The following is a 115,343-nucleotide window of genomic DNA, read 5'->3' on the forward strand; positions in this document are numbered from 1 at the left end:
CTCATCGGAACCCCCTCAGCACGAAGAAGGCGATGACCGCGGAGACGACCAGCCACAACGAGTGGTTGCCGCCCTGGATCATCCACGCGGGCAGCCGGTAGCCGTCCAGGCGCACGACGGTGGCCTTGGGCGCGAGGTTCAGGAACGTGACCGAGTGGAACGCGGTCGCTGCCAGGGCGACCACGTTGATCGCGATCATCCACGGCCGTGACGCCAGCGCCGCGAACTCCGCCGTCCTCCCGTCGAGCACCGCGGCGACCAGCATCAGCAGGAACACCATCGACCAGGCCACGAACACGCTGGTCAGCTCGCGCAGCACGAAGATCGTGCAGTACCGCGTGCGGGCGAACCAGAGGTTGTCGCGCGGGGGCCGGTAGGCGGCCGAGGTGGTCCGTACGGCGGCGCTCGGCGTCACCTCGTCATGCGCCTTCACCGCTTGCTCCAGGGCAGCACCGAACGCAGGGCGGCGGTCAGCTTGTAGCGCTGGATCGCCTCGGCCGGGTCCACGTGCTTGGGGCAGACCCGGGTGCACTCGCCGACGAACGTGCACCCCCACACCGCGTCGTCCTGGCTGAGGACGTCGAACCGGTCCCCCATGTCGCGCGAGTCCAGGTTGTAGCGCTGGGCCAGCGCGATCGCCGCCGGGCCGAGGAAGTCGGGGTCGAGCACGTAGACGGGGCAGGCCGAGTAACACAGCAGGCAGTTGATGCACATGCTGTACTGCTTGTACGCCTCCAGCTGCTCGGGCGTCTGGGCGTACTCGGCGGTCAGCGGCAGGTCCTCGCCCTCCCTGATCAGCCAGGGCCGCACGGACGACAGCTTGGCCAGGAAGTCGTCGATGTCCACCACCAGGTCCCTGATCACCGGGAACCCCTTCAGCGGCTCGATCCGCACCGGCCCCTCGCCGTACTCGGCGAGGAAGGTGCCGCAGGTCAGCCGGGCCTCCCCGTTGACGGTCATGCCGCACGAGCCGCACACGCCCATCCGGCACGACCAGCGGTAGGACAGGCTGCCGTCGAGCTGGTCCTTGATGTAGTTGAGCCCGTCGAGCACGGCCCAGTCGTTCATCAGCGGCACGTCGTAGCCCTGGAACGCCGGCTCGGCGTCCTGCCCCGGGCGGTACCTGGCCACTTCCAGCCGGATCGTCCGCGTGCCCGCCGCCTGCCGTACCGCTTCCGTCGTGTCAGTCACGGCCGTAAACCCTTTCTCCCGGAGGCCAGCGGGTGATCGTCACGGGGAGCAGGCCGACCGACGGCGTGCCGTCGGGCGCGCGGTGCACCAGCGAGTGCGCCAGGAACGCCTCGTCGTCCCTGGCGGAGAAGTCGGTGCGCTGGTGCGCGCCGCGCGACTCCTGCCTGTTCAGCGCGCAGGCCACGATCGTCTGCGCGATCTCCAGCATGCCGTGCAGCTCCTGCAGGTTGATCAGCTCGGTGTTGAAGGCGGTGCTGGCGTCCTCGACACGTGCCTCCTCGGCCCGCTCGCGCAGGTCCGCGAGCGTGTCCACGGCCTTGGCCAGCTCGTCGCCCGTGCGGTAGATGCCGGCGGCTCCTTCGAGCGTGTGCTGCATCTGCTCGCGCAGGTCGGCGATCCGCTCACCGTGCTTGCTGCCCTCCCGGGCCCGTTCCAACCGCCGCCGCTCGTCATCGCCCTGGCTGCGTACGGCGGGCGGCTCGGCGTCGCGGTGCTCCCTGGCGAAGGCGGCCGCCGCGATGCCCGCCCGGCGGCCGAAGACGAGGATCTCGGGCAGCGAGTTGGAGCCGAGCCGGTTGGCGCCGTTGATGCTCACGCAGGCCGTCTCCCCGGCCGCGAACAGCCCCGCGATCGGGGTGGCGCCGTCGAGGTCGGTGTGGACGCCGCCCATCATGTAGTGCACGACCGGGCGTACCGGGATGAGGTCGGTGGCCGGGTCGAGGTTCTGGTAGCTGCGGCACAGCTCGCGCACGAACGGGATGCGGGCGTCGATCTTGCCTTCGCCGAGGTGGCGCAGGTCCAGGTAGACGACGGGCCCGTACGGGGTGTCCACGGTGCGGCCCTTGTGCTGCTCGTGCACGAACGCCTGCGACAGCCGGTCGCGCGGGCCCAGCTCCATGCTGCGCAGCTTCGGCGTGGGCGTGGGCTTGCCCAGGTCGTAGTCCTGCAGGTAGCGGTAGCCGTCCTTGTTGATCAGCCAGCCGCCCTCCGCCCTGGCCGCCTCGGTGATGAGGATGCCGGTGAACGGCAGGCCGGTGGGGTGGTACTGGACGAACTCCATGTCCTTCAGCGGCGCGCCCTCCCGGTAGGCCAGGGCCATGCCGTCGCCTGTCTTGATGGCGGCGTTGGTGGTGAAGGGGAAGACCTTGCCGCAGCCGCCGGTGGCCAGGATGACGGTCCTGGCCGGGATGGTCTCGATGCGGCCGGTCCTGATCTCCACGGCCACGACGCCGTGGACGCGGCCGTCGTCGACGACGAGCTTGGTGACGAACCACTCGTCGTACCTGATGACGTCCTGATATTTCAGAGTCGTCTGGAACAGCGTGTGCAGCAGGTGGAAGCCCGTCTTGTCGGCCGCGTACCAGGTGCGCATCTTCTTCATGCCGCCGAACGGCCGCACCGCGACGCGGCCGTCGCTCTCGCGGCTCCACGGGCAGCCCCAGTGCTCGAGCTGGATCAGCTCCTTGGGCGCCTCGGCCACGAACGCCTCCACGGCGTCCTGGTCGCAGAGCCAGTCGCCGCCGGAGATCGTGTCGTAACAGTGCTCGTCGAGCGTGTCGCCGTCGCCGATCACCCCGGCGGCGCCGCCCTCGGCGGAGACGGTGTGGCTGCGCATCGGATAGACCTTCGACACGACCGCCACCTTGAGCGAAGGGTCCGTCTCGGCGACCGCGACGGCCGCTCGCAGCCCGGCTCCGCCTCCCCCGACGATGAGCACATCGATCATTGACGTCACTTTCCGTGATCTGGCTGAATCTGGTCCTTCACCCGCTTGCCGTCGTGGCGGATGGCCGACAGGTGGATGCTGCCGTCGTGGTACTCGTGCCGGATGCGACGGCAGCCGCAGTCGAAGAGCTGGTCGCGGATGACCAGACCGTAGCCGTCGTCGTCGACGAGGCGATCACCTCCGGACTTCTTCCCGCAGGGGGCCGTCTCGGGGTCGAAGGGAATCTTCGTGCCTGTCATCGCCGATCTCCCTGGATAGGCGAAACATCATGGAGGAGGGTCAGCCGGGCGCGTCATGGCGCGGCGGCACCTCCGGGGTGCCTCCCTGGTCGGCCTCCGGCTTCTCGGCGGGCTCCTCGTGCGGGTAGTGCAGGTCGAAGGCCGGCCGTTCGGAGCGGATCGGGGGCATGAAGGTGAAGTTGTGGCGCGGCGGCGGGCAGCTCGTCGCCCACTCCAGCGAGTTGCCGTAGCCCCACGGGTCGTCGAGCGTGACCTTGGGCGCGTGCCTGGCGGTCTTCCAGACGTTGTAGAGGAACGGCAGCGTCGAGGCGCCGAGCAGGAACGCCCCGACCGAGGAGATCTGGTTGAGCGCCGTGAAGCCGTCGGCCACGCCGTAGTCGGCGTAGCGCCGGGGCATGCCGAGCTGCCCGAGCACGTGCTGGATGAGGAACGTGGTGTGGAAGCCGATGAACAGCGTCCAGAAGTGCACCTTGCCGAGCCGGTCGTCGAGCATGCGGCCGGTCATCTTCGGCCACCAGAAGTAGAACCCGGCGAACATGGCGAACACCACGGTGCCGAACACCACGTAGTGGAAGTGGGCGACGACGAAGTAGGTGTCGCTGATGTGGAAGTCGAGCGGCGGCGAGGCCAGGATGACGCCCGTCAGGCCGCCCAGCAGGAACGTCACCAGGAAGCCCACGGCGAACAACATGGGCGACTCGAACGTCAGGTGCCCGCGCCACATCGTGCCGATCCAGTTGAAGAACTTCACCCCGGTGGGCACCGCGATGAGGAACGTCATGAACGAGAAGAACGGCAGCAGCACCTGCCCGGTGGGGAACATGTGGTGCGCCCACACCGTCATCGACAGCCCGGCGATCGCGATCGTGGCCCCGACCAGGCTCATGTAGCCGAAGATCGGTTTGCGGCTGAAGACCGGGATGACCTCGGTGATGATCCCGAAGAACGGCAGCGCGATGATGTAGACCTCGGGATGGCCGAAGAACCAGAACAGGTGCTGCCAGAGGATCGGCCCGCCGTTGTCGGACAGGAAGACCTGCGTGCCGAGCTTGCGGTCCGACTCCAGCACCAGCAGCGCGGCGGCCAGCACGGGGAACGCCATCAGCACGAGCATGCTGGTCAGCAGCACGTTCCAGGTGAACAGCGGCATCCGGAACATGGTCATGCCGGGCGCCCGCATGCCGATGATCGTGGTGATGAAGTTGACCGCGCCGAGGATCGTACCGAGGCCGGACAGGGCCAGGCCCATGATCCACAGGTCCGCGCCGACCTGCGGCGAGTAGATCGACGACGCCAGCGGCGTGTACGCGAACCAGCCGAAGTCGGCCGCCCCTCCCGGCGTGAAGAACCCGGCGAGCACCATCAGCCCGCCGAACAGGAACAGCCAGTACGCCACCGCGTTCAGCCGCGGGAAGGCCACGTCGGGCGCGCCGATCTGCAGCGGCATCACCACGTTCGCGAACCCGGCGAACAGCGGGGTGGCGAACAGCAGCAGCATCACCGTGCCGTGGATGGTGAACAGCTGGTTGTACTGCTGCTGGCTGACGACCTGCATGCCGGGCGCGGCGAGCTCGGCCCTGATGAACATGGCCATGACGCCGGCGACGAGGAAGAACCCGAACGAGGTGATCAGGTAGAGGTACCCGATGACCTTGTGATCGGTCGTGGACAGCCAGGATGCGATGACGGTCCCGGTGCGACGGCGCCTGACCTGCTCGATCGAGGTCTCTCGAACGGTCGTCACGGCTGCTCCCCTCCGACGCGGAGTTGTGCCTGCCCCGATCTACCCATTCCACGCCAACGATCGCCGCTCGGCTAGGCGTTCTTTGTTATTCGCCCGCGAAACCTTTGGCCCCGGCGCGGTCCACATTCCGGATACTTACCGGCCTACCTGGTGACATCTTCTATCCTTCGTAGGCCACACAGAATCGGAGGAGATGCTCGTGACCGCCCAGAGTGACTACGCCGACCTCGTCCAGCGAGGGCTCTCGCTCGACCTCACCCGGGGAAAGCCGTCGCCGCGCCAGCTCGACCTCTCCGACGATCTGCTGAAACTGCCCACGTCGTACCAGGCGGCCGACGGCACCGACGGCCGCAACTACGGCAACCTGCAGGGCCTGGCCGAGCTGCGCGAGCTGTTCGCGCCGCTGGTGCAGGTGCCGGCGGAGCAGCTCGTGGTCGGGGGCAACTCCAGCCTGGCCATGATGCACGACACCGTGGTGCACGCGCTGCTCACCCCGGTGCCGGGCGCCGCGCGCCGGTGGGTCGAGGAGCAGGAGATCACGTTCCTGTGCCCCGTCCCCGGCTATGACCGGCATTTCACCATCTGCGAGCGGTTCGGGATCAAGATGGTCCCCGTCCCGATGAACGCGGAAGGCCCCGACATGGACGTCGTCGAGCGCCTGGTGGCCGAGGACGCGAGCGTCAAGGGCATGTGGTGCGTGCCGAAGTACAGCAACCCGTCCGGTCTCACCTACAGCGACGAGACCGTGCGCAGGCTGGCCGCCATGGAGACGGCCGCGCCCGACTTCCGGATCTTCTGGGACAACGCGTACGCGGTGCACCACCTCACCGACACCCCCGACGAGCTGGCCGACCTGCTGGCGCTGGCCGCCGAGCACGGCAACGCCGACCGGGTGTTCGTCTACGCCTCGACCTCGAAGGTGACGCTGGCCGGCTCCGGCGTCTCGTTCTTCGGCGGCTCGCCGGCGAACGTGAAGTGGTTCCTGCACAACACCTCGAAGCAGTCCATCGGCCCCGACAAGATCAACCAGCTCCGTCACGTGGAGTTCCTGCGTGACGGCGCCGGCGTGGCCGCGCACATGCGGCGGCACGCCGAGCTGATCGGGCCGAAGTTCGAGCTGGTCGACAAGGTGCTGACCGAGCGGCTCGGCGACCTGGCCACCTGGACGAGCCCGCGGGGCGGCTACTTCATCAGCCTGGAGGTGCCGCACGCCGCCGAGGTGGTGGCCAGGGCCAAGGCGGCGGGCATCGCGCTGACGCCCGCCGGCGCCACGCACCCGTACGGCAAGGACCCCGACGACCGCACGATCAGGATCGCGCCGACCTACCCCGGCCTGGAGGAGCTGGAGCAGGCCATCAACGGCCTGGCCGTCTGCGTCCGCCTGGTCGCCGAAGAGCACGCCTGACCGACCGCCGGACCGGTCGCCTGACCGGTCGCCTGACCGGACCAGGCGCCGCGGCCCTCGCCTCACTGGCGGGGGCCGCCGCCGTTCCTGAAGCCGAAGATGTACTCGCGCGTCTCGCTCGGGTGGAACGTGACGCCGACGCCCGGCTCGAAGGCGACGTTGTCGCGGGCGCAGTAGTACAGGCTCTCCCACACGGTCAGGGCCTTCTCCCTGGCCGGGGCCTCCAGCGTGTCGCGCTTGCGGGCGCCGTGCGCGCCGAGCACGTTCAGCAGGCCGAACCCCCAGAACAGGCCCGTCAGGCAGAACGGCGCCAGCAGCACCTCGCCCCAGTTCGGGTCCTGCCCCATCGCGATCACCAGCGACACGACGAGATGCACCAGCGCCGCGACCAGCAGCAGCACGTACCCCTGGTTCCTGGCCCAGGGCGTGTAGTGGCGGCTGGGGAACGACAGCCACACCGCGAGCTGCGTGCGGCTCATGACGTGCTTCGACGCGCCCAGCGCCGCCTGGGTGGGCAGGTCCGCGACCTCCCGCGTGCCCGGTAACCTGACCCGCCCGATCTTGTACGTGGTCCCGGCGGCCACCACTCCGGGAACCGCGACAACCTGGTCAGTCTCCAAACACACCGGGCACCCGACAGTCACCCGGGCAGTCTGGCCTTAAGGAACGCACTGCGCAAACCATAAGGTGCATAGTGTGAGACCGATTGATGCCCTGGTGGACGCTCTGTCCGAAGCCCGCGTTCTGACCGACCCCGACGTGATCGACTCCTACGCCCGCGACCGCACGTTCCTGGAGCCCGGCAAGCCGCTCGGCGTCGTGCTCGCCACCTCCCGCGACGACGTGGTGACCACCATGAAGTGGGCCACCGAGCACCGGGTGCCGGTGGTGCCGCGCGGCGGCGGCACCGGCCTGGCCGGCGCGTCGGTGGCCGGCGACGGCTCGGTCATCCTCTCGCTGGCCAGGATGACCGCGATCAGGGAGCTCTCCCCCGCCGACGAGATCGCCGTCGTCGAGCCCGGCGTCATCACCGCCGACCTGGACAAGGCCGCCAGGCAGCACGGGCTGATGTACGCGCCGGACCCGTCCTCGTACGAGATCTCCACCATCGGCGGCAACCTGGCCACCAACGCCGGCGGGCTGCGCTGCGTGAAGTACGGCGTGACCAGGGACTCGGCGCTCGGCCTGGAGGTCGTGCTGGCCGACGGCCGGGTGCTGAACACCGGGCGGCGCACGATGAAGGGCGTCACGGGCTACGACCTGACCGGGCTGTTCGTCGGCTCCGAGGGCACGCTCGGCGTGATCACCGCCGCCACCGTGCGGCTGCGGCGCGCGCCGGCCGCGCCGCCCGCGACGTTCGCGGCCGACTTCTCCTCGCTGCGGGACGCCGGGGCCGCCGTGTCGGCGATCATGGCGGCCGGCTGCCAGCCGTCCCTGATGGAGCTGCTCGACCGGGCCACGCTGCAGGCCATCGACGAGTGGCGCAACATCGGCCTCGAACCCGCCACGCAGGCCATGCTCATCGGCCAGTCCGACGCCGCCGACAGCCAGGCCGCCGTGGAGCGCATGGAGCGGATCTGCACCGAGAACGGCGCCTCGTTCGTCGCCGTCTCGTCGAGCCCGCAGGAGGCCGACGAGCTGATCGGGCTGCGGCGCCTGGCCTACGGGGCCAAGGAGCGCCAGGGCGCGTGCCTGGTGGAGGACGTGTGCGTGCCGCGTTCCGCGCTGGCCGAGATGATCGGCCGGATCGAGGCGGCGGCGGTGCGGCACGGGGTGCGGATCGCCACGGTGGCACACGCCGGCGACGGCAACCTGCACCCGGTCTTCATCTTCGAGCACGGCACCGTGGAGCCGCCGCCGGAGGTGTGGGCCGCGGCGGACGAGGTGTTCAAGGACGCGCTGGAGCTCGGCGGCACGCTCACCGGGGAGCACGGCGTGGGGCTGCTGAAGCGGCGCTGGCTGGAGCTGGAGTCCGGGCCGGTCGTGGGCGAGCTGCAGCGGGGGATCAAGGCCGTGTTCGACCCCCTCGGCATCCTCAATCCCGGCAAGGCGATCTGACGGCCGACGATTGGATCTTGCCTTCACCAAGCCGTGACCTTGGGCTTCCAGGCGCACACGACCTGCGACGGAAGCCTGACTTTCATCGTCAAAACGTGAAACTTCTGATAGGTCCGGCAGACGCCCCGAGGGTCACGCTGGTAGCGTTTTGCCTCATCTATTGGGTTGTGATGGGGGTCCGACGTGAATCAGTTCCAGCCGTTGGCGGCGGACGATCCGCGGCGGCTGGGGGCGTATGACATCGTCGCCCGGCTCGGCGAGGGCGGCCAGGGCGTTGTCTATCTCGGCAAGAGCGACTCCGGGGAACAAGTCGCGGTCAAGCTGCTGCACAACGCCCTGGTGGCGGACGCCGACGCCAGGACGCGCTTCCTGCGCGAGGTGGCGGTGGCGCAGCGCGTCGCCCGGTTCTGCACCGCTCCGGTGCTCCACGCCGACCTGGACGGGAGCCGGCCGTACATCGTCAGCGAGTTCGTGCCCGGGCCTTCCCTGCGCGAGCTCGTCATCAACGAGGGGCCGCGGCGGGGTGCGGCCCTGGAGCGGCTGGCGATCAGTACGGCGACCGCCCTCGCGGCCATCCACCGGGCCGGGATCCTGCATCGCGACTTCAAGCCCGCCAACGTGCTGATGGGGCCCGAGGGTCCCGTCGTGATCGACTTCGGCATCGCCAGGGCGCTCGACTCCCCCGGCGCCACGGCCACCGGGATGGCCATGGGGACGCCCTCGTACCTGGCGCCCGAGCAGCTCAGCGGGGCGCAGGTGTCGGAGGCGGCCGACGTGTTCGCCTGGGGCGTCACGATGGTGTTCGCCGCGACGGGCAAGCCCGCCTTCGGGGCCGACTCCATTCCCGTGGTGATGAACCGGATCCTGAACGAGGAGCCGGAGCTCGGGAAGATGGAGGGGCTGCTGGGCGACCTGGTGGCCGCCTGCCTGTCGAAGGATCCGGCGCAGCGGCCCAGCGCCGACGAGCTGATCGTCCACCTCACGGGACAGCCCGCGCCCAAGGCGGCCATCGAGCCGGTGACGGGCGGCCAGAAGACCGCCGCCGGCGCCGGTGTCGCCGGCGGTGTGGCTGCCGGTGCCGCTCAGGCGGGCGCTGACGGCTCAGGCGGTCCCGGTGATGCGCCGAACCAGGACGACTACCCCGGGCCATGGCACCAGCCGACCGGCCCCCAGCAGCTTCCCCCGCCGCAGACGGGCGACTACGGCCGCCAGGCGGCCGCGGCGGCCCAGGGCGGCCCCGCCGGCAGCGCGCCTCACGGCGGCCTGCCGGGCAACGCGGCCCAGGGCGGTTCCGGCCAAGGCGGTGCCGCGGGCAACGGACCGCAGGCGGGCATGCCCCACGGCGGCCCCGCGGGCAACGGCCCCCACAGCGGTTCTGCAGGCAACGCGCCCCACGGCGGTCCCGTTCAGGGTGGCGCGGCGCAGGGCGGGCCCGGCGGGATGCCGCCCGGAGCGCCCCAGGCCGGGATGCCGGCCGGCGGCCCGCAGCCCGGAATGCCCGGCGGCCCGCAGGCAGCCGGCGCCCCCGGCGCGCAGGCCGGCGGCCCGCTGGCAGCCGGCGCGCAGGCCGGTGGCCCGCAGGGCGCTCCCGGGATGCACGGCGGCCCCAACGGCGGCCAGCAGTCGGCCGCGTCCGGGATGCCCCCGCACGGTCCCGGCCAGCCCTTCCAGGCGGGAGCCCACGGCGGGCCCGCGGGTCCGGGCGGGCCTCATGGGCCGGGCGGCCGAGGCGGGCCGGGCAGGCCCAACGGTCCCGCCGGTCCCGGTGCGGCCAGCGGTCCCGGCGCGGCCGGGGCAGCCGGTACGCGGCCGGGTGGCGGGGTGCCCGCCAAGCAGCGCCGTACCCTTACGCTCGCCCTGTCGGGTGCCGCCGCAGCGGCGCTGCTCGTCGTGGCGGGCGCGATCGTCGTGCAGGCCAACAGCAAGGAGCCCGCGGTCGTCGCGGTGGGCACCTCCGGCAACGAGACCGACGGCGGCTCGGGCGGCGCGGGCCAGCCGAGCGAGCCCCCGACCGCTCAGCAGTCCCCGCCCGTGGTGATCCCGACGGACAGCGCGGCTCCGGTGCCCACCCTGGACATCGAGCCGGAAGAGACCAAGAAGACCAAGAAGCCGACGAAGGAGCCCATCGCCCAGGTTCCGCAGGTGGTCACCGAGGCTCCCAGGCCCCAGACGACCACGAAGAGGCCCACGCCCACCCCGACTCCGACCAAGAAGAAGAAGACCACGCTGGTCGAGCCCGAGCTGGACCCGACGGAGAAGCCGACCTCGGGCCCCACGACGACCGTGCGCGCGGAGGGCGAGGCGGACAAGCCGAGCACGTCGCTGAAGCCCAACACGTACAAGCCGACGGCGGTGTGCGGCGCGGGCTACAAGATCGTCGACTCGCGGTCGCTGGGCGCCAACGCCACGATCTACCTGCTGTACAACAGCAGCGCGGGCAAGAACTGCGTGGTCACGATGTCGCGCCTGGTCCACCCGAAGAAGATGCCGATGAGCGCGATCCTCCAGGTCAAGGGCGGCTCCAGCGGCAACAACTCGGGCTCGTTCACCGCGTACGCCGGCCCGGTGCGCCTGCCCGCCGCCAAGAAGTGCGTGATCTGGGGCGGCTCGTGGAGCTCCTACAGCTGGAAGTCCGGCTGGAGCCACTGCAGCTGATCCGGCACGACGATCGAGCCGCCACCCGTCACGGGGTGGCGGCTCGTTCCATGCCTGGGCTAGCGTGCTTGGCATGATCGCCGGGAGGACGTCGTGATCAGGAGCAGGCTCGACACCGGGAGCGACGACTACCGCGCCAGGCGCGCGGCGATGCTGGCCAAGCTGGCCGAGCTGGACGCCGAGCAGGCCAAGGCGGTGGCCGGGGGCGGCGAGAAGTACGTCGCGCGGCACCGGGCCCGTGGCAAGCTGCTGGCCAGGGAGCGGGTGGAGCTGCTCGTCGACCCCGACTCCCCCTTCCTGGAGCTGTCGCCGCTGGCGGCCTGGGGCAGCGACTTCCCCGTCGGGGCGAGCGTGGTGACGGGGATCGGGGTGATCGAGGGCGTCGAGTGCGTGATCACCGCGAACGACCCCACGGTGCGCGGCGGCGCCTCGAACCCGTGGACGCTCAGGAAGACCCTGCGCTCGGCGGAGATCGCGCTGCGCAACCGGCTCCCGTACGTGAACCTGGTCGAGAGCGGCGGCGCGGACCTGCCGACGCAGAAGGAGATCTTCATTCCGGGCGGGCAGATCTTCCGCGATCTGACCAGGTTGTCGGCGGCGGGGGTGCCGACGGTGGCGCTCGTGTTCGGCAACTCGACGGCGGGCGGGGCGTACGTGCCCGGGATGAGCGACCACGTCGTGATGGTGCGGGAGCGGGCCAAGGTGTTCCTCGGCGGGCCGCCGCTGGTCAGGATGGCGACCGGGGAGGAGTCCGACGACGAGTCGCTGGGCGGGGCCGAGATGCACGCCAGGGTCAGCGGGCTGGCCGACTACCTGGCCCAGGACGAGCACGACGCGCTGCGGATCGGGCGGCGCGTCGTCGCCTCGCTGGGCTGGCGGAAGCTGGGCCGCGCGCCCGATCCCGGCGTGGCGGAGCCGGTGTATCCGGCCGAGGAACTGCTCGGGATCGTGCCGGAGGACCTGAAGGTGCCGTTCGACCCGCGCGAGGTGATCGCGCGGGTGGTGGACGGCAGCGAGTTCGCGGAGTTCAAGCCGCTGTACGGGGCCTCGCTGGTGACCGGGTGGGCGCGGATCCACGGGTATCCGGTGGGGGTGCTGGCCAACGCGCGCGGGGTGCTGTTCAGCGAGGAGTCGCAGAAGGCCACGCAGTTCATCCAGCTCGCGAACCAGTCGCGCACGCCGCTGCTGTTCCTGCAGAACACGACCGGCTACATGGTCGGCAAGGACTACGAGCAGGGCGGCATCATCAAGCACGGCGCCATGATGATCAACGCGGTGTCCAACTCCACCGTGCCGCACCTGACGGTCGTCATGGGCGCCTCGTACGGGGCGGGCAACTACGGGATGTGCGGGCGCGCGTACGAGCCCCGCTTCCTGTTCAGCTGGCCGAGCGCCAAGTCGGCGGTGATGGGCCCCGCCCAGCTCGCCGGCGTGCTGTCCATCGTGGGGCGGGCGTCGGCGCTGGCCAAGGGGCAGGTGTACGACGAGGAGGCCGACGCGGCGATGCGGGCGATGGTGGAGGCGCAGATCGAGGCCGAGTCGCTGGCCTTCTTCCTGTCGGGGCGCCTGTACGACGACGGGGTGATCGATCCGCGCGACACCCGTACCGTGCTGGGCATGTGCCTGTCGGCGATCAACAGCGCGCCGGTGCCCGAGGCGGCGGGATTCGGGGTGTTCCGGCCGTGATCACCCGCCTGCTCGTCGCGAACCGGGGCGAGATCGCCCGCCGCGTCTTCCGTACCTGCCGGGCGCTCGGCATCTCCACGGTGGCCGTGTTCTCCGACGCCGACGCGGACGCGCCGCACGTGGCCGAGGCCGACCTGGCGGTACGCCTGCCGGGCACGCGTCCGGCCGACACGTACCTGGACGTGGGGCGGCTGCTGGCGGCCTGCCGGGCCTCGGGCGCGGACGCGGTGCATCCGGGTTACGGGTTCCTGTCCGAGAGCGCGGAGTTCGCGCGGGAGGTGCTGGCGGCCGGGCTGGTCTGGGTCGGCCCGCCGCCCGAGGCCATCGCGGCCATGGGCGTCAAGATCGGGGCGAAGCGGCTGATGGCGGAGGCTGGGGTGCCGGTGCTGCCCTCGCTCGACCTCGCCGCGCCTGAGGAGTTCCCGCTGCTGGTGAAGGCGTCCGCGGGTGGTGGCGGGCGCGGGATGCGGGTGGTGCGCGAGCCCGGGGAGCTGGCCGGCGCGGTGGAGTCGGCGCGGCGGGAGGCCGCCGCGGCGTTCGGCGACGGCACGGTGTTCGCCGAGCCGCTGCTGGAGCGGGCCAGGCACGTGGAGGTCCAGGTGCTGGCCGACCGGCACGGGGCCGTGTGGGCGCTGGGCGAGCGCGAGTGCAGCGTGCAGCGGCGGCACCAGAAGGTGATCGAGGAGTGTCCCGCGCCGGGGATCTCGGAGGCGACGCGGTCGCTGCTGTACGAGGCCGCGGTCCGGGCGGCGCGCACGATCGGGTACGTCGGGGCCGGGACGGTGGAGTTCCTGGTCAAGGGGGACCGGGTGGCGTTCCTGGAGATGAACACCCGGCTCCAGGTCGAGCATCCGGTGACCGAGCTGGTTCACGGCGTGGACCTCGTGCGGCTGCAGATCGAGGTGGCGGAGGGCGCCGCGCTGCCCGCCGGGCCGCCTCCGCCGGTGGGGTGGGCGGTCGAGGCGCGGTTGTACGCCGAGGACGCCGATCATGTGCCGCAGGCCGGGGTGTTGCGGCGGTTCGAGATCCCGGGCGACGTGCGGGTGGATGCCGGGGTGGAGTCGGGGTCGGTCGTGTCGCCGCACTATGACGCGCTGCTGGCCAAGGTGGTGGCGCATGGGCCGACGCGGGCGGAGGCGGTGCGCAGGCTGGTGTCGGCGTTGCGCCGGGCCCGGCTGCACGGCTTGACCACCAACCGGGATTTGCTCGTAAATATCCTGACAAATCGGGAGTTTGTGGCCGGTAGCACGCACACCGGCTTCCTCGACCCCGACGGCCCTGTCCGCGCGTCCTCCGCGGCCCCGGAGCAGCCCGCCGAGGCCGGGCACGCGGGGCTGGCGGCCGCGCTCGCCGTGGCGGCGCTCAATCGCAGCCGCGCCCGCGTTCTCCCCGGCCTCCCCGCCGGCTGGCGGAACGTGCGCTCCCAGCCGCGCACCATCCGCTTCGAGGAGACCGGCGAGGTGACCTACGACCCGCTCCCCGAGGGTGTCACCGTCGCCGCCGCGGACCCGTACCGGGTGATCCTGGAGCACGACGGCCTGCGCCGCACGTACGAGATCGCCCACTACCCCGGCAGCGTGTGCGTCGACCACGCGGGCGGGCACGCCGAGCTGACCCCCGTCCCCCGCCTCCCCGAGCCCACCGAGCACGTCGCGCCCGGATCCCTCCTGGCCCCCATGCCGGGTAACGTGCTGCGGGTCGAGGTGGAGCCCGGTGATCGGGTGGTGAGGGGCCAGGCGGTCCTGGTCCTGGAGGCGATGAAGATGGAGCACCGCATCACCGCCCCGGCCGACGGCGTGGTGTCCGTCGTAGGCGTGGAGAAGGGCCGGCAGGTCGACGCGGGCGCGGTGCTGGTGATCATCCAGGAGGGGGACTCATGACAGACCTGGTGCACAAGGAGCTCGCGGGGGGCGTCGCGACGATCACGCTGGACTCGCCGCCCAACCGCAACGCGCTGTCCAGCCGCCTGCTGGCCGAGCTGGCCGACCGGCTGCGGTGGGCGCTGGCCGAGCCGGAGGCCAGGGTGATCGTGCTGACCGCCACGGGGCACGTGTTCTGCTCGGGTGCCGACATCAAGGAGCAGCGCGCCTCCGGGGCTCCGGTGACGGCCTCGTTCCCGGAGGTCCTGGAGCTGATCTGGGAGAGCCCCAAGCCGGTGATCTGCCGGCTCAACGGCACCGCGCGGGCGGGCGGCCTGGGGCTGGTGGCCGCGTGCGACTTCGCGATCGCGCCGCTGACGGCGTCGTTCGCGTTCACGGAGGTGCGCCTCGGCGTCGCGCCCGCCATGATCGCGGTGCCGGTGCTGCGCAGGCTGAGTGCCCGAGCGGCGGCCGAGTACTTCCTGACCGGCGAGGTCTTCGACGCGGCGCGGGCCGTGGAGATCGGCCTGCTGTCGGCGGCCGTCCCGCCCGAGGGCCTCGACGCGACCGTGGCCCGCCATGCCGAGATGCTGATGAAGGGCGGCCCGGAAGCGCTGGCGATCACGAAGCGGCTCGTCAGGGAGGTGCCGGCGATGTCGTTCAGGGGAGGGCTGCAGCGGATGACGGAGCTGTCGGCCGAGCGGTTCACCTCGGCGGAGGGCCAGGAGGGCATCGCGGCGTTCATGGCCAAGCGCCCGCCCGCGTGGGTGCCCCAGGAGGGCTGATCATGGTGCTGCGCGTCGCGAACTGCAGCGGCTTCTACGGCGACCGGCTCTCCGCCGCCAGGGAGATGGTCGAGGGCGGCCCGATCGACGTACTCACCGGCGACTGGCTGGCCGAGCTGACGATGCTCATCCTGGCCGGCAACCGGCTCAAGGGCCGCCCTGGCTACGCCCCGACGTTCCTGCGCCAGCTGGAGGACGTCCTGGGGCCCTGCCTCGACCGCGGCATCAAGATCGTGACGAACGCGGGCGGCCTCGACCCGGCCGGCTGCGCGGACGCCGTCCACGACCTCGCCGCCCGCCTCGGCCTGTCCCCGTCCATCGCGTACGTCACCGGCGACGACCTCACCGGCCACCCGCTCCCCCTCGTCAACGCCGACACCGGCGAGCACCTCACCGCGACCCCGCTGACCGCCAACGCCTACCTCGGCGGCCGCCCCATCGCCGCCGCCCTGTCGGCGGGCGCCGACGTGGTGGTCACCGGCCGCGTCACGGACGCCGCCCTGGTGACCGGCCCCGGCATCTGGCGGTACGGGTGGGGGCCCGAGGACCTCGACCCGCTGGCGGGCTCGGTGGTGGCGGGGCACGTCATCGAGTGCGGCTGCCAGGCGACGGGCGGCAACTACGCGTTCTTCCAGGACGTACCGGACCTGGCCCACTGCGGCTTCCCCCTCGCCGAGCTGCGCGCGGACGGCTCGTCCGTCATCACCAAGCACCCCGGCACCGGCGGCCTGGTCTCCATCGGCACGGTCACGGCGCAACTCGTCTACGAGCTGGGCGGCCCCCGCTACCTCGGCCCGGACGTGGTGGCCCGCTTCGACACGATCACCCTGTCGGACGACGGCCCCGACCGCGTCCTGGTCTCCGGCGTCCGGGGCGAACCGCCGCCGGACACCCTCAAGGTCGCCGTCAACTACCTGGGCGGTTACCGGAACACGATGACGCTGGTGCTGACGGGCCTGGACGTGCCGGCCAAGGCGCGGGTCGCCGAGGAGGCGCTCTGGGCCCGCGTCCCGCGCGAGTCGTTCGACGAGGTGGACGTCACGCTCACGGACTCCGGCCTGCTCCGCATCACCGTGATGTCCACGGACGAGCGCAAGGCCGGCCGCGCCTTCTCGTCCGCCGTCGTGGAGACGGGCCTGGCCAGCTACCCGGGCTTCTACGGCCTCTCCCCGCCGGGCAACGCCTCGCCGTACGGGGTGTACTGGCCGGTGCTGGTCCCGGTCTCGGAGGTGCACCCCAGGGTGTTCGTGGACGGCGCGGAACTCCCCCTCCCGCCCCCTCCGGACCGTACGCACCTGCCGCCCGCAGCGGGCGCGGGCCCGGCAACCCCCGCACCCCTCCCAGCGCCCGTGGCCGGCGCCCAGCCACCCCCGCACGCGGACGCGCGGGAGCCCGGCACCACCACCATCCCCCTGGGCCGCATCGCGGGCGCGCGCTCCGGGGACAAGGGCGGCAACGCCAACCTGGGCGTCTGGACCGACACCCGGGCCCGCTACGACTGGCTGGCGGCCCACCTGACCCCCGACACCCTCAAACGCCTCCTGCCCCATCTCGCCCCCTACCGCGTAGACCGCCACGACCTCCCCAACATCAAGGCGCTCAACTTCGTCGTCCACGGCCTCCTGGGCAGGGGCGTGGCCGCCAGCCCCCGGATGGACCCGCAGGCGAAGGCGCTGGGCGAGGAGCTGCGAGCGCAGCCGGTGGACGTCCCTACGCCCCTGGCACCGCCCGCCACCCCAGCAGCCCCGCCCCCATGAGCCCCGCCATGGCCCCGAGCGACGACGCCCGCACCTCCGGCGCCTGCCGGAAGCCCAGCCGGGCGCTCAGCCGCTCCCGCAGCGGCACGAGGAGGGTGTCGCCCGCCTGCGAGACCCCGCCGCCGATCACGATGGATTCGGGATCGAGCACCAGCGTGTACGTGGCCAGCGCCAGAGCGAGCGCCTCCACGGCCTCGTCCCACACCGCCACGGCCCGCGCGTCCCCCGCCAGCACCGCCCGGACCACCTCCTCGGCGCCGGGAAGGCCGCACCGCGCCGCCACGGCCCCGCCGGACGCGTAGGCCGCCAGGCAGCCCCGCTGCCCGCACCCGCAGGCCGCCCCGTCGGGCCGCACGGGGATGTGGCCCACCTGCCCGGCCCACCCGCCCGCGCCCCCGTACAGCGCGCCCGACAGCACCACGGCCCCCGCGATGCCGGTGCCGATGGGCAGGTACAGCACGTCCCGCCCGCCTTCCCCGTACGCGAGCTCCGCCTCCCCGGCGGCCCGCACGTCGTGCCCCAGCGCCACCGGCAGCCGTACGTCGGGGGCGAACGCGTGCGCGGGCACGTCGCGCCAGCCGAACGCGGCGGAGAAGACCGCGTGGGTGGGCGTGACGAGCCCGGGCACCGCGAGCCCGACCGCCAGCGGGCGCACGCCGTCGCGGGGACGGGCCAGGTCGGCGACGAAGGCGGAGACGGCGGCGATGACCCGCGCGGGGCCGCCGGCGCGGGGCGTGGGGCGGCGCTCGACGTGGTGGATCGTCCCGTCCCTGGCGACGAACCCGCCCTTCATGGTGGTGCCGCCCACGTCGATGGCCGCCACGTGCGTCATCCAGCCCTCCGAACAGTGCCGATAATCACTTTGAGTCATCCGTCGTCCATGCAGAAGAATGCCCTCCATGACCGTTCGCCGCCTCGCCCAGACCGACCTCGACGACTGCGCCCGGCTGGCCAAGGACCGCGGCTGGCTGCCCGAGCGGCACAAGTGGGGCCTGCTGTTCGAGATCGGCGAGCCGTACGGCATCGACGCGCCCGACGGCGACGGCCTGGCCGCCACGAACGTCCTGACCCGCTACGGCGACGACCACGCCGTGATCAGCATGGTGCTGACGGCCGCCAGGTTCGAGCGGCAGGGGCTGGGCCGCAGGCTCATGGAGCACGTGCTGGAGCAGGCGGGCGGGCGTACGGTCTCGCTGTACGCCACCGAGATGGGCCGCCCCCTGTACGAGCGGCTCGGCTTCCGCGTCGTCGGCCGGGCCGCCAAGCACACGGGTGTCTTCCGCGGCGAGCCGTCGGGCCGCACCCGCCCGGCCACGCAGGCGGATCTCGACGGCATCCTGCGGCTCGACGCGCAGGTGTTCGGCACGGATCGGTCGGCGTTGCTGCGGCGCATGTTCGGGTTCGGCGAGCAGGTGCGGGTCGCCGAGGGCGGCTTCGGCCACTGCTGGCGCAACGACGACAACACGGTGATCGGCCCGGTCGTTGCCAGGGACGAGGAGACGGCCAGGGCGCTGATCGGCGATCTGGCGCTGCACGCGGGCGGCGAGGTGCGGATGGACTTCGACCTGTCCAGGCAGGCGCTCATCGCGTGGGCGGGCGAGCACGGCATCGGCAGCCCGTGGCAGGTGTCGATGATGGTGCGCGGCGGGGAGCTGCCGGGCGACCGGTCGTGCCAGTACCTGCCGTTCATGCAGGCGCTGGGTTGACCTTGCGTGCGGCGCTCTCATAGGGTCGAGCACCAGAATATCGTTCTGTAGAGGGGCGGTACATGACCTCCACCCACATCGACGTCGGGGCCATCGACTTCGACGAGCTCGGCGCGTGGATGGACGCCGAGGGGCTGCCGGGCGGCCCGATCAGCGACCCGGCGCCGGTCCTGGGCGGCACGCAGAACGTCATGGTCCGCTTCGAGCGCGGCGGCCGCCCGTACGTGCTGCGCCGCCCTCCCCTGCACACCCGCCGCAAGAGCAACGAGGTGCTGCGCCGCGAGGCGCGGGTGCTGGCGGCGCTGCGCGACACGCCCGTGCCGGCGCCCCGGCTGGTGGCCGCGCAGACGGCGCGGGAGCCGGTGTTCTACCTGATGGAGCCGGTGGACGGGTTCAACCCCTCGACGGGGCTGCCGGAGCCGCACGCGTCCGACCCGGCGATCAGGCACCGGATGGGGCTGGAGGCCGCCGCCGCGCTGGCCGAACTGGGGCGGGTCGATCCGGCGGTGCTGCCCGGGTTCGGGCGGCCCGAGGGCTTCCTGGAGCGGCAGGTGCCGCGCTGGCTGACGGAGCTCGACTCGTACGGCGAGCTCGACGGCTATCCCGGGCCCGACATCCCCGGCCTGCGCGAGACGGCCGATTGGCTCACCCGCCACCTGCCCCGCACGTTCACGCCGGGCGTCATGCACGGCGACTACCATTTCGCGAACCTCATGTTCGCCCCCGACGGCCCCCGCGTGGCCGCGATCGTGGACTGGGAGATGTGCACGATCGGCGATCCGCTGGTGGATCTCGGCTGGCTGCTGGCCATGTGGCCGTCGGGCAACGACCACGTGCCGGGGCTGCCGCCGCCGCGCGAGCTCGTCGCGTACTACACGGCGCTGTCGGAGCGCGACATGTCGGCCATCGACTGGTACGCGGTGATGGCCTGCTTCAAGCTCGGCATCGTGCTCGAAGGCACCCACGCCAGGGCGTTCGCCGGGAAGGCGCCCAAGGACATCGGCGACCTGCTGCACGCGACCACGCTGGCGCTGTTCGAACGGGCCCAGGAGTTCATGAACGGCGCCCTCGACTGATCAGTCTCCCCATCACGATTTCCGGAAAGACGATCACAGGGGAAACCCCCGGGCATACAATTGCGCGCAATTGCTCAATTAATCGGGGAAGGATCGTCATGCGAATGCGGTTCCTCGGCTCCACCTCGGAGGCAGGCGCCTGTCCCACCCTGTACGAGACCGACCGCGGCACCATCGTCGTGCAAGGTCTCCGGGTCACCGACGCGGAGGCCCTCGCGGACCTGCGCGACGTCCTCGACGGCGAGGCCGCCGTGGAGGTCCCCCGCGAGCTCATCACCGAGATCGCCCGCCGCGTCCTCCCGGACGCCGAGGAAACCCGTGCCCGCCAGGCAAACGCTTTCCCGAGCAGCGGAGGAACACCGACGGCAACCGGTTGATCACAATTGCGGCGGGCCCTGGCATGATCGGCACCGGCGAGGCTAGCCTCTTGCGCCGTGACGTCCTTTCAGCAGGCGCGCATCGACCTCGGCAGCCAGCTACGCCAGCTGCGCGAGGCGGCCCATCTGTCGGGCAAGGAACTGGCCGAACGGCTGCGCTGGCAGCCGTCCAAGGTCTCCAGGCTGGAGAACGCCCGGCAGACGGCGACCGAGGATGACGTGGTCGTGTGGGCGCAGGCCGTCAACGCCTCGCCCGACACGACGGACGAGCTGATCAGGCAGTCCATCGCGCTGCTGGAACGGCACGACGACTGGAAGCAGCGCCACCGCAGCGGCCTGGCCGCGATCCAGGAGGACGTCCGCGACCTGGAGGCCCGCACGAAGGTCTTCCGCGTCTTCGAGCCGGGCATCATGGTGGGCCTGCTGCAGACCTCCGAGTACGCCAGGCACGTGTTCCGCAAGGTCAAGCGGCTCTACAGCGCGGCCGACCAGATCGACGCGGCGGTGCGGGTGCGCATGCAGCGCCAGGAGATCCTCTACGACCGGACGCGCACGTTCAGGTTCGTGGTCACCGAGGCCGCGCTGCGCACGATGCTGGCGCCGCCCGAGGTGATGCGCGGCCAGCTCGACCGCCTGCTCGCCGTCAGCACGCTGCCGAACGTCGAGTTCGGCGTCATCCCGTTCGGCACCGAGCTGCCGGCCAACCCGGTCAACGGCTTCTGGATCTACAACGAGGCCATGGTCGCGGTCGCCACGATGACCAAGGACCTGATCCTGAGCGATCCCGATGACATCGCCTTCTACGTCCGGGCGTTCGACGATTACGCGAAGGCGGCCGAGTTCGAGGAGACGGGGCGGGAAGTCATCATCGCGATTCTTCACGATTACCGGAAACAAACCCCACATTAACCGCAGCAATTGCTTGCCCCCCACCGCAAGATCGTGCAATTCTGACGCGAGACGATGCGGAGGTGACGCATGATGCTTGATACCGCGCTCTGCCTCGAGCGGTTCGCCTGGCACGCGGGTCGTCATGCCGACCTGTCCGTGCAGAGCCTGGCGCTGTCCAGCGACCCGGCGTACGTATCGGTCCGCAACCGCTTCTCGGCCACCCTCGCCGAGACCGTGACCTGCTCCGACGAGGGCGCCTTCATCACCTCGTGGGGTTACCGCCTGGGCACCACGGAGGACGTCGAGTCCGCCGCCGCCCGCCTCGCCTTCCTCCTGGCCGCCCTGCCCGCCTAGGGCTGTTTGAACGGGATGTTGAGCCAGGGGCTGTCGGGGTCGGTCGTCAGGATGCGGTGCGCGTCGAGCATCTCGCCGTACCAGTCGCCGAACTCCTCCTCGTCGAAGTGCAGGCAGCGGCCCAGGATGTAGCCGGCCGAGAAGTCCTCCCAGGAGCGGTAGTTGATCCGGCTGACCCGCCCGGCGCGCACGACCGCCTGCTCGGCCTCCTCCAGGGTGCAGAAGCGGGCGCCGAGCCCCCAGCGGGCCATCTTCGAGGCCCGCCCGTAGTCCCACGCCTCCACCGAGTGCACGAACCGGCCCTCGGCGAGCAGCCCGTCCGCGCGGAAGCGCGCCTCGTACCGGACGATGCGCCCGATGAGCCGCTGCGCCCCGGCGGCCATGGCCTCCGCCTCTGCCTCGCTCAGCGGCTCCGGCCCCTCCGCCGCGCGGCTGCGCAGGACGCGCGCGGTCACCTGCCGCCAGTGGTCGACCTCGACCACGCCGCCGTAGTCGAGGGCGAGGCCGCGGCGCACGCCCAGCACGAAGCCCCAGACCGGGCTGCTCATCCGGCCGGCGAGCAGCTTCTCCACCGCGTTCGCCAGCGCCGCCGGGGTGGTGATCTCCCACCACTCCCGCAGGCGCTTTCTCTCGCCGACGTAGCCGGTGCCGTGCCAGCCCATCGCGTTCCAGAGGGAGCCGTTGCTGACGCAGAGCAGCGCCCCGCAGGCGAGCCCGTGGGCGACCGGGCCGTGCAGCGGGCCGCCTGACCACAGGGTGCGCAGCCGGTTGCCGGGGGCGACGGTCGCGCGCTCGGTGTGCCGGCGCCACACCTGCCGGTGGGCGGCCGTCGTGGGGAAGAACGCCTCGCACGGGCTGCCCGGGTTGACGGCCAGCCATGCCTCGCCCCCAGGCCAGTCGTGGGCGAGGGCCGCCAGGTCGGTCCTGAAGAAGACCGGGTCCGGCACGGGCGCGGGAAGCATCCCGTCGGTGAGGAACACCAGACTGCGGACGCCGTGCCGGGGATCCCAGCGGACGGGGTTGTAGAAGTTCCAGTCCTGCCGGGAGTCGGCCTGGGACCGCGACATCGCGTGGAAGAGCTTCACCTGGGCGAGGACGTCGAAGTACGCGGGCCAGTCGCCGCGCGTCCTGGCGTCGTACAGGCCGCGCTCGATCTCCGTGGGCGCCCGCCAGTACGGAGCCGGCGCCGCGCCCGCCAGGCCCGCTCCTGGATCGTCCCGCACCCCCATGCGGCGTTACCTTACAACCGCTCTGTACGGCTCTGCTCGACAGCACCCCGCCTTGTGGAGCACCTTCCGCGGCTCGGGCCGGTCCACGTTCCCGGCGGGGCGCCGCCGCGGCCGCGCCCCGCCCTCGCCTACGCCGCGCAGTCGTAGAGCCCGTCCTGGCCGTCCACGGCCGTGCAGTTCTGCTGCACCCAGCTCGTCACCTCCGAGTTGCCCCGGCCGGGCCCGCCACCGCTGCCCGGCATGACGTACCTGAGCTGTCCCGAGGAGACCAGCGACCGGAGCCGGTCCACGGTCATGGCGGGGTCGCTGCCGGTGAAGCCGCCCATGGCGATCACGGGCTTGCCGGTGGACAGGATCAGGCCGGACGCCTGCTGCGCGCTGCCCACCGCGACCAGCCACGTCGCGCTCCCCTGGTGGGCGACCAGATACGCGGCCATCGCGTCGCCGACGCCGCCGCCGGGACCGCCCCGCCCCATGAGGCCGGACCGGCCGCTGCCTCGCCCTTCGGCCGCCGTCCGCCCGTTCTGCGGGTCGCCGCCCGGCTGGCCCGCGCTGTCCGGGAGCTGTCCGTCGCCCGGCATCCGTCCTGGTGTGCCTCCGGGCCCGCCGAGGCCCGTCCGTCCCGGCGAGGGGCCGGCGGTCGGGTTCGTCCCGTTGATCGGGGACTGCAGGGGCGTCACCGCGTACGCGGCGGGCCCGGCGAGCCCGGCGACCACCGCGGCCGCCAGCGCGACCGCCAGCGCGACCGCCGCGAACCGCGCCGTCACCCGCGCCCGCACCCTGGCCAGCACGAGCACCACCACGGCCACCAGGCTCGCCCCGAGCACGATCCAGGCCAGCCACGGCAGCCAGTCGGGCGTGCGGCGCAGCACCACGAACGACCAGCCCCCGGTCAGCGCCACCGCCAGCGGCAGCGCCCAGGCCCACGCCCGCGACCGCCGGTACGCCTGCCACATCACCACGAACCCCGTCCCGGCCAGCGCGGCCACCGCGGGAGCCAGGGCGGTGGTGTAGTACGGGTGGAAGGTGCCGCTGGAGAAGCTGAACACCGCGTAGTGCACGACCAGCCACCCGCCCCACACCAGCCAGGCCGCCGCCGCCGGCCCGCCGTCCGCGTGCAGGCGCCGCACCCGCAGCAGGATCGCGAACGCCAGCGTCACCGCGCAGAACGGCAACAGCCACGAGATCTGCCCCGCCAGGATGTCGTTGAACAGCCGCCCGGCCCCCGGCTCCCCGCCGAAGCCCCCGCCACCGCCGCCCCGGTCCTGGCCGAAGACACGGCCGAGGCCGTTGTAGCCGATCACCAGGTCCCGGACGGTGTTGTCGGTGGAGCCGCCGATGTAGGGGCGGGAGTCCTCAGGCCACAGGTCGGTGACCACCACCCACCAGGCGCTGGACGCCACCAGCACGACCCCGGCCGCCAGCAGGCGCCCCACCCGTTTGAGCCACGGCACCCCGGCGCACACCAGGTACGCCAGCGCGAAGGCCGGCACCACCAGGTACGCCTGCAACATCTTGGCGTTGAACCCGAGCCCCACGAAGAACGCCGCCAGCAGCAGCGGCCGCAGCCGCCCCGTCCGCAGCGCCTCCAGGCAGAACCAGGCCGACAGCACCAGCAGCAGCACGAGCACGGTGTCGGGGTTGTTGTCCCGGTTGATCGCCACGGTGATCGGCGTGAGCGTCATGACGACGGCGGCGATCAGCGCGGCGAGGTGGCCCCCGGCAGGCCGTGAGCCAGGCGAGGCGGCGAAGGCGCGGCGCACGGCCGAGTGCACCAGGCCGACGGCGGCCACCCCGGCGAACGCCTGCGGGAGCAGCATGCTCCAGGTGCCGTAGCCGAAGATCCGCGCCGACAGCCCCATCACCCACAGCGCCAGCGGCGGCTTGTCCACGGTGATGAAGGAGCCGGCGTCGATCGCGCCGAAGAAGAACGCCTTCCAGCTCCGGGTGCCCGACAGGATGGCGGCGGCGTAGTACTCGTTGGCGTTGCCGCTCAGCGCCCACGCGTACAGGACGAACGCCACGGCGAGCACCGCCCACAGCGCGGGCCGCGACCAGCGCGGGTCGTCCTCGGCGCCGAGGAGGGCACGGGCGAGCGCGCCGCGCTTGCCGGCGGCCCGGTGCCCGGGCCTGACGGCGGTGGTGGTCATCGGGTGGCCCTCCGCTCGGGGTTGAAGACCCACGCGCGCAGCAGCAGGAAGCGTACGAGCGTGGCCGCCGCGTTGGCGACGATGACCGCGATCAGCTCCACCGCGTGGGAGACCCCGGCGGGCAGCAGGGAGAGGCTGCCCGAGGTGAGCGCCAGCCCGACGAGGAACGCGATCAGCCCTTCGAACTGGTGCCGCACGGCCCCGCCCGAGCCCCTGACGCCGAAGGTGAAGCGGCGGTTCGCCGCGGTGTTGGCCACGGCGGTGACCAGCAGCGCGACCGCGTTGGCGGCGAGGGGCGGCACGACCTGGCGCAGCAGCGAGTACAGCAGCAGGTACGCCAGCGTGCTGATCACCCCCACGACCGCGAACCGCGGGAGCTGCCTGGCCATGCCCTTCGGCAGCTCGGCCCGCTCGACCCTGGCGGGCACGGGGATGCGGGCGGCGCCGGACAGGGCCCTGCGCCCGACCCGCACCAGGCCGCGCAGGTCGTCGAGGGCGGTCTGGACGATCTCCACCCGGCTGTCCGGGTCGTCCACCCAGTCCACGGGCACCTCGTGGATGCGCAGGCCGTGGCGCTCGGCCAGGAGCAGCAGCTCGGTGTCGAAGAACCACTGCTCGTCCTCGACCCCGGGCAGCAGAGCCTGGGCGATCTCCGTACGGGCGGCCTTGAAGCCGCACTGCGCGTCCGAGAACCCGGCGCCCATGCCGAGGCGGAGCAGCAGGTTGTACGAGCGGGAGATGAACTCCCGCTTGGGCCCCCGCTCCACCCGCGCCGCGCGGGCCAGGCGGGTGCCGATGGCCAGGTCGCTGTGGCCGGACAGCAGCGGCGCCACCAGCGGCAGGAACGCGTCGAGGTCGGTGGACAGGTCCACGTCCATGTAGCTGACGACGTCGGCCTCGCTCTGCGACCACACCCTGCGCAGGGCCCGCCCGCGGCCCTTCTCGTCCAGGTGCACGGCCCGGACGTTCGGCAGCTCCCTGGCCAGCTCGGTGGCGAGCTGCCAGGTGTTGTCCGTGCTGGCGTTGTCGGCGATCGTGATGCGGAAGCCGTAGGGGAAGTTCCCGGTGAGGTAGGTCTGCAGCCGGGTGATGCCGGCCCGCAACGCCCGCTGCTCGTTGTGGACCGGGACGACCACCTCGACCAGGCGGGTCCGCACTGCTGTGGTTTCCATGCAGCTAAGGACACGTTTGGGGTCTTTAAGGCGACTTATCCGATTCTGAGTTACGGATGAGAGTTCCCGGCAGCTCCATGGTGGCGATGGCTCCGCCGTCCGGGGCGTTCTCCAGGCTCACGGTGCCGCCGGCCTCCGTGACGGCCTGCGCCACGATCGCCAGCCCCAGCCCGGAGCCGGGCAGGCCGCGCGCCGACGGGGAGCGCCAGAACCGCTCGAAGACGTGCGGCAGCTCCTCCTCGGGCAGCCCGGGGCCGTGGTCGCGCACGGTCAGGCGGCCGTCGCGCAGGTTCACCTCGACCTGGGCGCCCGGCGGGCTGAACTTGGCGGCGTTGTCGATGAGGTTCAGCACGGCACGTTCCAGCGAGGTGGCGCTGCCCACGACGTACCAGGGGCGCAGGTCTGTGACGACCTCGGCGCCGCGCAGCCTGGCGCGCTCGACGGCGGCCGTGACCACCTCGTGCAGGCCCAGCTCGACGTGCGGCTCGTGGTCGGTGTCGCCCCTGGCGAGCTGGAGCAGGTCGGCCACCAGCGTGGACAGCTCGGCGAACTGCGCCTTCACGTTGACCAGCAGGCGCTCCTTGGCGCCGGGGTCGAGGCTGCGGCCGGTCTGCTCGCTGCGCAGCAGCAGGTCGATGTTGGTGCGCAGGGTGGTGAGCGGGGTCCGCAGCTCGTGGCCGGCGTCGGCGACGAGCTGTTTCTGGCGCTCCCTGGAGCCTGCCAGGGCGGCGGTCATGGCGTTGAACGAGGAGGACAGGCGGGCGATCTCGTCGTTGCCGTGGACGGGGATGCGCGTGTCGAGGTCCTCGGTCTGCGCGATGTGCTCGACCGCCCTGGTCAGGTCGCCGACCGGGCGCAGGGCGGAGCGGGAGATCGCGAGCCCGGCCATGGCCGCGCCGAGCACGCCGAGCACGGAGATGCCCACGAGCATGATCCCGGCGTTACGCAACGTGCGCTGGATGTACCCGACAGGCCTGGCCTCCATGACCGCCACGCCGGGCTTGAAGTTGATCGTCACCACGCGCACGTCCTTGCCGTCGCGCGTCGTCCCGTAGCGGTAGACGGGCTCGCACGGCTCGAAGGCCTGCGCGTCTTTCTCGTAGTCGGGCACGATGGGCGACGGGCCGATCGAGCAGGTGGTGTTGTCGGCGTACAGCAAAGTCGCCAGGCCGTCGACGAACGGGCCCCGCGCGCCCTCCGGCGTGCAGTTGCGCTCCAGAAACCCCTTGTCGCCCCCTCGCACCGACTCCAGGATGCTCTGGTCGAAGTTGCCGATGAGCCGGGTCTGCAGGATGAAGTACGACGCGCCCGCGCACATCGCGATGGCCAGCGCCACTGCCACCGTCACCAGGAGCGTCAGCCGCGTGCGCAGGGTGCCGCGGGTGGCCAGGCCGCGCAGGCGCTCACCCAGCCCGCCACCGTTCACGGCGTGGTCCTGAGCACATAACCCACCCCGCGCACGGTGTGGATCACGCGCGGCTCGCCCCCGGCCTCGGTCTTGCGCCGCAGGTACATCACGTACACGTCGAGCGAGTTGGACGTCGGCTCGAAGTCGAAGCCCCACACCTCGCTGAGGATCTGGTCCCTGGTCAGCACCTGGCGCGGGTGCGCCAGGAACAGCTCCATCAGCAGGTACTCGGTCCTGGTCAGGTCGAGCCTGCGGTCGCCGCGGGTGACCTCCCTGGTCGCCGGGTCCATGCGCAGGTCGCCGTACGAGAGCGTGTCGCCCTCGGCCGTGCCCGTGCTGAGCGCGCCGCGCCGCAGCAGGGCCCGCACCCTGGCCAGCAGCTCGTCCAGCTCGAACGGCTTGACGAGGTAGTCGTCGGCCCCCGCGTCGAGCCCGGAGACCCGGTCGCCGACCGCGTCGCGAGCCGTGAGCATGAGCACCGGGACATGGTTGCCCGACCCGCGCAGCCTGCGGCACGCGGTCAGCCCGTCGAGCCTGGGCATCATGACGTCGAGCAGCACCGCGTCGTACGGCTCCGCCGCCAGGGCGTCGAGCGCCTGTTGCCCGTCGTCGGCGGTGACGACCTTGTAGCCCTCGAACTCCAGGCTCGACTGCAGAGCCTCGCGCAACGCGGGCTCGTCGTCCACTACCAGCAACCGTGCGGGCTCACTCATGCTTACAAACGCTAGGGGCTCATCATGAAAACGTGATGAACGACCTCACAGAGGTCTTATGAGGATCACCACGCGACGGGCATCGAAGTGAGCCCGAAGATGGGTCCATCGTACTTGGCGGGCAGCTCCTCATCGGCCACCGTCACCCGCAGGCCGGGCAGGCGCTCGAACAGCGTGCGCAGCGCGATCTCCAGCTCGGCGCGCGCCAGGTTCTGGCCCAGGCACTGGTGCACGCCGTACCCGAAGGCCACGTGGTGGCGGGCGCCGCGCTCGACGTCGAAGTCGTCGGGCCGCTCGAACGCCCGCGCGTCGCGGTTGGCCGAGGCGCCGAGCACGAAGATGCCCTCGCCCTTCCTGACGAGCTGACCGCCGATCTCCTGGTCCTCGACGGCGACCCGGTCGAAGGCCACCCAGTCCACGATCGAGTGGTAACGCAGCAGCTCATCGACCGCCATGGGCCAGCGGTCGGGGTTCTCGCGCAGCGCGGCGAGCTGGTCCGGGTGGCGCAGGAGGGTGAGCGTGGCCAGCGGGATCATGTTGGCGGTGGTCTCGTGGCCGGCGACGAGCAGCAGGAACATCACGCCCACCAGCTCGTCGTGCGTGAGCCGCCCGCCGGTGATCAGCCGGCCCAGGAGGTCGTCCTTCGGGGCCTTCTCGGCGTCCGTGACGAGCCCGTCGAGGTAGTCCCTGATCGCGAACGCCGGCGTGTGGAAGTCCCCGTCGGAGCTGAGCATCTCGCGGGTTCGCGCCTGGAAGAACTCGTGGTCGGCGTACGGGACCCCGAGGAGCTGGCAGATCACCAGCGAGGGCAGCGCGAGCCCGAACGCCTCGACCAGCTCCGCCTCGGAGCCCTGCGCGACCATGTCGTCGATGAGCCGGTCGACCAGCGCCTGGATCCCCGGCCGCAGGTCCCTGATCCGCCTGACGGTGAACTCGGGGATGAGCAGCCGCCTGAACCTGGTGTGCTCGGGCGGGTCCAGGTCGATGAAGTGACCGGCCAGGAACTTCTCCATGGCCGCCGCCTCCTCGGGCGACGGCGGCGGCGCGGTGTGGAGGGCGGCGTTGGGATGGCCGGGCGTGGCCGGGCTGGTGCTGATGCCGCTGCCGGCGAGCACCCGCTGGGCCTCGGCGTGCCGGGTGACGAGCCAGACGTCCCCGTTGGGGAGCGAGGCCCTGACGAGCGGGGCCTGCTCGCGCATCCGCTCGTACTCGGGCGGCGGCGCGAACGGGCAGGTACGCGGAACTGGGAAGGAATGCGCCATAGTGTTGCCCCCAAGAAGCCGATCGCATTGCTTACTTACGCGAAAGTAAGCAATGATGCGATGGGCCGTCAAGTGATGGGAGCGGAATGGCGGGCCGGCGGACGGACACACGTGAGCGGATCCAGCAGGTGGCGCTGGAGTTGTTCGCCGAGCGCGGATACGACAAGACCTCGCTGCAGGAGGTGGCCGAGCGGCTGGAGATCACCAGGCCGGCGCTCTACTACCACTTCCGCACGAAGGAGGACATCCTCGCCAGCGTGGTGGACCGGCTGTGCGACTCGATCGACGAACTGATGGCCTGGGCCGGGGAGCAGCCGAGGACGGCCGAGTCACGCCGGGAGATCCTGCGGCGCATGTCGGGGCTGATGGAGGATCAGTGGCGGCCGATGTTCAGGTTCGCCCAGGTGAATCAGGGCGTCATGCAGCACAACGTGGCCGGGGAGCGCATGCGGAGCCGGATCGTCGGCATGCTGTCGGTGCTGGCCGTGCCGGGGGCGGACGCGGTCAAGCAGTTCGAGGCCCGGCTGGCGGTGTTCGCGGTGATACTCGGGAGCGCGCCGTTCCTGTTCGACATGGACCTGGACGAGGGCGAGCGGGCGGACGTGGCCCTGGAGGTGGCCTCCAAGCTCGTCACCGACTGAGCCTCGGGCCGCCGCCGGAGCGCCAGACCGGCTGAGCGTCGGTCCGACGCAGGGGGCCCGTACCGGCTGGGCGCCGGGCTAACGCAGGAGTGCCATGGCGGCGTTGTGGCCGCCGATGCCGCTGACGCCGCCGCCCCTGCGGGCGCCCGCGCCGCACATCAGGATGCGCTCGTGCTCGGTCTCCACCCCCCACCCGCCCTCCTCGGCGTACGGCCAGCTCAGGTCGGTGTGGAAGATGTGACCGCCGGGCAGCCCGGTGTCCCGTTCGAGGTCCACCGGGGTCTTGACCTCGACGCACGGGGTGCCGTCGGGAGCGGTGAGCAGGCAGTCCTCGATGGGCTCGGCGAGGACCGCGTTGATGGAGGCGAAGGTGGCGTCCAGGGCCAGCTTCCTCGCCTTCTCCGGATCTTTCCGGAAGAGCCGGGTGGGCATGTGCAGGCCGAACAGCGTCATCGTCTCGGCCCTGCCGCGCAGGTCGGGCCCGAGGATGGACGCGTCGGTCAGCGAGTGGCAGTAGACCTCGGCGGGCGGCAGCTCGGGGATCTCGCCGCGCGCCGCCTGCTCGTACGCCGCCGCGAGCTGATCGCGTCCCTCGTTGATGTGGAACGTCCCGCTGAAGGCCGCCCGCGGATCCACGGCGGCGTCCTTGAGCCGGGGCAGCCGCGTGAGCACCATGTTGACCTTGAGCTGCGCCCCCTCGGGCAGCGCCGCCTCCGGCCGCCCCATCACCCGGTCGAGCACGGCCGGCGGCAGGTTCACCAGCACGTGCCCGCCGCTCACGGTGTGCTCGCCGTCGTCCGCCACGAACGTCACCTCGCCCGACGGCGAGATGCCGACGATCTCGGCCCCGGTCCTGATCTCGGCGCCCGCCCGCCTGGCCGCCGCCTCCAGCGCGCCGGAGACCGCGCCCATGCCGCCGACCGGGACGTTCCAGTCGCCGGTGCCGTCGCCGATCACGTGGTAGAGGAAGCAGCGGTTGGCCAGCAGGTCGGTGGCCGGGTCGGCGAACGTGCCGATCAGCGCGTCGGTCAGCACGACGCCGCGCACGGTGTCGTCGCGGAACCGCTCGTCCACCGTCTCCCCGATCGGCCGCGCGAACAGGTCGCGCCACGCCTCCTGCCCGACCAGGCGCTCGATCTCGGCCTGCGGTCGCAGGGGTTCGAGCAGCGTGGGAGCGAGGGCGCGCGCCGCCTCGGCGGTCATGCCGTAGAACCGCCGCCACGCCTCGTGGTCGGCCTCGCCGCCCGTGACGTTCCTGAACGAGGCCGCCGTACGCAGGTCGTCCTCGTTGTCGACGAGCAGGCCCGTGTCGCCCTTGGGGGTGTAGGAGGCGTACCGGCGGCGGCGCAGCTCCAGGTCCAGCCCCAGGTCGCGGACGATCCGGGTGGGCAGCAGGCTCACCAGGTAGGAGTACCGCGACAGGCGCACGTCCACGCCGGGGAACGCCCGCGCGGATACCGCCAGGCCGCCCACGTGCGCGTATCGCTCCAGCACGAGCACCCGCCGCCCGGCCCCGGCGAGGTACGCCGCCGCGACCAGCCCGTTGTGCCCGCCCCCTGCCACGACCACGTCATACGAAGCCACCTTCGCACCCTACGACCCGCCCCGCCCCACCCGTCAACGCGCCCCACCTGTCAACGCGCCGCGCACCTCACCGGCCCGCGCCCACCTCGCTCAGGAGCACCGCCCCGGCGGCGGGGTCGTCAGCCGGTCAGGGGCGGGTCGCGATGGCCAGAAGGGTCGCCGCGGGGCCGGTCAGCGGGCGGCCTCGGCGCCACACCGCGCGCAGGCTGCGGACCAGGTTGACCCCCGTGAGCGGCACCTCCACCAGCCGCCCCGTCGCCACGTCGGACTCCACCGCGTACCCGCTCAGCACCGCCGGCGCCACCCCGGCCTGCGCCGCCCCCTTCACCGCCGAGTTCGATCCCAGCTCCAGCCGCGGGCTGGCCCGATGCATCGCGGCGAACGCCACGTCGAGCGTCTCCCGCGTACCGGAGCCGGTCTCCCGCACGACGAGCGGCGTGGCGGCCAGTTCCGGCCCCCTGAGCACGGTGCGGCGGCGCGCCCACGGATGCTCGGGCGCCACCACGACCACGAGCCGGTCGGTCCCGACGACCCGCACGGCCAGTCCGTCCGGCACGCTCGGCCCCTCGACGAACCCCAGCTCCACCTCCCCGGCCAGCACCCGGGCCGCGACGTCGGCGGAATTGACCACGTCCAGCCCCACCTGGACGTCGGGCTCCCGGTGCTGCAGCTCGCCGAGCCAGCGCGGCACGAGGTACTCGGCCACCGTCATGCTCGACGCCACCCGCAGATGAGCGGCCTCGCTGAGACGTACGGCCTGGGCGGCGCGCATGAGCTCCTGGGCCGCCGCGAGCACCTGCGTGGCCCAGCCGGCCACCATCTTGCCCTCGGCGGTGAGCGTGGAGCCGCGGGGGGTGCGTTCGAGCAGGGGAAGGCCGAGACGGCGTTCGAGCAGGGCGATCCGCTTGCTGGCGGACGGCTGCGCGATCCCGGCCGCCCTGGCCGCCCGCCCGAGGCTGCCCAGCTCGCCGACGTCGACGAGGAGCTTGAGCGAGTCGAGATCCGGCAGCGCACTCATAGCCTCAGGCTATGGCCTTCCAGGCAAGGCATGGCTACCGGGCGTCCCTCCCGCGCCGAAGACTGGGATCATGCTCACCACCCCGCGCGACCCCGCCGCCCGCGACCCCCTGCAGCGGACCCGGCCACGCCTGGTGCGGGGTCACCGGCCGCGCCCGGACGGGCCGCCCCGGGGAACGCGCCGCGAAGCACCGGAGCCTCGATCGGGGCGCCCCGCCTGGCCCGGCTCCCGGTGGAGCGCCTTCGGTGAGGCGGGTGGCCGGTGGATGGGGCGTACGACGGCGCGGATCGGCCTGCTGTGGCCGGGGGTGGCCGTGGCGGCCGTGGCGGTGGCGTTCGCGACGCTCGTCAACCGGCTCGTCCCGGCCCTCACCCCGGCGGTCGTCGCCGTCGCGGCCGGAGCGGCCGTGGCGAGCGTGGTGGGCGTCGGCGAGCGGCTGAGGCCGGGGCTCGCGTTCGTGTCCAGGCGGGTGCTCCGGGTGGCGATCGCCCTGCTGGGCCTGCAGATCGCCGTGCCTCAGGTGCTGGCGCTCGGCTGGCAGAGCCTGGCCGTCGTGGCGGTGGCGACCGGCGTGACGTTCGCCGTGACGCCGCCGATCGGGCGCAGGCTGGGCCTGAGCCGCGGCACGTCCCTGCTCATCGCCACGGGCGTGGCCATCTGCGGCGCCGCCGCCATCGCCGCGATGCGCGAGAGTACGGACCTGCCCGACGAGGACGAGGCCGCCGCGAGCGCGCTCGGCGTCGTGGTCCTGTACGGGAGTGCGGCCATCGCCCTGATCCCCCTGCTGGCGGGCCTCATGGACCTGTCGGCGGCCCAGCTCGGCGTGTGGACGGGCGCGGCCGTGCACGAGGTGGCGCAGGTGGCCGCGATCGGCGCCGCCTCGGGCGTGCTGGCGACCGCCGTGACGGTCAAATTGGGCCGCGTCGTCCTCCTAGCCCCGATCGTGGCACTGACGACCTACCGCGAGCGATCCGCCCAGAACGCGGCCGCGGCGGGGGCGGCCGGCCCGGAGCGGCGGGAGGGTGGGCGGAGGCCGCCGGTGGTGCCGCTGTTCGTGGCCGCGTTCCTGGCGATGGCGGCCGTGCGGAGCACCGGGCTGGTGCCCGCGGCGGTCACCGGCGCGCTCCCCGGCGTGACGAACGTGCTCATGGCCGCCGCCCTGTTCGGCCTCGGCACCGGCATCGACGTGCGCGGACTCCTGCGGGGCGGCCGGGCGGCGCTGCTCGGCGGCATCGCCACGGCGATCATCGCGGCCACATCCCTGGCCGGGGTCGCGCTCCTCGTGTGATCCTCGGAGTGGACGGCCGGGCCAGGGGCCCGTACCCTGCTCCATTTGGAACAAATACCGCGAAAGTGGCCGTTCCCCGTAGGCAGGCCCAGGACCACTCAAGGAGCACGAAACTCACCATGCGCAGCACCACCGACTCCATCCTGCAGCCGTCCGACGAGGTCGCCGAGGCCCTGGCGGCGGGCGCGCCGGTCGTGGCGCTGGAGTCCACGATCATCTCCCACGGGCTGCCGCAGCCGCGCAACCTGGAGGTGGCGCGGGAGCTGGAGGGAGTCGTACGGGCGGCGGGCGCCGTACCGGCCACGATCGCCGTCCTGGACGGCGTGCCCCGCATCGGCCTGGACGAGGTGGAGCTGGAGCGCATCGCGTCCGAGCCCGGGCTGCGCAAGCTGGGCCAGCGCGACCTGCCCCTGGCGGCGGCGCTGAAGGCCAGCGGCGCGACCACGGTGTCGGCCACGTCGTTCCTGGCCGCGCGCGCCGGGATCCGGGTCTTCGCCACCGGCGGTCTCGGCGGCGTGCACCGCGGCTGGACCGAGGACCAGGACGAGTCCGCCGACCTCGACACGCTCGCCCGCACGCGGATCACCGTCGTCTGCGCGGGCGTGAAGTCGATCCTCGACGTGCCGGCGACGCTGCAGCGGCTGGAGACGCGCGGCGTGAGCGTGGTGGGGTTCGGCACGGACACCTTCCCCGGCTTCTACCTGCACTCCTCCGGCCAGCCGATCGACTGGCGGATCGAGTCGCCCGACGAGGCCGCGGCCATCATGCGCGGCCAGGACGTCCTCGGCGGTCCCGAGACCGCGCTGATCGTGGCCAACCCGGTCCCCGAGGACCAGCAGCTCGACCCGGAGCTGCACGACCGCGTGCTCGGCGAGGCGCTGGCCGCCGCCGAGCGCGAGGGCGTCAAGGGGCAGGCGATCACCCCGTTCCTGCTCGGCTACCTGGTGAACGGCACCGGCGGCGCCTCGCTGGAGGCCAACCTGGCCGCCGTGCGCGGCAACACCGCCCTGGCGGCCCGGATCGCCGTCGCCTGGGCCAGACCGTGACCGGCAACGCCCTCCTGATCATCGGGGACGTCGTCACCGATGTGGTGGCGTTGCACGGCTCCCCGGTGCGGGCCGGTACCGACACGGCGGCCGACATCGTGCTGCGCCCGGGCGGCTCCGGCGCGAACACCGCCGCCTGGGCCGCCCGCCTGGGCGCCGAGGTGCACCTGCTGGCCAGGCTCGGCTACGACAGCAGCGAATGGCACACCACCGAGCTGGTCAAGACGGGCGTGCACCCGCACGTGGCGGTGGATCCCGACCGTCCCACGGCCGTCGTGATCGCGATGGTGGATCGCAGCGGTGAGCGCTCGATGCTCACCAACCGCGGCGCCGGCGGCCTGATCTCGGCGGCCGACTGGGACCCGGCCCTGCTCGACGGCGTGACGCGGCTGCACCTGTCGGGCTACATCCTGTTCGCCGAGGCCGGGCTGGGCCTGGCCAGGCGGGCCATGGCGGACGCGGCGGCGGCCGGCGTCGCGATCAGCATCGACCCGGCCTCCACGGGCCCGCTGCGCGACTTCGGCGTTGAACGTTTCACCCGCGAGACCGCGCCCGCCGGCCTGATCATCCCGAACCTCGACGAGGCCCTTCTCCTCAGCGGTGCCCGGACGGCGGAGCAGGCGGCCGTACACTTGAGTGAGAGATATGGCACAGCGGTGGTGAAGCTGGGCGCACAGGGCGCGCTGGCCGCCGTGGACGGCGAGGTGGTGGCGACCGCTGAGGGGGTGTCCGCCGAGGTCGTCGACTCCACGGGGGCGGGTGACGCGTTCGCCGCCGGGTTCCTCGCCGCGAAACTGCTCGGCGCCGGCGAACAGGCCGCCTTGCAGGCCGGTTGCCGTGCTGGTGCGGAATGTGTGGCCCAGGTGGGCGGCCGTCCACGGTACGGTTTGGATCTGAACCGTCTTTACCCTATTCACACTGATTGATAGCTTGCCGCGTAGGCTGCACCATTAGCCACATGCGTTACGGGCAGCACCACGCGGCTCACTGGGGAGGATAAGGTCCGCCGATGGAAGTCGAGTCATCGATCTGCCTGAGCGACCTAGTCCCTGCGCTGCGTTGGAGCCGCCCGCAGCAGGTGGCCGAGGCGCTGGGGGATCCGCGCCTGCCCGCGGGGTGGTGGTCCTCTCTCGCGCTGTCCAAGGCGCTCGGCACGGCGGGGCTCGACTGGATCTGTGACCGGCTGGCCCGGCTGGCCTCCTCCCGCTGGGACCACCTGCCGCTGGCCGACCTGCTGCCCGCCCTGACGGTTCACCACATCGATCCCGCGCTGCCGGGCTGGCCCGAGGCCACTCGTACGGCGATCACCGGCCTCGGCGGCTGGCAGCGGCTGCGCCGCCTGTCGCCCAGCGACCTGACGACCCCGTCGGCCACGCCCGAGGCCGTGATCGGGTCCGTCTTCCGCGAGATCCTCGGCCGCATCCCGGCCCAGCGCGAGGTTCCCGTCGCCGCCGCCCCGGCAGGCCATCCGGAGGTCACCCGGCCGCTCCAGCGAGGCCAGGCGCCCGCCTCCTCCGCCGGTACGGGCTCGTTCGCCGCGCAGCCCTCGCCGGCGGCCGGGCCGCGCCAGACCGGCTCCTTCCCGCTTCCCGCCGCCGCCGACAGCGGCCCCGGGGCACGCCAGACGGGCTCCTTCCCGGCGGTGCCCGGCGAGCGCCAGACCGGCTCCTTCCCCGCCGTACCCGGCGAGCGGCAGACGGGTTCTTCCCCGTCGGTGCCCGGTGAACGCCAGACCGGCTCCTTCCCGGCGGTGCCCGGCGAGCGCCAGACGGGCTCCTTCCCCGCCATACCTGGGGAGCGCCAGAGCGGCTCCTTCCCGGCCGCGCCGGCCGCCGACGCGGCGCCCGGGTCCTTCCCCGGCGCACCGCAACAACCCTCGGAACGCCAGCCGGGCTCCTTCCCCGGCGGGCCGCAGACTCCCGAGCGCCAGCCGGGCTCCTTCCCCGCTCAGCCCCCGGCCGACGGCACGCCCGGGTCCCGCCAGACCGGTGCCTTCCCCGCCGTGCCAGGCGAACGCCAGACCGGCTCCTTCCCTGCCGTACCGGGGGAGCGCCAGACCGGTTCGTTCCCCGCCGTACCCGGCGAACGCAACACAGGCCCCTTCCCCGCGGCCGACGGCACGCCGGGGTCGCGCGAGACGGGCTCGTTCCCCGCGCAATCCCCGGGCGGGCCGCGTCAGGGGTTCGCCGGCGAGGGCGGCCTCCCGCAGCGCCCGGCCCCCGGCCAGCAGGAACGCCTCCCGCAGCGCCCCGCGGGCCCGCAGTCCGGGCGCCAGGACCCGAGCGCCCTCCCGCCCCGTCCCGGCACGCCCGGCCCCGTCCCAGGCGCGCCGGGGACACCCGGTTCCGTCCCCGGCACGCCCGGTTCCGTCCCCGGCACTCCGGGCGCCGCAGTTCCCGGCTCGAACGCCGGCGCGCCAGGTTCCGCCACCGGCGTCCCCGGCTCCCGTCCCGGCGCCTCCCCGCTTCCCGGCGCGCCCGGAGCCACCCCGGCCGGCTCGATCCCGCCCCTCCCCGGCGGCGCCGACCCCGCCAAGGGCTACTCCGCCCCCGTCCCCTCGGACACCGACCACGCGATGGTCCGGGTCGTGGACAGCCTCTTCCGCAGCCTGGACAAGCTGGAGCTGGCCGTCGCCGTGCACCGGCTGTTCGCCGAGGACCCGGTCAGCCTGCGTACGCTCGCCCACAAGATGCTGGTGGAGCGGGAGGCGCTCTCCCAGGCCCAGCGCACCGCCGAGGAACGCGTCCTGCAGTGGCTGCGCTCCTCCGAGTCCGCGCCGGTCACCGGCCACATGTTCCGCCTGACCGAGTGGCTGGGCGCCGCGGCCACCGAGGATCAGCTCATCGGCGCGGACCCGGCCCACCCGGTGATGGTCCCCTCGTTGCGCACGCCGCTGTGGCGGGTGCTGGTGACGCTGATGCCGGACCGCCGCCTCCAGGACGGCTGGCTCGTCGTGGGCGACATCCACGGCCTGCAGGCCCGTACGAGGCAGCTCCTGGCCTCCAGCTCGCCCGACGCCGACGTCGTGGAGCTCATGAGCGAGCTGGGCATCCGCGCCCACTCGGCCAAGGCCTGGCTCGACGCGCTGCCTCCCGAGACGGGGCCCGGCCAGGTGTCCGCCGCACCGTCGCCGGCTCAGCCCCTCCCCCGCCGCACGCCCGGCGCCAACGGCCACCACCACCGCGGCGGCCAGCCCATCCCAGCGGCGACGGCCGGATCCATCGACCCCTCCGCCGCGCTCGCCACGCTGTCGGCGCTGTCGGGCGGCCGCTCGTCGATGCTGCCCGCCGGCGGCCTGGCGGGCACCCCGTCCACGCCTCCTCCGCCGCTGCCGAGCCCGTCCTCCGACCCGCGCCGCTGGCAGCGCATCGAGGTCACGCCCGAGCACCTCAGGGGCGGCCCGGTGGCGGTGCCCGAGGGGTACGCGGCGCAGCTCGGCATGCGCCCCGGCACCCTGCTGTCGGTGACGGGGCCGGGCGACAACGCGATCGTCCTGGTCTGGCAGGGTCACCAGCCGGTCTTCGACTCGCTGCAGCCCGTCCTCATGCGCCTGAACGCCCGCCCGGGCGACCAGGTGTACGTCACGGTGGACGGCTACCGCCTGGAAGCCCAGCTCACCGCCTGACGCCGCCCTCCCCGGGCTCCTCCGTCGGGAAGAAGATCGCGCTCAGCACGTACGGCACGCGCCCCGCCCCCGGCCCGTTGCCCGCGCGGGCCCTGAGCACGTCCCGCAACTCGATCGCGACCTCCCCCATCTCCTCAGGGGTGAGCCACAGCGTGCCCTGCCGGTACCCCACGCGGTCGGCCTCCGGATCGGCCGCCGGCCGGTCGAGATAGGCGTTGAACTCGGCGAGCAGCGCCGCCATGGCCGCCGCGAACCCGTGCCGGTGATCCTCCAGCGTCATCGACCTGGCCGTGTCGAGGTCGATGTCGGTGGCATCCCGCCGTAGCCGGTAATGGCGCTCCACCACCCCCCGCACCCGCTGCTCGCCGGCCACCTCCAGCAGCCCGGCGTCGGCGAGCAGGCCGACGTGCCGGTACAGGGTCGTCTTGGGCACGTCGGGCAGGCTCTCGCACAGCTCGGACGTGGTGCGGACCCGCCCGCCCGACAAGGCCCACATGATGCGCAACCGGATGGGATGCAAGATCAGCTCAAGCGTGTCCATTTCCCAATGTTCCCATACCTGGTACTGTTCCCAAAGTTAGGAACATTGAGGGAGGGCGCCCCGTGACGACGACAACGCAGGCCAGGCTCGGCGACCAGGCGGTCATCCCGCTGCGGACGCTCGATCCGGCCGCCCCGCTGGACGACCTCGAGTGGGTGGACGACGCGATCGGCGACGCCCGGGTGGTGGCGATCGGCGAGAGCGCGCACTACAACCGCGAGACCTACGAGCTGCGCCACCGCCTCCTGCGCTACCTGGCCGAGCGGCACGGGTTCGGCGCGTACGCGATGGAGACCGGCTTCACGGAGGGCGGGCGGACCGACGCCTGGGTCCGGGGCGGAGACGGGCGGCTGGGCCAGATCATGGCGAGCGGCCTGACCTCGCTGACCGGCCTGTGGCGGCAGATGGGCGCGCACCTGGAGTGGATGCGCCGGCACAACGCCACCGCCGGGCGCCCCGTCGGCTTCTACGGCATCGACCTGGGCGGCCAGAACGCCTCCCTGCTGCCCGGCCTGGACGCCGTGTCCGCCTACCTCGCGCAGGCCGACCCCGGCTTCGGCATCGACCCGGCCATCCGGGAGACGGCCGCGGCCTTCGCGGCGACGTCCGCGTTCGCCGCCCCCGCGACCATGGCCGCCTACGCGCAACTCCCGGCCGGGACGAAGGACGCGCTGACGGCGGGCCTGGCCGACCTCGCCGCACGCCTGAAGGGCCGGCGCCTGGAGTACGTCCGGCGCACCGGCGCCGAGGCGTACGAGCGGGCGCTGCGCTCCATGCGGCTCGTCGTCACGCTGGAGGCGGTCGTCCGCGACATGAGCCGCGGCGACCAGCGGAGCGTGATGTACAACCGAGACGCCGAGATCGCGGACACGGTCGAATGGATCCTGCGCAGGGAGGACCGGATCGTCCTGGCCGCCCACAACGGTCACGTCCAGCGCTGGCCCGGCGTGCTCCCCGGCATGGACCCGGTGACCCCGATGGGCATGCACCTGGCCGACCGGCTCGGCGAGGACTACCTGGTCATCGGCGCCACCTTCGGCACCGGGCAGATGCTCAACGCCGACGCCGCGGCCTTCCAGGCCGGCACGCTCTTCGCCCCCGCGCAGCCTCCGGAGCCCGGCAGCCTGGACGCCCTCATGCACGCCAGCCACGACGGCCCCTTCGTCACGGACCTGCGGCGGCTGTCGCCCGCCGACGCCGAGGCCGTCCGCGCCGCCACCGTCCAGCGCGCCGGTTTCGGCTCGTTCCACGCCCCCGTGAGCCCGCTGGACGCCTACGACCTCGTCGTGCACCTGCCCCACGTCACGGGCGCCGAGCCCGACGAGAGCGCGCTGGCCTGCTCGCCCCCGGAGGTGCGGGAGGTGTTCTCCCACTACAAGCCGCAGTGACGCGTCCTGGCACCCGCCACGTCGCAGCGGGCGTCAGTCGAACAGGCGCATGCGGTGGGCCGTGGCCGCCGCCTCGCCGCGCGTGGCCGCTCCCAGCTTGGCCAGGATGTTGGACACGTGCACGCTCACCGTCTTGACCGAGATGACCAGCTCCTCGGCGATCTCGCGGTTGCTCCGGCCGCTCGTCACCTCCCGCAGCACCTCCAGCTCGCGAGCCGTGAGCCCGAGCGGCTGCCCGCCGGCGGTCTCCTCCGGGCCGCCGCCGATCCTGGCCCGCCGCGCGAAGGCGTCGAGCTGCTCCAGCAGCGGCGTGGCGCCGAGCTCGCGGGCCAGGTCGCGGGAGCGGGTGATCCGGGCCGCCGCCCCCTGCCGGTCGCCGGACGCGAGCGCCGCCCGCGCCGCGGACATCAGGCAGAGCGCCTCGGCGTACGGCTCCCGCAGCGCCTCCCACGCCCCCACCGCCAGGTCCCACGCCTTGAGCCGCCAGGCGACCGCCTCTGCGGCGTGCTCCAGCGGCGCCTCGGGCCCGGTCAGCGCGCCGAACGTGAGCCGGTGCGCCTGCTGCAGATCGCCCTCGGCCAGCAGCTCCCCGCCGAGCGCCCGCAGCCGCGGCAGCAGCGACAACGCGAGCCGCGCGACCGCCCCGAGCTCCGCCGCCCTCGGCTCCGTGAGCTCCGCGGGCTCCCTCGGACCGGTCCCGGCGAGGCCCGCCGTGGCGTCCAGGAGCCGCGACGACGGCACCACGGCCCAGACGAGCTGCGCCACGGCCACCAGCACCGGCCAGGAGTAACGCGGGTTGCTCACCAGGTCGCGCTCGTCCAGGGCGCGCGCCGCCGTCTCCACGGCCTGGTCGAGCTGCCCCCGCGCCTGCAGCAGCCGGATCTCCCTGCACAGGTGGGGCAGCGTCGTCTGGTCCCGGTAGCTGCCCCGTGACAGCACGCTCCGCGACGCCTCCAGCAGCTTCTCCGCCCTGTCGAACTGCCCGCGCGCCAGCGCGATGTCGGTGGCAAGGCCCTGCAGGCTGGCCCGGTAGGGGGCGGGCGGCGCCAGTTCGAGCGCGTGCTCGACCACCTGGAGGGCCTCGTCCCAGCGGCCGAGCGACACCAGCGGCTCGGCCAGGTTGATCGACAGGAACGTGCCCGACGTGCGGGCCAGGCCGTACTGGCGGGACTCCTCGACCCCCTCGCGGGCGACCTGCGCGGCCCGTTCGTGCATGCCGGCGCCCTCCAGGGCGTCGGACTCGGAGATCGCGCACCGCATCAGCGCGTTGTACGCCTCGTCGCGGGAGGCGATGCGGCGCGCCTCGGCGAACGCGGCGAGCTGGGAGTCCATGTCGGAGTAGCAGGAGTGGCCCCAGGTGAGGCTGATCATCGCGTGCGCCTCGACGTTGGCGTCGCCGACCTCGTGGCCGATCTCCATGGCGTGCCGGGCCGTGGCCTGCCGCTCCTGCCGGTCCTCCGGGCGGTGGAGCATGCGCGACAGGCTCTCCAGCACCTGGCCGCGGAGCTTGAGCTGGTCGGCGGGCACGAGAGCGGCGGCCGCGCGCAGGTCCTCGAGGTGGCCGGGGCGGCTCAGGTCGTAGCGGGTCAGGCCGCGCTGGCGCAGCAGCATGGCCGCCCTGATCGGGTCGACGCAGTGGTCGAGCTCGTCGAGCGCGGCGCTGGCCATGGCGATGCTGCGCTCGTACTCGCCGGACAGGTGCGCGACCGTGGCCGTCTGCCTGAGCACGTCGATGCGGTCGGCGCCGATGCGCTCGGCCGCGTCGGGCACCTGGTCCCACAGCTCCAGCACGCGGGACAGCATGCGGAGCTGCTCGTCGTAGGCGGTGGACTTGCGGGCCGCGGCGGCGGCGTGCCAGGCGCTGGTCAGCGCCCAGGTGGAGTCGTGGGCGGAGTGCCAGTGGTGGGCCAGCTCGATCGCGCCGCGCGGGGCGGGCAGGATCGACAGGTCGCGCTCCAGCGCCTCGGCGTAGCGGGTGTGCAGGCGGACGTGCTCGCCGGGCAGCAGGTCGTCGTGGAGCGCCTCGCGGATGAGCGCGTGGCGGAAGCTGTAACCCTCGCCGTCGACCACCAGCACGTTGCCCGCCACCGCGGGCCGCAGGGCGCGCGACAGCGCGCCCTCGTCGAGCCCGGCGACGGCGCTGAGCAGGGCGTGCTCGATGCGCTGGCCGCCGGCGCTGGCCACGCGCAGCAGCTCCTGCGTCTCCTCCGGCAGCCGCTCGACGCTGGCCAGCAGCAGGTCGCGCAGCGACTCGGGCAGCGCCTCGCCGCCGCCGCACTCGTTGAGCAGCGCCTCGACGAACAGCGGGTTGCCCTCGCTGCGCGCGTAGATGAGGTCCATGTCGGCGGGGGACGGCTCCCGCTCCAGGATCCCGGCCGCCAGCGCGACGGCCTCCCTGCGGGTGAGCCTGCGCAGCTCGGCCCTGGTCACCCACTCGACCCGGCCCAGCTCGGCGAGCAGCGGCCGCAGCGGGTGGTTGCGGTGCAGCTCGTCGGTGCGGTACGTCACCACGATGAGCAGGCGGGCCGCCGTGCGCTGGTAGCGCACGAGGAACGTCAGCAGGTCGCGGGTGGAGCGGTCGGCCCAGTGGGCGTCCTCCACGATCAGCACCACGGGCCGCTCCTCGGCCAGCCGCTCCAGCAGCCCGAGCACCTGCTCGAACAGCCGCGCCCTGGCCTCGGGCCCGTCCTTGCCCGGCTCCCCGAACTCGGGCAGCAGCCGCCCCAGGGCCCGCGCGTTGCCGCCGGGCACGAGCGCGGCCACCGCGTCGCGGCCCAGCTCGCGCACCAGCCCGCGCAGCACGGCGGTGAACGGCGCGAACGGCAGGCCCTCCGTGCCCAGCTCCAGGCAGCCGCCGACGAGCACCAGGGCGTCGCCTGCCCGGTGGTCGACGAACTCCTTGACCAGCCGCGTCTTGCCGACCCCGGCCTCACCGCCCACCAGCACGGTGGACGACGCCCCGGCCCGCGATCGGGCCAGGCCGTCACCGAGAGCGGCGAGCTCGCGGGCACGCCCGACGAACAGAGGGCTCACGGCATGGATACTCACGCCCCAAGGATGCCATCCGCCTGAGACAGAAACATCCGCCAGCCCCCGCTGTACGCGCTCAGCGGAGGACTCGTGCGCGGGAGTGCTCAGCGCAGGGGCTCGCGAAAGGGCCGAGGCAGAACCTCGTGGAAGGGCTCAGCGCAGGACCTTGCGGAAGAACGTGGCCGACGCCTCGTACCCCAGCGCATGGTAGAACTCCGGCGCCCGCCGCGTCGCCATCGCCACGTACCCGGCCTCGCGCGACCGGGCCCACCGCTCGAACTCCTCCAGCAGCGCCCGCCCGATCCCCTGCCGCCGCGACCCCGACTGGACCATGGCCTCCTCGACCCAGGCGACCGGCCCGTTCGCGAACAGCGTCAGATGCACGAACCCGAGCAGGTAACCGTGCACCCGTCCGCCCACGACGGCAGTGAGCAGCAGGGCGTCGTCGTTGGCGAGCAACGCGGGCAGCGCGGCGTCGAAGGCGTCGCGCTCCGGCCTGAACGTCAGGCCGAACTCGCGGGCCAGCGCGAACACCTCGTCCGCGTCCGACTTCTCCGCCCTCCTGATGAGAAGATCGTCAGCCGTCATGACCAACGACCCTAGATCGTCGCGAGCGCATTTAGCAAACACCTGTTCACAGGTCGCCCAGCCCGAGTTGCCGCGCGATGAGCATCCGCTGCACCTCGCTGGTGCCCTCGCCGATCTCCAGGATCTTGGCGTCGCGGTAGAAGCGCCCGACGGGGAACTCGTTCATGAACCCGTACCCGCCGAAGATCTGCGTCGCCTCCCGCGAGTTGTCCATCGCCGCGTTCGAGGAGACCAGCTTGGCGATCGCCGCCTCCTTCTTGAACGGCGCCCCGGCCACCATCTTCTCGGCCGCGTGGTAGTAGGCCAGGCGGGCGGTGTGCGTGCGGGCCTCCATGTCGGCGATCTTGAACTGGATGGCCTGGTAGTGGCCGATCGGATGGCCGAACGCCCTTCGGTCCCTGACGTACTTCAGGCACTCGTCCACGCAGCCCTGCGCCAGCCCCACGCCGAGCGCCGCGATCGCGATGCGGCCCTCGTCGAGGGTCTGGAGGAACTGGGCGTAGCCGCGCCCGCGCTCGCCCAGCAGGTTGCCGGCGGGGACGCGGCAGTCGGTGAACGACAGCTCCCGGGTGTCGGAGGCGTTCCAGCCGACCTTGGAGTACTTCTTCGACACCGCGAACCCGGGCGTGCCGCTCGGCACCAGGATCGTGGAGATCTCCCGCTCGCCGGTGAGCGCGGCCACGCCGACGACGCCGGTGATGTCGGTGCCGGAGTTCGTGATGAACGCCTTCGTCCCGTTGATCACCCACTCGTGGCCGTCGAGCACGGCCGTGGTCCGCATCCCGCCCGGCACGTCGGAGCCGCCGCCCGGCTCGGTGAGCCCGAACGCGCCCAGCCGCTCCCCCGAGGTCAGCCTGGGCAGCCACTGCCTGCGCTGTTCCTCGGTGCCGTACCGGAAGATCGGCATCGCGCCCAGCGACACCGCCGCCTCCAGGGTGATGGCCACGCTGGAGTCGACCCTGGCCAGCTCCTCCAGGGCCAGGCAGAGGGCGAAGTAGTCGCCGCCCATCCCGCCGTACTCCTCGGGGAACGGCAGGCCGAACAGCCCCATCACGCCCATCTGCCGCACGACGTCGTACGGGAACTCCTCCCGCTCGTAGAAGTCGCCGATCACCGGCGCGACCACCTCACGGGCGAACGCCTCTACCGTCTTGCGCAGCTCTTCGTACTCGTCGTTGAGCATGTCTCAGCCTTTCGAAAGCGCCTGTACGACGCGGGACGGGCTGGGCCTGCCGAGCAGCTCCGCCAGCCAGGTGCTGGTGGACACGAGCTTGCCCAGGTCGAGGCCGGTCTCGATACCGAGGCCGCGCAGCATCCAGACCAGGTCCTCGGTGGCCAGGTTGCCGGTGGCGGACTCGGCGTACGGGCAGCCGCCGATGCCGCCCGTGGAGGCGTCGATGGTGGTGACGCCCGATCTCAGCGCTGCCAGGGTGTTGGACAGCGCCTGTCCGTAGGTGTCGTGGAAGTGCACGGCCAGCCGCTCCGGCGTGCGGAAGGCCTCGATCAGGGCCGTGACGTGACCCGGGGTGCCGACGCCGATCGTGTCGCCCAGCGACAGCTCGTAGCAGCCCAGCCCGAGCAGCCGCTCGCCGACCGTGACGACCTGCGCGATCGGCGTGGGCCCCTCCCAGGGGTCGCCGAAGCACATCGACACGTAGCCGCGCACCTTGATCCCGTTGTCCAGCGCCCTGGCCACGACCGGCTCGAACATCTCGAACTGGCTCTCCAGGCTGCGGTTCAGGTTCTTGGCGGCGAACGTCTCGGTGGCGCTGGCGAAGATGGCGATCTCGTCCACGCCCAGGTCGAGGGCGCGGTCGAGGCCGCGCAGGTTCGGCACGAGCACGGGGTAGCGCACGCCCGGCTTCCTGTGCAGCCTGGTCAGGAGCTGCTCGGCGTCGGCGAGCTGCGGCACCCACTTCGGGTGCACGAAGCTGGTCGCCTCGATCACCTTGTGCCCCGCGTCCGCGAGCCGGTCGATGAGCTCGGCCTTCACCTCGACGGGGATGACGGCGGACTCGTTCTGCAGGCCGTCGCGCGGGCCGACCTCGTAGATCGTGACCTGGTGCGGAAGACCTTCCATGGGGTACGGCATCACGCCTCCTCGCTGGTGACCACGGCCAGGACGGCGTCCATGTCGACCGGCTGGCCGGCCCGTACGGACAGCTCGGAGACGACGCCGTCGCGCGGGGCCGTGACCGTGTGCTCCATCTTCATGGCCTCCACGATGAGCAGCGGCTGGCCCTCGTTCACCCGGTCGCCCTGCTGCGCCTTGACCACCAGCACGGTGCCGGGCATGGGGCTCCTGACCACGCCGTCGGCCGCCGAGGCGGCGCCCGCGCGGTCGCCGGGGTCGCCGATCAGGTGCCGGGTGAGCGGCCAGGACGCGCCGTCCCTGCCGAGCCAGAGGGTGTCGCCGTCGCGTACGCAGAGGTAACGCGTGGTGCGCCCGCCGATCGTGACGGCCAGGTCGCTGCCCGGCCGGATGCGCGCCCGCACCGCTTCGCCGTTCATCAGGACTTCGGCGGACTCCTCGGGCAGCCCGCGGACCTGGATCGCGTGCACGCCGTCCCTGGACTCCAGCCGCCACGTCGTCCAGGCCTGCTCCCCGATCCGCCACCCGTCGGTGACCTCCCACGGGTCGTCGCCCTGCGGCATGGCGTGGAAGACCAGCGCCGCCGCGGCCTGGACCTCCTCGGGCGGCGCCGCGTCCGGCACCAGTTCGGGCAGGACGCGCTCGACCAGGCCGGTGTCCAGCTCGCCCGCCACGACGGCCGGATGCGCGGCCAGGGCCCGCAGGAACGGGATGTTGGTCACCACGCCGAGGACCGCCGTCCCGGCCAGCGCCCGGTCCAGCGCCCTGAGCGCCGCGGCCCGGTCCGGCGCCCAGGCGACGACCTTCGACAGCATGGGGTCGAACTCGCTGCCGACGACGCCGCCCTCGACCAGCCCGGAATCCACCCGGACGACCGCCCTCCCACCGGAGCCCGGCCCGCTCGGCATCCCGCCGCCAGAAACCGGGCCGCTCGGCACCGCGCCGCCGGAGACCGCGCCGCTCGGCACCCCGCCGCCGGAGACCGGCCCGGGGCCCGCGTCGCCGGGTTCCCGCAGCGTCAGGATCCGGCCGCCCGTCGGCAGGAAGCCGCGCGCCGGATCCTCGGCGTACACGCGGGCCTCCACCGCGTGGCCGTCGAGCCGCACGTCCTCCTGCCCGAACGGCAGCCGCTCCCCCGCCGCCACCCGCAGTTGCAGCTCCACCAGGTCCAGGCCGGTCACCAGCTCGGTGACCGGATGCTCGACCTGCAGCCGGGTGTTCATCTCCATGAAGTGGTAGGCGCCGGTGGTGCCGTCCACGATGAACTCGACCGTGCCGGCGCCCACGTACCCGACCGAGCGGGCGGCCTCCACCGCCGCCGCGCCCATGCGGGCCCGCGTCTCGGGGGAGACGAAGGGCGACGGGGCCTCCTCGATGATCTTCTGGTGCCTGCGCTGGAGGCTGCACTCGCGCTCGCCCAGGTGGACGACGTTGCCGTGGGTGTCGGCGAGGATCTGGATCTCGATGTGGCGGGGGTTCTCGACGTACCGCTCGATCAGCAGCGTGCCGTCACCGAACGCGGCCAGCGCCGTACGCCGCGCCGACTCCAGGGCGTCGGGCAGCTCGGCGGCCGACCGGACCAGCACCATGCCCTTGCCCCCGCCGCCCGCGGACGGCTTGATCAGGGCGGGGAAGTCGCGCCACTCCTCCAGCCCAGGCTCGGTGGCGCCGGGCACCACGGGCACCCCGGCGGCGGACACGGTGGCCTTGGCGCGGATCTTGTCGCCCATCGCGTCGATGGCGGCGGCCGGCGGCCCGACGAACACCACCCCGGCCTCGGCGCAGCGCCGCGCGAACGCGGCGTTCTCGGCGAGGAACCCGTAGCCGGGATGCACCGCCTGCGCCCCGGAGGCCAGCGCCGCGCCGGCGATGGCCTCGATGTCCAGATATCTCGGCACCTCGAGGGCGAGGTCGGCCTCGCGGACGTGCCTGGCCCCCGCGTCGGACGGCGTGTGCACGGCCACGGACGCGATGCCGAGCCCGCGCAGCGTGCGCGCGATCCGTACGGCGATCTCGCCCCTGTTGGCGATCAGAACACGGTCGAACAGCATGCGTCACATCCGGAAGACGCCGTAACCGGCGGGCTCGAGCGGCGCGTTGGCCGCCGCGGACAGCGCCAGGCCCAGGACCGTGCGGGTGTCGAGCGGGTCGATCACGCCGTCGTCCCAGAGCCTGGCCGTGGAGTAGTAGGGGTTGCCCTGGTGCTCGTACTGGGCCCTGATCGCGTCGGGGTCGGCGTCGCCGACCGTGGTGAGGACGTTCGCGGCCTGCTCGCCGCCCATGACCGAGATGCGGGCGTTCGGCCACATCCACAGGAACCTGGGCGAGTACGCCCGCCCCGCCATCGCGTAGTTGCCGGCCCCGAACGACCCGCCGATCACCACCGTGAACTTGGGCACCCGGGCGCACGCCACCGCCGTCACCATCTTGGCGCCGTGCTTGGCGATGCCGCCCGCCTCGTAAGCCTTGCCGACCATGAAGCCGCTGATGTTCTGCAGGAACAGCAGGGGGATGCGGCGCTGGTCGCACAGCTCGATGAAGTGCGCGCCCTTCATCGCCGACTCGCTGAACAGGATGCCGTTGTTGGCCAGGATGCCCACCGGGTGCCCGTGGACGTGGGCGAAGCCGGTGACGAGCGTCGATCCGTACTCGGCCTTGAACTCCAGGAAGCGCGAGCCGTCGACGATCCTGGCGATCACCTCGCGCACGTCGTACGGCTGGCGGGTGTCGGCGGGCACCAGCCCGTACAGGTCGCGGGGGTCGTGGGCGGGCGGCTCCGGCGCTATCGTCCGCCAGGGCCGCTCGGCGCGCGGGGCCAGCGTGGAGACGATGTCGCGGACGATGGCCAGCGCGTGCGCGTCGTCCTCGGCCAGGTGGTCGGTGACGCCGCTGACGCGCGCGTGCAGGTCGCCGCCGCCCAGCTCCTCGGCCGTGACCTCCTCGCCGGTGGCCGCCTTCACCAGCGGCGGGCCGCCCAGGAAGATCGTGCCCTGGCCGCGGACGATGACCGCCTCGTCGCTCATGGCGGGCACGTACGCGCCGCCGGCCGTGCAGGAGCCGAGCACGGCGGCGATCTGCGGGATGCCGCGCGCGGACATCGTGGCCTGGTTGTAGAAGATGCGGCCGAAGTGCTCGCGGTCGGGGAACACCTCGTCCTGCCGGGGCAGGAACGCTCCACCGGAGTCCACGAGGTAGACGCAGGGCAGGCGGTTGTGCAGCGCCACCTCCTGCGCGCGCAGGTGCTTCTTGACCGTGATCGGGTAGTACGTGCCGCCCTTGACGGTGGCGTCGTTGGCCACGATCACGCATTCGCGGCCGGAGACGCGGCCGACGCCGGTGATGATGCCCGCGGCCGGGGCCTGGTCGTCGTAGAGGCCGTTCGCGGCCAGCGGCGACAGCTCCAGGAAGCGGGAGCCGGGGTCGAGCAGGCCGTCGACGCGCTCGCGCGGCAGCAGCTTGCCGCGCTCCACGTGCCGCCGCCGCGACCGCTCGGGGCCGCCGAGCGCGGCGGTCGCGAGGCGTTCGAGCAGCTCGGCGGCGAGCCGCTCGTTGAGCTCGGCGTTGTGCTTGTACGCCTTGCTCCCGGGCTCCACAGCCGTCTTCAGCACCGGCCATTCGCTCCTCATGGCTCCAGATGTTAGTCATCATTAACGTCATCGTCTAGCATGTGAGACGTGACCACCGCCTCTGACACCCCTACCCGCAGCCGGCGCAACAGGCGCGCGGAGATCCTGGAGGCGGCCGCCCGGCTGTTCGCGGCCCGCGGTTTCCACGGCGTGTCGATCGAGGACATCGGCGCCGCGGTCGGCGTCTCGGGGCCGGCGCTCTACCGGCACTTCGACGGCAAGGACGCCCTGCTGTCGGAGATGCTGCTCGACGTCAGCTCGCGGCTGCGCGAGTCGGCCGTCACGGTCGTGACCGGCTCCGCCGGCCCGGACGAGACGCTGGACGCGCTGCTCGACGTGCAGATCACCTTCGCGACGGACCATCCGGCGCTGATCACCGTGCACGACAGGGAGCTGGGCAACGTGCCCGAGCCGGCGCGCCGGCAGATCAGGCGGCTGCAGCGGCTCTACGTCGAGGAGTGGGTGACGGTGCTGGCCGAGCTGCATCCGGAGTGCCCCGCGGCGCGGCTGCGGGCGGCCACGCACGCGGTGTTCGGCCTGCTCAACTCGACCCCGCACAGCGCGGGCGAGCTGCCCGCGCAGGACATGCGCCCGATGTTGCACGCGATGGCCCGCGCGGCCATCGCCGCGTGCGTTCGTTAAGGCTCGTTAACTTAACGCCATCGCCTTGTCGGCTCAACTATCGAGATATATCGTCAGCATATCTCGATAGTTGGAGGCGATCATGCGCGACCATCACGAGTTCTGGGACGCTCCCCCGCCCCCGCCGCCCCCCTACCCTCCACCGGGGCCGGTGGCGATGCCCTTCCCGCCCGGCGCGCCCCCGCCGCCGCACCACGTCGTCCACTGGCAGCAGCCCCCGCCCCGGATCCGCCGCGGCGACGTCAGAGCGGCCCTGCTGGCCCTGCTCCACGAGGGGCCGCGGAACGGCTACCAGATGATCCAGGGCATCGAGGAGCGCAGCCGCGGGGTGTGGCGGCCCAGCCCGGGATCGGTCTACCCGGCGTTGCAGCAGCTCGAGGACGAAGGGCTGGTGACCGGGGACGAGTCGGGCGGGAGCCGGAGATACCGGCTGACCGAGCAGGGCCGCGCGCAGGCCGCCAGGCACGCCGACGAGGCTCCCTGGGAGGAGGTCGCCCGCACGGTCCCCGACGACCACCACGAGCTGCGCCTGCTGTGGGCCCAGCTCGACGAGACCTTCAGCCACCTGGTGCGGACGGGCAGCGAGCGGCAGCTCGCCGAGGCCAGAAAGCTGATCAAGCAGACGCGCAGGTCCGTCTTCCAGATCCTCGCGGAGGACTAGATGCCCGCGGACGCGGCGGTGTCCGTACGCGGATTACGGAAGGCGTACGGGAAGGTCGAGGCCGTCAAGGGCGTCGACTTCGAGGTGCGTCCCGGTGAGGTGTTCGGGTTCCTCGGCCCGAACGGCGCCGGCAAGACCACCACCATCAGCATGCTCTGCACCCTGGTGAACCCCACGGGCGGCAGCGCCACGGTCGCCGGTCACGACGTGGTCAAGGAGCGCGACCAGGTACGCAGGAACATCGGCCTGGTCTTCCAGGACCCCACCCTCGACGGCTACCTCAGCGCCCAGCAGAACCTGCGCTTCCACGCCGAGCTGTACGGCGTGCCGAAGGGCGCGGTGCACGACCGGATCCGCAAGGTGATGGAGATGGTCGCGCTGTGGGACCGCAAGGACGCCAAGGTCATGACGTTCTCGGGCGGCATGAAACGGCGGCTGGAGATCGCGCGCGGGCTGCTGCACTCGCCCCGCGTGCTGTTCCTCGACGAGCCCACCGTCGGACTCGACCCGCAGACCCGCTCGGCCATCTGGGGCTACATCAACCAGTTGCGGCTCATGGAGGACATCACCATCTTCATGACCACGCACTACATGGACGAGGCCGAGTACTGCGACCGGATCGCGATCATCGACCACGGCCGGGTCGTGGTCATCGACTCCCCCGAGGCGCTCAAGGCCGGCGTCGGCAAGGACCGCGTACAGATCCAGACCCCCGACGATCCCGCGGCGATCGAGGCGCTGCGGGAGCGGTTCGGACTGGAGGCGGCCGTGCACGAGGGCGCGGTGACGTTCGCGGTGGCGTCCGGCGAGCAGTTCGTGCCGCGGCTGTTCGCCGAGCTCGGCATCCCGATCAAGTCGGTGAGCGTGTCGCGGCCGTCGCTCGACGACGTGTTCATGTCCTACACCGGCTCCACGATCCGCGACGCCGAGGCGGGCGACGACACCATGGCGTGGATGAGAGCGATGGCGAGGCGATAGTCATGGCGTCAGAGGCCATCGGCGTCCGGGTGCCGGCCCGCGGCGCCGGGCACGACCTCCGGGCCGTCAAGATCGTGCTGCACCGCGAGATGCTGCGCTTCGTCAACGACCGCACCCGGATGTTGTCGATGCTCGTGCAGCCCGTGCTGTGGCTGTTCGTCATGGGGACGGGGCTGGGGTCGCTGGTACAGGGGTCGATCCCCGGGGTCGACTACCGCACCTTCATGTACCCCGGCATGATCTCCATGACCGTGATCATGACGGCCATGTTCTCGGCCGGGTCCATCGTGTGGGACCGCGAGTTCGGCTTCCTGCGGGAGATGCTGGTCGCGCCCGTGTCGCGGGGGGCGATCGTGATCGGCAAGTGCCTGGGCGGGGCCGTCGTGGCCGTCGGGCAGGGCATCGTCATCCTGGCGATGGCGGGACTGGTGGGCGTGCCGTACGCGCCCGGCCTGATCGTCACGCTGCTGCTGGAGATGTTCCTGGCGGCGTTCACCATCACGGCCTTCGGGGTGACGCTGGCCGCCCGGATGAAGAACATACAGACCTTCTTCGGGCTGATGCAGATGGCGATCATGCCGATGATGTTCCTGTCGGGGGCCATGTTCCCGCTGGCCAACCTGCCCTCGTGGCTGCACGTGCTGACCGTGGTGAACCCGATGACGTACGCGGTGGACCCGATGCGGCAGGCCGTGTTCGCGTACCTGGACGTGCCGGCGGCGGCCGAGGCGATGCTCAATCCCGGGGTGCGGTGGTTCGGCTTCCAGGTGCCGGTGGGGCTCGAGCTGGGGATCGTGGCGGGGCTGGGGGTGGTGTTGCTGGGGGTGGCGGTCCTGCAGTTCCGCAGGGCCGAGTAGGACGAGGCCCGGGGCAGGTGCCCCGGGCCTCGTCGCGGTGTTCAGGTGGTCAGCGCTTCACGCGGACGTAGTCCGTACGGCTGTGATCGCCGTAGGTGTCCCCGTCGCCGCCGAACACGAACTTCCAGTGTCCCGACTTCCAGGCCTTGGCCTTCGTGTAGAGCCGCCCGCTGTCACCGGACGAGGTCGTCCTCACGAACTGCCACTTCTTCGAGCCCAGCGGCTTGAAGAACAGCGCCACCTTGGCCGAGTAGCCCTCCCACGAGCCTTCGTCGTCGATCTGCAGCAGGCCCCTGAACCTCAGGTACTTGCCGCGCTTGACCGGCTCCGGGTAGGCGTTGAACTTGATCACCCGGGTGTCCGCCTTCTCCGCCGGCGGCGGGGCGGGCTGGTTCACCTTCACCCAGTCGGGCCTGCTGACCGAGCCGTTGACGCCGCGCGTGCCGCGGTACTCGGCACGCCACCAGCCTGAGGTGACGGCTTCGGCGGAGGCGCCGAAGCGGCCGTGGCGGCCGGTCACGTCGCTGGTGACGTACTCCCAGCGGCTGGAGCCGTCGGCCTTGAAGAAGATCGACACGCGCTGGCCGGGCAGGCCGCCGCGGCCCTCGACGCGCAGGGCGCCGGAGAAGGACAGCCTGTCGCCCTTGTCCACCGGCTCGGGGCCGGCGTCGAAGCCGGCGATGCGGCTGCCGAGGCTGGCGCGCCTGACGTCCACCCTGTCGGCGTCGCTGACGGAGGCCCTGGCGGTGCCGGTGGCCGCGAACTCGGCGCGCCACCAGCCGGTGGCGTTGGCCTGGACGCGGGCGCCGAACCAGCCGCCGCGGCCGGTCGTCACCTTGGCGGCCTCGCGGTAGGTGTCCGAGCCGCGCTCGCGGAAGGTGATGGACACGCTCTGGCCGGCGTAGCCGTCGCCGTCGGCGAGGAGGCGGCCGGTGACCCGGATGGTGTCGCCCTTGTCGACGAGGTCCGGGCTGGCGTCGAGGTCGCCGATCTTGGTGGTGAGCGCCTTGACGACGTCGAACGAGCCGGACTGGGTGACGGAGCCGCCCTCGCCGGAGGCGGTGGCGGCGTAGTTCCACTTGCCTGCGGCTCCGGCGCCGAAGGACTTGGTGCCCGTCCACTTCAGCCCGCCCGTGACGGCCGTGGACGTGACGTTGACGGTGTCACCGTTGAGCTTGAGGCCGGCCGTGGTCGCGTTCGTCGTGGTGAACGTGAACGTGACGCTGACATCGCTGTCGAAGACCACGACGGGCGCGGCCGGGCTGAGCTCGACCTTGGTGATGGTGGGGGTGGGGGCCGCCGACGCCGCGGGCGTGGCCAGGGCCATCGTCCCTGAGACGCCCAGTACGAAGGCTAGGGCGGCGACACGGATGCGTTGTAACATGCGGGTTCCTTTCTGGAGACCCCATTGGTCCAACGCGGCATTGAGGGTGCCACGTGTGCTCTACCAGTAGACGTGCATGCCGCCGGTGAAGTTGTGATTTCTGACAAACAGTTATCAGTCAGGGTCAAAAGGAGCGGTCCACAACCTGTCGCCGGCGTCCGGCAGACGTCAGGGCCGATCAGGGACATAATCGATGCTGTGGCGCGCGACACAGTTGAGACTCACTTCATCGAGACGGTTTCGACGCTCGAGGCGGGCCCGGCCCGAGATCCGGGGCTGCCGGTCCGCGAGGGCACGTCCCTGACCGGGGAGCAGTGCAGGTCGCTGTTCAGGCGCCAGCTCGACAGCCGGCTGCTCGACATCGCGGCCCGGTGGCTGCGCGAGCGCGACGAGGGTCACTACACGATCGGCTCGGCCGGCCACGAGGGCAACGCGGCCGTCGCCGCCGCCCTGCGGCCCACCGACCCTGCGCTGCTGCACTACCGCTCCGGCGCCTTCTACCTGACCAGGTCCGAGCAGGCCGGGCGGGTCCCCGAGCAGGGCATCCGCGACGTGCTGAAGGGCCTGACCGCCGCCGCGGACGAGCCCATCGCGGGCGGCCGGCACAAGGTGTTCGGCCATCCCGACCTGGCCGTCATCCCCCAGACCTCCACGATCGCCAGCCACCTGCCCAGGGCGGTCGGCGTGGCGTTCGCCATCGAGCGCGCCCGCGCGCTGGGCGTGCCCTTCGCCTGGCCGCAGGACGCCATCGCGGTGTGCAGCTTCGGCGACGCCTCCATCAACCACGCCAGCGCCCTGTCCGGTCTCAACACCGCCTCCTACGCCACCTACCAGGGTCAGGCGCTGCCGCTGCTGTTCGTGTGCGAGGACAACGGCATCGGCATCAGCGTGCGCACCCCCAAGGGCTGGGTGGAGGCGGCCGCCCGGCGGCCCGGCATCGAGTACATCGCCGCCGACGGCTGCGACCTGCCCGCCGCGTACGACGCCGCCGTCGAGGCCGTCCGGCACGTGCGCGAGCGGCGATCGCCGGTCTTCCTGCACCTGTCGACCGTGCGGCTCATGGGGCACGCCGGTTCCGACGTCGAGTCGGCGTACCGCACGCAGCGGGAGATCAGGGCGGACCTGGACCGCGATCCGCTGCTGCGCACCGCCGCCCTGATGGTGGAGGCGGGCCTGATCACGCCGGACGAGCTGCTCAAGGCGTACGAGATGGCGCGCGAGCACGTCCTGAGGATCGCCGAGGAGACGGCGCGCAGCCCGCGGCTGAGCTCGGCCGAGGAGATCATGGAGCCGATCGCGCCGCGCAAGCCGGACCTGATCGCCAGGATCAGCCCGATGGCGGCCACGGCGGCGGTCAGGGAGAAGGCGTTCGCCGGATCGTTGCCGGAGAACGACAAGCCGATGACGCTCTCCCAGGCCGTCAACCGCACGCTCGCCGACGCGCTGGCCGTCTATCCGGAGATGACGGTGTTCGGCGAGGACGTCGCCAAGAAGGGCGGCGTGTACGGCGTGACGCGCGGGCTGCAGAAGCGGTTCGGGGCGGGACGGGTGTTCGACACGCTGCTCGACGAGCAGGCCATCCTGGGGCTGGCGCTCGGGTCGGGTGTGTCGAAGCTGCTGCCGGTGCCCGAGATCCAGTATCTCGCCTACCTGCACAACGCGCTCGACCAGATCCGCGGGGAGGCGGCCACGCTGTCGTTCTTCTCGCGTGGCGCGTACACCAACCCGATGGTGGTGCGGGTGGCCTCGTACGCCTACCAGAAGGGGTTCGGCGGGCACTTCCACAACGACAACGCGGTGGGCGCGCTGCGTGACATCCCCGGGCTGGTCATCGCCTCGCCCGCCCGGCCCGACGACGCCTCGGCCATGCTGCGCACGTGCCTGGCGGCGGCGCGCACCTCGGGGTCCGTCTGCGTGTTCCTGGAGCCGATCGCGCTCTACCACACGCGTGACCTGTTCGACGAGGGCGACGGCGGGTGGCTGGCGCCGTACGCGCCGCCCGCGCGCTGGGCGGAGACGCACGTGCCGATCGGGCGGGCGCGCTCCTACGGCGACGGGCGCGACCTGACGATCGTGACGTTCGGCAACGGGGTGCGGATGAGCCTGCGGGCGGCGGTGCGGCTGACCCAGGAGGGGTACGGGTGCCGGGTGCTCGACCTGCGCTGGCTGGCGCCGCTGCCGATCGACGACCTGCTGCGGGCGGCCGAGCTGACCGGGAACGTGCTGATCGCCGACGAGACCCGGCACAGCGGCGGCGTCTCAGAAGGGATCGTGGCCGAGCTGCTCGACGCCGGGTTCACCGGGGCGGTCGGGCGGGTGACCTCGTCCGACAGCTTCATCCCTCTGGGGAAGGCGGCCGATCACGTGCTGCTGTCGGAGGAGGAGATCGAGCAGGCGGCCCGCAAGCTACTGGGTTGACCGCGCCACGGCGCCCCTGATGCAGGCCGGCTTCGACCAGGCGACCGTGGAGGTCTCCGAGATCCGCAGCGGGACGCCCACCAGGAAGCAGTAGCCGCTGTCCGGGTCGAGGCCGGCGAGGCGGGTCGAGGTGGCGCCCTGCGACAGGGGCGTGATGGCCTGCCCGCCCTTCTCGACCGGGGAGCGCTGGACGACCACCGGGTAGTCGCGGGCGCCCGCCGGCAACGACCAGCGCAGCTCCACCAGCTCGCCCTGGTCGGCGGTCACCTTGACCTGGCGGGGGGCCAGGGCGGCCACCTGTTTCTTGCCGATGGGCTCCTGCTCTTCAGTGCCGGTCCTGGGCCGGTCCGTCGTGGTGGTCGTGGTGGTCGTGGCAGGCGGCTGCGTCGAGAGGTGGACGGCCAGGGCGGTGCCGGCCACGACCACGGCCGCCGCCGCGCCGCCGATCAGGATCATCCTGCCGGTGCGGGAGGCGCCGCCGGCCGGGGGCATCGTGGGAGCGGGCGGGGCGAGCTCGCCGGTGGGCTGGTGTCCCGGGGCCGGGTGGCCGGGAGCGTGCTGGGCGGGCGAGTGCGGGCCCGGGTAGCCGATGCCCTGCGCGCCCGGGTGCGCGCCCGGGTGCGCGCCGGTGGGAGGCTGCGGCGCCGGGCCGGGGTCCTGGCGTGGGGCCGGGGCGGGGTCCTGGCCGACCAGGTCCGTGACCGGGAGGCCGAGTTCCGCCTGCAGCGCCTGGAGGTGCCGGGCGAGCTCGCGCGCGGACCCGTACCGCGTCTCCGGCTGCTTGGACATCGCCCGCAGGATCGTCTCGAACACCGCCGCGGGCACGTCCGGCCGGTTGATCGGCGGCGGGTCGAGGCTGAGCACCCGGTACATCAGCGGCGCGATCGACGGGTCGGACGGGTTGTGGAAGGCGGGCTGGCCGGCCAGCAGGTGGTAGAGGGTCGAGCCGAGCGAGTAGATGTCGGTGGAGGCCGAGTGGGGCCGGCCGGTGAGCACCTCGGGGGCGGCGTGCAGCGGGGTGAACGCCTGCGAGGTGACCGAGATCTCCGAGGAGTCCACGACCCTGGCCACGCCGAAGTCGGCGATCGCGAGTTCGCCGTACCGGGAGATGAGGATGTTCTGCGGCTTGATGTCGCCGTGCAGGACCCCGGCCTCGTGGACGGCGGCCAGCGCGCCGGCCAGCTTGACGCCCGCCCGCAGCACGTCGGGCAGCGGGAGCGGCCCCTCCTTGCGGATCTTGTCGCGCAGCGAGCCGTTCTCGAAGAAGTCCATCGCGATGTACGGCTTGCCGGAGCGCGTCACGCCGGTGTCGAAGACGGTCACGACGTTCGGGTGGCCGGTGAGGCGGCCGGTGAGCTGCAGCTCGCGCTGGAACCTGCGCATCGTGCGCTGGTCCACCCGGTCCACGGACAGCACCTTCAGCGCCACGACCCGATCGAGGCGCTCCTGGTAGGCGCGGTACACGACGGCGAATCCGCCCTGGCCCGCCTGATCGAGTACCCGGTACCCGGGTGCGTCCTCGACTGGCAGCACTCCACTCTCCCCCTGTTGCTGAGGAGTTTAGTGCGAAATATCGGGACTAGAGGGGGTTCATGAGGTACGCGCCGAACAGCACGGACGTCACCGACACGAGCAGGAAGAAGAACACGTAGAACCCGCCGGGCAGGAACGTCAGCCTGGCGAGCTGGTCGGCGTCGGAGTCCCTGGCCTGCCGGCGGCGCCGCTTGTGCTGCAGCTCGATGATCGGCCTGATCCCGCCGAACAGCAGGAACCACACCGCGACCAGGGCCACGACCTGCTGGATGTCCGCCGGCGCGTACATGATCAGGGCGAACACCGCGCCGCCCGTCACCAGGAGGATCAGCGCCCCGTACAGGTTGCGGATCAGCAGCAGCATGCAGACCAGGAGCAGCAGCACGCCCCAGACCAGCAGCGTGACGCGGCCCTGCTCGGTCAGCCAGGCGGCGCCGAGCCCGAGCAGCGGGGGCGCCAGGTAGCCCGCGAGCGCGGTCAGCACCATGCCGGGCCCGGTGGGCCTGCCCCTGGTCAGCGTCACGCCGGAGGTGTCGGAGTGCAGGCGGATGCCTTCCAGCTTGCGCCGGGTGAGCAGCGCCATCAGCGCGTGGCCGCCTTCGTGGGCGATCGTGATCAGCCCCCTGGACACCTGCCAGGGCATGCGGAAACCGACGATGACCAGCGCGAGGAGAGCCGAGACCACCACGACCCAGGGGTCGGGGTCAGGCTGAACCTTGATCAGGTGGGCCCAGAACTTGTCCATCGAGGAGAACCCTAGCCGGTCAACTCACGGCCCGGCGGCGGTAAAGGGTCTTCCTCGTGGAACCCGGGCCGCTCGCGGGGGCTCCGTTCGCGCGATGGGGCCGCCACGTGCCGGGGCAACGGGGCGGCCGTGATCTGATAGAGGGGTGAACGATCGGCACGTGGCGCTCATCAGCGCCTTCTACGACGCTCTCGGCCGGGCGGACTACGCGGCCATGGAGCGCTGTTACCACCCCGAGGTCAGTTTCGGCGATCCCATCTTCCAGGAGGTCGAGGGGCGCGACAGGGTGATGCGGATGTGGCGGCTCCAGCTCGGCGTGCGTGACGGGTTGAAGTCGGCGTACCGCGACGTGAGGGCCGACGACTTCACCGCGACCGCTCACTGGACCTCCCGCTACACCTTCCACCGGACGGGCCGCGAGGTGGTCAACGAGATCGACTCGTTCTTCAGGTTCGAGGACGACCTCATTGTTCGCCATCACGACGACTTCGATTTCCGGCGATGGTCGAAAATGGCACTTGGCAGGCCACATGGGCTTTTGTTCGGATGGACACCGTTGTGGCGCAAGACCATCAGGGACCGCGCGGCACAGCAGCTCGCCGAGCTGCGTCCGTCGTAGTCGTTATCGGGAGGGGCGATGGCCAGGGTGAAGGGGTTCAGGCGCAGCGGGGACGCCCGCGAGGAGGCTCCCGAGCACTCGATGGACCCGCGTGCCGCCGAGGAGCGCCCCTACCGGCCCACGGTCATCGACAACGCGATCTACCGGAACGGCGAGCGGGTCGACAACCCCGGCTCGCTCGCCGACGCCTTCGAGCGTCTCAAGCAGATGCCGGACGCCATGGCCTGGATCGGGCTGTACCGTCCGAAGGAGTGGGAGCTGGTCAAGCTCGGCGAGGAGTTCGAGCTGCACGAGCTGGCGCTGGAGGACGCCATCGTCGGCTCCCAGCGCCCCAAGGCCGACCGGTACGGCGACACGCTGTTCGTCGTGCTGCGCGCCGCCCGCTACCTGGACGACGTGGAGGAGGTGGCGTTCGGCGAGGTGCACGTCTTCGTCGGCCCCAACTTCGTGATCACCGTACGCCACGCCGAGGCCCCCGACCTGCAGGCCGTCCGCAAGCGCATGGAGTCCGACCCCGAGCTGCTGCGGCAGGGCCCGCAGGCCGTCCTGTACGCCATCCTCGACGCCGTGGTCGACGGGTACGCGCCGGTGGTGGCCGGGCTGCAGAAGGACATCGAGGAGATCGAGGTCCAGGTGTTCGGCGGCGACCCGTCGGTGTCGCGGCGCGTGTACGAGCTGTCGGGCGAGGTGATCGAGTTCCAGCGGGCCACGGCGCCGCTGGTCGGGATGATCCACGGGTTCATCGCGGGGGCCCGCAAGTACGGGGTGACCGACGAGCTGCAGAGCTACCTGCGCGACGCGGCCGACCACGCGATCACCGTCACCGAGCGCATCTCCTCCTTCCGCCAGATGTTGCAGAACATCCTGGTCGTCAACTCGACCCTGGTCACCCAGGCCCAGAACGCGGAGATGGCGCGGATGACCGAGGCCAGCATCCAGCAGGGCGAGGAGGTCAAGAAGATCTCCGCCTGGGCGGCCATCCTCTTCGCCCCCACCCTGGTCGGCACCGTGTACGGGATGAACTTCGACTTCATGCCGGAAACGCACTGGGCGTTCGGGTATCCGTTCGCCATCGTGCTGATGGGCGCCGTCTGTGTGGCGCTCTACACGGTCTTCAAGCGCCGCAACTGGCTCTGACGGCGGGCCCGGTGATCACGGGCTGAGGCCGGCCAGGAGCAGCCAGAGCATGGCGGCCTGGATCAGGCCCACCACGTCGATGGCCAGGATCCAGGCGAGGCCGTTCAGCGTCGTCCGGGAGACGACATAGCTCAAGGGGAGGGTGAGCGCGGCCTGGATCATCGTGTAGCGGTCCGGTAAGCCGCGCTGCGAAGTGAACCCGGCCACCATCCCGAGGACGATCACCAATGCCGCGTAACTGCCTGCCACCCACGTCGCCACTGCCCTTCTCCTCACGGTCCGCTTCTCGATGGCAGGCGCCTCCGCCCGGGTCCCGCGGGCCCCGGGCGACGAGCGCCTCTCCTTGGACCCTACGTTGATCCGGTGGATCAGTCAGGGAAGTCGGTCAGCGACTGCTCGGCCTCCGCGATGGCGCGGCGCAGCTCCTCCGCGTACGTCGCGACCTGATCGGGGCCGAACCTGGCCGAGGGCACCGAGATCGACAAGGCGCCCACGGCGGTGCCGCGGCCGTTGCGCAGGGCCGCGCCGATGGCCGAGACGCCCTGCTCGGTGCCCTCGATGTTGAGGGCGTGACCGCGGGCGCGGACCTCGGCCAGCTCGTGGGTCAGGACCGCGCGCTCCCTGGCGGGGTGGTCCGCGTAGAGCTCCCACAGGTGCTCAGGGGGCAGCACCGCGAGCAGGGCCTTGCCGCCGGAGGCGAGATGGGCGGGCAGGATGGTGCCGCGCCGGTCGCCCACGTGCAGGAGCTGCGGCGACTCCACGCTGTCCAGGAAGCGGACCTCCGTGCCCACCCTGACCATGAGGTTCACCGTCTCCTGGAGGCGGGCGCAGAGCGCCTCCATCGCGGGTCTGGTGCGGGCGCGCAGCTCGCGCAGGGCGGAGCCGCCCGGGACGGCCGGGGTGGCGGCGAGGAACGGCCCCGGCAGGTACGTGTGCTGCTCGTCCTGTACGGCGAAGTCGCGGTAGACCAGCATCGCCAGCAGCCGGTGCGCGGTCGAGCGGGCGATGCCCAGCTCGCCGGCCACGTCGGTGACCGTGAGCCTGCCCCGGTCGCGCAGCATGTGCAGCACGAGCAGCGCGTTGTCCACCGAGCCCAGCGCGTACAGGGGCTTGTTCTTCACAGCGGAATGCTAGTCCCCCGTAGCAGAATTCACCGTGATCACGGTCAGCACGCCCGGCGCTTCCGGGGAGACGACGGTGACGCCCTCGGCGGTCCGCAGGTAGCCGGTCGACAGCAGCGCCGGCCGCACCGCCTGGCCCTCCCCCGGCAGGTGGAGCAGCGAGACCGTGAAGCCGTCGCCGTCCCCCAGCACCACCGTCCCGTCACGCCGCGACAGCACGCTCAGCGCCGGGTCGAAGTGCCACAGGCTGCGCAGGGCGCCCGTGGGGACGCTGTCGTGCACGACCATCACGTCCGGGCCGTGGCCGACCAGCACGCGCCGCGTCCGCGTCACCCCGTAGGCCTCGTCGGCCAGCTCGTACGACTGGCTCGACGGGCCGATGGACGAATGGAGCAGGCGGGTGGGCGTGCCGGGGCGGAAGGTCCCGGAGGCCGGGACGGGCACGTTGTGGGCTTCGGGGGAGCGGGTCCAGTCGACGTAGCCGGTCCGTTCGTAGGAGTGGAAGCCTGCCTCGACGAGGATGCGGCGGCCCTGGGCGGAGTAGGTCACGCCCAGGTGGTCCTCGTGGCCGTGCAGCCGCCTGCCCGGGCCGAACCTGATCGAGTAGTACGCGGCCGAGGGATCGTCCCAGGCGCTCCTGCCGAACACGTAGCCCCCGTCGAAGACCCGCACCACCGGCCCCTCGTGCGGGAACCCGTCCGCGCGGGCGTCGGCCGGGCTGTCGCCGATGGGGACGAGGTGGCCGTCCGGCTGGGTGGCGTGGGCCACGTACGACTCCAGCGCCCGCCGCCTGGCCAGCAGCCGCTCGGGCACCTCCGCCCCGCTCTCGCGGATCGCGCGCAGGGCGACCCCGAGGCGGCGGTGCACGTACAGGCCGTAGCGCGGGGCCTGCTCGTGCAGGACGCCCTGGCGCGCGGGCCGTCCAGGGCACCGTGGCCGCGATGGTCTCCCCCGTCATGAGCAACCTTCCGATGTATCAGTACTCCTCTGTAATCACCCGATACACCGGATCGCTTTCACGGCCGCCCGAGGAAGCGGCGGACGTCGGCGAGCTCGTCGTCCAGGGCGGGCAGCTCGCCGAACGGCTGCACGCTCACCTCGGCGCCCCTCCTCCCCCACACGCCCCTGATCACGCCGTCCACCAGCACGACCGGGCGCAGGACGCCGCCGCCGGGGAACACCTTCCTGGCGTGTTCGGGGGCCAGGATCGGGTCCCTGCCGCGCCAGCCCAGCAGGTACTCGTCGAAGGCGGGGGCGAGGCGTACCAGCGGGGCGGCCTCGAGCGGCGGCGGGGGTGCCGGGCTCAGGCGCCAGGCCGTGCGGGCCTCGCCGAGGGGCAGGCCCGACCAGGCGGCCAGGTCGTCGGGGGTGGCAGGGAGGTGGGCGCGGCGGTAGCGGGTGGCCAGCTCCTTCAGCGCGCGTTCGCGGTCGGGCTCGGGGACGACGGGGGCGCCGAGCCAGTCGGCGGCGTGCACGTACGTGGGCTTCCCCGCGCGCTGCGGGCCCAGGACGGCCAGGCCGTGGTGGGCGGCCAGCGCCACCAGGTGCACGACGCCCTGGCCGCGGGCCCTGCCCTTCAGGCGTTCCTCCAGGTCGGCCTTGGTGAGGGGGCCCTGGCCCGCGAGGGCGCCGGTGATGAGCGCCAGGAGGTCGTCGCCGGTGACGCCCTCCTCGGCGAGGCGGCGCAGGGTTCCGGTGGAGCGGCTGGTCAGGGCGTGGATCCAGGGCAGGTCGTCGGCGTGCACGAAGTGCAGGGTGCCGCGCGGACCCCATGTCCTGACCAGTTCGCGGGACTGCCAGGCCGCCTCGACGTCCGCCGGGGTGAGGGTGGCGGAGCGGGCGCGGAAGGCCAGCAGGGCAGAGGGGACGTCCTGGGCCTGCATGGCCGCCAGGCGCCTGACGATCTCGCCTGCCGTCAGGCCTGGCGGGCGGTGCAGGAGCTGGGCCTCGGCGCTTCTCATGGGGCGATCATCGCAGGAGGAGGCGGTCGCGCAGGCGGGCGAGGAGGGGCTTGCGGGCGCGGACGGCCCTGCGGATGGCGTCGCTGCGCTGCCAGGCCTCGGTGGCGGCGGCGTCGGTGACCTCGTCGGGCGCGTACCGCACGAAATTGGAAATTTCGGCTAGCGGGTAGAGATGTGCGGAAATGTCGCCCGGTTGGCGGGACACCACGTCGCCCGCCGTCAGCGCGCGCTCCCCGCCGAGCCCCAGATCGTCGCACGCCTGCCGCCACGCCCCCAGCACCCGCTGCGCGGGCTCCGGCGCGCCGCGGCGGCCGTGCCTGCGCCGCCACGGCACGGCGACCACCACGCCCGCGTACGCCACGAGCAGCCCGCCCGCCGCCACCGCCGCGACGAGCCACGGGTCAGGGCCGCTCGCCGCCTGCTCGCCCTGGTCCGCCGCCTGCGGCTGGGACTGCTTGGGCCGGTCGCTGCCCCCCTTGGCGAACTCGCCCTCCAGCTTCTCGCTCTCCTCGATCGCCGAGGAGGCCACCTCGTGGTCGTCCTTGGCCCCGCTGCGGCCCGGCGTCGGGTAGAACGGCCGCCACCCCAGCCCCTCGAACTTGATCTCCGCCCACGCCATGACATGTCCGGACTTGACGTGATAAACGCCACCGGACTCCTCGCCCGGCCTGAACCCCACGACCACCCGCGACGGCAGCCCGAGCGTCCTGGCCATGAGCGCGAACGTGGCCGCGAACTGCTCCGACGTCCCCCTGTGCGTGGTCTGCAAGAAGAACTCCAGGCCCTTGAGCGAGTGGCCGGGGGGCGCGGTGACGTCGTAGGCGGCGTTCGTGCGCAGGTAGCTCTGGAGCCGGTACGCCTGCTTGATCGGCTCCCCGGCGCCCTTGACCGCCTGCTGGGCCAGCCTGCGGAAGAGCCGCTCCTGGGGCCCGTCGGGGAAGGCGGTCAGGCTCGCGTCACGGACGGGGACGGCGGCCAGGAGGTCCGCCTTCGTGGGCCGCGGCACGCGGGAGGTCACCTCGTAGCTGAATCCCTTGGCCGGCTTGGCGCCGGCCAGCAGCGACCCGCTGGCGGGGTCCACGGCCAGGCCGCGCACGCCGGTGACCTCCTCGGGGCGTTCCGCGGCGGGCAGCCAGGTGCCGGGCAGGCCGCCGAACGTGATGCGCTGGCGCACCACGTCCGCGGCGCCCGCCCACTCGCCCTCGGGGACACGGCCGCCGGTGGGCTGGAAGCGGGCGCTGGAGGTCCAGCGGACGCCGTCGTACCGGTCGAGCACGGCCAGGCGCCAGTTCTGCGGCTTGCCGGCCTCGACGGTGAACAGCTCGCGGTCGGGGATCTGCAACCACGCCGAGACCCGGTCGAGAGGGCTGACGCTGTCCACGCGGGCGGGAGGGGGGAGGTCGGCGTCCTGGCGGGGGTTGTACGGCTCGGCGGCGATGGGCAGCAGCGGGCCGACCACCAGCGCGAGCCCGGCCAGCGCGGCGGCGGCCGGGATCCCGGCGAGCAGCCAGACCGGGGAGCGGCCGTCGCGGATCAGGGCCAGCGCGGCGATCAGCACGAACAGGGCCGCCGCCACCGGCAGGTTCGAGCCCTCGCCGTCCACGCCCAGCAGCAGTGCCGCACCGAGGACGGCCAGGGCGGGAAGCGCGGCGGCGATCCGCGTGGCGGTGCGGGTAAGGGTCTCCGCGCCGATGGTGGCCGCCGCCCAGACGAGGGTGTGCACGAGGACCAGCAGCTCCGGCTCCGGCTGGGCGGGCAGAAGGGTGGTGAGCAGGGCGTGCCAGGCGTTGACGACGTCGGCGGGGACGGTCGGTGACAGCGTCCCGTACAGGGGGATGGTGCCGGCCAGCCAGAGGACGAGGTCCAGGAGGAGCGCCAGCCACAGAGGACGGCCGCGGGTCACGGCGGCGATGGCCGCGGGGCCGACTGCGGCGGGGACGACGGCCAGGAGCAGCTCGCTGCCGGGGAACACCCGGTGGAAACCCCAGCCCGCCACGCCCGCCAGCGCCGCCACGACGGCGAGCCCGGCCGGCCGCAGCCACAACGGCCCGCCCTGCACGGCGTCGCGCCGGACGTCGCGCCGGGCGTCGTGCAGGACGCCGCCGGGCGGGTCCGGCCGGGTGGCGCGCCGCATGCCGCGGGTCATCGGGACCTCCAGGCCGCGGGCAGCTCCTCCAGGGACACGATCGGCACGACCGTCACCCCTGGCGGGCCGGCCGGAGCCGGGCCAGGGCCCACGTACACGCAGATGACGCGGTCGAAGCGGCGCCGTGCCCCCGCGATCCGCCCCGCCTCCGACGGGTCGCCCGTCACCAGTACCAGCGATCCTCCGCCCCGGGCCGTCCGCAGCGCCTCCGTGACCCCGGCCGTGCCGGGGCGGACCAGCGCGAGCCGGTCCAGCACGGCCTCGGGGTCCGTCTTCGTGTCGGGCAGCGGCCCGTCGCCGGTCAGGACGCGTACCGGGAACCCGGCTCGGGCGGCGGCGACGGCGGCCGAGGCGGCGGCGTCCACGGCCGGCTCCGTCAGGCCCCGCGTGTCGAGCAGCACCGTCGTGGTGGGCAGGCTGGCGTCGATGAACTGGCGGACCATCAGGGTGCCCGTGCGGGCGCTGGAGCGCCAGTGCACGTGGCGCAGGTCGTCGCCCAGCACGTACTCGCGAAGGGTGTGGAAGGTGACCGTGCCCGCGGGCGCGTTGTCGCTGGCCGGCCCCTCCAGGTGGTGGGCCTTGCCGGACGGCGGGACGGGCAGGGCGACCGTGCGCGGGCGTACCAGGAGGGTGACGGGCCGGCCGTACTCGCGCAGCCGGCGCGTCAGCCCGAACGGGTCGGCGCGCACGAGCACGAGCGGCCCCACCGGGATCTCCCCCCGCGTGTCCGTCGGGAGCGGGTACGACACCGTGCGCACCGCCCCCTTGGGCAGCCTCGGCAGGTCGACCGTGTGCTCCGACGAGCCGATCCGGTCCTGGGCGCGCAGGCCGGACAGGCCGCGGCGGCCGAGGTTGGTCACGCTCAGGACGGCCACGGCGGCGTCGCCGCGCGGCACCTTGACCGGGGTGACCTCCCTGCGCACCTCCAGCCGCGGTCTCGGAGCGGTCCACGCCAGGGCCGCGGCCAGCGCGAGCAGCGCGCCCGTGGCCAGCACCACGGGCTCGGGGTAGCTGAGCGCGAACCCGGCGGCGTACAGCACCACGACCCCGGCCAGCGTGCCCCAGCCCAGCGGGGTCAGGACCGCGGTGAGCCGGGTGCGCGGGGGTTGTGCGGCGGCGGGCCCGGTACGCGAGGGCCGTGCGTCGGCGCGCCCGGCGGGTGGCGACGGCTGCGCGGCGGCGCGCCCGGCCGGTGGCGACGGCTGCGCGGCCGTGGGCCCGGCCGGTGGCGACGGCTGCACCTACGCCGCCTGTGGCACCGGCATCCCGGCGAGGATCTCGCCGAGCGCGGCGGCCGCGGTGACCTCGCGCAGCTCGGCCTCCGGCGTGAGGATCAGGCGGTGCGCCAGCACCGGCACGGCCAGCGCCTTGACGTCCTCGGGCACCACGTAGTGCCGCCCGGCCGCGGCGGCCTTGACCCGGGCGGCGCGCAGCAGCGCGAGGCTCCCCCGGGGGCTGGCGCCGAGCCGCAGGTGCGGGCTGGTGCGGGTGGCGCCGCACAGCGCCACGATGTAGTCGTAGACCGGGTCGGCCACGTGGATGCGCGAGGCGAAGTCGATCATGCCGGCCACGTCGGACGACCTGGCCACCACCGGCAGCCGCTCGACCTGCGGCCCCGTCGGCATGCCCTTGAGCACCTCGACCTCCGACGCGTGGTCCGGGTACCCGACGGAGATCTTCATCAGGAACCGGTCGAGCTGCGCCTCGGGCAGCGGGTACGTGCCGTCCATGTCCACCGGGTTCTGCGTGGCCACGACGAGGAACGGCCGGGGCACCGGATGCGGTTCGGCGTCCACCGTGACCCGGCGCTCCTCCATCACCTCCAGCAGCGCGGCCTGCGTCTTCGGGGAGGCGCGGTTGATCTCGTCGGCCAGCACGATGTTGGCGAAGACCGGCCCCTGGTGGAACTCGAACTTCTGGTGCGCCTGGTTGAAGATCGACACGCCGGTGATGTCGCTGGGCAGCAGGTCGGGGGTGAACTGGATGCGCCGCCACTCGGCGTCCACGCTGGCGGCCAGGCAGCGCGCGAGCGTGGTCTTGCCGGTGCCCGGGACGTCCTCGACGAGCAGGTGCCCCTCGGCGAACAGGCAGATCAGGGCCAGCTCGGTGGCCTCGTGCTTGCCGCGGATGATGCGCTCGATGTTGGCGGCCAGGAGCTGGAAGCGCTGCGCGAACTGGCCGGCGAGCTGCTGCTGCGGTTGCTGTTGCGGCTCGTACACCGGCGGCGGCTGCTGGAACTGGTGGTCCTGGTAGTTGTACTGGGTCAACTGAGTCCCCTTCTCAGTCGGTGCACTCGAAGAGCGGCCCCTCGGGGAAACCGCCGTCCGGAGTCGCCACCAGAGTGTCGTTCAGGTAGCCGTTGCCGTACTGGCTCTCGATCCGGTTCCAGACGTCGCTCGTCCTGCCGGTCGAGGAGTCGGTGTACGAGGCGCCCTTGACCTGGCAGATCACGGTCAGGGTGATGTACTGACCCTTCGGGATCGTGCCGGCCGTGCCGCTGGTCGACGGGCCGGGGCGGATCAGGGTGTTGGTGTCGTCGTTGCTGGCGTTCTTGTACTGCTGGCGCGGGTAGGCCAGGTCCACCTCGGCCGTGGCCACGTCGGGGCTCTCGCCGGCGGCGTTCCTGGCCTTGAGCTTGAAGGCGTGCTTCTGGTTGTTCTTGAGCCCGTCCACGGTGAACGACGTGCCCTTGATGCCGCTGTTGGTGGCGGCGCCGGTCAGCTCGTACGTGGTGGCGTCGTCGGCGCCCTCGGGGGCGGTCCAGGTCAGCTCGGCGCCCCGGTTCCTGGCCTTGGCCGCGAACCCGGTGGGCGAGCCGGGCGCCACGCACGGCCGCACCCCGGCGCTGGGCTCGGACTCGACCTCGCCGCCCGACCAGTGCGCGACCACGGTGAACGTGTACTCGTTCGCGCAGTCGCCGCCCGTGAACTCGAACTGGAACGGCCCGTCCGCGTCCACCGACTGCGGCGTGGACCTGCCGTCGCCGGAGGTCTTCAGCGTGTACCGCTCGACCTCGCCCCCGGTGGACTCGCTGAAGGTCACCGTCACCTTGCCGGGGCCCGACCTGGCGGTCACGGCGCCCGGCGCGGAGGGCGCGCTGGGCGACGGCGTCCGGGAGGGGGTCCTGCTGGGCGTCTCGCGGGTGGGCGTGGGGGTGGAGCTGGGCCGGTCGGTGGTCCTGACCGGGTCCGGGTCGGGCTCCTGCTCGGGCTCCTGCTCGGGCGGGGTGTCGGGCTGGGTGGGCTCGGTGCTCGGGGTCGGCCTGGGCTTGGGGGTGGTGGACGGCCCCGGTACGTCGGAGTCGCCCTTGTCGACGTCGTGCTTGCGGCCCTCGGGGTCGATGACGACGGCCTTGTCGCCGTTCTCGTCGTTCGCCCAGAGCAGGCCGTCCTTGACGAACACGTCCACCGGGCCCGGCTCCTGCGCCACCTGGAGCGTGGTCGGGCGGCCGCCCGACGCGCTGTCCCAGACGATCAGCGCGCCGCGGCCCTGGTCCGGCACGTACACCTTGGTGCCGAGCACCTGCGGCACTCCCAGGTCGGCCGGGTCGCCGGTGGCCAGCTTGGTGCTGAGCACGGCGTTGGAGCTCGTGTCGATCACGACGAGCAGCCCCGAGTCGCCGGGCGCCAGGATCGGCACCAGGGAGCCCTCGGTGCCGGCCGGGGTGAGCGCGCCGCCCCTGGCGGCCTGGGCCACGCCCTTGGGCAGGGTGATCTCGCCCACGCCCCCGTCGGAGCCGATGATCGTGGCGGTGGCGGCCCTGGTGTTGACCACGACGGGCAGGCCGCCGGCGATGGTGACCGACAGCTCCTCGCCGGGCTCGCCGACCTTGATCGGGCTCGCCGCGGCGCCGTTCGAGACCGGGACGACCTGGCCCTGCGCCGTCACGGGCACCCACAGGCGGCCCCCGCCGTCGACGCGGGCCGCGCCCAGCGGTCCCGGCAGGGTCAGCGCGGCGCCGACGGTGTCCAGCGTGGCGGGGTCGATCTGCTGGACCTTGCCCGCGGCCGGGTCCACGGCGTAGGCGGTGTTCCCCGACATGGCGAGCTGCATCCCGGCCGCGCCGAAGTCGCGGGTCTCGGTGACGGTGAGCTGGCTGGGCTCGACGCGGCTGACGTACCCGGTGCTGTCGTCCACGAGCAGGACGTTGCCGCCGTCCTGGACGACGCGGAGCCGGCGGCCCGCCTTGTCGTCGAGGTAGCCGTCCACCTCGCCGGACAGGCCGTTGACGTGCACGATCCTGCCGCGGGCCGCGGTCCACAACCACGCGCCGACGTCGGCCAGCTTGGGGTTGGCGCTGGAGACGCCCACGCCGAACCACGCCGCCGCGGCGACCAGGATCACGGCCGCCACCCCGGCGATCACCGCCGTGGCACGATCACCGCGGAGCACGCTCACCTTGCCTACCCACCCCGGTTTGTACGACTAGGGAGCGTTTCGCCCCGGAACAACGGGCATCACCCTAGCGCCCGGGCGTCCCTCCCGGGTATGTACCGGCTGGTAGCCATGGGAGCGCCGGTGCGAGAGTGCCAAGAGTGTCGGTGTGAAGCCGTACCTTAGAGCCCGTGTCCGAACAGCCCCTGACCCTCGACTCCGTCCTCACCGACGAGGCGGTCCTGTCGACCTACCGCCGCATGTTCGCCGCGCTGGCCCGCGACAGCGGGGCGGTGGTCGACGACCCGGCCCTGGTCGACATCGCCGAGACGCTGTTCGCCGCGTTCGCGGAGGCGGGCGAGGAGTGGCTGACGCACGAGCAGATGCGCTTCGCCTGCCGCGCCTACCCCACCGACCAGTTCGACAACCGGCTGCGCGTGCTCAAGGGGCTCGGCGCCATCCGCGAGGTGTTCCCCAAGCCCAACCAGCTCCGCTACCGCGCCTCGTTCACCAGCGTCGTGGGGCTGATGTTCATCAGGCGGATGATGGACGACGGCGGCCAGTCCGAGATGCACCGGTTGCTGGCGCTCGAAGACCTCAACGTCGCCGACCCGCGCACCACGATGGAGGAGGCCAGGCAGAGCGCGCTCAACCTGGCGCGGGCGTTCCGGCTGTGGGCGCTGGAGCTGATCACGCTCACCACCGGCACCATCGAGGAGCTGCGCGAGCAGGCGCCCAAGCTGTGGGGCACCGAGGAGATCGCGCGGCGGGCGCAGAGCCTGCACGGCACGATCCTGACCCGCTGGCCGGAGCTCGACCGGGTCTGCACCGACCTGCGGGCCGCCATCTACGCCTACAGCGACGCCTCGCGCCGCGCCGCGGGCCGCCTGGCCGACTCGGCGGGCACGACGCGCAACCTGACGCTGCTGCCGACCGAGACGTGGCGCACGTTCGCGCAGACGGCGTCGAGAGAGCGGCTCGCGGCCGTGCTCGACGGGTTCCTCTTCGACGCGCCCGCACCCTGGCACGATCCCGCCGCCATCGCGCGGGCCGTCGACGAGGCCCCGCGGCCGGCCCCCGCCCAGCCCACTCCCCCGCGCTCCACGCTGCCCGACCCCGGCCCCGAGTCCTCGCTCGACACCTCGCCCGGCGCCGCGCTCGAACGGCTCACCCGGATGGCCGAGTCCCTGCTGGGAGGAGCTTCGCGGGTGGCGCTGGCCGACGTGCTCGGCTCCGACTGGGTCGCGGCGCGGCGGATGCTGGCCGACCTGACGACCGTGGACCTGCGGCCCGAGCTGCCCTACCGGCTCGCCTGGGCCGACGGGCTGACCGTCGATCCCGATCGCGAGCCCGCCTGGCTCTCGCACGGTTACCTGGAGCGCCTGTGATGGATCAGCGACAAGCGGCCGTCTCCCACGCGCTGGTGCGGGCCTACGGGCCCGCCCGGCTGGGCGCCGGGGTTCCCGCCGCCCCCGGCATGATCCGGCTGACCAGGCCCGACTCCACCGGCGACGCCCTGCCCGTCTGGCCCGACGGGGTGACGCCGTCGCTGCTGGAGGAGCACCAGGTGGCGCCCGTGCCCGTGGAGCGCTCCGGCGAGACGCGGCGGGTGCTGGCGGCGGTGCTCAAGTGCTGCTGGACCGATCTGTCCGTGGACCCGTGGCCGGGCGATCCCGCGCCGGTGGAGCTGGTGCTCGACACCTACCGGGAGCTGATCGGGCGTACCGACGACCTGATGCGCAACTGGGCGCGCGGCGCGCTGCGGCGGCTGCACGACTCGGCCTGGATCGTGATGGACGACGGGGTGGTGCTGCTCGGGCCGCGCTGCGCGTTGTGGCCGGTGGAGGCGCACGCGCAGTTGCAGGAGCTGGTGCGGCGCCTGCCGGAGCCCGAGCGGCCGGAGCTGACCGTGGTGGGCGACGCCGACATCATCGCCGCCGCCCGGGGTGCCGGGGGCGCGAAGCCGGGCGGCGGGAGCCAGGAAGCGGAGGCCGGCGGCGGGAGCCGGGAGGCGGAGGCCACGGAGCGGGCCGAGACCGCCGAACCCCCCGAGACCGCCGAACCCGCGGAGGCCGCCGAGGCCGCGGAGGCCGCCGAGGCCGCGGAGGCCTCCGAGGTCGGTGGCCGGGTCGAGGCAGGCGCGGCCGAGTTCGACGACCTGCTGGGCGGCTACGACGAGCGGCGGCGGGCCGAGCTGGTGGCGGCGTTCATGGTGGTCGAGCACGCCGCCGAGCCGGTGCCGGAGGTGCGCTTCGCCGCCCTGCGCGACCCGGCGCTGCGCCGCACGCTGGGCGAGATGCTGGCCAGGCGCGGCCGTACGCTGATCCAGCACCGCGACCGCTGGATCTCCGGCTACGACGACGGTGCGGCCGCCGCCATCGGCGCCCTCGACGCCGCCGGCACGCCCGAGACGGCGCGCGGGCCGCTGGGAGTGAGCGAGCGGGCGGTGCTGACGCTCGTGCTGGTGCACTCCGTGGCCATCCCGCGAGCCGAGGGCCTGCTGCCGGAGGACTCGTGGCTGTCGCCGCACCCGACGCCGGTCGAGGAGCTGCGCCGCCACACCCAGCTCCCGATCGGCGAGCTGGAGTCGGCGTTGCGGACGTTGCGGCACGCGGGGCTGCTCGGCCAGGTGAAGGCGGGCGAGGAGGCGGGCGGCTACGTGCCGGGGCCTCAGTTCCACCGGCTCACCGCGGCGGCGCGGCGGCGGTTGCAGGAGGAGCTGATCCTGGCGGCCGGGCCGAACACCCCGCTCGCGACCGCCGTGCTGGCGCGTAGATCCGCCAAGTAAGAGCGTTTTTCTGATGGATGGAAGGGTTACGGGGGTTCGAGGTGTCGCAGGTGGAGAACGTCGTCGGGGACCGGGTGCTGATCGCCATGCAGGCGGTCAACATCTCACGGCTGTCGACCCATCCCGTGCCCACCGTCCCCGGCACGCTCATCGTCGTGGCCGGTGCGGGGCCCAAGGACTCCAACGGGGCGGGCAAGTCCTCGTTCATCGCCTCGATCACCGCGCTGCTCGGTGACGAGCAGTGGCGCTTCGCCTCGGGCGCCAAGGCGGTGTCGGAGCTGCTGTTCAACGCCGAGCTGGCCAGCGGCGCGGGGGCCCGGCAGTGGGCCAGCGCCGATCACGGCTACATCGTGGGCGTCTTCGGGCCGCCCGGCATGAACGGCTTCGACCCGGCCCCTCCGCCGGACGGCACCGACGGTGAACGCGCCACCGCCTCGGCCCCCTCCGGTGACGTGGCCCGAGGCACGACGGCCGGTGGGGCGGCCGGTGGGACGGCTTCCGGCGCTGGGCTCGCGCTCGCCGGGGGCGGTGACGGTCGCGGTGGGAATGGCGGCGGCGGTGCTGAGCTCGTGCTCGGGGAGGCCGACGGCGGCGGTGGGGAGCTGTTCGAGGTGCCCGACACCTCGGGCGGGGCGCTGACCGTGTGGCTGAAGGTCAACCAGGAGGCGCCGCACCTGGAGATCCGCTGGCGGGAGGGTGTGCACCTGGCGGCGTCCCCGTCCGAGGCCGAGCGGGTGGCGCGGGCCGACGAGATCTGGGCGTCACTGCCGAGGTCGGCCGGGCGGCGCGACGTCGTGGCCCGCGACCTGACCAAGGTGCTCTACGGCGACAAGGTCAGGTGCGTGTCGTTCCTGTCCACGTCCGTGCGCAGCAAGGTCGCCACCAACCTGCTCTCCCAGCCGCTCAACGAGATCACCCCTGAACGCGTCTTCGAGGCCATCGCCGCGCTCACCGGCCTGGACGCCGAGCTGGAGCAGGAGCGCGAGGCCCGTCGCGACGAGCACGCCAAGCGGGTGCGGGCGGCGCAGGCGGCCGAGCGGCTGGCCGAGTTCGAGGCGGAGTCGAAGGCGCTGCTGACCACGTTCGACCGGCGGGACCAGGCGCGCGTGCGGCTGGCCGACGCGCTGCGGTGCTGGCGCGGGCGGCAGGCGCGCAAGCTGGCCGACGCGGCGGCCAAGGACGAGGCGCTGGTCGCCGACCTCGAACGGCACCGCGCCGCGGGCGAGGCGGCGGGCGAGGCGATCGCCATGGTGAAGGCGGAGATCGCCACGCTGCGCGAGGACACCCTCGACCGGCAGGTCTCGCAGGCCCGCAAGGAGCTGTCGGCCCTGCAGGCGCGGGCGGCCAAGCTCGACGCCGACCGCGCCGTGGCGGAGAACTCCGCCGACGAGCTGCGCGGGCTCATCCCTGGGCTGGAGGAGACCCGGCGGTTCGCCGACGGGCGGGACGTGCCCGCGGCCGAGCGGGAGCTGGGCGAGGTGCGGCTGCGGCTCAACGAGGCGCTCAAGGCCCTGGGCGTGGCCGACCAGGAGGTGGCCTCGGCGCAGGCCGCGCTGGACGACGCCGAGGGCGGCCCGGCGGCGGCCCAGCTCAACGCGCTGGCGGCGGCCGGGATCGGCGCCACCGGCCTGCTGGACGCCCTGGACGTGGCGGAGCAGGCCCGCGACGCCGCCCACACGCCCCCGACGGCCCTGCCCGGCTCTCGTGCCGGTGCCGGTGCCGGTACGAGAGCCGGTGCCGCGGCTGGTGCCGGTACCGCGGCCGGCGCTGGGGCCGGGCTTGCGCTGGGTGAGCTGCGCGGGTGGCCGAACGAGCATGCCGTGATCGTGGACGCCTCCCAGCTCGACGAGGCCGCCGCGGCGCTGGCGGAGCTGCCCGGGTCGGTGCTGGTCAGCGCGGCCGGGGTGAGCGTCGTGGGGGCGTTCGACGGGGTGGCGACCGGGCGGGAGGCCCGGATCAAGGCCGCCGAGCAGCGGCTCAACCGGGCCAAGGACGTGCAGGAGAGCGCGGCGCAGGCCGTACACGACGGGGAGGAGGCCGTCGCGCAGGCGCAGCGGCGGCTGGAGGGGGCCAGGGCCGGGGTGCGCCTGGCCGAGATCGAGGCCAAGCTCGGCGAGCGGCGGGCCAGGCTGGGCGAGCTGAACGCGGCCATCGAGGAGCTGACCCCGAAGGTCGCCGAGGCCGAGCGGCAGGCGGGCGCGCTGGACTTCCGCGCGCGTACCAGGGACATGGAGATCGAGCGGCTGGAGGGCCGCAGGCACCGGCACGAGTCCGAGCGGGCGCAGGCCCGCGACCAGGAGGCGAAAGTCGGGGCGGAGCGGGAGGCGCTCAAGCTCGGCGCGCTGGCGGCCGACTGGGGCGGCACGGTCGAGACCGCCCGCGAATGGCTGGAGGCGCTGCCCGAGGAGGAGCGGCCCAGGGCCGCCGAGGAGTGGTGGCGGGTCGCCGAACGCCACCTCGACCAGGCGTTGCGCGACACGTTCCCGTCGGATGACGAGGCGGAGATCCCGGAGGAGCTGCGGTTCCTGCTGAGCGAGCGGGAGGGCAGCACGGCGCGCGAGCAGGCGACGTTCCCGGCGGTGTGCGGGGCGCTGGCGTCGTACCTGCGGGGGCAGGAGGAGTACGAGCGGCACCAGCGGCGGCAGATCGAGGCGCAGCTCGTCTCGCGCCAGCGGGACCTGGCGGCGGCGGCCAGGGGCGCCGAGGAGGCGGCCCAGTCCACGGCCGTGCACCGGGCGGCGCTGACGGCGGCGATCAAGGCGCGGCTGGCGCGGGTGGCCGAGGAGTTCGACAAGCTCGACACCTCCTACGGCGGTTACGGCGCGACCCTCGAGTTCCCCGTGCCGCCCGCGCCGGCCGATCCCGAGCAGCGCTGGCAGTGGCGGGTGACGCCCAAGTGGCGGCGGGGCGAGGGGCAGGGGTTCGTGCCGTACAACCGGCGGGCCAACACGGCGCTCATGGACGAGAAGGCCGTCAAGCTGGTGTGCGCGGCGGCCATCGCGTCGTCCGGTGGCGGTCACCTGTGCCTGGTGCTCGACGAGCTGGGGCGCAACCTGGGCAAGGAGCATCGGCGGGAGGCCGTGGCGCTGTTCAGGAGGATCGGGGAGACGTACGGGATCACGGTGATCGGGGCGTTGCAGGACGACATGGAGCCGTACGCGATCGACGCCTGCGGGCAGTACATCAAGCTGCGGCGGTCGTCGGACGCGATGCCGTACAACGAGCCGCCGGTGATCGTCGGGCACGACCAGCACGCCGAGCGGGTGCGCGCCCTGGCGGCGTACGTGGATCGGGGCACGCCCGCCCTCACCTGATCGGCGGGCCCGGCGGTTCAAAGCGACCTCACCTGATCGGCGGGCCCGGCGATCCGAGGCGACCTCACGCGATCGGCGGGCCGGTGTAGGAGGCGCGGAGGCGGAGGAGGGAGCCGCGTTCGTACTCCTCCATGGCGTGGGCCAGCCAGCCCGCGACCCTGGCCACCGCGAAGATCGCCTCTCCGGCGCCCGGCACCATGCCGCTGACGGCGGACAGGGTGGCCAGGGCGAAGTCGATGTTGCGGTCGGGCAGGCGGCGGCGTCGCATCTCCGCCAGCACGGCCTCCCCCGCGGCGATCCGCCCGTGCCCGGGCGCGGCCTGCTTGACCAGGTCGAGCAGGGCGGCGCCGCGGCCGTCGCCGTTCTTGTAGACGCTGTGGCCGAAGCCGGGGATGCGCTCGCCCCGCCGCACCCGTTCGGCGATGGCGCGGGCGGCGTGGCGGGGCTCGGCGATCTCGGCCAGCAGGCGTTCGGCGCCGTACGACGCTCCGCCGTGCAGCGGGCCGCCCAGGACGCCGAGGCCGGTCAGGACCACCGCGTACGGGTCGGCCTTGGCGGAGGCGGCCACCCTGGCGGCCAGCGTGGAGGCGGCCAGCTCGTGGTCGGCGAGCAGCACCAGCGCGGCCTCCATGGCCGTGAGCAGGGCCGGGGTGGCGGGGTGCGGGCACAGGCGGGACCACAGGCGCTCGGCGATGGAGTCACCCTGGGGGTCGCTCAGCGGGGGCGGCGCGTCCACCAGGCCCGCGATCAGGCGGCGGCCGGTGGCGGTGACCGACTCGGGGTCGAGCTGGTAGCGGAGGGTGTCGGACGCGCCGAGCACCGTGGTGATCACCTGGAGCCGGTCGAGGGGCAGCAGGTCGTCGGGCAGCCCGCGCTGCGCGGTGACGGCGGCCCGCAACCCCTCCTCGGGCTCGCACCGCCACGGCCGGCCACCCCGCCTCACCCCACCCCGCTCCTCGCCCGCACCTTCGGCGGGCCTGCCGCCCTGCCTCTCCCTGCCTCGGTCCTCGCCCATGCCCTCGGCAGGCCGGCCATCCCGCCTCGCTCTGCCTCGGTCCTCGCCCGTGCCTTCGGCGGGCGGGCGCCAGACTGCCGGGTCGCCGGTCCACAGCCACTCGGCGACCGTCTCGAACGAGGCCGTGCCCGCCAGGCTCAGGACGTCGATCCCCCGGTAGTAGGGCCGGTCGACGCCGAGCGCCGTCACGGCCGACTCGATGACGAGCTCCGGCGGCTGGCTGCGGGGCCGGCCCCGGCGCGCGAGGCGTTCGATCTCCTCGGCCGAGAAGAGGCTGCGCCGCCCGTCCTCACCGTGCCGCCGCTGCAGCACCCCCCGGCTCACGTACGCGTACAGCGTGGCGGGCTTGACGCCCAGTCGCTCCGCCGCCGTGGCCGCGTCGATCCACTCCACAGCCGCCCAGCCCTCCCATAGTTGACGAAAATCAATATTGATCCACGTTGAACGCGCATGTCAACGTGAGGACATGCCAAAAGTTCACTTCCTCGACGTCACCAACCGGGACGGCGTGCAGACCGCACGCACCGGCCTGTCGAAGTTCGGCAAGACCATGGTCAACTTCTATCTGGCCAAGTTGGGGGTGGCTCAGTCCGAGATCGGCTTCCCGTTCCTCTTCCACGAGGTCCCGTACGTCCGGGCGCAGGTGGCGCTGGCACAGGCGGGGGCGTTCGGGGAGCTGAGGCTGTCCGGGTGGTGCCGGGGTGTGCCGCAGGACGTGGAGAAGGCCGCGCCTCTCGGCCTGAAGCACTACAACCTGTCCATCTCGACGTCCGACTACATGATCCAGAACAAGTTCCGCGGCCGGCTGGACAGGGACGCGATCATCAGGGAGATGACGGCGGCGGTCCGCGTGGCCAAGGACGCGGGCGCGCTCACCGTGGGGGTGAACGCCGAGGACGGCTCCCGTACAGACGACGGGTTCCTGCTGGAGTTCGCGCTGGCGGCCAAGCAGGCGGGCGCCGACCGCGTACGCTACTGCGACACCATCGGCGGCGACACGCCCGACCGGATCCGCGAGCGCTTCGCCAAGCTGGCCTCCGCCACCGCGATGCCCGTCGAGACCCACTGCCACAACGACCTGGGCATGGCCGTGGCCAACTCCGTTTCCGGCGCGCTCGGCGACCTCGACGCCGGGCAGGACGCGTGGATCAACACCTGCGTGAACGGCATCGGCGAGCGCTCGGGCAACGCCGACCTGCTCTCCACGATCCTGGCCTTCCGTCACGGGTTCGGGCTCGAGTCGGCCCGGATCGGGGACGCGCTGAACCTGGAGTGGGCCCGCCGGTTCGGGCTGTGGGCGAGCTACGCGCTGGGGCAGCCGCTGCCGTACAACCAGGTCGGGGTGGGGCGCAACGCGTTCGCGCACGAGTCGGGCATCCACGCCGACGGCGCGCTGAAGGACCACGGCAACTACGAGCTGTACGACGAGGCGACGCTGGGGCCGTTCCCCTGGGACTGGCACGCGCGGCCGGGCCGGGTGGTGCTGACCGGCGAGTACGGCGGCAAGGCCGGGTTCCGCCACGTCATGGAGGGGCTGGGGGTGGAGGTGGCCGACGAGGAGGAGTCGTTCCGGCTGGTGCAGCTCTGCAACGCGATGACGGGCAGGCCGCTCACGGACGACGAGTTGCGTCTGATCGCGGCCTACCCGCGCGAGTTGTCGCTGATGTTCCCCGGTTACGCCTGACCGGCGGCCGGTCAGGCCCGCCGCTCACGCGGCCGGAGCCTGACGAGCACCCGGCCCGGCCTCTCCCGCGGCCGGCACGCTGTGAACGGCCTGGTCAGGGGCCGGCGCGTCGTGAACCGCCTCCCCGGCGGCCTGCGCGTCGTGAAGGGCCTCCTCGGGAGCAGGCACATCGTGAACGGCCTCCCCGGCGGCCTGCGCGTCGTGGACGGCCTCGCCGGGAGCAGGCGCGTCGTGAACGGGTTGCTCGTGCGCCGCAGCCGGGCGGGCGGGCTCGTTCGCCTGGTCGGCGGCCAGCGCCTGGCGGAAGTCCTCGTCCGCGTGCTCGATCGCCTCCAGCCGCACCGTCTCGCGCCGGAAGAGCCCCGCCAGCAACCAGTCGGCCAGCACCGCGGCCTTGTGCCGGGCCGTCGGCACCCACCCCAGGTGGTAGGCCCGGTGCGCGAGCCACCCGAGAAGGCCGGTGAGCTTGATCCGGTACACCTGGGCGACCCCCTGGTGGTGGCCGAGCCCGGCGACCGAGCCGAGATAGGCGTGCCGGTACGGCTTGAGCCGCCGCCCCCGCACGTACGCGACCAGGTTCCGCCCCAGCAGCTTGGCCTGCCGCACCGCGTGCTGGGCGTTGGGCGCGGTGAACTCGCCCGGCCGGGTCAGGTCGGGCACGGCGGCGCCGTCACCGGCCGCGAAGGCGTCCTCGACGCCCGCCACCGTCAGGTACTCGGTCGCGAGGAGCCGCCCGATGCGGTCCACGGGCAGCCCGCTGGCCGCCGCGAGCGGGCTGGGCCGCCCGCCCGCCGCCCACACCACCGTGCCGGCGTCGATCTCGGTCCCGTCCGAGAGCACCGTCACGCCGCCGGCCAGCGAGGCGAGCCGGGTGCCGAGCCGCACGTCCACGGCGCGCTTGCGCAGCGCGTCCACGGTCCAGCGGCCGAGGTCGGGGTGCAGCTCGGGCAGGATGTGGTCGTTGGCCTCGACGAGGGTCCAGCTCAGGTCCGCGGGCTCGATGCCCTCGTGGTAGCGCACGGCCTCGTCGGCCAGGCCCTGCATCTCGGCCAGCGCCTCGACGCCGGAGAACCCGCCGCCGACCACCACGAACGTCAGCGCCCTGCGCCGTACCTGCTCGTCGTCGGTCGAGGCGGCCGCGGCGAGGTTGGCCAGCACGCGGTTGCGCAGGTGCACGGCCTCGCCGATGCTCTTGAAGCCGACCGCGTGCTCGGCCAGCCCGGGGATGGGCAGCGCGCGGGTGATCGAGCCGGCCGCCATGACGAGGATGTCGTACTCGATCGTCCTGGCGGGGCCCTGGACCGGCTGGAAGTCGGCGCTGCGCGCCTCGTGGTCCACCCGCGTGACGCGCCCGGTCAGCACCCGCATGCCCTTGAGCACCTGCCCGAGCGGGGCGGCCACGTGGCGCGGCTCGATCGAGCCGCCGACCGCCTCGGCGAGGAACGGCATGTAGGTCATGTAGCCGCGCGGGTCCACCACGGTGACGGTCGCCTCGCCGGAACGGACGAGCTTCCGCAGCCCCATCGCGGCGTACATGCCGACGTATCCGCCACCGACGATCAGGATGTGCTTCCTCATTGCCCCGTCTCCTTTCGGGTTCTTCACCCCATGGACGGGACAGCGCCGCCGTTTGTGACAACTTCCGGCGGCGAGGTCTCAGAGCGACCGGTCACCGGTCTCCGGCAGGGCCAGCAGGCAGAGCAGGCTCAGCAGGGCCATCGCGGAGACGTACCCGCCGATCGCCATGACGCCCAGCCCGCCCGCCTGCATGCTGGTGGCCACCAGCGGCGGCACCGCGCCGCCGAGCACGCCGCCGAGGCTGTAGGCGACGGACGCGCCGCTGTAGCGGTACTCGGTCTTGAACAGCTCCGGCAGGTACGCCCCCATCGGCCCGAAGACGAGCCCCATCAGCGCGAGCGCCCCGGCCAGCGCCAGCCCGACCAGGAAGATCGAGCCGGTCTCCATCAGCGGGAACATCACCAGCCCCCACGCGATCGCCGCGGCCGTGCCCCAGATCAGCGTCCGGCGGCGGCCCAGCCGGTCGGACACCAGGGCCGAGACCACCGTGCCCGCCGCCATGAACACCACGCCGACCATGGTGAGCGCGAGCATCGTGGTCCGCGGGATCCGCAGGGTGTCGGTGCCGTAGGCCAGGCAGTAGGTGGTGGCGGTGTAGAAGAGCGTGTAGGCGACGGTCATGGCGCCGGCGCCGAGCAGCACGCGCCGCCACTGGTGCCGCATGAGCCCGGCGAACGGCACCTTGGCGATCCGGCGCTGGTCCATGGCCGCCTGGAAGACGGGGGTCTCGGAGATCTTCAGCCGCACGTACAGGCCGACGACGACCAGCAGCAGGCTCGCCACGAACGGCAGCCGCCAGCCCCAGCTCTCGAACTGCCCGTCGCTCAGCACGGCGCCGAGGATCAGGAACAGCCCGTTGGCCACGATGAATCCGGCCGACGGGCCGAGCTGCGGGAACATCGCGTACAGGCCGCGCTTGCCGGGCGGCGCGTGCTCGGTGGCCAGCAGCGCCGCGCCGCCCCACTCGCCGCCGAGGCCGATGCCCTGCGTGAAGCGCAGCAGCACGAGCAGCACGGGCGCGATCACGCCGATCGAGGCGTAGCCGGGCAGCAGGCCGATCAGCACGGTCGACAGCCCCATCACCAGCAGCGAGACGACCAGCATGGACTTGCGGCCGACGCGGTCGCCCCAGTGCCCGAACACGGCCGAGCCGAGCGGCCGGGAGATGAACGCCACGGCGAACGTCGAGAACGAGGCGAGCGTGCCCGCCACCGAGTCCATCTCGGGGAAGAACGCGGTGTTGAGCACCAGGGCCGCGGCGGTGCCGTAAATGTAGAAATCATAGAATTCGATCGCGGTGCCGATGAGGCTGGCCGCCGCGATCCGGGACCGGCTGGGCGCCGCGGTCTGGGGGGAAGTCGTCATGAAATGTGTCTCACTATGCGGACTAGCGTCTTGTGAAGCGATACGCAGACGCTACCACCTGCGCAATGTCACGTATCAACCACTGGGAGGGGCACGGGTTTGGCCGTCGATCTGGTGATCTTCGACTGTGACGGGGTTCTTGTGGACAGCGAGCCGATCTCCGTACGCGTGGGCACCGCCGCGCTGCGGCGGCTCGGCTGGGACATCGACGAGACCGAGTACGCCGAGCGGTTCGTCGGCTGCACCAACGAGTACTGGGCCGAGCAGGTCGGCCAGACCCCGCCGGGCTGGCGCGAGCAGGTCAACGCCGACTACGCCGCCGCGATCGCCGCCGAGCTGTGCGCGATCGACGGCATCGAGGCGGCGCTCGACCGGCTGTCCATCCCCTACTGCGTGGCCTCCAACGGCCGGCACCCGACCATCCGCCGCAGCCTGGAGCTGACCGGGCTGGCCGGCAGGTTCGACGGGCGGGTGTTCAGCGCCGAGGACGTCGCCAGGGGCAAGCCGGAGCCCGACCTGTTCCTGCACGCCGCGGCCACGATGGGCGCCGAGCCCGAGCGCTGCGTGGTGGTGGAGGACAGCCCGTTCGGCGTGACGGCGGCGATGCGCGCCGGCATGCGCTGCTTCGCCTTCGCCGGCGGCCTCACGCCCCCCTCCCGGCTGACCGGCCTGGGCGCGACGCTCTTCCACGACCCCGCCACGCTGCCCGACCTGATCGCCGCCCTCGACTGACAGCCGCGCGCGTACGGGCCGGGCTCCCCCGGCCGCTCGGCGCCGGCCCGCCGCACCACGTACGGTGAGGCCATGCCTTCAGGTACGCAACGTCCTTACGTGGTGGCCCACGTCGCGGTGTCCGCCGACGGAGCTACCACGGGATTCCAGCCGGACGTCGCCCGGTTCTACCAGCTCGCCCAGACCTGGGAGGAAGACCTCACCCTGGCAGGGGCTGACACCATCCTCGCCCAGGAGCAGGCGCTGGCCGGCGCCGAGCAGCCCGGCCCCGCGCCCGACGGGCCGCTGCTGGCCGTCGTGGACGGCCGCGGCCGGGTCAGCCAGTGGGAGGCGCTGCGCGCGGCCGGCCACTGGTGCGACGTCGTGGCCCTGCGCTGCCGCGCCACTCCCCCGCGCCCGGCCGGCCTGCCGGTGCGCGAGCTGGTCACGGGCGCCGACCGGGTCGACCTCGCCGACGCGCTGCGCACGCTCGGCCGCGACGACGGGGTCGGCGTCGTGCGGGTCGACAGCGGCGGCCGGCTCATCGGCGCGCTGCTCGCGGCCGGGCTGGTGGACGAGGTCAGCCTGCTCGTCCACCCCTGCCTGGCCGGCGAGCGCGCCACCCGCTTCTGGTACGGCGACCGCCCCGCCGCCGCGCCGCTCACCCTCATCACCGCGCAGAGCCTGCCGGGCGGCCTCGTCTGGCTCCGCTATCACCCCTGACGGGTGCGGCCGTTCTCGTCCAGGTAGTCCCGCCACGACCGCTTCGGCGTCCAGCCCAGCAGCCGGTGGGCCTTGGCGCAGGAGATGCCCGAGGCGTCGGGGCGGGCCAGCGGCCGCAGCTCGATGCGGTCGCCGAAATAGCGGCGCAGCATGGCGGCGAAGTCGTGCCCGCCCGCGTTGTCCGGCGAGGCGATGTAGAACACCTCATGCCCGGGTAGGTCCGACTCGGTGGCCAGCACGATCGCGTCCGCCAGGTCGTACACGTCGATGTAGCTCCACAGCCCCGCCCCGGCCTGGGAGCTGTCGCGGACCTGCGGGCCGAGGTTGCGCTCGTAGTTGCCCTCGTGCTGCACCCAGCTCGGGCGCAGCGAGATGCAGCGGATGTCCGAGCGGCGCACCGCCGCGTCCATGAGCTGCTCGCCGAAGTGCTTGGCCAGCGCGTACGGATCCTGCGGCCGGATCGGGTGCTCCTCGTCCACCGGCGCGTAGTCGGGCAGGAACGGCCGCTCGGCGAAGAAGAACCCGGGGACGGTCTCGCTGGAGATGTTCACGAACCGCGGCACCCCGAACCGCACCGCCGCCTCGAGCACGTTGAACGTCGCCATCAGGTTGTTCTGGAACACCACCTGCGGCGCGTTGGCCGTCGGGTCGGGGATGGCCGCCGCGTGCACCACCGCCTCGCACCCGCGTACGACAGCGAACGCCTGCCCCGCGTCCGTCAGGTCGGCCTGCACGTAACGCGGCTCGCCCGGCTCGCGCCGCTCCCAGACCGGTCGCGTCAGATCGGTGGCGGTCACCTCGTGACCCGCCGCGACCAGGGCGCTGACGGCCGCCCTGCCGACCTTGCCGTGGGCTCCGGTGACGACGACACGCATCGATGACTCCTCAGGGGTAGATCCGGGGTGGTGCTGTCAGACTCCCACGGCCTTGAGCGTGGAGCCCGTACGCGTCTTGTTCACCTTGAGCTGCGCCGTGATCCTGGAGCGCAGCTCGGCCACGTGGCTGACGATGCCCACGGCCCGGCCGCCGTCGCGCAACCCGTCGAGGATGTCGAGCACGCCGTCCAGTGTGTCCTCGTCGAGCGTGCCGAACCCCTCGTCCACGAACAGCGTGCCCAGCTCCGCCCCGCCCGCCTCCGCCGTGACGACGTCGGCCAGGCCGAGCGCCAGGGCCAGCGAGGTGATGAAGCTCTCGCCGCCGGACAGCGTGGCCGGATCCCGGTCGACGCCGGTCCACCCGTCGGCCACCCGCAGCCCGAGCCCGCCGCCCGCGCGGGCCCGCGAGCCCGCCGTCTTGCGCAGGTCGTGCCGCAGCAGGTAACGGCCGCCCGACATGTGGTCCAGCCGCTCGTTCGCCGCCGCCACCACCTGCCGCAGCCGCTCGCCCAGCACGAACGACGACAGGCTCATGCTCCACTGGTTGTCGCCGGAGGTGCCGCTGGCCAGCGCCGCCATCCGCTCGGCCAGCCGGTGCCTGTCGGCCGCGGGACGCCAGCGTTCGATCCGGCCGGACAGCTCGCCGCACAGCTCCGCCAGCCGCCGCGCCCGCGCCTCGGCCCGGTCGCGGGCGCTGGCCAGCCTCGTGTACGCCTGCTCCAGCCCGTCCCGCTCGGCCCCGATCGCCGCCAGGTCCGGCGCCGGCTCCGCCGCGGCGGCCACCAGCTCGGGGTCGGCCAGCACGCCGGTCACGGCGGCGTGCTGGTCGTCCAGCCTGCGCAGCAGCTCCGCCTTGCTCTCCCGCTCGGCCAGGCTCCGGTACGCGGCCTCCGCCTCCCGCACGTCCCCGAACCCGGCCTCCTCCGCCGCCTCCTCGGCCGCCCGCCTGGCCCGCTCCAGCTCCTCCCGGGCCGCCACCGCCGCCTGCGTGGCCTCCAGCGCCTCGCGCAGCAGCTCCGCCTCGTCGTGCAGCCTCGACAGCCGGGCGGTCAGGGTGACGTCGTCGCCGCGTGCCGCGTCCAGCCTCGCGCTCAGCCTCCCGGCGTCGCCGCTCAGCTCCTCGTGCCTGGTACGCCCGGCAGCCAGCCTCGCGGCGACCTGGCGGCCCCGCTCCTCCAGCTCCTGCCTCTCGCGCCGGAGCCCGGCGGCCTCCTCGGCCAGCACCCGCTCCCGGCCCGCCGACGCCTCCAGCCTCCGCAACTCCCGCTCGGCCTCGGCCAGCACCCGCTCACCGTCCACCTCCCCGGCCTCCGCCCCGGCACCGCCGTACGCCACAGCGGCGTCCGTGCCAGAACTGCCCTGCGCCTCAGCGGCGTCTGCGATGACACCTCCGCCCGCGGCGGCCACCGCGCCGGAGGTGACGGCTTGGGCGAGCTGGGTGCGGACGCGGCCGCGTTCGGACTCCAGGTGGCGGTGGTGGGCGCGGTGGGCGGCGAGGGCCTCGGCGAGCTCCCTGGACTGGTCGCGGACCCGTTCGCGCTCGATCTCGACGCGTTCGAGCGCGGCGGCCAGGGCGGGCTCGCGGTCGGCCACCGCCTGCAGGCGGGAGACCTCCTGCTCGGCCAGCTCCACCCGGTCCTCCGCCGCCACCACGTCCAGCCCGCCGGTGGCCTCGACCGCGTCGGCGTGCCGTGACTCCAGCGACGCGAGCGCCCGCTCGGCGGCCTCGCGCTCGGCCAGGGCGGCTTCGTGGGCGCTCTCGGCCTCCTGCTCGTCGTCGGCCGAAGGAGCACTCGCGGCCGGCGAGGCCGGATGAGGGTGGTGCTCGGAGCCGCAGACCGCGCACGGCCGCCCTTCGGCCAGGTCGCGCGCCAGCTCGGCCGCCATTCCGTCGATGCGGGCCTGCCGCAGGTCGAGCCAGCGCTCCCGCGCCGCCTGCGCCTGGTCCACCAGCACCTGGTGCGCGGCCACGGCCGCCTCCAGCTCCGCCGCCAGCGCCTCCCGCCGGTGGGTGGCCTCCAGCGCGGCCCTGGCGGCGTCGAGGCTCGCGGTCGCGGCGGGGATGGCCGCCGCCTGCGCGCGTACCTCGGTCAGGGCGGCGCTCGCGTCGGCGAGCCGTCCGGGCAGCTCGGCGTCGGCGGCGGCCACCTCGGCCTCGCGCTGTGCCAGCGCGTCCAGTTCCACCGCCAGCCTGGCCAGCTCGCCGTCGATCTCGATCAGGTGGGCGGCGGCGTCGCGTACGGCCCGCGCGGCCGGGATCCTGGCGGCGTCCACCCGCGCCTCGGCCAGTCTGGCCTCGGCCTGCTCGATCAGCCCGGGCAGCACGGCCAGCCGCGTGGCCACGGCCTCGTCGGCGCGTACCAGCTCGGCCAGCTCCTGCTCGACGCGCAGCAGGTCGCGCCGCACCACCGACAGCCTGGCCTCCTCGGTGAGCAGCTCGGACAGGCGGGCGATCTCGTCCTGCCGCCGCCGCTCCAACCCGGCCAGCTCGGCCACGGACGGCTCCGCGCTCCGGTACGCCGAGGACCGGCCCGTGTCCCGCTCGTCCGTACCGCCTGGGCTGTGAGCGGACGGCGCTGCGAGGTCCTGATCCGGGGCATGACCGGATGACGCCGTGAGGTCCTGATCCCCGGCCAGGCCGGTGGCGGAGTCCTGATCGCGGACCAGACCGGCGGCGGAGCCCTGGTCGCGGGCCGGGCCGCCCTGGTCGCGAGCGAGGCCGGTGGCGGAGAGGAGGGGGCGGGCGCGGGCGAGGGCGTCGGCGGCCAGCGTGCGGGCCTTGGTGGCGGCCTCCGCGCGCTGGCGGGCGGCCGTGATGAGCGGGACCACGCGGTCCGCCCTGGCGGCGTCGTCGAGGATCGCCTGCAGGTCGGCGCGCTCGTCGGCGCGCTCGTCGAGGGTGCGGCGCAGGGTGAGCGCCTCGGCGTGGCGGCGCTGGCGGTCGGCGAGCGCGGCGGCCCGTTCGAAACGCGTCCGCGCCGCTCGCAGCGCCTGACCGGCCGCCGCGTGCTCCTCGTCGGCGCGCAGCACGACGGCCCGCGCGGCCTCCAGCAGGGCGCCCGCCCACCGCACCGGGTCGGTCTCCGGCGACGGCACCTCATCGCCCGCGCCACCGCCGTCCTCCGGCGCTCCGCCGCTCACCGCGCCGGCCCCGGACGGGCTCGGCCGCGCCGCAGCGGGCAGGTCGAACAGGGCCGGTGGCGCCGCAGGATCATCCGTCGGCGCGGCCGGCGCAGCAGGCACAGGCACATCGGACGCGGGCGCGGACGAAGCGGGCGCGGAGGACTCAGACGGGGCGGACGCGGGCGCGGCGGGCCCGGACCCGGCCGACGCAGGCGCGATGGACCCAGACGGGGCCGACGCAGGCGCGGCGGAGATGGGCGTGGCGGAGGCGGTCAGCGCGGCGGGCAGGTCGTCGCCCGCGGCCTCCTCCACCCGCTTGATGGCGAAGTCCACCTCCTGCCGCAGCTCCTGCGCCTCCCGCCAGGCAAGCTTGCGGTGCTCGGCCAGCCACGACTCGGCCGAAGTGAAGATCTTGACGGTGAACAGCCGCTCCAGCAGCTTCGACCGCTCATCCCCATCAGCCCGCAGGAACCGCGCGAAATCCCCCTGCGGCAACATGGCCACCTGGCAGAACTGGTCGGCGTTCATCCCGAGCAGCCCGCCCACCAGGTCCCCGGCCTCGTCCAGCCGCGTCGTCAGCCCGTGCCAGTCGCCCCCCTGCCACTCCGACAGCACGACCTTGGACTTCTCCTCGGTGACCCCGGAGCCCCGCAGCTTGGGCCGCAGCCAGGCCGGGGAGCGCTGGATGCGCAGTAAGCGCCCCCGGATGGTCACCTCCAGCGTGACCGACGGCCCCACCGACGGCGGGGCGTGGTCGCAGCGCAGGCTGCGGGCGCTGTTGCGCTGCCCGGGCACCTGGCCGTAGAGGGCGAAGCACAGCGCGTCGAGGATCGTGGTCTTGCCCGCCCCGGTGGGCCCGTGGACGAGGAAGAGCCCGGCCGCCGACAGGGCGTCGAAGTCGACCGTCTCGGTGCCCGGGAAGGACCCGAACGCCGTGAGCGTGAGCCTGTGCGGCCGCATCTACGCCATCGTCTCCTTCACCCTGGACGCCTCGATGGCCTGTCTTAGCAGGTCTTCCTCCTCGGGTGCGGCAGGCTCGCCGCGCACCTCCCGAACGAAGTCGAGCGCCACCTCCGCCTCCGGCCGCCCGCTGAGGCGTACGGGCTGCGCGGCGGGTGCGGCGCCCACCGGGTCGAAGGAGAGGGCGAGGGTGTGCGGGAAGCGGGCGCGGAGCCGGTCCATGGCGGATTTCGGGCGCACGGCGTCGGTGAGCACGACCTGCAGCCAGTGATCCTCGTAGGCCGCGTACGCGGGCAGCGTCAGCAGCTCCTCCAGCTCCCCGCGCAGCCGGCCGACCGGGCGCGGCACCGGAGCGGGGACGAACTCCGCCCCCTCCCCCAGCGTCACCAGCCACGACCCCTTGAGCTGCCCCACCTCGGAGAAGGAGTACGCCAGCGGCGAGCCGGAGTAGCGCACGGTCTCCGACATGCGCTGCCGCCCGTGCAGGTGGCCGAGCGCCACGTAGTCGACCCCGTCGAACGCCCGCAGCGGCACGTGCGCCACCCCGCCGACGCTGATGTCGCGCTCGCTGTCGCTGGCCTGCCCGCCCGTCACGAAGCAGTGGGATAGCACCACCGACGCCCGGTGGCGTGCGGCATCGGCCCTGATGCGCGTCATCGCATGCGAGATCGCCGCCGTGTGGCTGCGGTCGGGCAGCTCCCACTCGGCCCGCACCAGCTCGGGCTCCAGGTAGGGGATGCCGTAGAAGGCGACGCCGTCGACCAGCACCGGCTCCCACGACTGGCCGGGCGAGGTGCGCACGTGCACCCCCGCCGCCTCGAACAGCGCCGAGCCGAACCGCAGCCGCAGCGCCGAGTCGTGGTTGCCGCTGATCAGCACCACCCGCGCCCCGGCCCCGCGCAGCCGCCCGAGCGCCTCGTCGAGCAGCGCCACCGCGTCGACCGGCGGCAGCGCCCTGTCGTAGACGTCGCCGGCCACCGCCACCACGTCGACCCGCTCGGCCCGCACCGTCTCCACCAGGTGATCGATGAACGCCGCCTGCCCCGCGAGCAGGCTCTCCCGGTGGAAGGAGCGCCCGAGGTGCCAGTCGGAGGTGTGCAGGATCCGCATGTCGCAGGAAGCTAACAGGTCTCACCGACAAATGAGGTACCTCCAGTCCCACACGCTGGGAGTAGGCTGGAAGATCAGCGGGCAAAACAACGCACATGGGGAGGCCAATGCGCACTGGCCGTGGCACCTTGAGCGTCGCCGCCGGTCTGGTGCTGGTGGCTCTCGCTTCGGTCGGATACGTACTGCCACCCGCGTTCGACCCACCGCCGCTCAAGGTCGATCCAGCCTTCCAGGCGATCCCGGCGCAGCCCGCCGGCGAGCTGAAGCCTGTGGTGGCCGCCGATCCCGTCCGCAGCGAGGAGATCTCGATCCCGGCCGAGGCCCAGCGGCTGGAGGGCACGCTCCGGGTGCCGCTCACCCCTGGGCGCCACCCGGCGATGGTGTTCGTGTCGGGCTCGGGCAACGGCTCGCGCACGGAGTTCACGCCGCAGGCGGAGTTCCTGGCCAGGGCGGGCGTGGCGACGATCGCGTTCGACAAGCGCACGATCGGCTACAACTTCCGCGACCGCGACTTCGGCCTGCTCGCCGACGACGCGCTGCGGATGGTGGAGTACCTGCGCACCCGTCCCGAGGTGGACCCGGCGCGCGTCGGCATCTGGGCTGTCTCGGAAGGCGGCTGGGTGGCGCCGATCGCGGCGGCCAAGAGCTCGTCGGTCGGGTTCATGGTGCTGGTGTCCTCGCCGAACGTCTCCCCGCTGCGCCAGGTCGCCTGGGCGCTCAACGAGCAGCTCCTGCGGCTGCGCGCCCCCATCGGCGCCCGCGACCTGCTGACCAGGGCGATGGGCGGCGTCGGGTTCGACTTCCTGCGCTACGACGCGATGCCCGCGTTAAGCCAGGTCAAGCAGCCGATCCTGGCCTTCTACGGCACCACCGACCCCTCGATCCCCTTCGTCGAGTCCACCAAGGCGCTCATCACGGCGATGCGCAAGGCGGGCAACGACGACTACACCATCCGCTTCATGGCCGACGGCGACCACGCCATGCGCGTCAAGGGCGGCCCCTTCACCAAGGGATACCTCGAGACCCTGGCCAACTGGATCAAGGGCCTGCCCGGCACGTCCAGGCCCGCCGTGCACATGGCCGGCGCCACCCCCGTCCAGCGGTTCGAGGCCAGCGACGTGCCCGCGGCCCCCTGGTACGCCGGCGGCACGATGCTCGGCCTGACCATCTGCCTGGCCGCCGTCGGCTACGTGGCCGGCCCGGTCGCCGCCGTGGTCGTACGCCTGCGCCACCGCCGCCAGACACCCGTCGAGACCAACGCCAGGCTGTGGCCGCCGATCAGGCGCAGGCTCAGCCGGATGGCCTGGACCGGGCTGGGCCTGCTGGCCTCGGTGGTGGCGTTCATCACGCTGCTGGTGCTGTTCTCGGTCAACCAGGCGGGCGCGTGGCCCGCCGTGCTGGCCGGCTGGCTGGTCGTGCGCCTGCTCGCCGTGCTGATGCTGATCCAGGAGGTCACGGCGGTGGCGGCGTACGTCTCGGCGCTGCGCGAAGGGCTGCAGCCGAGCCGGTGGCAGCACGTGGCCGTCGGGGGCGTCCTCGGCGGCACCGGCCTGCTGCTGGTGGCCGCCGCCTACTACGGCCTGTTCTCGTTCCCCTGGTGACCCTGGGCATCAGGGTGACCCTGCCCTAGATAGGCGTTCATCCAGCGGTCCAGCTCGGCGAAGACCTGCTTGCGTGCGGGCTCGGCCGACAGCACCAGGTCGTGCAGCCCGTCCGGGATCCGCACGCACGTCACGTGCGGCCCCAGCGCGGTGGACCAGCGGGCGACGTGCCGCGGGTCGAGCACGATGTCGGCCGAGCGGGCCTCCGGCACGAAGTCGCGCACCCGCAGCCCGGTCGAGGAGGCCAGCACCAGCACCGGCACGTCCACCGACAGGCCCTGGTGCAGCCGCCGCTGCGCCCGCCGGATCGCGGCCAGCCACATGGCGTGCACGGAGAAGCCGCCCAGCGGCTTGAGCTCCAGGTCGTAGTCCCACTCGCCCTGCTCGTTGCGGTGCAGCGTCTGCCCGTAGACGGTGCTGGAGCCCAGCGGCAGCACCCGCCGGCTGTACGACAGCGGCGTCCTGAGCAGGTCGGCCGCCAGCCGCAGCGGGGCGGGCACGTTGAGGTCGAAGAACGGGCTGTTGAGCACGAGCCCCTGCACCAGGCCCCGGCCGCGCACCCGGTCGGCCCACAACGGAGCGATCAGGCCGCCCGTGGAATGGGCGTTGATCGTCACCTCGTCGTGGTCGCGGCGGATGATCCGCACGGCCTCGTCGATCTCCGGGAAGTAGTCGGTGACGCTCCTGATCAGCCCCCTGGTCTGGTGCGGCAGCAGCGATCGGCCGTACTTGCGCAGGTCGAGCGCGTAGAAGTCGATGCCGCGCTGCACGTAGTGCTCGGCCAGGTGGTCCTGGAAGAAGTAGTCGGTGAACCCGTGCAGGTAGAGCACCGCGCGGCGGGTGCCCGCCTCGGCCCTCCTGCTCACCAGCGTCGCCACGACCTGGCCCTCGAAGTCGTCGGGCATGGGCAGCACGGTGATCTCGTACATGCTAGACACCATAGGGATCGTCCGGCCACGACGGCACTCCGGGCGGCAGATCCTGGCTCACCTTCATCGGGAAGTCGGCCTGCCGCTTGTCCAGGAACGCCGTCACCCCCTCCACCGCGTCGGCCGCGCCGCCCAGCTCGGTCATGAGGCGGGAGTCCGCCGCGTGCGCCTGCCACGGCGAGGACGCCGACAGGCCCGACCACATCAGCCGCCGGATGGCGGCCACGGAGACGCCCGAGGTGTTGTCGGCGATCTCGCGGGCCAGCGCGTACGCCGCCGGCAGCAGTTCCCCTTGCGGGAGGACGCGCGAGACCAGCCGCCCTTCGAGGGCTTCGGACGCGGGGAAGACCCGGCCGGTCGCCGCCCACTCCATGGCCTGGGCGATGCCCACGATCCTGGGCAGGAACCAGCTCGACGCCGCCTCGGTGACGATCCCCCGCCGCGCGAACACGAACCCGAACCGCGCCGTCTCCGACGCCAGCCGCACGTCCATCGGCAGCGTCATCGTGACCCCGACCCCCACGGCCGGCCCGTTGATGGCGCCGATGACGGGCTTGAGCGAGCGGGCGATCCGCAGCGCGACCGTGCCGCCGCCGTCGCGCGGCGCCCCGTCCACCGTCTCGCCCTCCTGACGGTGCCCGAACGTGCCGCCCCCGCCGCCGAGATCGGCACCGGCGCAGAACGCCCGGCCCGCGCCGGTCACCACCACCGCGCGCACGTCGTCATCGGCGTCGGCGAGATCGAAAGCCTCGATCAACTCCCCGCGCATCGTAAAGGTGAACGCGTTGAGCCGTTCGGGACGCTTCAATGTGACGGTGGCGATGCGATCGGTCACCCCGTACTCGATCTCCGTGAAGGCCATGCCCCGAATCTTATTCGGTTACTGATGTTCACCCTCCGATAAAGACATATTTCGTATCTGATGCATAGGCTGCCGCCTCTATGGGAGCCTGAGGCGACCGCACCCATGCGGTTCACCGCAGGTTGCGGACTTTGCGCCTATGGTGGAATTCGCGGGGAAACGGGGAAGGCGTGCGGCAGGCTAAGGAACCATCGAGCGCCGGAGCGGTCCTCGGGTGGCTGGTGCTGGCGGCACTCGCACCCGGGGCCGCTCACCTGCGTGCCGGCTGGCGCAGGACAGGCCTCGTCCTCATCTCCCTGTACGCCGTCCTCCTGCTGGGCCTGCTCGCGTTCGTCCTCACCAACGACATCGGCAACCTGGCCGGCTCGATCACCAAGGACTCCTGGCTCGCCACCATCATGTTCGGCACCATCGCCCTCGGGGTGGCGTGGTTCGCCATGATCGTCCACTCGTTCGTGGTGCTGCGGCCCGGCCGGCTGGCGCAGTCGGCGCAGATCCTCACCGGCACCGTCGCCGGGCTGCTCGCCGTCGCGGTCGTGGTCCCCTTCGGGTTCGCCGCACAGACGGCCAGCACCTCCCGCCAGGCACTCGACAACATCTTCCAGGCCCCCGAGAACGAGGGCGAGACCCCGGCCCCCGAGCCCAAGCCCGAAGACCCCTGGGCCGGCCGCGACCGGGTCAACATCCTGCTGCTGGGCGGCGACGCCGACGACAACCGCGTCGGCGTCCGCACCGACAGCATGAACCTCGCCAGCATCGACGTGAAGACCGGCAACACCGTCCTGTTCAGCCTCCCCCGCAACCTCGAGGACGTGCGCTTCCGCCCCGGCACCCCGATGGCCCGCCGCTTCCCCAACGGCTTCGACCTGCCCAAGGACGCCAACGGCGGCGCCAGCGACCTGCTCAACAGCGTCTGGGAGTACGCCGACGCCCACCCCGAGATCTTCGGCGGCAAGCAGCACCAGGGCCCCAAGGTCCTCATGGACACGATCGGCTACACCCTCGGCCTCAAGGTCGACTGGTACGCCCTGGTCAACATGTGGGGCTTCGCCCGCCTCATCGACGCCATCGGCGGCGTCACCATCACCGTCGAGCAGGACGTCATCTTCGGCAAGTACAACGAGGGCCTGGTCAAGGCCGGCACGCGCAAGCTCAAGGGCGCCGACGCCATGTGGTACGCCCGCTCGCGCACCTACAGCGACGACTACACCCGCATGCGCCGCCAGCGGTGCGTGCTCGGCGCCATCCTCGACCAGGCCGACCCCGGCACGGTGCTGTCCAGGTTCAACCAGGTCGCGCTGGCCACCAAGGAGCTGATCAGGACCGACATCCCGCGCACCTGGCTGGAGCACCTCGTGCCGCTGGCGCTGAAGGTCAAGGACGCCGAGGTGACGAGCGTGCAGTTCGTGCCGCCGCTGATCAACACCGGCTACCCGGACTGGGAGAAGATCCGCGACGTCGCGGCCAAGGCGGTCCGCGATTCGACCCGCACCAAGGCGCCCGTCGCCGCCTCCGCCAGCCCGTCGTCCTCGTCCCCCGCTTCGTCCGTGCCCTCCTCGTCGGCCTCGCCTTCGCCGAAGAAGACCAGGAAGCCCGCGAAGGAGACCGGTGACGACCCCACGAAGGGGCTCACCGAAGGGTGTGGGAGCTCGGCCGCGAAGGGCTAGCCGCCTCCTTTACGTTGTAGATCACAGCAGCGCCCCGGCGAGCCGCCGCCAGTGCGGCATGGCGGACGCGCCGCGCGCGAGAACCTGGATCCCGACGTGGTCCGCGCCCGCGTCGAGGTGGTCGTGCAGCCTGCGGGCGATCGTGTCGAGGTCGCCCCAGACCACCAGGTCGTCCACCAGCCGGTCACTGCCGCGACCGCCGTCGATGTCCGCCTCGGTGTAGCCCAGCCGCAGGAACTTGGCGATGTTGTACGGCGTGGTGAAGTAGGGGTGCAGGTGCTCGCGGGCGAGCTCCCGCGCCCTGCCGGGGTCGCTCTCGAACAGCACCGCCTGCTCCACGCCGAGGAACGGCCCCTCCCCCAGCGCCTGCCGCGCCTGCGCCGTGTGCCGCACCGTCACGTGGTAGGTGTGCGCGCCGTCGGCCCGGTCGCGGGCCAGCTCCAGCATCTTCGGCCCGTACGCCGCCAGCAGCCGCCGCATCCGCCCTCGCGGCGCGGGAACGGCGTCCGCCGCCGCGTCCATGGCGTCCAGGTAGCCGCCCATCGCCTGCAACGGCTTGGCGCCCGGCCGCTTGGCGCCGCCGAAGCCCAGGCCGAGCAGGTGACGGCCGGGGTAGGCGTCGGCCAGGAGGGTCGCCGCGCTCTGCGTCCACCGGGGCTCGCGGGACCAGATCTGCGCGATGCCGTTGACGACCTTGATCCGCTCGGTGCAGGACAGCAGGAACCCCGCGTGCGTCATGGCCTCCCGCCCCCGCAGCTCCGGCACCCAGATCGCCTGCCAGCCCAGCTCCTCGAGCTCCCGCACGGACTCGCGCATCGCGCTCGCCGGCAGGCCGTCGAAGTCGAACGTCCAGACCCCGAACCGCCCCAGGTCCATGCCCTCGATCGCACCCATGTGCCCTCCATCGACATATCGCTTATTTTCGATATGAGCGTACATGATAGGACACGGATGCCGGTGACCCGGTGGTCAGAGCGCGTTGCCGAGCACCTCGACCAGGCGAGAGATGCGCTCCTCGTCGCGCCTGTAGTGCGTCCACTTCCCGACCCGGGTGGAGCGCACCAGCCCGGCGCGCTCCAGCGAGGCCATGTAGGCGGAGACGGTGGACTGCGCGAGGCCGAGCTTGGCCTGGATGTGGCTCACGCAGACGCCGACCTCGTGCGGGTCGGCGATGCCGGTCTCCACCGGGAAGTGCGCCTCGGGGTCGCGCAGCCACTGGAGCACCTGGAGGCGCACGGGGTTGGCGAGTGCCTTGAAGACCTCGACGAGGTGCGCGGAGGTGTCGTCCTGAGCCATCGGTACGAGTATAGGCCGACATTTCGCGGAACTTCGATATGAGGGAGAGGGGCCGGAATGATCGCGAGCCCGGGAGGGGCGCAGGAGACCCGGCATGAGCGCGGGAGCGTAAAGAACCTGCCTCGCCGCTGTGGCGTACCCGGCCGGACCCGGGTGGGTCGTGGTCTCCTGGGCCGGAAACTCGTCACCCAGGAGGTCCGACATGCGCCGCCGCGCTCAGCTACTGCTCGCCACCGCCGCCCTGGCCACCGTGCTCGTGCCGCTCGTCCCCATGAACACCCCGGCGCCTCCCGGGGTGATCAGCGGCACGCAGGGTGTCCGTCACGCGCTCATGCGGGCGGGCCAGGGTCTCTACCTGCTGTCCGACGTCATCGGCGGCATCAACTGGCATCACCAGCTCACCCTCTGACGCCGCCGGGCTCACGCTCCGGCGTCACGCGCGAAACGACTCCTTCGACAGGCGCCGCACCCGCGTCTCGTCGATGTCGTGCCCGAGCCCCGACTGGGTCAGCGGCACCGCGATGACCCCCGCGTTCGCGCCGACGATCGGGGTGACGATCTGGTTCTGGCGGGGCGGCTGCGTGACGTCGCACGGCAGCGTGCAGCCCGGCAGGCTGGCCACCGCCACCGTGGCCGCCCTGGCCAGGCCCGCCCCCTGGCCGCCGGTGCACTGGATGTCCCAGCCCGCCGCCGCGGCCTTGTCGTGGGCGCGCCTGACCTCCGACAGCGAGGCGAACGCGGCCGGTCGCAGCAGCAGGACGCGTGCCGCCCGCAGCGTCAGGTAGTCGTCCAGCTCGGCGGACGAGCCGGCCTCGACCGCCACCGAGGCGGTCACCTGGTCCTGGAGCGAGGCGTGGGCGTAGACGTCGGAGGTGGCGAAGGGCCGCTCGATGACCTCCAGGCCGTAGGAGTCGAGCGCGACGAGCTGGCCGAGGTCGGAGTAGGCGTTGCCGCAGTCGACGGCCAGGGTCAGCGCGGGGTACGCCTGCCGCACCGCGCGTACGGGCTCGACGTCCCAGCCGGGCCTGACGTCCAGCGTGACGTGCCCGTACCCGGCGCAGACCTGCTGGTTGACCCGGGAGACGAGGCTCTCGACGGACGGGTCGGGCGCCAGCCGGACCGTGGCCATGAGCGAGGTGCGGGTGCCGCCGATCGCCTCGGCGAGCGGCACCCCGCGCATCCTGGTCCACAGGTCCCAGCAGGCCATGTCCACCGCGGAGTCGCCGCCGGCCACCGTGTCGGGATGCTCCCAGTCGACCCCGACCAGCAGTGCCGCCAGCGACTCCTCCAGCCTCGACCAGGCCTTCGCCGCAGGAGCGGTCGTCTCGCCCCATCCGGTCATGCCCCCGTGGTCGGTGAGCTTCACGAGCAGGGTCTCCGTCCTCCTGCCGTACGGCAGGACCAGCCGGAAGACCTCGAGCTCCCGCACTCGCGGCATGTACCCCCCTTATGACGCGGTTCCCTCCATAGTGCCCGCTGCCCGGGAGTGAACGAAACGCGGGGCCAGCACGGCGCCCAGAACCGCGAGCCCGATGGTGAAGGCGAGACCGACCGCGTAGTTCTGCGCGGCGGCGGTGAACAGGGCGCCGCTGACCGCGACGGCCACCACGGTGAACACCGACTCGCCCACGCCCACGGCCGCGGTGTTGTTGCCCTCCTCGCCCTCCTTCGACATCTCCAGCACCAGCACCGACACGGTCGGGTGCAGCACGCCGATGCCGAGGCCGACGGCGGCCATGCCCACGTGCGCGAGCACGAGCGGCAGGGGATCGATCAGGACGAGCGTCACCAGCGAGATGCCGGCCGCGATCAGCAGCGCGCCGCCGCGCAGGGCCGCCATGTTGCCGATCATGCCGCGGCCCTTGAGCCAGGAGCCGGTGGACCAGCCGAGCGCCCCGATGGTGAGCACGATGCCGGCCGCGGTGACGCTCAGGCCGCGCTCGTACTTGAGCATGAGCGGGATGAGCACCTCGGCCGCCGTGTACGAGCCGAACGCCAGCCCGCGCAGCAGCGGCCCGGTCGGCAGGCCGCGGGCGGCCCGCATCGAGCCCGGCAGCAGCAGCTTGGGCAGCGACACGGCCAGCAGGACGATGCCGGCGGCGAGCAGGGGCAGGCCGGCGAGCTGGAGCGCGCTGCCGTACTGGATGAGGGCGGCGGCGACGGCGGTCAGGGTGGCGAAGACGAGCTTGCGGCCGAGGCCCGGCGCCGGCGCGGCGACTCCCTCGTGCACGGCCCTGCCGGCGGTCCCGCGCCAGAGCAGCAGCGCCGACGGGACGACGATCACCGTGACGCCGAGGAAGATCCACCGCCAGTCGAGGTTCTCGGCGATGAAGCCGGCGATGGCCGGGCCGATCATGGAGGGCACCACCCAGGCCGCCGAGAACGCGGCGAACACCCGCGGATGCATCGCGGGCGGGTAGGCCCTGGCCACCAGCACGTACAACGCCACCTGCGTCAACCCGGTCCCGAGCCCCTGCACGAACCGGCCCGCGACGAACAGCTCCATGGTCGGCGCGAGCCCGGCCAGCAGCAGCCCCGCCACGAACGTCACCACGCCGGCGCCGATGGGCTGGAGCGGCCCCCGCACGTCGCTCCACCGGCCGCCCAGCACCGTCGCGATCACGCTGGCCGCCAGGGTGGCGCTGAAGGCCAGGTTGTACAGGTGCATGCCGTCGAGCTCGCGCGCCACCACGGGCATGGCCGTGGCCACCGCCATGGCCTCGAAGGCCTGCAACGTGACCAGCGCGACCAGCCCGACGCTGAGCGCGCGGTACTGCGGCGAGACCACGCTCGCCGGAGTTCCCACGGGACTTTCAACAGTCGTTGTCATACCGGCAAACTATGGCGAAGGCCCAGGTCAGCACATCGGGCGCAGGGCCTAGGCAATTCGGCCTAAGGCCCTGCCGTCTACGCCTTGGGCATGCGCGCCTCGATGCCGTCGAGCAGCAGCTCCAGCCCGTAGTTGAAGCGGTCCTCGCCGTCGCCGGCGGTCAGGTCCTTCACGTGCTTGCTCAGGTGCGGGAAGCGCTCGCGCGGCAGGCCCTCGTAGTAGGCGATGATCTGCGCGACGAACGCCTGGAAGTACTCCTCGGGCCCGCTCATCCCGGCCGCGCGCATCCGCGCCCAGTGCAGGGAGCCCTCGTAGGCGTCGCCGACCAGGTAGAGCGTGAGCCGGTCCATCGCCAGGGACGCTTCCACCGGGGGCATGCCGGCCTCGATCAGCAGCCCGTACGTGAACTCGCCGGCGAGCAGCGAGCTCTCACCCGTCGGGATGTTCGCCAGCGCCGCCCTGGCCACGTCGGCGTGGTCGCGGAAGACGCGGTGCACCTCCAGGGCGTACTCCCGCAGTTGCTCCTTCCAGCGGGCCGGGTCGGGCTCCGGCAGCCGCACCTCGCTGAGCACCCGGTCGTAGATCAGCTCCAGCAGCTCCTCCTTGCCGGACACGTGCGCGTACAGCGAGGCGGGGCCGGTGTCGAGCTCCTGGGCCACCCGTCTCATGCTCAGCGCGTCGAACCCCTCGGCGTCGAGGATGCGCAGCCCGGTCTCGACGATCAGCTCCTGGCTGAGCTGCTGCCGCTTGACCTGCGCGGGGCGGCGCGACTTGCGCCACGGGGGCGCCGGCACGTCTCGGGAGTCCTTGCTCATACGAACACTGTACTTGACACGAACGCCGTTCGTCACTAAAACGGTGTTCGTTGACGAACGCCGTTCGTTGACTAGAACACCGTTTGAAGGAGTTGTCATGACAGTGACCGCCTCCGGGGCGACGACCGAGGCCCCGCCCTACCGCTGGCGCTGGGTCGCCCTGTTCGTGATCCTGGCCGCCGAGGTCATGGACCTGCTGGACGCGCTCGTCACCGCGATCGCCGCCCCCACGATCCAGGAGGAGCTCGGCGGCTCCGAGAGCCTCGTGCAGTGGCTCGGCGCGAGCTACACCCTGGCCATGGCCGTCGGCCTGATCACCGGCGGGCGGCTCGGCGACCTGTTCGGCAAGAAGCGCATGTTCGTGATCGGCGCCGCCGGCTTCACCGTCGCCTCGCTGCTGTGCGGCGTCGCCGTCAGCCCCGAGATGCTCGTCGCGGGCCGGGCGGTGCAGGGCCTGTTCGGAGCCGTGATGTTGCCGCAGGGGCTGGGGCTGATCAGGGAGATGTTCCCGCCGCAGGAGATGGGCAAGGCGTTCGGCATGTTCGGGCCGGTCATGACCATCTCCTCCGTCGGCGGGCCCGTGCTGGCGGGCTGGCTGGTGGACGCCGACTTCTTCGGCACGGGCTGGCGCATGATCTTCCTGATCAACCTGCCCATCGGGCTGGCCGCCGTGCTGGCCGCGCTGCGCTTCCTGCCCGAGTTCCGCCTCTCCAACGCCACCCGGCTCGACCTGCCCGGCGTCGCGCTCGTCTCGATCGCCGCGTTCCTGCTGATCTTCCCGCTCATCCAGGGCCGCGAGGCGGGCTGGCCGGCCTGGACGTTCGTGTCCATGGCCGCCTCCGCCGCGCTGTTCGTCCTCTTCGGCCGGTACGAGTCGCGCCGCGCCAGGTCCGGCCGGGATCCGCTGGTCACGCCCTCCCTGTTCCGCAAGCGGGCCTTCATCGGCGGCCTGGTCTCCGGGCTGGCCTTCTTCTCCGGCATGACCGGATTCGGCGTCGTCTTCAGCTTCTACACGCAGGCCGGGCTCGGTTTCACCCCGCTCCAGGCGGGACTGACCGCGCTGCCGCAGGCCATCGGCGGCGTCGCCGGCTTCGCCCTGGCGATGGCCGGGCTGCAGGAGAAGCTGGGGCGCGGCCTCATGCAGATCGGCACCGTCGTGATGGCGGCCGGGGCGGCCGCGCTCGCCCTCACCATCCACGTGGCCGGGGTCGACGTCAGCGGCTGGCAGCTCGCTCCCGGGCTGACCCTGGTCGGCGTCGGGATGGGGCTGACCATGGCGCCGTTCTTCGACATCGTGCTGGCCGGCGTCGAGCCGCACGAGACGGGCTCGGCCTCCGGCACGCTGACCGGGGTGCAGCAGCTCGGCGGCGCCTTCGGCACCGCCGTGCTCGGCACGCTGTTCTTCGATCTGCTCGCCGACCAGTGGGAGTTCGGGGCGTCGATGGAGGTCACGGTGTGGGTCGAGGTCGGGCTGCTGCTGCTGACGTTCGCCCTGTCGTACCTGCTGCCGCGCCGCGCCCGCCCGGAGCAGCAGCCGCACGGTGCGTGACGCCCGCGCCGGGGCGCGCGATGCCGCTCGTCACCGCCATGGGGGTGTGCGGGCACGCCGTCATGGCGCGATGGGCCACCGTCGAGGTGCGCCGGCTTGCCATCAGGGGGTGATGTGCCGCTCGGCCCAGCGCGCGATGTCGCGGCGCTCGATCGCCGCCGCCATCAGGCCGGGGAAGGCGTCGGGCGTGCACGCGAACGCGGGCACGCCCATCGCCGCCAGCGCGGCGGCGTTCTCGTGGTCGTAGAACGGCGCGCCCTCGTCGGACAGCGCGAGCAGCACGATCACCTGCACCCCGGCCTGCGTCATCGCCGCCACCCTGCGCAGCATCTCCTGCCTGATCCCGCCCTCGTACAGGTCACTGATCAGGATGAAGATCGAATTGGCCGGCCGGGAGATGAGCCCCTGGCCGTAGGCGACGGCGCGGTTGATGTCGGTGCCGCCGCCGAGCTGGGTGCCGAACAGCACCTCCACCGGGTCGTGCAGCTGATCGGTGAGATCCACCACCGCCGTGTCGAACACGACGAGCGACGTCTTCAGCGAGCGCATCGACGCCAGCACCGCCCCGAACACGCTCGAATACACCACCGAGGCGGCCATCGAACCGCTCTGGTCGATGCACAGCACCACCTCCCGCTGCACCGAGCGCTGCCTGCGCGCGTAGCCCACCAGCCGGGACGGGACCACGGTGTTCCTGTCCGGCAGGTAGTTCTTCAGGTTCGCCCTGATCGTGCGGTCCCAGTCGATGTCGGCCACCCGCTTGGGCCGGTGCGTCCTGGCCGAACGGTCCAGCGCCCCCGACACGGCCGCCCTGGTCTTCTGCGCCAGCCTGCGCTCCAGCTCCGCCACCACCTTGCGCACCAGCGCCCTGGCCGACTCGCGGGCCTGGTCGGGCATGACCTTGTTGAGCGCCAGCAGGGTGCCGACCAGGTGCACGTCCGGCTCCACCGCCTCGAGCATCTCCGGCTCCAGGAGGAGCCTGATGAGGTTCAGCTTCTCGATCGCGTCCTTCTGCATGACCTGGACGACCGTGGACGGGAAGTACGTGCGGATGTCGCCCAGCCACCTGGCCACCCGCGGCGCCGACGCGCCGAGGCCGCCCTGCCTGCGGTCGCCGTCCTCGCCGCCCTGGCCGCCCTGCCCGCCCTGGTCGTAGACCGCGGCCAGGGCGGCGTCCATCCGCGCGTCCACGCCTTCCAGCCCGCACCCCGTGCCGTCGGCCGGACCGCCGCCGAGGACCAGCCGCCACCGCCGCATCCGCTCGTCCGCCGCGCTCATCGCCCCGCCACCCCTCCACGCCTGCCGTCTCGCCCGGCCACGCTCATCCGCTCGCCTTCCCGATGATCGAGAGCACGGTGGCGACGGCCGCCGCGGCGCGGCGCTCGTCCACGTCCTGCTCCCCTTCCCCCTCGTCGCGGCCGGCCGAGCGCACCCGCTCGCCGATCGCCCTGCGCTCCGGCGCGGCGAAGGCGCCGAACGTGCGGCGCAGCAGCGGCAGCACGTCCGTGAACTGCTCGCCGGACAGCCCGGTCAGCCAGCCGTCCACCAGGGCCAGCAGGCGCGGGTCGTGCACCAGCAGCAGCCCGCCCCCGGCCAGGAAGCCCTCGACCCACGCGGCCGCCCGCGCCGGAGCCTGGCCCCGTGACATGGCCCTGGACATGCGGTCACCGGCGTCGTCCAGCTCGCCGGAGTCCAGCAGGATCCTGGTCAGGCGGCCCTCGATGAGTCCGTGCAGGTCCTGCCGGTCGCTGATGCCCCGCAACGTGCCCAGCCAGCGCCCCCGGGGCCCCGCCCCGTCCGGAGCGCCGCCAGGTGTGTCGGGCAGGAGGGCGACGGCCGAGTGCACCGCGTCCACGTGCCTGAGCAGGTCCGCGGCCGCCCCGTCGTCCAGCCCCGTCACCGCCACCGGCAGCCCGACGCAGATCCGCTCCAGCATCGACCGCACGATCACCGCCAGCCCCTCCGCCGAGGTGCCGCGCACGTCGCCGTACCGGTGGGCGCGCACCATCGCGGGCAGCGCCGCCATCAGGTGGGTGACGTCCGTGTCGAGCGCCGCCTTGGCCGACAGCGCCGCCAGCACGTCCGGCAGCGCCTCCGGCAGGTCCGCCAGCAGGCACCGCTCCACCAGCGACGTCAGGTCGGCCAGCGCCGCCGACGACTCCCCCGCCAGGTCCGCGGCCCGCTGCGCCGCCGCCGCGACCACGGTGGTGCCGAGCGCGGCGTGCTCGATGAGCGCGAGGTCGTGCTCGGGACGCCATCGCAGCGTCCACGTCTCCCTGAACGTGCCCTTGCCGCGTGCCTGCCCCTGCGTGCCCCAGCCCACGCCGAGCAGCGCCAGCCGGTGCAGCAGGTGGCTGCGGTCGAGGTCGAGGGGTTTGCGCAGGTCGAGGTCGATCTCCCGGTCGAGCGCCTCCGGCTTGAGCTTGAGCCGCCGCTGCTGCTCGCGCAGGTCCCGCTGCAACGGCACCATCGGCGTGCCGTCGGAGACGTGGCCGAGCCGGTCGCCCACGACCATGCGCCGCTGGATCAGCTCCACGGCCAGGTCGTCGCCCTCGCACAGCACCGCCCTGGCCGCCTCGGTGACCTCGCCGAGCCCGGCCAGCGGCCTGCCGCGCAGGGCGGCCAGGCTGCCCGCGAGGCGTACGGCCTCGATGACGTGCGCCGACGACACGGCCAGCCCCTCGTCACGCAGCACCCCCGCCGCCTGCGCCAGCCACCGCTCCACGGGCCGGTCGGGCGCCTCGAACAGGTGGTGGTACCAGCCGGGCGAGGTGATCCCCGCGCCGTAGCCGCTCCAGGAGGCCAGCCGCCCGTACGTCCACGGCACCCACGTCAGCTCCGCCTTCACCTTCGGCAGGCCGCGCAGCACGGCGTTGTCCGCGGCGGCGGACGGCAGCGGGCCGGTCAGCGCGGGCACGTGCCAGGCGCCGCAGATCACCGCGATCCGGCCGAATCCCTGCTTGACGGCCGCGCGGAGGGTCTTGCGCATGTACGCCTCGCGCCTGGCCTCACGCCCGCCCGGCTCGTGACCCTCGCGTACGGCGGCCATGGCCTCGGCGATCACCTCGAACGGCGTGTCGCCGCCCCGGTGCTCGACGACGTCCTCCCACCAGCGTTCCGGGTCGTCGTACCCGGCCGCGGCGGCCAGCGCGCCGATGGGGTCCATCCGCATGCCAGGGTGCCGCTCGCGCTCCCCAGCGGCGTCCGGAGAGTCCTCTCCGTCGTCGTCCCCCGGGGCGTCCTCCTCGCGGTCGCCGGCCAGGGAGTGGGCCGCGGGCAGGTCGCAGAAGCGCACCGGGATGCCGGCGGACGTGCCGTACAGGATCGCCTGCCACTCGGGCGAGAACGCGGCGAACGGCCAGAACGCGGCCCGCGACGGCTCGCCCGGCACGTGGGCGAGCAGCGCGACCGGCGGCTCCAGGCCGGGCGCGAGCGTGACCAGGGCGTCGGCCTCGGGCGGGCCCTCGATGAGGATCGCGTCGGGCCGCAGCCGTTCGAGCTCCCGCCGCACGGCCCGCGCGGAACCAGGCCCGTGATGCCGCACCCCCAGGACCGACACACCGCTCACAGCACCTCCTCCTGGACCTGAACGCCGCCCACCCGGCCTCCGCACGTGGCCGGGACACCGCCCACCCGGCCTCCGCCGGCCGTCGGGACGCCGTTCATGACACCTCGCGGCAGGCGCGGTAGAAGTCGCGCCAGTCGGAGCGCTCGCGGACCACGGTCTCCAGGTACTCGCGCCACACCACCCGGTCCGACACCGGCTCCTGCACCACCGCGCCCACGATCCCCGCGGCCACGTCCGCCGGGCGCAGCACCCCGTCGCCGAAGTGGGCGGCCAGGGCGATGCCGTTGGTCAGGACCGAGATGGCCTCCGCCGTGGACAGGGTGCCGCTGGGCGACTTGACCTTGGTGCGGCCGTCCTCCGTGACCCCCGTGCGCAGCTCCCTGAACACCGTCACCACCCGCCGGATCTCCGCCAGCCCCGTCGCCGTCTCCGGCAGCTCCAGGGAGCGGCCGAGCTGGGCGACGCGGCGGGCGACGATGTCCACCTCCTCCTCGGCGGTGGCGGGGACCGGCAGCACGACGGTGTTGAAGCGGCGGCGCAGCGCGCTGGACAGCTCGTTGACGCCCCGGTCGCGGTCGTTGGCCGTGGCGATCACGTTGAAGCCGCGCTCCGCCTGCACCTCGCGGTTGAGCTCGGGCACCGGCAGCGTCTTCTCCGACAGCACGGTGATCAGGGCGTCCTGCACGTCGGACGGCATGCGGGTGAGCTCCTCGACCCGGGCCACCCGGCCCTCCGCCATCGCGCGCATGACCGGCGACGGGGTCAGCGCCTCCATCGACGGGCCCTCGGCCAGCAGCCGGGCGTAGTTCCAGCCGTACCGGATGGCCTCCTCGGCGGTGCCCGCGGTGCCCTGCACGAGCAGCGTCGAGTCGCCGCTGATCGCGGCGGCCAGGTGCTCCGACAGCCACGTCTTCGCGGTGCCGGGCACGCCGAGCAGCAGCAGCGCGCGGTCGGTGGCCAGCGTCGCCACGGCCACCTCGACGATGCGGCGCGCGCCGACGTACTTGGGGCTGATGCGCTCGCCGTCGCCCAGGATGTACGTGGTCACCGCCCACGGCGACAGTTTCCAGCCCGGCGGCCTGGGCCGGTCGTCGTCCTTGGCGAGGAAGGCCAGCTCCTCGGCGTACTGGTCTTCCGCGTGCGGGCGCAGAACGGTCATCGGGAAAGCTCCTTGTACATGTCAGCACGGAAACGCAGCAGGGCGGCGACCTGCTGGATGGGCTCGGCCGGCGAGTAGTCCTCGGCCAGCTCGAACAGGGCCGGGTCGATGTGCTCGCCCGCCAGCTTGACCAGCTCGCCGAGGTTCCACGGCTGCGTGGTGTTCACCTTCACGATCTTGTTGAGCACGGCCGTCGCCAGGCCCTCGCGCCAGTGGGACGACACGCCGCCCAGCACCATGATCAACTGGCTGTCGAGGTCGTGGCCGCGTACGAACCGGGCGGCCAGCTCCTGCTGCTCCTCGGGCGGAAGGCATTCGAGCAGGTCGGCGATCGGGTCCCAGCCGAACATCGCCCGTGCCCACTCAGGGTCGCGCTGGAGCACCGCGGCGCGTACCCAGGCCGCCTTCACCTCGGCGTCCCAGTCGGGGATCTTCATCGCCAGCAGGGCCTGCGGCCGGCCCCACAAGGACAGGGGGGCGCGGGAGATGATCTGCTGCAGCCACCAGGCGCGCTCGCCGATGCCGCGGGGCGGCTTCGGGCGCACGCCGTCGCGTTCCATCTCCTTGTCGCAGGCCGCGGGCGCCTCGACGGAGATCGCGTCGCCGCTGATCGTCACGCAGGCGCGCACCCGCTCGGCCATGCGCTGCGACAGGCGCGAGCCGGGCAGGCGGGTGAGCAGGTTGGCGGCGGCCTGGCGCACCTCCCTGCGGCGGTCGTCCAGCGCCTGCTCGAGGAACGGCTCGTCCGCCATGCTCAGCCCGTCGGCCAGCACCTCCACGAACCCCGCCCGGTCGTCGGGCGTCTCGCGCTCCCACGTGCTCTCCAGCAGCCGCCTGGCCTGGCCGGGGTCGGCCGCCCTGAGCGTGCTCAGGTGGGCGCGCCGGTCGGCGGCGCCGCCCAGCTCCCACGTCTCGCCCGTCGGCTCCTCCAGCAGGTACGCCCAGGCCGGGTTGAGCCCGGCCAGCCAGCGGCCGCGCTGCCCGGCCAGCACGCCGAGATGCACCCTGATCGAACGGTCGCGGCGGCCGCGTTCCAGCAGCTCGGGCAGCACGTACGCGGGCACCCTGCGGCCCGTGGCGGCGGCCGCGGCCAGCCATTCGGGGATCAGCCTCTCGTGCTCGCCGCCGAGCAGCCTGCCCAGCCGCTCGGCCGCGCGCCTGCCCACCGCCTCGCGCTCCTCGCCGGGCGCGGGCTCCATGCCGCCGGGCTCGTTCACCCGGCGGCCCGCGCGCCGCCGCGCCACCTCGACGGCCGCCGCTTCGAGCAGGTCGCCGGGGTACGGTCTGCGGTCGGTGCCCACGAGCGCCGTCGAGGCCAGGTCGTCCCAGCCGGTCACAGGATCACCGTCGTTCCGTCGTCGTCCCAGGTGGTCAGGGGGCGCAGGCCCTGCGGCGTCCACTCGACCGCCACCGTGAGCGGGCGCCCGCCGGAGACGGCGATCAGCCGCCAGGGGTCGTGCGCGCGGGGGTGGAGCGGGAGGCCGCCGATGGCGGTGCGGCCGGGGATCACGCCGGCGAGGACCAGCGGCCACGACTCGGTCCACGGATCCTCGGCCAGCACCCACGCCACCTCGTCGAGCGCCTCGTCAGGCGACACCCCGGGCGGCACGGCCGCCGACCGCGCGGCGGGCGCGACAGGCCCAGCGGGCGCGACAGGCCCGGCCGCCAGTGGCGCGGCAGACCCGGCATGCCCGGCGGGCGCGGCAGGCGCGGCAGGCGCGGCGCGCGATGGCGCGGCGGGTGGGGGGATCGTGGCGTGGCGGGTGGCTACGAGGGCGCGGAGGGCGGCGGCGCCCGGGTAGTAGGTGAGGTCGGCGTCGATGGTCGTGCCCGTGACCAGGGAGGCGTCCAGCGGCTGGCCCTGCGGGGCGAACGACAGGATGAGGGCGGGCCGGCCGGTGCGGCGGCCCCGGAGCCAGACGCGGCGGGCCGTCAGCCGGTCCTGGGACTCGTCGCGCCCGCCCAGCACGTCCCAGTGATCGCGCACCGGCGGCCCGGCCAGGACCTCTTCCCTCGTGACGGGGAAGCCGGTGCGGATCAGCACGGTCTGGGCCAGGGGCTCCGTGAGCTCGGCCCGGCGGCGGTAGGCGACGGCGAGCAGGTTGACGAGGGCGTACTCCTCCAGGAGCCGCCCCGGCCAGCCCTCCTCGGCGCGCACCCGCGCCAGCCGGGACACGACGCCGGCCACGCCGGGTGCCTGGGCGTCGATGAGCCGCTTGGCCAGGCCGTCCCAGTCGTGCTCCTGTGCGCCCGCCAGCCCCTGCCGCACCTGGTCGGCCAGCCACCTCTCCAGCTCGGCCAGCCCGGCTGCCACCCGCTGATGACGTACGGACTCCACCCGCCCCCCGGAGCCGGGCGGAACACCCCCGCCCTGCCCACCCTGCCCAACGCCCGCACCAGCACCAGCACCAGCACCAGCACCAGCACCAGCACCAGCACCAGCACCAGCATCGAAGGGAATGCCCAGGTCGATGCCCGGGGCAGACAGGTCGGAGCCGGAGGCCGAAGGGTCCGTGCCCGGGGCCGATAGGTCGGAGCCGGAGGCCGAGAGGTCGGGGCCCGGCTGGGGGCCGTCGTCGCCGGCGGCCAGGCGGGCGCGGGCGGCGTCGAGCCGGGCCGCCGACCTGGCGGCGCGCTCGGCGCGCCCGTCCAGCCACTCCGTCACCCACTGCGGCGCCGCCTCCTGGGCGGGCACCCCGTCGGCGGACCACAGGAGCAGCAGCCCGAGCGCGTGCTTGCACGGGAACTTCCTGCTCGGGCAGCTGCACCGGTACGCCGGCTCGCTCAGGTCGACGGCCGCCAGGTAGGGCTTGGCGCCGCTGCCCTTGCACTCGCCGTACAGCACGGTGCCCGTCGTGCCGCGCAGCGACCACTTGCCGGCAGCCGCCACCCCCTGCGCCGCCTTCTGGGACGACGCGTCGGGGGCGAGGGCGAGCACCTGATCGCGGCTCCACCGTTCAGTCACCTGCCGCAGATTACCCAGGCGTACCGACAATCCGCGCGGCGTCCGGATGATCCCGGACGTCCGGGTTCAGCCCGCGCTCACCTCGGCCGCCGACAGGTAGGAGCCTCCGCTGGCGCGGTGCCCTTCCAGCCGGACGTAGCGGGCCTGCACGGCCTCGAACGTGGCCGTCTTGAGCCGGGCGTCCAGCGCCCACGTGCCCGCCGCGACCTCGGTGAACGTCTGGCCGTCCGTGCTGACGTAGACCTTGTGGTCGAGGATCGTGCCGTTGAGGTTGCCGTCGAAGCGGGGCTGGTAGTCGATCTTCGAGATCTGCTTGACCTCGCCCAGGTTGAGGGTGATCGACTGCGGGAGCGGGGTGGGCGGCGAGTACTCGGAGTGCCAGAACGTGCCGATGTCCCCGTCCACGGCCCGTTCGGGGCCGAAGCCGGCGTGGAAGCTGCTGGCGTACACCTGCGGCTCCGTGCAGCCCTCCGTGACGGTGACCGGGATCTCCGCGCTGTGGTCGCCGGCGCGTACGGTGATCCGGTGCTCGCCGGGGGGCGTGTCCCTGGGCGCGGTGATCCTGACGACGGCGGTGGCGGCCTGCCCGGCGGGGACGTCCAGGGTGCCGGTGGCGGGGGTGGCGGTCAGCGGGTCCTGCGCGGTCACCCGCAGCGGCCTGGAGATCGCCTCGCCGGTGTTGTTGACGACCCTGGCCGCCACCTCGGCCTGCCGTACGGCCAGCTCGCAGTGGTCCAGCGCGACGCGGCTCGGCGTCACCGACTCCTGCACCGGCAGCCCGGCGGCGAGCAGCGCCCAGCCGAACGGCGCGTCCGCGTAGTACGTGCCGCGGCACGCCGCCGGGGCCGAGCGGGGACGGCCGGCGTCGAACGACGGCTTGCAGGCGGCGCGGTCGGGCAGGTCGGCGTCGTAGGCGGTGTCCAGCCCGGCCGAGAGCACCTGGCCGCGGGCGAACAGGTACCCGCTGTGGCTGCGGCTCTGCGCGTCGGCCTTGTCGAAGAGCGCGTCGCTGTACGCCTTCGCCCCGGTCAGGTCGGCCCAGAACGCCTGCGGCGCGCAGCCGATCGGCTGGTCCGCGGCCGGCACGGCGCAGCGGGCGGCCCTGAAGTCGCCGCCGAGGACGGGGACCTGCGCCTGCGGGAACCTGGCGGCGGCCAGCGCGGTGAACGCGGCGGTCGCCGTGGCCGGGTCGCCGCCGGGGTGGACGGCGAGGAGCGGCACCTGGAGGGTGCCGTCGCGCCTGGCCGCTGCGGTGTACGCCTGGTCCTCGTCCTGCACGCGCTCGTACCCGGAGGGCCGCGAGCCGGTCATGGTGTCGGCGTTCAGGATGATCGCTGTCTCGCGCACCGAGCCGTCGGCCTGGAACGCCGCGCGTTCCCCGGCCACCTCCACGCGGTACCGGTACCCGGTGGCCCTGCTCAGACTGGAGGCCAGGCGGCGGGCGCCGGGGCCGAGCACCTCGTTGAGCACGAGCGCGTCGGGCGCGGCGGGCAGCTTCGCGGCCAGCCGGGCGGCGAGGTTCTCCAGGTCGGTGGTGTCGGCGGCGTCGGCCGGGCGGAGCGAGTCCTGCAGGTTGGCGTGCACCACGAGCACCTGGCCCGCGGGGGTCCTGGGCAGCTCGGGAGCGGTGGTGGAGCCGGCCGCGGGCACGGCGCCCAGGGGGACGAGCGCGAGGGCGGCGGCGAAGTAGACGGATCTCCTCATGGCTCACGCGTCCTGGAGTGCGGGTCGGCCGGACTCGACGACGAACGACTTGCGTACGGAGGCGGTGCCGTCGGCCGTGGTGACCTTGTCGACGACGACGTAGTCGGCCCGCATGGTGTCCCTGGCGACGTGGCAGCGGATGTAGCCGCGCTGGTTGTTGAAGAACTTCAGGTGCGGGTTGGCCGCCAGCCACTCGGCCCCGCCGGTGGTCATGTCGGAGCCGTTGCCGCCGGAGGTGATCGAGGTGCCGAGGAACTCGACGCCCACGGTCGGGGAGCCGGGGTCGGCGAAGTCGGCCTTGAGCTCGGCGGCGCAGTTGACGTGCGCGTCGCCGGTGATCACCACCGGGTTGGCGACCTTCCGCTCGGTGATCCCGGCCCAGAGGCGGTCGCGCTCGGCGGCGTACCCGTCCCAGGTGTCGGGGTTGAGCTGCTGCAGCCCGGGGTCGGTGAGCCGGTCGAGCTGGAACATCTGCACCTGGTTGGCCAGGATGTTCCAGGTGCTGCGGGAGCGGCCGAGGCCGTCCAGCAGCCAGGCGGCCTGCTGCTCGCCGAGCATGGTGCGGCTCGGGTCGAGCCGGGCGGCGATGTCGGCGGCGCTGCGGAACTGCCGCTCGTCCAGGACGTGGAACGTGGCCAGCCTGCCGTACGGGATGCGCTGGTACATCGACAGGTCCGGCCCCGTGGGCAGGGCCGAGGGGCGCATCGGCTGGTTCTCGAAGAAGGCGCGGAAGGCGGCGGCGCGGCGGCGCAGGAAGTTCTCCGGGGTGCCGCCGGTGGGCGACAGGTCGGCGCCCCAGTTGTCCTCCACGTCGTGGTCGTCGAGCGCGAAGAACCAGGGCGCGACGGCGCGGGCGGCCTGCAGGTCGGGGTCGGAGTTGACCAGGGCGTGGCGCAGCCGGTACTGCGACAGCGTCATGGTGGGGGCGTTGTGCGCGGCCGACAGCGGCGTCCTGCGCTGGCCGCCCGTGGCGCCGATGGCCAGCTCGTAGATGTAGTCGCCGAGGTGCCCGATCAGGTCGAGGTCCTGGGCGGCCATGTCGCGGTAGGCGGTGTAGAAGCCGCTCTCCCACTGCTGGCAGGAGGCGTAGGCGAAGGAGATCTCGCTGTTCCAGCGGGGGTCGGGGGCGGTCTTCGTGCGGCCGACGCGGCTGGTCTCGTCGCCCGCCGCGAAGCGGTACCAGTACTCGCGGCCCGGGCGCAGCCCGTTCACCTCGACGTGGACGGCGTGGGCGAGCTCGGGCCTGGCGGTGGCCACGCCCTTGCGGACGACGCGGCGCATGCCGTCGTCCTCGGCGACCTCCCACCGCACCGGCACGCCGGCCCGCGGCATGCCGCCGAGCCCGTCGTCGGCCAGCGGCTCGGTGGCGAGCCTGGTCCACAGCACGACGCTGTCGGGGCGGGGGTCGCCGGAGGAGACGCCCAACGTGAACGGGTTCGCGGGCAGCGCGGGGGTGCGGTCGGTCGCCCCGGCGGGCACCTGGCCCAGCGCGACGAGTCCCGCTACGCCGCCGGCGTACGTGAGCATCTGGCGGCGGGAGGCCCTGCTGTCGAGCAGCGAGCGCCACTGGTCGGGTTTCACCTGGTCTTGCCTCATTCGTGGGTCTGATTGCCGGTGAAAAAATATTAAAATATGAGGAACCGTACGCCAGGTGAACGGACAAGGTCATCAACAGAGACAGCACTTGTCCGAAATATCCTCATAAACTCTGCATGTGGAGTTGTGGATCTACCCCGACGGCCCGTCCACCGAGGTCCCGGACGAGGCGGCGGCCCTGGCCAGCCCGCTCGCCGGGCAGCTCGTCCTCGACGGCAACCGCTTCCTGCGCAGGGACGTCACAGGCGCCCCCGTCGCCTTCGTCGAACGCCCGCCCATCGCCGAGGCCCTCGACCTGCTCCCCCACCCGGAGGGCGGCTGGTTCAAGGAGACCTATCGCTCGCCCGTCACGTTCACGCCGGACGGCTATCCGGGGCCCCGGGCCAGCGCCACCGCCATCTACTTCCTGCTGCACCCGGGCGAGGAGTCCGTGCCGCACATGGTCACCTCGGCGGAGATCTGGCTGTGGCACCGCGGCGGGCCGCTCGACCTGACGATCGGGGACGAGACGGTCGTCCTCGGCCCCGGCGTCGAGCACGGCCAGGTGCCGCAGGCGGTCGTGCCGGGCGGCGTGTGGCAGTCGGCCCGCCCGGCGGGTGACACGGAGGTGCTGGTGAGCTGCCTGGTCTCGCCGGGCTTCGACTTCGCCGACTTCCACGCCTGACAGGAGAAGCTCCCGACCGGACGTGCTGCGCCGTCCGGCCGGGAGCTTCGGTCTACTGCGGTCGCGCCGCGTCAGTGGAGCATCAGTTCGGCGGGACCGCCGGCGGCCTGAAGATCTCCCAGACGCGATAGGCGCGCGTCCACCACTTCGACCCGAACCCCTGCGAACGCGGAGCCTCCGACGCGTACGGCTTGGAGGCCGGGCCGTGTCCGGTGCCCTGCCACGCGATGCCTTCCGTCTCGGTCCTGCTGCTCCTCGTGTACGCCCCGGTGGGCCGGGCTCTCCCCAGCTGCTCGTCGATCGAGCGTTTCTGCGCTTCGCTCAGCCCGCGCGACTGGCTCTGGCTGGGGTTCGGCGCGTTGCGCTGCGCCTTGGGCGGCGACTGCCGCTGGACCGACCTGCGACTGGTCGGGCGGGTTGCGGGCCGGTGCCTGACCGTGGCCTTGGAGGGCCTGCTCGCCCGCCTGGTCACTGCCCTGCGCGCGGCCTCGGCCCGTCGCCTGGCAGCCGCGGCCCTGCGCTGCGCCGCCGCCGCCCGTCGCCTGGCAGCCGCCGCTGCCGCCCGCTGCCTGGCCAGCGCGGCCTTCTTCCTGGCCGCCAGCGCCGCCCGCTTCCTGGCGGCCTCGGCGGCCCGCTTCCTCGCCGCCTCGGCCGCCTTCTTCCTGGCGGCCTCGGCGGCCCTGCGCCTGGCCGCCTCCAGGGCGCGCTTCCTGGCCGCCTCGGCGGCCCTGCGCCTGGCAGCGGCGAGCGCCGCACGCCTGGCCGCCGCGGCCGCCGCCCGCCTGGCAGCGGCCTGGGCCAGCCGCCTGGCGATGGCACGCGCCGCGATCCTCGCCGCGATGCCGACGGCGAACCAGAACAGCTGACCGTCGGGGTCGCTCATGGTGACGGGGCTGTTGTTGGCGTAGGCGTAGGCGTTGAGCTGCTGCGGATCCTCCTCGTCGATGATCGGGTCCACCGAGAGGAAGCGGCCGTTGGCCGGGTCGTACTCGCGGGCGCCGAGGTGGACGAGGCCGGTGGTCGCGTCCTTGGTGCCGCCGACGAACCCGCGCTGCCCCGGCCACCACGGCGGTGGCGAGCCCCGGTCCTCGCCGAACGGGGTCTGCCTGCGTACGGCCAGCTCGCCGTTGCCGGCGTTCACCATGGCCTGCGCGGTGCCCTGGTGGTCGTTGGCCATGAGGTAGACCTGGTTGTCCGGCGTGCGCACCGCGATGGCCTCGCCGCCGATGGTGTAGTAGCGGGTCTGCTCGACGGCGTCCTTGGCGTAGTCGAGACGCAGCTCCATGTCGTCGATGTAGAGCGTGGCGTCGGTGGGCGTCTTGCGGAGCAGGCGGTCGCCGTCCGCGTCGTAGACGAACGAGGTCGTCTTGCCGGCCTCGGTCACCGACTCCAGGTTGCCCTCGGCGTCCCACACCAGGCTCTGGTCGGAGTTGCCGACCTTGCGCCTGGTCGTGTTGCCCGCCGCGTCGTACTCGAACAGGTCCTGTCCGACAGCCTGCAGCGCGTGCGGCTGCTTGCCGCCCGCCGTGGGGTAGGTGAAGGTGCGTACGCTCTCGCCCCCGCTGCCGAAGGCGTGCTTGGTCTCCTTGGTCCGGTTGCCGGTGACGTCGTAGGCGTAGCTGACCGCGTACGGGGCCACGCCGCCGATCGTGGCGGACTGCGGGGTACCGCTGGCGCAGTCGTCCGTGGCCGTCCACGCCGAGGTCAACCGGCGCAGATGGTCATGGGTGAAGCACTGCGTGTCCTGGTTCGCCTTGTCCGCGATCTTGGTGACGTTGCCGGCCGCGTCGTAGGTGTAGGCGAGGTCCAGGTCGCTGGAGGCGGCGCCCGACCGGTCCAGCCGCATGCCGGTCAGCCTGCGGGTGCCCTCGTCGTGGGTGTAGGTGAGCCAGGTCTTCTTGTCGCCGTCGCCGAGCTCGTACTGCAGGGTCTCGCCGAGCTTGGAGTAGCGGGCCGCGCTCACGTACGCCGACAGGCCGGTGACCTTGGTCGGCTGGCCGAGCGCGTCGTAGGTGTAGACGACCTGCTCCTCCGCCAGCCCGCCGCCCGCCGGGAAGCTGATCGACTGGACCTGGTCGTCGAGCGTGTAGCGGGTGTTGAGCTGGTAGGAGCCCGCCAGCTTGCCCTCCCGTGCCGGGACGGTCACGGTCTGGCGGAGGGTGCGGTAGTCGGCGTCGATCGCGTCGATCTCGGCCTTGTACGCCTGCCCGTCCACGTACCGGATGCTGGCGTTCAGGTGGCCCTTGGCCAGGGCGTCGTACTTCCACTCGGCCAGCAGCGTGCCGCTCGCCGAGCCCTCGCGCAGCTGCGTCTTGCGGCCCAGCGCGTCGTAGCCGTACCACAGGGTCTTGCCGCGCGAGTCGGTCGTGGTGACGATCTCGTCGGCGTCGTTGTACGTGGTGGTCG

90 protein-coding genes and 1 pseudogene (2 of these 91 only partly in view) are annotated in these 115,343 nt (G+C 73.0%); 36 read left to right on the forward strand and 55 right to left on the reverse strand.

Annotated elements, in window-relative coordinates:
* The 6 genes in view from frdD to ctaD are tightly spaced (at most 40 nt apart) and all read right to left on the reverse strand, a layout consistent with a single transcriptional unit that may run on beyond the window.
* On the reverse strand, positions 1-5 hold the 5' end (the start) of the coding sequence (gene frdD, locus ACBJ32_RS14015; RefSeq protein WP_357869330.1) for a fumarate reductase subunit FrdD. 337 nt of this gene lie to the left of the window's left edge; 5 of the gene's 342 nt are visible here — the first part of the coding sequence; it begins with the start codon at positions 3-5; its stop codon lies off the left edge, out of view.
* Positions 2-433 carry a hypothetical protein gene (locus ACBJ32_RS14020; RefSeq protein WP_375127067.1) on the reverse strand — a complete coding sequence of 144 codons (432 nt, stop codon included), beginning with the start codon at positions 431-433 and terminating at the stop codon, positions 2-4. Before ACBJ32_RS14020 ends, frdD begins: the two co-directional genes overlap by 4 nt.
* Entirely contained in the window at positions 430-1,191 is a 762-nt protein-coding gene (gene sdhB, locus ACBJ32_RS14025) for a succinate dehydrogenase iron-sulfur subunit (RefSeq protein ID WP_357869325.1), read from the reverse strand. Before sdhB ends, ACBJ32_RS14020 begins: the two co-directional genes overlap by 4 nt.
* Positions 1,184-2,917, reverse strand: a complete 1,734-nt coding sequence (gene frdA / locus ACBJ32_RS14030) for a fumarate reductase (quinol) flavoprotein subunit (protein ID WP_375127068.1) — start codon at positions 2,915-2,917, stop codon at positions 1,184-1,186. The genes sdhB and frdA overlap by 8 nt, the downstream gene beginning before the upstream one ends.
* A 5-nt stretch (positions 2,918-2,922) precedes the next feature.
* On the reverse strand, positions 2,923-3,156 hold the full coding sequence (locus ACBJ32_RS14035) for a hypothetical protein (RefSeq protein ID WP_185102846.1): 234 nt from the start codon (positions 3,154-3,156) through the stop codon (positions 2,923-2,925).
* 40 nt (positions 3,157-3,196) lie between these two features.
* Entirely contained in the window at positions 3,197-4,900 is a 1,704-nt protein-coding gene (gene ctaD / locus ACBJ32_RS14040; RefSeq protein WP_375127069.1) for a cytochrome c oxidase subunit I, read from the reverse strand.
* A gap of 190 nt (positions 4,901-5,090) precedes the next feature.
* Between ctaD and ACBJ32_RS14045 the strand changes: the two are divergent.
* Positions 5,091-6,305: pseudogene (locus ACBJ32_RS14045) on the forward strand (aminotransferase class I/II-fold pyridoxal phosphate-dependent enzyme); the annotation flags it as partial.
* Between the two features lie 62 nt (positions 6,306-6,367).
* On the opposite strand, the gene ACBJ32_RS14050 reads toward ACBJ32_RS14045, so the two are convergent.
* Positions 6,368-6,925, reverse strand: coding sequence for a hypothetical protein (locus ACBJ32_RS14050; RefSeq protein WP_375127070.1), 558 nt, complete (start codon positions 6,923-6,925; stop codon positions 6,368-6,370).
* Between the two features lie 76 nt (positions 6,926-7,001).
* Here ACBJ32_RS14050 and ACBJ32_RS14055 point away from each other — a divergent pair, with 76 nt between their 5' ends.
* The 6 genes from ACBJ32_RS14055 to ACBJ32_RS14080 all read left to right on the forward strand — a co-directional run bounded on the left by ACBJ32_RS14055 (position 7,002) and on the right by ACBJ32_RS14080 (position 17,105).
* Positions 7,002-8,363 (forward strand): FAD-linked oxidase C-terminal domain-containing protein, encoded by a 1,362-nt coding sequence (locus ACBJ32_RS14055; RefSeq protein ID WP_357869314.1) that lies wholly within the window; start codon positions 7,002-7,004, stop codon positions 8,361-8,363.
* A gap of 183 nt (positions 8,364-8,546) precedes the next feature.
* A complete protein-coding gene (locus ACBJ32_RS14060) occupies positions 8,547-11,018 on the forward strand; it encodes a serine/threonine-protein kinase (protein ID WP_375127071.1) in 2,472 nt (823 codons plus the stop codon).
* 150 nt (positions 11,019-11,168) lie between these two features.
* A complete protein-coding gene (locus ACBJ32_RS14065; RefSeq protein WP_375127753.1) occupies positions 11,169-12,704 on the forward strand; it encodes an acyl-CoA carboxylase subunit beta in 1,536 nt (511 codons plus the stop codon).
* Positions 12,701-14,584 carry a biotin carboxylase N-terminal domain-containing protein gene (locus ACBJ32_RS14070; RefSeq protein ID WP_375127072.1) on the forward strand — a complete coding sequence of 628 codons (1,884 nt, stop codon included), beginning with the start codon at positions 12,701-12,703 and terminating at the stop codon, positions 14,582-14,584. Before ACBJ32_RS14065 ends, ACBJ32_RS14070 begins: the two co-directional genes overlap by 4 nt.
* Complete coding sequence (locus ACBJ32_RS14075) at positions 14,581-15,348, forward strand: enoyl-CoA hydratase-related protein (RefSeq protein WP_375127073.1); 768 nt, start codon at positions 14,581-14,583, stop codon at positions 15,346-15,348. The genes ACBJ32_RS14070 and ACBJ32_RS14075 overlap by 4 nt, the downstream gene beginning before the upstream one ends.
* Before the next feature lie 2 nt (positions 15,349-15,350).
* Positions 15,351-17,105 carry an acyclic terpene utilization AtuA family protein gene (locus ACBJ32_RS14080; protein ID WP_375127074.1) on the forward strand — a complete coding sequence of 585 codons (1,755 nt, stop codon included), beginning with the start codon at positions 15,351-15,353 and terminating at the stop codon, positions 17,103-17,105.
* Here the strand turns inward: ACBJ32_RS14080 and ACBJ32_RS14085 are convergent.
* Entirely contained in the window at positions 17,059-17,937 is an 879-nt protein-coding gene (locus ACBJ32_RS14085; RefSeq protein ID WP_375127075.1) for an ROK family protein, read from the reverse strand. The two genes, ACBJ32_RS14080 and ACBJ32_RS14085, sit on opposite strands and share 47 nt — an antisense overlap.
* 67 nt (positions 17,938-18,004) lie before the next feature.
* Between ACBJ32_RS14085 and ACBJ32_RS14090 the strand changes: the two genes are divergently transcribed.
* The 5 genes from ACBJ32_RS14090 (at position 18,005) to ACBJ32_RS14110 (ending at position 21,509) form a co-directional block, all read left to right on the forward strand.
* The gene (locus ACBJ32_RS14090) at positions 18,005-18,811 is read left to right on the forward strand and encodes a GNAT family N-acetyltransferase (RefSeq protein ID WP_375127076.1); all 807 of its coding nucleotides are present in this window, start codon (positions 18,005-18,007) and stop codon (positions 18,809-18,811) included.
* A 62-nt stretch (positions 18,812-18,873) separates the two neighbouring features.
* Positions 18,874-19,887 (forward strand): phosphotransferase family protein, encoded by a 1,014-nt coding sequence (locus ACBJ32_RS14095; protein WP_375127077.1) that lies wholly within the window; start codon positions 18,874-18,876, stop codon positions 19,885-19,887.
* A gap of 104 nt (positions 19,888-19,991) precedes the next feature.
* Positions 19,992-20,264, forward strand: coding sequence for a hypothetical protein (locus ACBJ32_RS14100; RefSeq protein WP_375127078.1), 273 nt, complete (start codon positions 19,992-19,994; stop codon positions 20,262-20,264).
* A gap of 57 nt (positions 20,265-20,321) precedes the next feature.
* Positions 20,322-21,173 (forward strand): helix-turn-helix domain-containing protein, encoded by an 852-nt coding sequence (locus ACBJ32_RS14105; RefSeq protein ID WP_375127079.1) that lies wholly within the window; start codon positions 20,322-20,324, stop codon positions 21,171-21,173.
* Between the two features lie 69 nt (positions 21,174-21,242).
* Positions 21,243-21,509 carry a hypothetical protein gene (locus ACBJ32_RS14110; RefSeq protein ID WP_357869288.1) on the forward strand — a complete coding sequence of 89 codons (267 nt, stop codon included), beginning with the start codon at positions 21,243-21,245 and terminating at the stop codon, positions 21,507-21,509.
* On the opposite strand, the gene ACBJ32_RS14115 is transcribed toward ACBJ32_RS14110, so the two are convergent.
* From ACBJ32_RS14115 to ACBJ32_RS14140, 6 genes are all read right to left on the reverse strand, one after another.
* Entirely contained in the window at positions 21,506-22,738 is a 1,233-nt protein-coding gene (locus ACBJ32_RS14115; RefSeq protein ID WP_375127080.1) for a DUF1266 domain-containing protein, read from the reverse strand. The two genes, ACBJ32_RS14110 and ACBJ32_RS14115, sit on opposite strands and share 4 nt — an antisense overlap.
* Before the next feature lie 128 nt (positions 22,739-22,866).
* Positions 22,867-24,888: an ArnT family glycosyltransferase gene (locus ACBJ32_RS14120; RefSeq protein WP_375127081.1), complete on the reverse strand. Its 2,022-nt coding sequence runs from the start codon at positions 24,886-24,888 to the stop codon at positions 22,867-22,869.
* On the reverse strand, positions 24,885-26,060 hold the full coding sequence (locus ACBJ32_RS14125) for a glycosyltransferase (RefSeq protein WP_375127082.1): 1,176 nt from the start codon (positions 26,058-26,060) through the stop codon (positions 24,885-24,887). The genes ACBJ32_RS14120 and ACBJ32_RS14125 overlap by 4 nt, the downstream gene beginning before the upstream one ends.
* Positions 26,061-26,085: 25 nt before the next feature.
* Positions 26,086-27,486: an ATP-binding protein gene (locus ACBJ32_RS14130; RefSeq protein ID WP_375127083.1), complete on the reverse strand. Its 1,401-nt coding sequence runs from the start codon at positions 27,484-27,486 to the stop codon at positions 26,086-26,088.
* Positions 27,483-28,181 carry a response regulator transcription factor gene (locus ACBJ32_RS14135; protein WP_375127084.1) on the reverse strand — a complete coding sequence of 233 codons (699 nt, stop codon included), beginning with the start codon at positions 28,179-28,181 and terminating at the stop codon, positions 27,483-27,485. Before ACBJ32_RS14135 ends, ACBJ32_RS14130 begins: the two co-directional genes overlap by 4 nt.
* Positions 28,182-28,246: 65 nt before the next feature.
* Entirely contained in the window at positions 28,247-29,443 is a 1,197-nt protein-coding gene (locus tag ACBJ32_RS14140) for a cytochrome P450 (RefSeq protein WP_375127085.1), read from the reverse strand.
* 86 nt (positions 29,444-29,529) lie between these two features.
* Between ACBJ32_RS14140 and ACBJ32_RS14145 the strand changes: the two genes are divergently transcribed.
* Positions 29,530-30,084, forward strand: a complete 555-nt coding sequence (locus tag ACBJ32_RS14145) for a TetR/AcrR family transcriptional regulator (protein ID WP_375127086.1) — start codon at positions 29,530-29,532, stop codon at positions 30,082-30,084.
* 78 nt (positions 30,085-30,162) lie between these two features.
* On the opposite strand, the gene ACBJ32_RS14150 is transcribed toward ACBJ32_RS14145, so the two are convergent.
* On the reverse strand, positions 30,163-31,668 hold the full coding sequence (locus tag ACBJ32_RS14150; protein WP_375127087.1) for a phytoene desaturase family protein: 1,506 nt from the start codon (positions 31,666-31,668) through the stop codon (positions 30,163-30,165).
* A 127-nt stretch (positions 31,669-31,795) separates the two neighbouring features.
* Complete coding sequence (locus ACBJ32_RS14155) at positions 31,796-32,686, reverse strand: LysR family transcriptional regulator (RefSeq protein ID WP_375127088.1); 891 nt, start codon at positions 32,684-32,686, stop codon at positions 31,796-31,798.
* A gap of 70 nt (positions 32,687-32,756) precedes the next feature.
* Here ACBJ32_RS14155 and ACBJ32_RS14160 point away from each other — a divergent pair, with 70 nt between their 5' ends.
* From ACBJ32_RS14160 to ACBJ32_RS14175, 4 genes are all read left to right on the forward strand, one after another.
* Positions 32,757-33,974, forward strand: a complete 1,218-nt coding sequence (locus tag ACBJ32_RS14160; RefSeq protein ID WP_375127089.1) for a YeiH family protein — start codon at positions 32,757-32,759, stop codon at positions 33,972-33,974.
* Positions 33,975-34,093: 119 nt separating this feature from the next.
* Positions 34,094-35,020, forward strand: a complete 927-nt coding sequence (locus ACBJ32_RS14165; protein ID WP_375127090.1) for a pseudouridine-5'-phosphate glycosidase — start codon at positions 34,094-34,096, stop codon at positions 35,018-35,020.
* The gene (locus tag ACBJ32_RS14170) at positions 35,017-35,946 is read left to right on the forward strand and encodes a carbohydrate kinase family protein (protein WP_375127091.1); all 930 of its coding nucleotides are present in this window, start codon (positions 35,017-35,019) and stop codon (positions 35,944-35,946) included. Before ACBJ32_RS14165 ends, ACBJ32_RS14170 begins: the two co-directional genes overlap by 4 nt.
* An 83-nt stretch (positions 35,947-36,029) precedes the next feature.
* On the forward strand, positions 36,030-38,645 hold the full coding sequence (locus tag ACBJ32_RS14175) for a hypothetical protein (RefSeq protein ID WP_375127092.1): 2,616 nt from the start codon (positions 36,030-36,032) through the stop codon (positions 38,643-38,645).
* On the opposite strand, the gene ACBJ32_RS14180 is transcribed toward ACBJ32_RS14175, so the two are convergent.
* Positions 38,635-39,186, reverse strand: coding sequence for a helix-turn-helix domain-containing protein (locus ACBJ32_RS14180; protein ID WP_375127093.1), 552 nt, complete (start codon positions 39,184-39,186; stop codon positions 38,635-38,637). The two genes, ACBJ32_RS14175 and ACBJ32_RS14180, sit on opposite strands and share 11 nt — an antisense overlap.
* Positions 39,187-39,248: 62 nt before the next feature.
* On the opposite strand from ACBJ32_RS14180, the gene ACBJ32_RS14185 reads away from it, so the two are divergent.
* Positions 39,249-40,574 carry an erythromycin esterase family protein gene (locus ACBJ32_RS14185; protein ID WP_375127094.1) on the forward strand — a complete coding sequence of 442 codons (1,326 nt, stop codon included), beginning with the start codon at positions 39,249-39,251 and terminating at the stop codon, positions 40,572-40,574.
* A gap of 33 nt (positions 40,575-40,607) precedes the next feature.
* Here the strand turns inward: ACBJ32_RS14185 and ACBJ32_RS14190 are convergent, their stop codons facing one another.
* From ACBJ32_RS14190 to ACBJ32_RS14215, 6 genes are all read right to left on the reverse strand, one after another.
* On the reverse strand, positions 40,608-43,607 hold the full coding sequence (locus ACBJ32_RS14190) for a helix-turn-helix transcriptional regulator (protein ID WP_375127095.1): 3,000 nt from the start codon (positions 43,605-43,607) through the stop codon (positions 40,608-40,610).
* A 150-nt stretch (positions 43,608-43,757) separates the two neighbouring features.
* Positions 43,758-44,192 (reverse strand): GNAT family N-acetyltransferase, encoded by a 435-nt coding sequence (locus ACBJ32_RS14195; RefSeq protein WP_357869248.1) that lies wholly within the window; start codon positions 44,190-44,192, stop codon positions 43,758-43,760.
* A gap of 46 nt (positions 44,193-44,238) precedes the next feature.
* Positions 44,239-45,375 carry an acyl-CoA dehydrogenase family protein gene (locus ACBJ32_RS14200; RefSeq protein ID WP_375127096.1) on the reverse strand — a complete coding sequence of 379 codons (1,137 nt, stop codon included), beginning with the start codon at positions 45,373-45,375 and terminating at the stop codon, positions 44,239-44,241.
* A 3-nt stretch (positions 45,376-45,378) separates the two neighbouring features.
* A complete protein-coding gene (locus ACBJ32_RS14205; protein ID WP_357869243.1) occupies positions 45,379-46,284 on the reverse strand; it encodes a hydroxymethylglutaryl-CoA lyase in 906 nt (301 codons plus the stop codon).
* Complete coding sequence (locus ACBJ32_RS14210; protein WP_375127097.1) at positions 46,284-48,335, reverse strand: acetyl/propionyl/methylcrotonyl-CoA carboxylase subunit alpha; 2,052 nt, start codon at positions 48,333-48,335, stop codon at positions 46,284-46,286. Before ACBJ32_RS14210 ends, ACBJ32_RS14205 begins: the two co-directional genes overlap by 1 nt.
* Before the next feature lie 3 nt (positions 48,336-48,338).
* Entirely contained in the window at positions 48,339-49,910 is a 1,572-nt protein-coding gene (locus ACBJ32_RS14215) for a carboxyl transferase domain-containing protein (RefSeq protein ID WP_375127098.1), read from the reverse strand.
* 48 nt (positions 49,911-49,958) lie between these two features.
* Here ACBJ32_RS14215 and ACBJ32_RS14220 point away from each other — a divergent pair, with 48 nt between their 5' ends.
* The 4 genes from ACBJ32_RS14220 (at position 49,959) to ACBJ32_RS14235 (ending at position 53,048) form a co-directional block, all read left to right on the forward strand.
* A complete protein-coding gene (locus tag ACBJ32_RS14220; protein ID WP_375127099.1) occupies positions 49,959-50,552 on the forward strand; it encodes a TetR/AcrR family transcriptional regulator in 594 nt (197 codons plus the stop codon).
* Between the two features lie 82 nt (positions 50,553-50,634).
* Positions 50,635-51,213 (forward strand): PadR family transcriptional regulator, encoded by a 579-nt coding sequence (locus tag ACBJ32_RS14225; RefSeq protein WP_375127100.1) that lies wholly within the window; start codon positions 50,635-50,637, stop codon positions 51,211-51,213.
* Positions 51,214-52,191, forward strand: a complete 978-nt coding sequence (locus ACBJ32_RS14230) for an ATP-binding cassette domain-containing protein (protein WP_357869229.1) — start codon at positions 51,214-51,216, stop codon at positions 52,189-52,191.
* A gap of 2 nt (positions 52,192-52,193) precedes the next feature.
* The gene (locus ACBJ32_RS14235; protein ID WP_375127101.1) at positions 52,194-53,048 is read left to right on the forward strand and encodes an ABC transporter permease; all 855 of its coding nucleotides are present in this window, start codon (positions 52,194-52,196) and stop codon (positions 53,046-53,048) included.
* 49 nt (positions 53,049-53,097) lie between these two features.
* Here ACBJ32_RS14235 and ACBJ32_RS14240 read toward each other — a convergent pair whose 3' ends face one another.
* A complete protein-coding gene (locus tag ACBJ32_RS14240; protein ID WP_375127102.1) occupies positions 53,098-54,432 on the reverse strand; it encodes a hypothetical protein in 1,335 nt (444 codons plus the stop codon).
* 198 nt (positions 54,433-54,630) lie between these two features.
* Between ACBJ32_RS14240 and ACBJ32_RS14245 the strand changes: the two genes are divergently transcribed.
* A complete protein-coding gene (locus tag ACBJ32_RS14245) occupies positions 54,631-56,850 on the forward strand; it encodes a thiamine pyrophosphate-dependent enzyme (RefSeq protein WP_375127103.1) in 2,220 nt (739 codons plus the stop codon).
* Here ACBJ32_RS14245 and ACBJ32_RS14250 read toward each other — a convergent pair.
* Together ACBJ32_RS14250 and ACBJ32_RS14255 are read right to left on the reverse strand one after the other, a co-directional pair.
* Complete coding sequence (locus ACBJ32_RS14250) at positions 56,839-58,383, reverse strand: protein kinase (RefSeq protein WP_375127104.1); 1,545 nt, start codon at positions 58,381-58,383, stop codon at positions 56,839-56,841. The two genes, ACBJ32_RS14245 and ACBJ32_RS14250, sit on opposite strands and share 12 nt — an antisense overlap.
* A gap of 46 nt (positions 58,384-58,429) precedes the next feature.
* Positions 58,430-59,128, reverse strand: a complete 699-nt coding sequence (locus ACBJ32_RS14255) for a M50 family metallopeptidase (protein WP_357869214.1) — start codon at positions 59,126-59,128, stop codon at positions 58,430-58,432.
* A 145-nt stretch (positions 59,129-59,273) separates the two neighbouring features.
* Here ACBJ32_RS14255 and ACBJ32_RS14260 point away from each other — a divergent pair, with 145 nt between their 5' ends.
* Positions 59,274-59,747, forward strand: a complete 474-nt coding sequence (locus ACBJ32_RS14260; protein ID WP_375127105.1) for a nuclear transport factor 2 family protein — start codon at positions 59,274-59,276, stop codon at positions 59,745-59,747.
* 18 nt (positions 59,748-59,765) lie between these two features.
* Entirely contained in the window at positions 59,766-60,884 is a 1,119-nt protein-coding gene (locus ACBJ32_RS14265) for a magnesium and cobalt transport protein CorA (RefSeq protein WP_357869209.1), read from the forward strand.
* Between the two features lie 15 nt (positions 60,885-60,899).
* On the opposite strand, the gene ACBJ32_RS14270 is transcribed toward ACBJ32_RS14265, so the two are convergent.
* From ACBJ32_RS14270 to ACBJ32_RS14305, 8 genes are all read right to left on the reverse strand, one after another.
* Positions 60,900-61,145, reverse strand: coding sequence for a hypothetical protein (locus tag ACBJ32_RS14270; protein ID WP_375127106.1), 246 nt, complete (start codon positions 61,143-61,145; stop codon positions 60,900-60,902).
* Between the two features lie 107 nt (positions 61,146-61,252).
* Positions 61,253-62,005 carry an IclR family transcriptional regulator gene (locus ACBJ32_RS14275; protein WP_375127107.1) on the reverse strand — a complete coding sequence of 251 codons (753 nt, stop codon included), beginning with the start codon at positions 62,003-62,005 and terminating at the stop codon, positions 61,253-61,255.
* 9 nt (positions 62,006-62,014) lie between these two features.
* Positions 62,015-62,872, reverse strand: a complete 858-nt coding sequence (locus ACBJ32_RS14280; protein WP_375127108.1) for a heparinase II/III family protein — start codon at positions 62,870-62,872, stop codon at positions 62,015-62,017.
* Positions 62,873-63,021: 149 nt separating this feature from the next.
* On the reverse strand, positions 63,022-63,966 hold the full coding sequence (locus ACBJ32_RS14285) for a winged helix DNA-binding domain-containing protein (RefSeq protein ID WP_375127109.1): 945 nt from the start codon (positions 63,964-63,966) through the stop codon (positions 63,022-63,024).
* 7 nt (positions 63,967-63,973) lie between these two features.
* Positions 63,974-66,112 (reverse strand): DUF3488 and transglutaminase-like domain-containing protein, encoded by a 2,139-nt coding sequence (locus ACBJ32_RS14290; protein ID WP_375127110.1) that lies wholly within the window; start codon positions 66,110-66,112, stop codon positions 63,974-63,976.
* A complete protein-coding gene (locus tag ACBJ32_RS14295) occupies positions 66,109-67,353 on the reverse strand; it encodes a DUF58 domain-containing protein (protein ID WP_375127111.1) in 1,245 nt (414 codons plus the stop codon). Before ACBJ32_RS14295 ends, ACBJ32_RS14290 begins: the two co-directional genes overlap by 4 nt.
* The gene (locus tag ACBJ32_RS14300) at positions 67,354-68,379 is read right to left on the reverse strand and encodes a MoxR family ATPase (RefSeq protein ID WP_357869183.1); all 1,026 of its coding nucleotides are present in this window, start codon (positions 68,377-68,379) and stop codon (positions 67,354-67,356) included.
* 13 nt (positions 68,380-68,392) lie between these two features.
* Positions 68,393-70,504, reverse strand: a complete 2,112-nt coding sequence (locus ACBJ32_RS14305) for a fibronectin type III domain-containing protein (protein ID WP_375127112.1) — start codon at positions 70,502-70,504, stop codon at positions 68,393-68,395.
* 173 nt (positions 70,505-70,677) lie between these two features.
* On the opposite strand from ACBJ32_RS14305, the gene ACBJ32_RS14310 reads away from it, so the two are divergent.
* Genes ACBJ32_RS14310 through ACBJ32_RS14320 form a run of 3 tightly spaced genes read left to right on the forward strand, consistent with a single transcriptional unit; the run spans position 70,678 to position 76,588 of the window.
* Positions 70,678-71,874 carry a hypothetical protein gene (locus tag ACBJ32_RS14310; RefSeq protein ID WP_357869179.1) on the forward strand — a complete coding sequence of 399 codons (1,197 nt, stop codon included), beginning with the start codon at positions 70,678-70,680 and terminating at the stop codon, positions 71,872-71,874.
* Positions 71,874-73,274 (forward strand): hypothetical protein, encoded by a 1,401-nt coding sequence (locus ACBJ32_RS14315; RefSeq protein WP_375127113.1) that lies wholly within the window; start codon positions 71,874-71,876, stop codon positions 73,272-73,274. Before ACBJ32_RS14310 ends, ACBJ32_RS14315 begins: the two co-directional genes overlap by 1 nt.
* 17 nt (positions 73,275-73,291) lie before the next feature.
* Positions 73,292-76,588, forward strand: coding sequence for a chromosome partitioning protein ParA (locus ACBJ32_RS14320; protein ID WP_375127114.1), 3,297 nt, complete (start codon positions 73,292-73,294; stop codon positions 76,586-76,588).
* Positions 76,589-76,652: 64 nt separating this feature from the next.
* Here ACBJ32_RS14320 and ACBJ32_RS14325 read toward each other — a convergent pair whose 3' ends face one another.
* Complete coding sequence (locus ACBJ32_RS14325; protein ID WP_375127115.1) at positions 76,653-77,996, reverse strand: citrate synthase; 1,344 nt, start codon at positions 77,994-77,996, stop codon at positions 76,653-76,655.
* Positions 77,997-78,069: 73 nt separating this feature from the next.
* Between ACBJ32_RS14325 and ACBJ32_RS14330 the strand changes: the two genes are divergently transcribed.
* A complete protein-coding gene (locus ACBJ32_RS14330) occupies positions 78,070-79,287 on the forward strand; it encodes a LeuA family protein (RefSeq protein WP_375127116.1) in 1,218 nt (405 codons plus the stop codon).
* Positions 79,288-79,311: 24 nt separating this feature from the next.
* Here ACBJ32_RS14330 and ACBJ32_RS14335 read toward each other — a convergent pair whose 3' ends face one another.
* The gene (locus ACBJ32_RS14335) at positions 79,312-80,865 is read right to left on the reverse strand and encodes an FAD-dependent oxidoreductase (protein ID WP_375127117.1); all 1,554 of its coding nucleotides are present in this window, start codon (positions 80,863-80,865) and stop codon (positions 79,312-79,314) included.
* Positions 80,866-80,943: 78 nt separating this feature from the next.
* Positions 80,944-82,230, reverse strand: coding sequence for an MFS transporter (locus tag ACBJ32_RS14340; protein ID WP_357869162.1), 1,287 nt, complete (start codon positions 82,228-82,230; stop codon positions 80,944-80,946).
* A 99-nt stretch (positions 82,231-82,329) separates the two neighbouring features.
* Between ACBJ32_RS14340 and ACBJ32_RS14345 the strand changes: the two genes are divergently transcribed.
* Together ACBJ32_RS14345 and ACBJ32_RS14350 are read left to right on the forward strand one after the other, a co-directional pair.
* Positions 82,330-82,962 (forward strand): HAD family hydrolase, encoded by a 633-nt coding sequence (locus tag ACBJ32_RS14345; RefSeq protein ID WP_375127118.1) that lies wholly within the window; start codon positions 82,330-82,332, stop codon positions 82,960-82,962.
* Between the two features lie 72 nt (positions 82,963-83,034).
* The gene (locus ACBJ32_RS14350) at positions 83,035-83,664 is read left to right on the forward strand and encodes a RibD family protein (protein ID WP_375127119.1); all 630 of its coding nucleotides are present in this window, start codon (positions 83,035-83,037) and stop codon (positions 83,662-83,664) included.
* On the opposite strand, the gene ACBJ32_RS14355 is transcribed toward ACBJ32_RS14350, so the two are convergent.
* Genes ACBJ32_RS14355 through ACBJ32_RS14365 form a run of 3 tightly spaced genes read right to left on the reverse strand, consistent with a single transcriptional unit; the run spans position 83,655 to position 89,732 of the window.
* Positions 83,655-84,539: an NAD-dependent epimerase/dehydratase family protein gene (locus ACBJ32_RS14355; protein ID WP_375127120.1), complete on the reverse strand. Its 885-nt coding sequence runs from the start codon at positions 84,537-84,539 to the stop codon at positions 83,655-83,657. The genes ACBJ32_RS14350 and ACBJ32_RS14355 overlap by 10 nt on opposite strands.
* Before the next feature lie 36 nt (positions 84,540-84,575).
* Positions 84,576-88,622, reverse strand: coding sequence for an AAA family ATPase (locus ACBJ32_RS14360; RefSeq protein WP_375127121.1), 4,047 nt, complete (start codon positions 88,620-88,622; stop codon positions 84,576-84,578).
* Entirely contained in the window at positions 88,623-89,732 is a 1,110-nt protein-coding gene (locus ACBJ32_RS14365; protein WP_357869147.1) for an exonuclease SbcCD subunit D, read from the reverse strand.
* A gap of 107 nt (positions 89,733-89,839) precedes the next feature.
* Between ACBJ32_RS14365 and ACBJ32_RS14370 the strand changes: the two genes are divergently transcribed.
* Positions 89,840-91,333: an alpha/beta hydrolase family protein gene (locus tag ACBJ32_RS14370; protein WP_375127122.1), complete on the forward strand. Its 1,494-nt coding sequence runs from the start codon at positions 89,840-89,842 to the stop codon at positions 91,331-91,333.
* On the opposite strand, the gene ACBJ32_RS14375 is transcribed toward ACBJ32_RS14370, so the two are convergent.
* Positions 91,306-92,262, reverse strand: a complete 957-nt coding sequence (locus ACBJ32_RS14375; protein ID WP_375127123.1) for an alpha/beta hydrolase — start codon at positions 92,260-92,262, stop codon at positions 91,306-91,308. The two genes, ACBJ32_RS14370 and ACBJ32_RS14375, sit on opposite strands and share 28 nt — an antisense overlap.
* 1 nt (position 92,263) lies before the next feature.
* Positions 92,264-93,124 carry an enoyl-CoA hydratase-related protein gene (locus ACBJ32_RS14380; protein WP_375127124.1) on the reverse strand — a complete coding sequence of 287 codons (861 nt, stop codon included), beginning with the start codon at positions 93,122-93,124 and terminating at the stop codon, positions 92,264-92,266.
* A 170-nt stretch (positions 93,125-93,294) separates the two neighbouring features.
* Here ACBJ32_RS14380 and ACBJ32_RS14385 point away from each other — a divergent pair, with 170 nt between their 5' ends.
* Positions 93,295-94,791 carry an LCP family protein gene (locus ACBJ32_RS14385; RefSeq protein ID WP_375127125.1) on the forward strand — a complete coding sequence of 499 codons (1,497 nt, stop codon included), beginning with the start codon at positions 93,295-93,297 and terminating at the stop codon, positions 94,789-94,791.
* A gap of 21 nt (positions 94,792-94,812) precedes the next feature.
* On the opposite strand, the gene ACBJ32_RS14390 is transcribed toward ACBJ32_RS14385, so the two are convergent.
* Positions 94,813-95,685 (reverse strand): TIGR03620 family F420-dependent LLM class oxidoreductase, encoded by an 873-nt coding sequence (locus ACBJ32_RS14390; RefSeq protein ID WP_375127126.1) that lies wholly within the window; start codon positions 95,683-95,685, stop codon positions 94,813-94,815.
* A 75-nt stretch (positions 95,686-95,760) separates the two neighbouring features.
* A complete protein-coding gene (locus tag ACBJ32_RS14395; RefSeq protein WP_357869131.1) occupies positions 95,761-96,087 on the reverse strand; it encodes a metalloregulator ArsR/SmtB family transcription factor in 327 nt (108 codons plus the stop codon).
* A 202-nt stretch (positions 96,088-96,289) separates the two neighbouring features.
* Here ACBJ32_RS14395 and ACBJ32_RS14400 point away from each other — a divergent pair, with 202 nt between their 5' ends.
* Positions 96,290-96,496 carry a hypothetical protein gene (locus ACBJ32_RS14400; protein ID WP_375127127.1) on the forward strand — a complete coding sequence of 69 codons (207 nt, stop codon included), beginning with the start codon at positions 96,290-96,292 and terminating at the stop codon, positions 96,494-96,496.
* A 24-nt stretch (positions 96,497-96,520) separates the two neighbouring features.
* Here the strand turns inward: ACBJ32_RS14400 and ACBJ32_RS14405 are convergent, their stop codons facing one another.
* The 3 genes from ACBJ32_RS14405 to ACBJ32_RS14415 form a co-directional block, all read right to left on the reverse strand.
* Positions 96,521-97,525, reverse strand: a complete 1,005-nt coding sequence (locus tag ACBJ32_RS14405; protein WP_375127128.1) for an enolase C-terminal domain-like protein — start codon at positions 97,523-97,525, stop codon at positions 96,521-96,523.
* A gap of 9 nt (positions 97,526-97,534) precedes the next feature.
* Positions 97,535-98,917, reverse strand: a complete 1,383-nt coding sequence (locus tag ACBJ32_RS14410) for an MFS transporter (protein WP_375127129.1) — start codon at positions 98,915-98,917, stop codon at positions 97,535-97,537.
* 77 nt (positions 98,918-98,994) lie between these two features.
* The gene (locus ACBJ32_RS14415; RefSeq protein WP_375127130.1) at positions 98,995-99,732 is read right to left on the reverse strand and encodes a TetR/AcrR family transcriptional regulator; all 738 of its coding nucleotides are present in this window, start codon (positions 99,730-99,732) and stop codon (positions 98,995-98,997) included.
* 97 nt (positions 99,733-99,829) lie between these two features.
* Here ACBJ32_RS14415 and ACBJ32_RS14420 point away from each other — a divergent pair, with 97 nt between their 5' ends.
* A complete protein-coding gene (locus tag ACBJ32_RS14420) occupies positions 99,830-101,281 on the forward strand; it encodes a DHA2 family efflux MFS transporter permease subunit (RefSeq protein ID WP_375127131.1) in 1,452 nt (483 codons plus the stop codon).
* A 102-nt stretch (positions 101,282-101,383) separates the two neighbouring features.
* On the opposite strand, the gene ACBJ32_RS14425 is transcribed toward ACBJ32_RS14420, so the two are convergent.
* The 7 genes from ACBJ32_RS14425 to ACBJ32_RS14455 form a co-directional block, all read right to left on the reverse strand.
* Entirely contained in the window at positions 101,384-102,559 is a 1,176-nt protein-coding gene (locus ACBJ32_RS14425) for a VWA domain-containing protein (RefSeq protein ID WP_375127132.1), read from the reverse strand.
* 43 nt (positions 102,560-102,602) lie between these two features.
* Complete coding sequence (locus ACBJ32_RS14430) at positions 102,603-104,849, reverse strand: DUF5682 family protein (protein ID WP_375127133.1); 2,247 nt, start codon at positions 104,847-104,849, stop codon at positions 102,603-102,605.
* A 94-nt stretch (positions 104,850-104,943) separates the two neighbouring features.
* Positions 104,944-106,008, reverse strand: coding sequence for an AAA family ATPase (locus ACBJ32_RS14435; protein WP_375127134.1), 1,065 nt, complete (start codon positions 106,006-106,008; stop codon positions 104,944-104,946).
* Positions 106,005-107,345 carry a DUF5691 domain-containing protein gene (locus tag ACBJ32_RS14440; RefSeq protein WP_375127135.1) on the reverse strand — a complete coding sequence of 447 codons (1,341 nt, stop codon included), beginning with the start codon at positions 107,343-107,345 and terminating at the stop codon, positions 106,005-106,007. Before ACBJ32_RS14440 ends, ACBJ32_RS14435 begins: the two co-directional genes overlap by 4 nt.
* Positions 107,342-108,973, reverse strand: a complete 1,632-nt coding sequence (locus ACBJ32_RS14445; protein WP_375127136.1) for an SWIM zinc finger family protein — start codon at positions 108,971-108,973, stop codon at positions 107,342-107,344. Before ACBJ32_RS14445 ends, ACBJ32_RS14440 begins: the two co-directional genes overlap by 4 nt.
* A gap of 66 nt (positions 108,974-109,039) precedes the next feature.
* Positions 109,040-110,677 carry a discoidin domain-containing protein gene (locus tag ACBJ32_RS14450; RefSeq protein ID WP_375127137.1) on the reverse strand — a complete coding sequence of 546 codons (1,638 nt, stop codon included), beginning with the start codon at positions 110,675-110,677 and terminating at the stop codon, positions 109,040-109,042.
* A gap of 3 nt (positions 110,678-110,680) precedes the next feature.
* Entirely contained in the window at positions 110,681-112,258 is a 1,578-nt protein-coding gene (locus ACBJ32_RS14455; RefSeq protein WP_375127138.1) for an alkaline phosphatase D family protein, read from the reverse strand.
* A 133-nt stretch (positions 112,259-112,391) separates the two neighbouring features.
* Here ACBJ32_RS14455 and ACBJ32_RS14460 point away from each other — a divergent pair, with 133 nt between their 5' ends.
* Positions 112,392-112,937, forward strand: a complete 546-nt coding sequence (locus tag ACBJ32_RS14460; RefSeq protein ID WP_375127139.1) for a cupin domain-containing protein — start codon at positions 112,392-112,394, stop codon at positions 112,935-112,937.
* 82 nt (positions 112,938-113,019) lie between these two features.
* Here the strand turns inward: ACBJ32_RS14460 and ACBJ32_RS14465 are convergent, their stop codons facing one another.
* Positions 113,020-115,343 carry the final stretch of an RHS repeat domain-containing protein gene (locus ACBJ32_RS14465; protein WP_375127140.1) on the reverse strand. The gene runs 3,754 nt beyond the window's last position, so the window shows 2,324 of its 6,078 coding nt (coding positions 3,755-6,078); its start codon lies beyond the right edge, outside the window; it ends in the stop codon at positions 113,020-113,022.

The sequence above is a fragment of the Nonomuraea sp. GTA35 genome, from assembly GCF_041950525.1.
In the GTDB taxonomy this organism is placed as follows: domain Bacteria; phylum Actinomycetota; class Actinomycetes; order Streptosporangiales; family Streptosporangiaceae; genus Nonomuraea.

Coding starts and splice junctions, on each gene's coding strand:
- ACBJ32_RS14450 (WP_375127137.1), bottom strand. CDS start 110,677: ATGAGGAGATCCGTCTACTTCGCCGCCGCCCTCGCGCTCGTCCCCCTG.
- ACBJ32_RS14115 (WP_375127080.1), bottom strand. CDS start 22,738: ATGGGGGTGCGGGACGATCCAGGAGCGGGCCTGGCGGGCGCGGCGCCG.
- ACBJ32_RS14100 (WP_375127078.1), top strand. CDS start 19,992: ATGCGGTTCCTCGGCTCCACCTCGGAGGCAGGCGCCTGTCCCACCCTG.
- ACBJ32_RS14285 (WP_375127109.1), bottom strand. CDS start 63,966: ATGAGAAGCGCCGAGGCCCAGCTCCTGCACCGCCCGCCAGGCCTGACG.
- ACBJ32_RS14405 (WP_375127128.1), bottom strand. CDS start 97,525: ATGCCGCGAGTGCGGGAGCTCGAGGTCTTCCGGCTGGTCCTGCCGTAC.
- ACBJ32_RS14255 (WP_357869214.1), bottom strand. CDS start 59,128: ATGGACAAGTTCTGGGCCCACCTGATCAAGGTTCAGCCTGACCCCGAC.
- ACBJ32_RS14395 (WP_357869131.1), bottom strand. CDS start 96,087: ATGGCTCAGGACGACACCTCCGCGCACCTCGTCGAGGTCTTCAAGGCA.
- ACBJ32_RS14180 (WP_375127093.1), bottom strand. CDS start 39,186: ATGGACACGCTTGAGCTGATCTTGCATCCCATCCGGTTGCGCATCATG.
- ACBJ32_RS14315 (WP_375127113.1), top strand. CDS start 71,874: ATGGATCAGCGACAAGCGGCCGTCTCCCACGCGCTGGTGCGGGCCTAC.
- ACBJ32_RS14340 (WP_357869162.1), bottom strand. CDS start 82,230: ATGACGACTTCCCCCCAGACCGCGGCGCCCAGCCGGTCCCGGATCGCG.
- ACBJ32_RS14360 (WP_375127121.1), bottom strand. CDS start 88,622: ATGCGGCCGCACAGGCTCACGCTCACGGCGTTCGGGTCCTTCCCGGGC.
- ACBJ32_RS14085 (WP_375127075.1), bottom strand. CDS start 17,937: ATGACGCACGTGGCGGCCATCGACGTGGGCGGCACCACCATGAAGGGC.
- ACBJ32_RS14420 (WP_375127131.1), top strand. CDS start 99,830: ATGACAGTGACCGCCTCCGGGGCGACGACCGAGGCCCCGCCCTACCGC.
- ACBJ32_RS14165 (WP_375127090.1), top strand. CDS start 34,094: ATGCGCAGCACCACCGACTCCATCCTGCAGCCGTCCGACGAGGTCGCC.
- ACBJ32_RS14410 (WP_375127129.1), bottom strand. CDS start 98,917: ATGACAACGACTGTTGAAAGTCCCGTGGGAACTCCGGCGAGCGTGGTC.
- ACBJ32_RS14200 (WP_375127096.1), bottom strand. CDS start 45,375: ATGCTCAACGACGAGTACGAAGAGCTGCGCAAGACGGTAGAGGCGTTC.
- ACBJ32_RS14265 (WP_357869209.1), top strand. CDS start 59,766: ATGGCCAGGGTGAAGGGGTTCAGGCGCAGCGGGGACGCCCGCGAGGAG.
- ACBJ32_RS14110 (WP_357869288.1), top strand. CDS start 21,243: ATGATGCTTGATACCGCGCTCTGCCTCGAGCGGTTCGCCTGGCACGCG.
- ACBJ32_RS14365 (WP_357869147.1), bottom strand. CDS start 89,732: ATGCGGATCCTGCACACCTCCGACTGGCACCTCGGGCGCTCCTTCCAC.
- ACBJ32_RS14140 (WP_375127085.1), bottom strand. CDS start 29,443: ATGGCGCATTCCTTCCCAGTTCCGCGTACCTGCCCGTTCGCGCCGCCG.
- ACBJ32_RS14065 (WP_375127753.1), top strand. CDS start 11,169: ATGCTGGCCAAGCTGGCCGAGCTGGACGCCGAGCAGGCCAAGGCGGTG.
- ACBJ32_RS14320 (WP_375127114.1), top strand. CDS start 73,292: ATGGAAGGGTTACGGGGGTTCGAGGTGTCGCAGGTGGAGAACGTCGTC.
- ACBJ32_RS14135 (WP_375127084.1), bottom strand. CDS start 28,181: ATGAGTGAGCCCGCACGGTTGCTGGTAGTGGACGACGAGCCCGCGTTG.
- ACBJ32_RS14240 (WP_375127102.1), bottom strand. CDS start 54,432: ATGTTACAACGCATCCGTGTCGCCGCCCTAGCCTTCGTACTGGGCGTC.
- ACBJ32_RS14400 (WP_375127127.1), top strand. CDS start 96,290: ATGCGCCGCCGCGCTCAGCTACTGCTCGCCACCGCCGCCCTGGCCACC.
- ACBJ32_RS14375 (WP_375127123.1), bottom strand. CDS start 92,262: ATGTACGAGATCACCGTGCTGCCCATGCCCGACGACTTCGAGGGCCAG.
- ACBJ32_RS14370 (WP_375127122.1), top strand. CDS start 89,840: ATGCGCACTGGCCGTGGCACCTTGAGCGTCGCCGCCGGTCTGGTGCTG.
- ACBJ32_RS14215 (WP_375127098.1), bottom strand. CDS start 49,910: ATGAGGAGCGAATGGCCGGTGCTGAAGACGGCTGTGGAGCCCGGGAGC.
- ACBJ32_RS14125 (WP_375127082.1), bottom strand. CDS start 26,060: ATGGAAACCACAGCAGTGCGGACCCGCCTGGTCGAGGTGGTCGTCCCG.
- ACBJ32_RS14425 (WP_375127132.1), bottom strand. CDS start 102,559: ATGAGCGCGGCGGACGAGCGGATGCGGCGGTGGCGGCTGGTCCTCGGC.
- ACBJ32_RS14095 (WP_375127077.1), top strand. CDS start 18,874: ATGACCTCCACCCACATCGACGTCGGGGCCATCGACTTCGACGAGCTC.
- ACBJ32_RS14350 (WP_375127119.1), top strand. CDS start 83,035: ATGCCTTCAGGTACGCAACGTCCTTACGTGGTGGCCCACGTCGCGGTG.
- ACBJ32_RS14205 (WP_357869243.1), bottom strand. CDS start 46,284: ATGCCGTACCCCATGGAAGGTCTTCCGCACCAGGTCACGATCTACGAG.
- ACBJ32_RS14415 (WP_375127130.1), bottom strand. CDS start 99,732: ATGAGCAAGGACTCCCGAGACGTGCCGGCGCCCCCGTGGCGCAAGTCG.
- ACBJ32_RS14210 (WP_375127097.1), bottom strand. CDS start 48,335: ATGCTGTTCGACCGTGTTCTGATCGCCAACAGGGGCGAGATCGCCGTA.
- ACBJ32_RS14175 (WP_375127092.1), top strand. CDS start 36,030: ATGGAAGTCGAGTCATCGATCTGCCTGAGCGACCTAGTCCCTGCGCTG.
- ACBJ32_RS14035 (WP_185102846.1), bottom strand. CDS start 3,156: ATGACAGGCACGAAGATTCCCTTCGACCCCGAGACGGCCCCCTGCGGG.
- ACBJ32_RS14355 (WP_375127120.1), bottom strand. CDS start 84,539: ATGCGTGTCGTCGTCACCGGAGCCCACGGCAAGGTCGGCAGGGCGGCC.
- ACBJ32_RS14120 (WP_375127081.1), bottom strand. CDS start 24,888: ATGACCACCACCGCCGTCAGGCCCGGGCACCGGGCCGCCGGCAAGCGC.
- ACBJ32_RS14090 (WP_375127076.1), top strand. CDS start 18,005: ATGACCGTTCGCCGCCTCGCCCAGACCGACCTCGACGACTGCGCCCGG.
- ACBJ32_RS14230 (WP_357869229.1), top strand. CDS start 51,214: ATGCCCGCGGACGCGGCGGTGTCCGTACGCGGATTACGGAAGGCGTAC.
- ACBJ32_RS14155 (WP_375127088.1), bottom strand. CDS start 32,686: ATGAGTGCGCTGCCGGATCTCGACTCGCTCAAGCTCCTCGTCGACGTC.
- ACBJ32_RS14235 (WP_375127101.1), top strand. CDS start 52,194: ATGGCGTCAGAGGCCATCGGCGTCCGGGTGCCGGCCCGCGGCGCCGGG.
- ACBJ32_RS14075 (WP_375127073.1), top strand. CDS start 14,581: ATGACAGACCTGGTGCACAAGGAGCTCGCGGGGGGCGTCGCGACGATC.
- ACBJ32_RS14330 (WP_375127116.1), top strand. CDS start 78,070: ATGCCAAAAGTTCACTTCCTCGACGTCACCAACCGGGACGGCGTGCAG.
- ACBJ32_RS14380 (WP_375127124.1), bottom strand. CDS start 93,124: ATGGCCTTCACGGAGATCGAGTACGGGGTGACCGATCGCATCGCCACC.
- ACBJ32_RS14225 (WP_375127100.1), top strand. CDS start 50,635: ATGCGCGACCATCACGAGTTCTGGGACGCTCCCCCGCCCCCGCCGCCC.
- ACBJ32_RS14160 (WP_375127089.1), top strand. CDS start 32,757: ATGCTCACCACCCCGCGCGACCCCGCCGCCCGCGACCCCCTGCAGCGG.
- ACBJ32_RS14080 (WP_375127074.1), top strand. CDS start 15,351: ATGGTGCTGCGCGTCGCGAACTGCAGCGGCTTCTACGGCGACCGGCTC.
- ACBJ32_RS14335 (WP_375127117.1), bottom strand. CDS start 80,865: ATGAGGAAGCACATCCTGATCGTCGGTGGCGGATACGTCGGCATGTAC.
- ACBJ32_RS14435 (WP_375127134.1), bottom strand. CDS start 106,008: ATGACCGTTCTGCGCCCGCACGCGGAAGACCAGTACGCCGAGGAGCTG.
- ACBJ32_RS14390 (WP_375127126.1), bottom strand. CDS start 95,685: ATGGGTGCGATCGAGGGCATGGACCTGGGGCGGTTCGGGGTCTGGACG.
- ACBJ32_RS14145 (WP_375127086.1), top strand. CDS start 29,530: ATGGCGGGCCGGCGGACGGACACACGTGAGCGGATCCAGCAGGTGGCG.
- ACBJ32_RS14290 (WP_375127110.1), bottom strand. CDS start 66,112: ATGACCCGCGGCATGCGGCGCGCCACCCGGCCGGACCCGCCCGGCGGC.
- frdA (WP_375127068.1), bottom strand. CDS start 2,917: ATGATCGATGTGCTCATCGTCGGGGGAGGCGGAGCCGGGCTGCGAGCG.
- ACBJ32_RS14195 (WP_357869248.1), bottom strand. CDS start 44,192: ATGACGGCTGACGATCTTCTCATCAGGAGGGCGGAGAAGTCGGACGCG.